This is a genomic window from Paenibacillus lycopersici (assembly GCF_010119935.1).
GTDB classification, from domain to species: domain Bacteria; phylum Bacillota; class Bacilli; order Paenibacillales; family Paenibacillaceae; genus Paenibacillus_Z; species Paenibacillus_Z lycopersici.
Genome location: NZ_CP048209.1, coordinates 1,412,844 through 1,528,186, shown reverse-complemented (window position 1 = coordinate 1,528,186; position 115,343 = coordinate 1,412,844). Strand labels below are relative to the sequence as shown.

Sequence of the window (115,343 nt, the reverse complement as noted above, 5' to 3'; positions counted from 1 at the left end):
GGATGCCGCCGAGACCGAACAGCAGCAGCAGAATAAACGTCGGTTTCAACAGCGGCAAGGTCATATACCGGATACGCTGCCATTTGCTCGCCCCGTCCATATAAGCCGCTTCATACAGATCATGGCTGATGCCCGTAATCGTGGCCAGGTAGACGATCATGCCGTAGCCGGTCGCGCTCCAAATCTTGAACGCCACGATGATGTACTTCCAGATATCGGGGTTGGAATAGAACTCATAGCGTTCAAACCCCAGGGAGACCATCACCGTATTGACGAAGCCGGAATTGTAATTGAACATGTTGTAAGCGAACACGCCGACGATAACCATCGAGATGAAGTACGGCAGCAAGAAGACGGATTGGGTAACCTTCTTGAACCATTTGCCGGAAACCTCGGACAGCATAATGGCAAACACGATTTGGATCACGTTGCCCAGCGCGAGAAAAACAAAGTTGTAAAGCAATGTATTTTTCGTAATGTTCCACAGGTCGCCGTTCTTTAACAGGAATTGAAAATTATCAAGCCCGACGAATTTACTGCCGAAGATGCCTTTCCTGATATTGAAATCGACGAACGCCACATACGCCCCCGGCATGACCACGTAGTGGAAAAGAACAAAGTATACGATGACTGGCGCCAGCATAATGAACATAATCTTGTTCTTCCAAATCTCCCGCAGTACGTTTTCGCCATGATGTTTTACTTTAGCTATGACCTGCATGCAGCCTACCCCCGTTAGTGTAAGGTTCCTGACATTTTTTAAGATTACGCTTACAACACTAGAAACGTTTCGATTTTCGAGAACAATTCATGCGTGTATCCACTTGATTACAGGTAAATCGAAACATTTCCGTTAAATTATCTCATGAACGATCTCCTCTATGTCGAAGCTCGCTATTGAAACGTTTCTCTAGAACGAATATTACACCATGACTTCGTTGAAATCAATCCTTTTTTTGGGATGAATTCGGTTCCAAATTTTCTCGTTTCCACCACGGAAACCAACAATAAACCACGACAACGAAGCTATTTTACCCGGCCCGCCTGCTTTTGATCCTCAATGGACCACATCGGACCACATTAGTGACGAAACGTTTCGATTTTGGTGTGGGATTTGCCCTTGGCGCCATGCCGAATAAGCAGCCCGCCCGAGGCCGAAATCGCTTCCTTGCCATGCGCGTCTGCTTAGCAGCGCTAGGCCGTCCCCACCGACTTCCCCTTCATGAGGGTAACGTAGATCCGTTCGTTCTCCACCTCGGCGCCGCTAATCAGCTTGACCAGCTGCTCCGCGGCCAGCGCGCCCCATTTGCGCTTCGAATAATCGATCGTCGTTAGACGCGGCTGCGAATAGGCGGCCAGCTCCAAGTTATCGAAACCGACGATATGAATATGCTCTCCGACCCGAGTTTCGGGATGGTGCTCCGCGATGTAGTTCATCATGCCGATCGCCATCTCGTCGTTGAAGCAGAACACTGCCGCCGCTGCCTGCCCGTCCGCGTGTTCGGCCATGATCCGCTTCGCGGCATGCTCTCCGCCCTCCTTATTGAAATCGCCTTCAATAATGGCAAGCGTGATGCCTGCCGTCCGCTCTACGACCTGCATGACGGCATGCAGCCGCTGCTTCGAGTCGAACGAGCCGCTCGGTCCCGTCACGGCATAAATCTTACGGTGTCCTTCCTCGATCAGATGCTCCGTCGCCAGCGTGGCGCCCGCCTTATTATCAAGCAGCACCTGGTTGATGTTCGGATGCGTAAGCTCCCGATCCAGCACGACGAGCTTGTGGCCGCGGTCCGCGTAGCGAATCAATTCTTCGCTGTCGAACGTGACGTCCAAAATAATGGCGCCGTCGATCATCCGTTCGGGCAGCATCCAGCGTGACTGCTTGCCGCTGCACACGATGAGCTCATAGCCCTTCCGGACCAGCAGCTCCTTCGTTCCCTGCAGCAGATCGCCATAGAACGCGCCGCTGAAGTCCGTCAGGAAGATGCCGATGATTTTCGTTTCTCTTGTCTTGAGCGATCTTGCAGCTGCGTTCGGGATATAATTCAGTTCCTTGGCAACAGCAAGTATTTTTTCCGTCGTCTCGTTCGTCACCTTCGGGCTGCCGTTAAGCGCATAAGAAACAGTCGAAATCGAAACGCCCGCTCGTTTGGCAATATCCTTAATCGTAGCCACCGTGTTCACTCCCATCTCTCTTTAGTCCGCTTCTTGGTTCGTCATGATGAATTGCTATGAATCGAAACGTTTCAATTAATCATTGTTTGAATTATAAACAATCCGGCAGGAGCCGTCAATGACCGTTTTCAACGCGGAAAGCTCGCCGTTATGCGTCTTGCCGGGCGCTGCCCCATCTTCATCCATTGGAGGAAGCCAATCTCATTCGCTTATCAATTCGATGCCGTTCGATAATTTCCTTGCGCAGCCGGCTGCTTAAGGCGAGTTTTTATTGCGCTGCGCTCACGGCCTCGCGGTAAGTTCCCCTTGCCGGCGGCGAACGAAAACGCATCTCGCAGCGGTTTCATGGGACGGATGTGGCCCAATGGCCGGGCGCAGAGGCGCATTCGCGATGCCGCCCAAGGTGGACGCAGATAATCGGGAGGAATGCTTACGGGCGTATGCGCCGAGTACATGTGGAATGAAAAGTGGACACGGCGTAAAAGGGACAAGTTGCTGGTGCGGCCGCGGCTTTGCGTTGCCGCGCAAGGCCGCGGCCGATCAAGTGGTCGACGCGCGGTGCGTCTTGCCGCCGAGAAGCCGGCAATTCACTCGCAGCCGGGCGGCTTGCGGTTACACGCTGGGCGTACGCCAGTCGGCGATGCTGATGGCTGGCGGCGCTCGCCAGTCGGCGAGGCTGATGGCTGGCGGCGCTCGCCAGTCGGCGAGGCTTACACTACTGGGGATGGTTGGCGGCGCTCACTAGTGGGCAATGTCTACACTACCGGATTGGCTGGCGGCGCTCTCCAGCAACGGAACTCAGACATATTCTTCATGTGACGTATGACCGTCTTCGCAGTGGAAATCTGCGGATTCGTGCCCTGTGGTGCACTGGGTGCACTACATCGCCGGGAAACCGGCGAATTCGTGCCCAGTGCTGTACTGGGTGCACTGGGTGCACTACATTGCCGGGAATTCGATGGACTCGCGCCCTGTGGTGCACTTGGGTGCACTTCATTGCCGGGAATTCGGCGAATCTTGCACAAGAGGGTGTGCCCGAAGACGACATCGCCTTCGTCCAGGCGATTTTGCGCAAGATGTAAACCTCCTTGCAAACTGCAAAATTGGTATAAGTTGCTTCAGCTTCCTGCTTCCGCTAACGCGATTCGTCAATTAGGCTTCTTCGGGCGCCGTTCCTTAAATGGCTGCAGGTGCCTCTATTTCTCGTTTATGGTTCGCTTGGCTCGTTAACGCTTTGCAGCGCCGGACGAAGGCACCCGGCAACGTGAAGCTTATTGCGCTGCCGGGTTAATCCCGCCGATCGCGGTTCGTACGGCCGCCAGCCGCTCGGCGTCGATCGGCGCCGTTTGCGCGCCGCCGCGGCGCACGCCCGAGCCGAAATGTACGGCGCGCACGCCGGTCGCCTGCGCGAATTCGGCAACCGTCGCCGGCGTCAGGCCGCTCCCCGCCATGATTTCTATCCCCGTCCCGCGGCTCATGCGCACGAGCCGGGCGATCATGTCCGCCGCGTCCAACGCGCTCGGCTTGCCGCCGGAAGTCAAAATCGTACGGATTTGCGCATAGCGCGCCAGTGTTTCGAACGCCGCCTCCAGATCCTGCGCCTCATCGAACGCCCGGTGAAACGTGACGGGCAGGCCGTCTGCAGCATCGAGCAGCCGCTTCAGCTTCTCCTCGTCGACCGTTCTTCCAGGTGTCAACGCCCCGAGCACGAACGCGTTCGCGCCAGCTTGCTTCAGTCCCGCCATATCGCTGATCATCTGTTCCATATCCGATTCCGAGTAAACGAATGAACGGCTGTGGGGACGGATCATGACATGGATCGGAATGGCGCAAGCCGCCGCCGTTTCTTCGATGAACGCCCACGACGGCGTCAATCCGCCTTCCTCGATCGTCGCGACGAATTCGATCCGGTCAGCCCCGTGCCGGGCCGCGAACCGCGCGTCCTCGGGTGACAAAGCGATAACTTCAAACAACATGTCGTACAGCCCCTCTCTTCGTGCACCTCAACTAACATAAGCTGTAGGCAGCAACTCGCATGTACCTATACTATCATTTCCCCCTCTGTCGGGAGAAGAAAGATTCTCTCGTGGTGAAAGAGTGTCGCCCCCCCAAATCCTGCACCGACAGCAGGATTTGGGGGCTTCGGGCCGCTCCGGAGGCGAATTCCTGCCTGACGGCAGGATTTTCGGGGCTTCGAGCCATTTCAGAAGCGAATTCCTGCCTGACGGAAGGATTTTCGGGGCTTCAAGCCATTTCAGAAGTGAAATCCTGCCTGCCGGCAGGATTTCGAGGGCTTCGGGCCGCTCCGGAGGCGAATTCCTGCCTGATGGCAGGATTTTGGTGGCTTCGGACCGTCTCGCGAGTGAAATCCTGCCATGACGGCAGGATTTCGGGGCTTTGGGCCGCTTCGAGAACGAATTCCTGCCAAGACGGCAGTATTATGGAGTCTTCGAGCCGTCTCACGAGTGAATTCCTGCCATGACGGCAGGATTTTGGTGGCTTCGGGCCGTCTCGCGAGTGAATTCCTGCCATGACGGCAGGATTTTGGTGGCTTCGAGCCGTTTCGGGAGCCAAATCCTTCCATGACGGCAGGATTATGGAGGCTTCGAGCCGTCTCACGAGTGAATTCCTGCCATGACGGCAGGATTTTGGTGGCTTCGGACCGTCTCGCGAGTGAAATCCTGCCATGACGGCAGGATTTCGGGGCTTTGGGCCGCTTCGAGAACGAATTCCTGCCATGACGGCAGGATTATGGAGGATTCGAGCCGTTTCGGGAGTGAAATCCTGCCATGACGGCAGGATTTTGAAGGCTTCGGGCCGTCTCACGAGTGAATTCCTGCCATGACGGCAGGATTTTGGTGGCTTCGGACCGTCTCGCGAGTGAAATCCTGCCATGACGGCAGGATTTTGGTGGCTTCGGACCGTCTCGCGAGTGAATTCCTGCCATGACGGCAGGATTATGGAGGCTTCGAGCCGCTTCGAGAACGAATTCCTGCCATGACGGCAGGATTATGGAGGCTTCGAGCCGTTTCGGGAGCGAAATCCTGCCATGACGGCAGGATTATGGAGGCTTCGAGCCGTTTCGGGAGTGAAATCCTGCCATGACGGCAGGATTTTGAAGGCTTCGGGCCGTCTCACGAGCAAAATCCTGCCATAGTGGCAGGATTTTGAAGGCTTCGAGCCGCGCCAGAGCTCTGCGCCGTTTCCAGCGCAAAATCCGGCCCGTGCCCGTATAGGCCGAGAAGCCCTGCCTCATGAGGCAGGGCTTCTCGGCCTCCGGCACCGGCTACAGCAAAGCAAGCTTGCTTTACTTCAGCAAGCCTGCACCATATTCCCGCACCTCAGCGCAGCGAACCGAGCCGCTCCCGCTTCACGCGCACAAGCGTCTCGACGTCGCGGGTCGTGATCGAGGCGACGCCCCAATCCGCGTACCGGTGCATCAGCGCCTCGTCGCCGACGGTCCATGCATAGACCGGCAGCCCGAGCCCCGCCGCGTAGTCGATGAACTCCCGGCGCAGGATGCCGTGGTAGACGTTGATGCCGAAACACGCCGCCGCGCGGGCGTCTTCGCATGTTTGCGCCAGCGCCTCCAGGTACGGCATCGTCCGGAACAGCTCGACGTCCGTATTCAGCAGCTTCCGCATGTCCGGCTGCAGCTCCTCGGCCAGCAGCGCGCGATCCCGCTGGCAGCCGGAGAAGAAAGCCCGCTTCGACAGCCCGTACTGCCGCACCAGCGCCGCCGTCGGCTCGATCGCCGCGTCGACTTTCAGGTCCAGATTGATCGCGGCGCCCGACGACTCCACGAGCGGCAGGATATCTTCCAGCTTCAGCAGTCTGAGCGTCTCGGTGATGCGCTCATCATGCCCGGCAGCCTGCTCGCCCCGATCCTCGCCCTCGGCAACCTCCACCAGCTGCAAACCGCTTAATTCCGCATAGGTCATATCCGCGATACGCACGCGCTGCCGCTCCGCGGTCATCCATTCGTCGTCATGCGCCAGCACGGGAACGCCGTCCCGCGTGACCCGAATATCCTCTTCCACCACATCCGCGCCAAGCTCGATGCCGACGCGCACCGATTGCAGCGTATGCGCCATGATGTTCATGCTTCCGGCATGCGCCGTGATCAGCGGAAAACCTCGAGCCATTATCGTCACTCCTTATTCGCGTTCCGTATAGATCGCGTTCGTGAACGCAATCGTCGTGCGCATGCCGCGCACCGTGCCTTTCAGCTCCGCCCGCACCCATCGCAAGCCGTCGCCGGGAATTTCGAACCGATACTCCCGCGTATCGGGACTCGCCTTCTGTTCGCCGATGACGCCTGCATTACTCATGAGAACGAGCGAATACGCCGCGTCCGGAAAATCCCACAACCCTGCGCGAACCTCGAAATCAATCGCAGCAACCGCTTCGTAACGCGGGCGCAGCTCCTGCTTCGGCACGCAATCGCCGATGCCGTAAACCGCCTCCGCCGCGCGCAGCGCCAGCGTAACGAGCGGCCCCATCGTCACCGAAGCCCGGCCTGCGGCAAGCGCGCGCACCGCCTGCTCCGTCGCGTCGCCTTCCGTCTCGTCGAGCAGCAGATACGTCACTGCCAGCGAATCGGACGTCGGCTCCTGCGTATGCCAGTCCCGCCCGGACGTCGCCGCGATGCGATAGCCCTCGTTCAGACGCTCCGTCCACAACCGGAACGCGCGGGCATTGTCCGTCTTGATCGATGGAAAAGCGCCCGACCAAACCTCGATATAATCGAGCTGGTTCCAATCGCCAATCTCGAATTCCCAGTAACAGCCCGTGCACATCGGACTGCCGATCCGGTACGGATGCGCCATGCCGGCGATGCCGCCGTGCGCGTGCACCTGCCCGATGCCCCGGTCGATGTCGCCGGGCACCGCGGGACGCCAGTCCACGAAATCGGTCAAGCCGATCGTGACCATATGGCCGTAGAACGTCGTCCATTCCATGCCCGAAACGATCGTCATGCCCGTCGCTTCTTCGACCTGCGCGCGATCGTGCAGGCCCGACATCGTATTATGGTCGGTCAGCGCAATGCAGTCGAAGCCGAGCGCCCGCGCGCCCCGCGCAAGCTCAAGCAGCGATTGCTTCCCGTCGCTGTGATCGGTATGGGTGTGAAGCTCGCAAGCCATCCAGCGCATGCTGCTCATGCCTCCTCGTGATGAATGTGCAGGCGGTAACGGCAGTCGTCCGTCACGATCGCATGCAGGCTGAGCGTCACCTGCCACAGCCCGGCGGCCAGCTCGCCGCATACGAAGCCCGGCGACGCTTCCGAGCCGCCGATGAACAGCCGCTGCTCGGGATCGTGGCGATGTCCCGCGCCGCGGTGCCCTCCGGGATCGTCCACCGAGACGGTGATCAGGTTCTTGAGCGGCAGGAACGATTCCCACTTCTCCAGCAGCCGTTCGCGCTGCGGCATCTCCGTGTACTTGCCGATGCCTCCCGCGATCAGCGACCGGGCCCGTTCGCGGTCATCGAGGTTTTTCGGCTCGTATGCGAAGTCGATCCAGAGCGTGCCGCCCGGCCGGTCCAGGTGGAAGCCGTACGCGATATGCGTCTTGGAACAGACCGGCCGCACGCGTCCTTCCGCTTCAAACACAAGTCGCTGCATCAAGAACGCGCCCCCTCTTCCTTAATCATGCTGCGGATGTAGAAGAACCCCATGAACGAGCAGAGCAGGAACGTGAAGAACGCCAGCGCCGCGGCCTGCTGCTTCTCCTGGAACACGCCGAAAATTTGCTCCATCGACACGCCGAGCATTTGCGGCGCGTTCGGTCCGAGCAGGAACGGCGCGGTGAACGAGCCGATGACGCCCATGAAGACGAACGTCACGGCGACGAGCAGCGTTTTGTACGTGAGCGGTACGATGAAGCGCGTGAACAGCTTGATGCGCCCCGCGCCGACGTCCTTCGCGCTCTCCATGATCGAATCCGGCACGCCCGCGAGAGCGGATCCGAGCAGCATCGTCGTGAACGGGATATTGAACCACATTTGCGCGATAATGATGCCCTTCATATCGAAAATAATGCGCGGCAGGCTGCCCCCGCCCACGAGCAGCAGCAAACGGGCCACCCAGCCGTGATTGCCCAGCAGCTGGATAAGGCCGTAGGTCGCGATGACCGACGGGATGAAGATCGGAATCATGTACATGCTTCGAATCCACTTGACGAGCTTGCCCTGATTGAAGCGCATGTAAGCGGCCAGCGCGTAGCTGATGATCAGCACGAGCACGACCGAGATCACCGTCACTTCCAGAGTGAAAACGATGTTCGAGCGCATCAGCTTATCGGTGAACAGATAGTTATAATTCGACAGATCGTAGCCGCCTTCCTCGTTGGTCAAGCTTTCCTTGAACGAGACGAGAATCGGCACGACCACCGTGGCGAACAGCAGCAGGAAAGAGGGGATGACGAGCGCCAGCCCCAGCATCCCCATTTTCACGGATTTCTTCATTGCGCCGCAACGTCGCTTTGCCAGCGTTTGTTGATGTCATTGCCGAGGTCGCCGATGTTGAACGTCCGGAAGCCTTCCGCCACGCCTTTGAAGGAATCCTGGATGTCCTGCGGCATGCTCGACAGCTGGATGCCCGGGAAGCCGTGCATTTTGCTCACGACGACGGCCTGCGCCTCCGGCGACAGCACGAAGTTCAGGAATTCATTGACCGCGTCCTTCTTCTCGGACAGCTTCGGCACCATCAGGTACGTCGGGCCGCCGTTGAAGCCTGGCGTGATTTGCGAAATCTTGGTCGTCGCCGGCAGCTGGCCGTTGCCGATCTGCTCAAGCGCCATGTCCGACCAGGCCGGAATCATGTCCACCTCACCGCTGATGAGCAGGTCGAGCGTACCTTGGTTTTTCTTCGGATAAATGCCTTTGCCGTACACGTATTTGCCAAGGCCCTTCAGCGTCGCGAAGCCTGCGTCCCACTGCTTCTCGATGCTCGGATCATTGCTGTGAATCGCGTCCTCCGGAAGCTTGTCGTACAGCGCCGTCGTGACGAACGAGCTGCCCGCGCCGCCGGTCGCCGGGTCGTTGTAGGCGAAACGCTCCGGATTCGCTTTGATCCAGGCGAACAGCTCGTCGAGCGTCTTCGGAGGCGTCTTGACCTTGTCGCTGTTATACGCGAGCACGACGGCGGACGAACGGTACGGAATCGCCAGGTTGGCTACGTCCTTGAGCGTGTCGGCGTCGACGGAAGCGAGATTGGCGATTTGGGCCGAATCCAGCGTTTCCCACAGATCGTCCTTCTGGCCTTGGGTCACGTTGCTCAGGCCGTCCTCGTACAGGTCGATGCCGCCCGAGCCTTTGCCCGCCTTCTTCGCCGCGAGAATCCGGTCGTACGTCGGCTGCGCGCCCGTGCCGGACGGGAGGTACACTTCCTTCACCTTGACGTTCGGGTGGTCCTTCTCGAACATCGGCACGAGCGTGTCCCACAGGTTCTTCACGTTCTCGGAACCGGTGAAGTAGAAATTGAACTCGACCGGCTTGCCCGAAGCGTCCGTCTGCGCCGCGTTGCCGCCTGCATTCGCAGCGCCGCCATTCGCCGCGCCGGCATTCGCCGATCCAGCGTTAGCCGCATTCGCGTTCGTGCTGTCGGCGTTGTTCGAATTGCCGCAGCCGGCCAGCATAGCGGCGGCAACGGTCGTCAGTGTCATAAGCGTAAGAGCGGATTTCGTGCGAATCATGGATAATAGCCTCCTCGATATTGGGGAATGAAATGGAGTTGCGTTTTAGACGTGAACCTCGACTTCCGGGAACATGTGCACGTTCTTGAAGCGGAGAAGAACCGGGTCGCCCGAGGTCAGCTCCTTGACGGCATCGCGCGGCCGGAACGCCCGGATAACGCCATGCTCCCGCGATTGAACTGTCACTTCGGCATAATGGCCGAGAATCATGATCTGTTTGACGACGCCGGGCAGGCCTTCCTCTGCCTGCGCTGCTGTCTGCGTTGCTGCCTGCGCTGCTGCCGCGTCCGCTTGACGCGACAGGATGACATCCTCCGGCCGGATGGCCAGACGTACCTCGCCTGCCAACGATTTCGAATTCGGAAACCTTAACTGCCCTACAATCGCTTCGCCCTCCGAAATCACCCCTTTCAAAAGGTTCATTTTGCCGATAAACTGCGCGACGAACAACGTTTGCGGACGATCGTAGATGTCCTGCGGCGTGGCGACCTGCTCGATATGGCCGTGATTCATGACGACGATCCGGTCGGAAATCGACAGCGCCTCTTCCTGGTCATGGGTGACGAACACCATCGTAAGACCGGTCTCGGCTTGAATTTCCCGCAGCTCCTCGCGCATCTCGTGCCGCAGCTTGGCGTCGAGCGCGGAGAACGGCTCGTCGAGCAGGAGGACGGCCGGCTTCAGCAGCAAGGAACGGGCAAGCGCGATGCGCTGCTGCTGGCCTCCCGAAAGCTCGGCGGGAAATTTCCGCTCCGCCCCGGGCAGGCGCACGAGCCGCAATACATCGTCCACCGCCTTGCGGATGTCGGCGTTCTTCATCTTGCGTATTTTAAGACCGAATGCCAGGTTATCGAACACCGTCATATGCGGCCATAGATTGTAGCTTTGAAACACCATCGATGTCGGCCGCTTCTCCGGCGGCGACTTCAGGACGCTCGTCCCTTCGATGAGAATGTCGCCGGAATCCGGTTCGAGAAACCCGCCGATGCTGCGCAGCACCGTCGTTTTGCCGCAGCCGGACGGACCGAGCAGCGTCACGAGCTCGCCTTTGCGTACATCGAGCGAGATGGAGGCGACGCCTTCGCCGGTGCGGTAACGCTTCGACAGTTGTTGAACGGAAAGCTGAATGGAGAGATGCTCCTGCATGCCCGATTGGCCTCCTTCATGATTGGTTCTGAAAGTTTATTTGATCTGAAAACCGCTGGACATGACGTCCGCGCTGACGAAGCGTTTCGCGGCCAGCAGCAGGATGATCGTCGGCGCCGTCAATATGATGGAGAACACCGCGCCTGCGTAAGCCGGGTAATCGCTGATGATGGAATACATGATGACGGGCATCGTGCGGTAATTCGGAATGCCGACCAGGAACGTGCCCTGCGCCTCGTCGAGCGAGTTCAGGAACGTGAACACCGAGGCGACGATAATGCCCGGCAGCGCCATCGGCAGCGTGATCTTGAAGAATACCCGCAGCGGTCCCGCGCCGACGTCCCGCGCCGATTCTTCCTGCGCGCGGTGCACGTTCTTGAAGGCGGCCGTCGGAATCCACGTCATGAACATGAGCACGTTGATCATATGGATCAGAACGACGCCGAGCAGCGTGTTCATCAAGCCGAGCTTGTAGAAGAGCACCGCGATCGAGACGTACAGCCCCATTTTCGGAAAAGCGTGCGTCAGCAGGAACGAGAACAGGAAGAACCGGCTGAGCGGGAAGCGAATGCGGGCGAACGCGTACGCCGCCGGGATGCACAGTACGATGGACAAGCCCGTCACGATGGCGGCGATCAAGAAGGACAGCGCGATCGATTGCGGGATGTCGTCCTGCTTGAAGACGAACGACCACCATTTCAACGACCATTGGTGAGGCAGCGGGTCCGGATAAGTCCATTGGCCGGTGAAGGCGAGAATGGCCAGGTTCAGCAGCGGCCCCAGGAAGAAGATGACGAAGAGCGCGAGGACGAGAAATTCGATGATTTTCCGCGTCCCGAGCGCTTTGAAATACCAGCGCATGAACAAGTCGCTCCTTTCGGTTATAGGCGGTTCACTAGGTTGTGCGGGTCGACTGCCTGACGATCAGCCGCGGCAGCAGCTCGCCCGGCGGGGAAACATCCTGCTCCTGCCGGATCAGCCGGTCCAGCAGACGGACGGCCTGCGCGCCCATCTCGCCGGTATCGACCCGGACGGTCGTCAAGGACGGCGAGAACATGGCGGCGAAATCGATATCGTCGAAGCCGGCGACGGCCACTTGCCCGGGAATGCGCACCGACTGCTCGAGCAGAAGCTTCATCGCGCCCATCGCGAGCATGTCGTTCGTGGCGAACAGCGCCGTGTACTTCCCTTCCCGGAACGCGTCCCATCTCCGGCACATGATGTCGTACCCTTCGCCGAAGGTCGACGTCTCCGCGAGCTGTACCGCCTCCTCGGCAATGCCGATGCCGGCTTGTCCGATGTGGGTCTTGAATCCCTTCAAGCGCAAATTGTGGCTGCGGTGGCTCTGCGGACCGGCGATGACGAAGATGCGTTCATGCCCCGCCTCCGCCAAATGCCCGGCAATCAAACTTCCGCCGATTTCGTCCTGGTTGACGATATGGATGACGCCGTCGACGTCCGTCGAGCCGTTCACCATGACGTACGGGACGCCGAAGTTCGCGATGTAATCGATGACGCTGCGCTGGAGGCGGCTGATCAGGATCAGCCCGTCCACCCGCTTCTCCATCATGAAGTCGGCCGACCGGATGGACATGTCGTGATCGGTCGTGACGAAGATCGAGTAGTTCAGCCGCGCCGCTTCCAGCAAGACGGCATCGACGATTTTTCCGTAGAACGGATGCGCGGCGATCGGATGATCCCTTCTGTACAGGAGCACGCCGATGTTATGCGTCCGCTGCGACACCATGGCCCTCGCGACCGCATTCGGCCGATAATGCAATTGCTCGATCAGTTCCAGCACCTTGTCCCGCGCTTCAGGACTGGAATAGCCCTTCCCGGAGATGATCCTCGACACGGTCGACTTGGATACCCCGGCGCGCAGAGCGATTTCTTTGATGGTCGGATTATCCACGATGCACTTCCTCTCTTCGGTGTGAGACCGTTCCCACATGGGATCGTTCCCACATCCATAGATTAAAGATCCGATGTTTCGTCTGCGTTAAACGCATCCTAATGAATTGTAAATCGGACGCCGGTTATTTCCATATATTAGGTAAAATTGCACATCGCGCTATCGTTTCTGCGTTTATATGTAAAATGTAAAGGGGGCGAGGCCGCGCGGGGGCGCGGAAGAAGCGGCAAAAAGCACTTCCGCAATATCGCGGAAGTGCTCAACTCGTGTATCTTTATCAGCATGACGGCTTCGACGGCGGGACAGCAGCTGCAGGTTCGCCAACTTAAACCTTCTCGAACCTGTACGTCAGCAGCCGGAAAAGCTCGATTGCTTTTTTGCATCGTATAGAATGATATGGTATCCAATTACGAATGGAAGTAGAATGGTAATATGCCAGCCGCAGAGGAGGCCATTTTATGTTAGATATTCATAAAATTAAAGAGACAATTCCTCATAGATATCCGTTTCTTTTGGTCGATAAGATACTCGAAGTTGTTGAAGGCAAGAAAGCTGTCGGGATTAAAAGTGTATCCTGCAACGAGCCTTATTGCATTGGCCGCTTTCCCAATCATCCTGTCATGCCTGGTGTTTTGATTGTTGAGGCACTTGCGCAAGTTGGTGGAATCGCAATGTTTAATGAAGAAAACCATGCTCACCAAATAGGGTTATTGACCGGCATTGACAATTGCCGCTTCAACAGGGCAGTGAAGCCGGGGGATCAACTACATCTTGAATTCGAAGTGACCCGCGTAAAAGGGCCGATTGTCAAAGGAAACGGCAAAGCCAAGGTAGGCAATGAATTGGTTTGCGAAGCTGAAATCATGTTTGCATTTAATTGAAGCGGTGAGCGCCGAAGGAAGGTGCTGGCATGCAGCCGATGAAGTGCACCCCGTACAACTCCTTGCTCAATGCTGTCACCCTCCGGATACGAAGAAGGCCCGCCGTACGATCGTACTCGCACGCGGGTTCCGCTACATGCCGAACCGCCTTGAGATGGAACGCTTGGCTGCCTGCGCGAATGCCGGCATGGAAATCCTCGTAGCGAAACGCGAGTTCCAGGCCGAGCGCTTCCGCGTAGAAGCGTATGGAGCTCGGTTGTTCGCAGTTGGGTAATGACGCCCGCAATTTTCCTCGTTCTCCTCCTACCGGGCGGATGTAATCGCTCGCAACTATAATTATGCCTTTCGCGTTATGCGAAGTTTCCATCCATTCGAGCGTAAGAGATTCTTTCGCGGCAGCAACAATTCCCCGGCATGTCGAGAACGTCCAAGGGGAATGGACAGGAGATCCTTTATTCGCTCGTATTCATCGATTTTTCGCACGCTGCCGGACAGGAGATGCGCTATTTCTGCCGAAAGCCGGTTTATGGCTCCATGCCGGAGCCTATAACGCATCCTATGTCCGATCGCAGCCTCCAAAACGCCGATTTCGATCACATAGCGGATCCTCTGTCCGCCTGCCGCCTGTCCGCCTGCCGCCTGCCTATGCCCGTTCGTGAAGGAGATACACGTCTGACGATGCACGCTGCCCGAGCGGTAACGTTGTCAGCCGCGGGCCTCGACCCGGACGCCCTTCATCAGCCTGCGGATCGGGTGAAGAACCCTATCCTTACGAAGGGGCTGCGCCGCTAGCGCAGCAGCGTGTATACGTCCGTATGCGCGTATCCGTGCGCTTCGGCGACGGCCGGATGCGTCACGAATCCCGCCGCGGCGTTAATGCCCTTGGCGATCGCGGCGTTCTCGAGCGCCGCGCGCGCGCAGCCTTTGTTCGCAATCTGCAGGCCGTACGGCGTGGTCGCGTTCGTCAGCGCGAACGTGGAGGTGCGCGATACGGCGCCGGGCATATTCGCGACCGCATAGTGAACGATGCCGTGCTTCACGTAGGTCGGCGCGTCATGCGTCGTGATGCGGTCGATCGTCTCGACGGAGCCGCCCTGGTCGATCGCGACGTCGATAATGACGCCGCCCGGACGCATGGCGCGCACCATCGCTTCCGTGACGAGCCGCGGCGCGCGGGCGCCCGGGATAAGCACGGCTCCGATGACGAGATCCGCGCCGCGCACGACTTCGGCGATGTTGTACGGCGTGGACATGATCGTCTTCACGCGGCCGCCGAATTGATCGTCCAGCTGCCGCAGGCGGTCGGGGTTCACATCGACGATCGTGACGTCGCCTCCGAGCCCGACGGCCATCTTCGCCGCGTTCGTGCCGACGATGCCGCCGCCGATAATCGCCACTCTGCCGGGCTCTACGCCGGGCACGCCGCCGAGCAGCACGCCTTTGCCGCCGTGCGCCTTCTCCAGGAAATGCGCGCCGATCTGCACGGACATGCGGCCCGCCACTTCGCTCATCGGCGTCAGCAGCGGCAGACTGCCATTGTCCAGCTGGATCGTCTCATACGCGATCGCCGTCACCCGCTTCTCCATCAATGCGCGCGTCAATGCCGCCTCCGGCGCGAGATGCAAATACGCATACAGGATCAGGCCTTCATGGAACAAGCCGTATTCCTCGGGAATCGGCTCTTTCACTTTCACGACCATGTCGGCCGCCCATGCGTCCGGCGCAGCCGGCACGACAATGGCGCCTGCAGCGGCATAGTCGGCATCCGTGAAGCCGCTGCCCTTGCCCGCGGCCGACTCCACCAGCACTTCATGGCCGGCGTTCACGTACGATAGCACGGTTCCCGGCGTCATGCCGACGCGGAACTCGTTGTTCTTGATTTCCTTGGGTACTCCGATTCTCATCGCGGCTCAGCCTCTCTTCGCCCTCCCGTCAGGGAGCAGCGTTCTGATTTACTCACTGCATCCACTATAGAACGAATACGAGGCCGTTCCATTAGACAAATTGTCCAGAAACGGTTCAAAGCTTTTCACAAATGCGCATCCGGATGCAGCAGCCGGTACGCCCGAAGACCGACTTGCAGCGCCAGCCGTTTCTCCGGCTGCATGAAGTCCGCGCCGAGCAGCTCTTCGATCTTCTCCAGCCGGTAATACAGCGATTGGCGGACGATGAACAGCTGCCGCGCCGCCGCTCCTTTCGAGCCGTCGCAGTCCAGGTACACGTTCAGCGTGCGCAGCAGATCGCTGCCCCTCGCCGCGTCGTGATCGATGACCGGGCCCAAATACGTGCGCACGAACGAGGTCAGCACCTGCTTGTCCGCAATATGGAACAACAGGCCGAAGACGCCGATCTCATCGTAAAACACCTGGTTTGCCTGCAGCGCCGGAGCAAGCGAAATCGCCTGCAGCGCCTCCTGGTAGCTGGCGTGCGCCTGCATGAAGCCGCGCCCGCGCCGGCCGACGCCGACGGTGACCTTGACGTTCTCCTCCGCCTTCAGCTGCTCCAGCGCCTGGAACACGCGCTGCAGCCGTGCTTTGGCCGGCTTCTTCGGCGTTCGATCGAACGCGACAAGCACAAGCCGGTCGTTCTTGAACGTAATGAACGGCTGGAACGCATGCTGCTCGAAAACGGCGCGAACGGCCAGCGATAGGTGGATGCCCGCCGATTCCTCGCCGTCCCCGCTGCCGCTTCTCCCGCCTTCACCGAAGCTGCCGCCGTTCCCGATGCCCCGGCCTTCGCCGCCGCTGCCTCCGCTGCTGATTCCCCCGCCTTCGCCGTCGCGACCGCCGCTCCCAATGCCCCAGTCTTCTCCGCCGCTGCCGGACAGTCCGGCGCGTGCCTCCGCGCCGCTGTCGAACGCCGCGATGATCACGTGGTATTCCGTCTCGTTCAGCTGTTTATACGACGGGCCGATCAAGAGCTTGACCTGCTCTTCGTCCGGAATCCGCAGATGCAGCAGGTCGTCCACCCACATCGTCTGCGTGTACAGCCTGCGCTCTTCGACATACCGCTTGCGCAGCAAATCCTGCGCGATCGACAAGGAAGCCGAATCGAGGATCAAGTACTCGTACTCCTGCGGCTTGCGGCTGAGCACCAGCATGAGATGCGCCCATGTTTTGCCCATGGCGCCGACGGGCTGGACGATGACGGTCTGTCCGTTCCGTTCGACGAGCAGCGGCGCGGCCGGCTTCCCGCCAGCCCCATAACGCCCTCCGCCAATTCCCGAGCCTCCGCCTCCGCTGCCTTCCGCTTTGATCGCATTACCTTTCGCTTTAATCGCATTACCTTCCGCTACATTCGCGCTGCCTTTCGCCCCGTTCTCGCTGCCTTCCGCTTCTATCGATCTGCCTTCCGCCTCGTTCACACTGCCTTCCGCTTCTATCGCGCCGCCTCCTGCCTCGCCGCCGTTCTCCCGACGCAGGCCGTCGGCCAAGACGCCCAGCCACTCGTCCGCCTCCCGGGCCGATACGGGCGGGATGAATTTCGGCTGGCCGTCCTGAGGCACATAGACGACCGCCGCGTTCGTACTGCTTCGGAGCAGCTCGAGCACGTTGCCGATGCCTTGGGAAGACAGCGTCATCCGGTGGAACGCACGGGAAATCCGTTCAAGCTCCTGCAGGGCGCGATGATGCTGGTTGATCATATGCGCATGGATATCCTGCGTAATGTCGATGAACCGCACGCTTCGCGGAAACACGATGACCGGCAGCTGCACCGCGTCCGCCGCGTCCAGCCATGCTTGCGGAACGGCGCTCACGTGGTGGCCCATTTCGATGCACAGGCAAGCCGCCTCGCAGCGGACCAGCTGTTCCAGGTAGGTCATGAACGCCGCCGTATCGCTCTTGAACGCGGCGCCGGTCGTCAAGATCAATTCGCCGCCCTGCAGCAGCTGGTCGAATCGAATGACTTCTATAATATGAACCCATCGGACGAGCCGCCGCAGTCCCGCTTTGCCCGCCGCCAAATAAGCGGGCCGGAAGACGGGACGCTCCAGCACTTCCTGCACGGTCAGCCGATAATCTTGATTCACGCGCTTCACTTCGCTTTCTGACAGGCGACTCGATGTCCTGTCTAACGTTAGTTACTAGCCTACCACCCCGCTGCCCATTCTTGCTATTCGCAATAGCTGCAGGCGCCACGCGACGAGCCATGCGGTGCATGAAGGAGATCATGCCTCGGCGCTTCGCGCAGCTCCCTGCGCGAAGCGCGACGGCGCATGACGGCCGTCAGTAATCAACGCATCGCGGGAGGGGCCGTGATCGTTATATGCGAAAGAGCGATCGGACATGAGGTCCGATCGCTCTGCGCGTTAATCGATACGTTACGTCCAGCTCATCTCGGCGCCGGAATAATCGCGGAAAGCCGGGTGCTTGCGATCCGTCGTCTCCGCCACGTATTCGCCGATGATACTCATAATGCCCGTCGCCGCTTCGTCCGGCGTAATCGCCGCGCTCTCGTTCAACGTGCCGCTGATATAGCTTTGCATCCAGCCCGGATGGATGACGAGCACTTTGCCTCCGTGCTTGCGCAGCTGGTTGTGCAGGATGTTCGATTGAATGTTCAGAGCGGCCTTCGACATGCAGTACCCGTACCAGCCTTCCCGCGACGCCTGATTGATCTGTCCCGCCTCGGAGGAAATATTCACGACAAGCTTATGCTCGCCCTGTAGCAGCGGCGCGTTCAGCGCCTGCGTCACCCGCAGCGGTCCCATCGCATTGACGCGATAGATGCGTTCGAGCCTCTCGTAATCGATCTCGCCGAAAATACTAGAGGTATAGTCGCCCCCGAGGCCCGCGTTGTTGACGAGCAGGTCGACCCGGTCCGTCAATGCCGCGATTCGCGCGGCGGCCTCGCCGACGCTGCTCCCGTTCGAAATATCGAGCGGCAGCACGATCAGCCGCTCGCCTCTCTCTTCCTTCAGCCGATCGAGCGCCGGCCAGTCGGGCATGAACTGACCCGCGAACACCGTATAGCCCGCGTCCAGCAATTGCACGGTCAACGCATAGCCAAGCCCCCGGTCCGCTCCGGTTACTACCGCGTATTTCATCACGATCTCTCCTTCGATTCTATCGTTCTTGAGCCATGCCGATCCAATCGCGTTTCCAGTATCAAGACGATTATAGGCCGCCGAAGCAAGACTGTAAATCTCTCATTCCGACAAAAAGACCTCGTCCTCCACTTTGCCGTGGATTTCGAGGTCCTGCGCTCCGATTCATTGTCCGAGAAGGACAATGAACGTTCTCCGCTTCTTCATGGCATCCAGATTCGCCGGCGGCAGCCCTGATCCCGCAAGCGCCCCGATTCGCTCTGTCTCTGATTTGATCCGCCCTGCCTCCCACAAGCGCTCTGACTCGCTCTAATTCTGCTTCGCCCTGATCCCGCAAACGCTCTGCTCCGTTCCGCTCCGGTCAGTTCGTTAACGACAACAGAAACTGCCGCATATGCCGGTAATCGTTCTCCCGCCCCATCTTGGCGAAGAAACGAAGTCCGTCCAGCCCTTTGAAATAATACGCGCCGACCAGCCGCTCCTCGTAATCCGGGAGCGCGATGCCCAGCTTCTCGCTGTGCGCCCGGTATTCGGTCTCGATATTCGCGTCCCCCGTCATGATGCGCAGGGTGGCCACGTCGACGACGAAGTCGCCATAGGCGAAGTTGCCGTCGATGATCCCGGTAATCCGGCTGCCGTCCGACAGCATATTCCACGGGGAAACGTCGCCATGGACGAAATGGCGGTGCGGCTCGTTGTACGCCGAGAACGCCAGCAGCCGCGCGTAGCATTCGTCGGCGACGTCCGGCTCCAGGCCGGGAATGTCCCGCCAGCCTTCCCAGAACCCGGACTGCTCCTTGGCGAAGAACGAAACGACGTAGTCCTTCCACGACGGGAAGGTCCCGCCGCCGTCCGGCTTGATCCAGCCGAAGCCCGCGGTCTCGCTTACGTCCGCATGGTTCATCGCCGTCAGCAGGCCGATCACCTCGGGACGCTGAGCAGCCTGCTCCGCCGCCGTGCAGTCGACGAGATTGCGCCCGGGAATCCGTTCCAGAATCGAATAAGCCAGCGGGCCGGATTGCCCCTGCCCGATGCATCTCGGGAACGGAACGCCGTGCTTCCGGAGCAGCTTCGAGACGTACCATTCCGTCGCGTACGCCTGCTCCATATCGCTGAATTTGATGATGTAGTCCTTGCCGTTGTGGCGGAAAGCGAACACGCTGCTTAGATTGCCGCCGCTTACGGGCGCGATGTCCGTCGCGCCCTCTCCGAAATGATAGCCGATCGCGCTTGCGATTGCGGCGGGTTCGATCGTCGGTTTCGCATAGGCCGTCATCGGCTTCCGCCTCCCTTCCTCCCGCGGGTTATTCTCGATCAGTCGAACTTAAGCGGTTCATTGTCCCGGCCGGCCGGATAAGAGGACGCGGGACGCGTTGATTTCTTCGTGAGGAGATCCCTTGCGCGCATGATCGGAACCTCGAACCAGCGATGGGCGACGAACGTAAACGCGACCAGCAGTACGAGCGCGCATACGAGCAAATACAAGCTGTGGCCGACGCTGGCCGTCGTATTCTCCTTGCTGAACCAGACGAACAGATTCCAGTGAAACAAATAATAGCCGTAGCTTTGGGCGCTGACGAAACCGATGAAGCCGCGCAGCTTCGGAAGCGGCGCCATCCGCGGGATATGCGTCTCCGCCGCGGCGATCAAGAGCGCGATGCATAACGAAACGAGACTGAACAGCAGCGTCCGGCCGAACCAGGACCGGTCCATCGTCTGATCCGCGATGCCGGTGTACACCAGGTAACCGCTGAAATAAGCCAGTCCCGCGACCGCGATCGCCAGCGCCGCTTTGCCCGCGACGTATTTCCGATAGAAGGCCGCGTGGTACGTCTTGATCCCGGCGAGCAGGACGCCGAACACGAGACTGTCGAGCCGGAGCGGAATTTGCTTGCGAACCCCGTAATCCCATACCGGCTGATGGGCATGAACCTCGATCATCCGCAGCGCCGGGAAGAAGACGATGAGCAGCGCCGAGACGGTGAAGAAGGCGGCCGGCTTGCGGCGGAACTTGCCCGCGAGCAGCAGCGGCAACGGGATGAGCAGGTAGAACCATTCTTCGATCGACAAGCTCCACGAGATCGGCAAGAAGGCCAGATGCTCCTCGTCGAAGTTCTGCAGGAAAACCAGGTTCGTCGCATCCATGCGATGCGTCACGAACAGATACGTCATGGCGACCGCCAGCCAGTAGAGCGGCAGCGTCCGGAACCAGCGGCGGACGTAGAAGACGCCGAGCCGGGACAAGGAGCCGTTCTCCACGACCTCCTGCAGCAGAATCCGGCCGATCAGGAAGCCGCTCAGCACGAAGAACAATTCCACGCCCAGATAGCCGGTCACGTAATTGAACGGATTGAAATCGCGATAGGTCATGAAGAAGAAACCGAGCCCGTGGCACAGCAAGACGAGCAGAATCGCGCTGCTGCGGATCAGATCCAATCCGGCGTTGCGTTCCATGCCTGCACGCTCCTTCACTCCGGCAGCTGTATGACGTCGATGGATCGCCGCCGCAGCTGCTGCACGTATTCGTCCGGCGTCTGCGCATCCGTGACGAGATGGCCGATCCGGTCCAGGCCGGTAATCGTCGTAAACGCTTGCGTATTGAATTTGCTGAAGTCGGCCAGCAGGTATACATGCTCCGCCATGCCGACCATCTTCCGTTTCACCCTCGCCTGCAGCTCGTTCGATTCGGAGATGCCGCGCTCCATGTGGACGCCTTTGCACGAAATGAACGCTTTATCGACATAATACTCTTCCAGCGATTGCTCGGCCAGCGGGCCGACGAAGGAGAGCGAGTTCGGAACGAGCGTGCCGCCGGTGCTGATGACGACGACGTTCTTCTTCTCGCTGAGCACGAACGCGACCTTCAGCGAGTTCGTCACCACCGTCAGCGGGATGTCGGGCAGCTCCGAGGCCAGATGCCATGCCGTCGTGCTGGCATCCAGCACGATCCGCTCATTGGGCTCGACGAACTTCGCGGCTGCCGCGGCGATGCGCTGCTTCTCCGCGACATGCGCCGTCTCCCTGAGCAGATAGGGGGTTTCCGCCTGCGGCCCGATGCGGATCGCGCCGCCGTAGCTGCGCAGCAGCCGGCCCTCGCCTTCCAGCCGGTCGAGGTCGCGGCGAATCGTTTCCTCCGTCACCTTGCACAATTGGCTGAGCTCGGCGACGCGTATGCTTCCTTTCTCGTTCACCATCCTCAGGATGTATTGGTATCTTTCCGCGACGAGCATGATCGTCCCCCCTTGCCTGAGTTAATTGCGGCCCGGATTATCGTTCGGATTCGGAGGGAACCGCCCTCTTCGCCAACGCCGCGGACACGAAGAACAGCACCGGCGCGCACAAGCCCTCGGCGGCGGCCAGCAGCCAATCCGCCGTCGCGTTCTTCTTCCCGTCCATGGCATAAATCGCCAGCTCGCATACGAACAAGAGCGCAAGCTGGATGGCCAGCAGCTTCGCGCAGGCCGCCCAGATCTTCCCGGCGTCGGCCCGTTGCTTCAAATAATGCTGCGCGTAGTACACATACGCGAGCCAGATGATGCCGAGCGTGATGAACGTGCCGTATTCGACGGCCTGCCACGCGTACGGATCCACCCCGGCGCGGGACAGCAGATCGATGAACGCTCCCCGTACCGCCAGCCAATCGGCGATGCCGAGGGCGGCAAGGACGACGGTCAGCGCCACGGACAGAAATCCGGCTACGGTTTGCCTTCTATGTTCCTGCAGCAAAGGATCCATTCTGCACCTCTTCGCTCCACTCGCGAGATACCTGCTTCAAGCTGCGCAGCATGAACTGGCGCGTTTCTTCGTTCTCGACGAGATTGGTTTTGTTAACATAAGCCGCCAAGCGGCGGATCTTCCTGACGTAGCTGCGGGCGGCCGACCGCTGCGCGCCGGCGAGCGCCTTGTCGTCCCCCTTCTCGCGAAGGCGGATCATCCGCTTCGTATGCTTCAGCGACCAGCGCTCCGGTATCGTGCCGGTGGCCGTAATATGCTCGAGGTCGCGGTGCTTCTCGCCGAATATCTTGTTCAGCATGAACCGCATGTACCAGATGGATGCGAGCATGACCAGAGACAAGGCGGCGAGGAAGAGGAGCAGAATCAAGGCGATGGCCGTCATTGCGCAACCGCTCCTTGCAGCTGCAGCTCGCCTGCGAAATGGCAGGCCGAATAATGCCCTTCGCCGACCTGCCTGAATGCCGGCGCCTGGCTCTTGCAGATGTCCTGCGCGTACGGGCAGCGCGGATGGAAATAGCAGCCGGATGGCGGCTTCGCCGGATTGGCGACCTCGCCGGCCAGGATGATCCGGCTCGATTTCTTGCGCGGGTCCGGCATGGGCTTGGCGGACAGCAGCGCTTCCGTATACGGATGCTGCGGGTTCGCGAACAGCTCCTTCGTCGCCGCCGTCTCGACCATTTTGCCGACGTACATGACGCCGACCCGGTTGGAGATATGCTGAATGACGCCGAGATCATGCGAAATGAACAGGTAGCTGAGATGCAGCTTCTCCTGCAGATCCTGCAGCAGATTGATGATTTGGGCCTGCACGGACACGTCGAGCGCCGAGACCGCTTCGTCGCACACGATGAACTTCGGATTCGTCGCCAGCGCCCGCGCGATCCCGATCCGCTGGCGCTGCCCGCCGCTGAACGCATGCGGGTACCGCTCCAGATGCCGGCTGTTCAAGCCGACCATCTCCATCAGCTCCATGACGCGGTCCTTGATCTGCTCGCCCCGGGCCATCCCGTTGCAGATGAGCGGCTCCGCGATAATGTTGAGCACCGTCATCCGCGGGTTAAGCGACGAATACGGATCCTGGAAGATGAGCTGCATATCTCTGCGGATCGCCCGCAGCTCCTGGTTGTTCAGCTTCGTCACGTCTTTGATCCGGCCTTGCCGGTCCTGGAACAGCGTCGTGCCCGACGTCGGCTCGATCGCCCGCAGCACGCAGCGCCCGAGCGTCGTCTTGCCGCAGCCGGATTCGCCGACCAGTCCGAGCGTCTCGCCGGGCCGGATCTGAATATGCACATCGTCGACGGCTCTGACGAACCCGACGGTTCGCTTCATGAACCCTTGCTTGATCGGAAAATATTTCTTCATCGAACGGACGTCCAATACGAATTCCTCATGCGTCATGGCTCAACCTCCGCTTCAGATTGTAAAAATGCGGTGAGAAACCCGCAGCCTCCGGTCAGTATGGGTCTCCACTCGCTGTTGTAGTTCTGATTTCTTTCATTTATGTAAGAGATTATCGGAAAAAATCAGACTACAAAGGCGACCGCTAACGCTGTTCCGACTCCATACCGCCTCTCCGGCTGCTGATTCACCGCACTCTTTTAGATCGAATCCAGCCGCAGGCACCGGACGGCATGCCCCTCGGCCACTTCGACGAGCGGGACGTCGTCCACGTTGCAGACGCCGTCCTTCGCCAGCTTGCAGCGCGAATAGAAGCCGCAGCCCTTCGGCAAATTCATCGGGAACGGCACCGTGCCCTCGATCGATTCCAGCCGCTTGCTCTCCCGCATCACCGAAGGAATCGAATTGAGCAGCGCCCGCGTGTACGGATGCTTCGGATTATGGAACAACGTATCGACGTCGGTGTATTCGACGACCTTCCCCAGATACATGACGGCCACGTCGTCGGACATTTCCGCGATGACGCCGAGATCATGGGTAATGAAGATGACGGACGTATTGTTGTTCGCCTTCAGGTCGTTGATCAGCTGCAGCACCTGCGCCTGTACCGTGACGTCGAGCGCCGTCGTCGGTTCGTCGGCGATGAGGATGGACGGACTGCAGGACAGCGCCATCGCGATCATCGCCCGCTGGCGCATGCCGCCGGAGAGCTGATGCGGATATTCGCTCATCCGCTGCTCCGGATTGGACATGCCGACCTTCTTCAGGATGTCGACGCCGATCCGGTACGCTTCTTCCTTGTCGCTCGTCGAATGCAGCAGGATCGCTTCCATGATCTGATTGCCGATCGTATGGATCGGGGAGAACGCCTTCATCGGCTCCTGGAAGATCATCGCGATTTCGCCGCCGCGAATATCCCGAATCTCCTTGCCCCGGGCATCGAGCTTCGTCAGATCGACGACCTCGAAGCTGCCGTCCTGCTTCTTGCGCGTCAGCTTGATCTCCCCGTGCACCTCGCCCGGCTTCGGCACGATGCGCAGCAGCGCCTGCGACGTGACGCTCTTGCCGCAGCCGCTCTCGCCGACGATGCCGAGCGTCTTGCCGCGCTTGATGCGCAGGTCGATGCCGTCCACCGCCTTCAGCAGCCCTTCATCCAGTCGGAATTGCACCTTGACGTCCTTCATTTCCAATATGACGTTCTCCTGCTGTGTCACAAGTCCCCCTCCTTAACGTTTCGTAAGCTGGTTTTTCCGGAATAAGGAAGACCAAGCGCAGAACTGCTTCGCAAGCATGCGCTTATTTGTAAGGATCCGCCGCGTCCCGAAGGCCGTCTCCGAGAAAGTTGAACATGAGCACGGTGAGCATGATGAAGGCGGCCGGCCAGAGCAGCCACGGATGATGCGCCAGCGTCTCCAGGTTCTGCGCGTCCTGCAGCAGCACGCCCCATGAAACCGCCGGCGCCTGCAGCCCGATGCCGAGGAAGCTGAGGGACGTCTCGCCCAGGATGGTGCCCGGTATCGACAGCGTCACGCTGACGATGATATAACTCGCGAAGGAAGGGAGCAGATGCTTCCTTATGATGCGCAGATCGCTCGCTCCCGCCAGACGGGCCGCCACCGTGAAGTCCTCCTCGCGCAGCGAGAGGATTTTGCCGCGCACGACGCGGGCCAGGCCGGTCCAGCCGATGACCGAGAAGATGATGATCAGGCCGAAGTACATTTTGGTCGCCGACCAGTCCCGGGGCACCGCGGCCGACAACGCCATCCATAGCGGGATGGTCGGGATGCAGATCAGGAAGTCGATGATCCGTTGAATGATCGTGTCGGAGACGCCGCCGAGGTAGCCCGATATCCCCCCGAGCAGCAGCCCGATGATAAGCGTCAGCACGATGCCGACAAGGCCGAACGACAGGGAGATCCGTCCGCCGTAGATAAGACGCGACAACAGATCATGCCCCAGCTGATCCGTTCCCATCAGGAACATGGCGGCGCCTTCCTTGTCGCCAAGGCCGAACAGATGGATGCTGGACGGGATGACGCCCCACATCTTGTAAGGCTCGCCCTTCACGAAGAAGTGAATCGTGTATTTCTTCGTCTTGTCCTCCGCGAACGTCCGCAGGAACGTCTCTTGGTTGATGCTCTCCTTCATGCCGTAGACGAACGGACGGAACGAGAAGCCCGTATCCGCGTCGACGAAATGGATCTTCTGCGGCGGCGCGTTCTTGTACGCCGTGAAGCGCGTGTCGGACAGGTTCGGCGAGATGAATTCGCAGAATACCACGGTCAAGTACATGAGGATCAGAACGACCGCCGAGATGACCGCCAGTTTATGCTTCTTGAATTTCCACCACATGAGCTGCCATTGCGAGGCAACGTCCATGTCCGGCGCGTCAAGCTTCTTCTTCCGGTTGGTCCGCGTCTGGCGCCATTGGTTGATGACCGTCGTAATCCCGCTCATTCGCCGACACCTCCGAAGCGGATTCGCGGATCGACCGCCGCCAGCAAGATGTCCGACAATAGCGTGCCGAGCACGGTAATGACGCTGGTGATCAAGATGAAGCTGCCGCACAAATACATATCCTGCGTCATGAGCGCCTTGAGCAGCATCGGCCCGGTCGTCTGCAGGTTAAGAACGATCGACACGATGACTTCGCCCGAGATGAGCGCCGGCAGCGTCCAGCCGATCGTACTGATAAGCGGGTTGATCGCCATCCGGACGGGATACTTGAAGAGCAGCTTGCCTTCCGAGACCCCCTTCGCCCGCGCGGTGATGACGTATTGCTTGGACAGCTCGTCGAGCAGCATCCCCCGCGTGACGCGGATGAGCGATGCGGCCGACGCCATGCCGATGACGATGACGGGCAGCACGAGCCGCGGCAGCATATCCAGGATCTTCGCCATGCTCCACGGCGCGTCGATGTACTCCGGAGAGAACAATCCCGTGATCGAGACGCCGGTCTCGATGAAAATAAAATAGACGAGCACCAGCGCGATCAGGAAGCCCGGGACCGCAACGCCGATGAACCCGATGAAGGTAAACACATAGTCAAGCACGGAATATTGGTGCGTGGCCGAATAGATGCCGATCGGGATCGCGACGATCCAGACGAAGATCAGCGAAATGAGCGAGATCGTTACCGTCAAGCCGAGCCGCGGCCAGATGACGTCGGCCACCGGCATGTTGAATTGGAACGAGCGGCCCATGTCGCCGTGCAGCACCATGTTTTTGATCCAGCTGATGTACTGCATGATCATCGACTGGTCCAGTCCGTATTGCTGCTTCAAACTCAATATGGCGCTTTCCGACACGTCGTTCCCCGACAGCTTGAGCTGCTGGATATAGCCGGTCAGAAAGTCGCCCGGGGGCAGCTGAATGATGACGAACACGATGATGCTGATCGCGACCAGCAGCGGGATCAGCTGCAGCAAGCGATACGAAATGTAATTGAGCATGCGTTTCCCTCCTTTGAAGGTGAATCGTTGTCAACGTACGCCGCCAACCGGATCGAACGAACTCCTGAGCCCAGCCGCGACGGTGTCTGCGGCTGGGCCCACGCGAGTTCTGACTATCGGTTCGTTACTTGCCGAAGAAGAATTGCTCGCCGCTGAAGTCGGTCGCGATCGCGAAGCTGCTGTCCGCAGGGATGTTATGCAGCTTGTCGTTTACGATGAGCGGTTGTTTCACTTCGCTGAGCGGGATGAAGTAATACAAGTTGTCCTTCATCATCTGCTTCACTTCCTCGATAAGGCGCTTGGCGTCGTCCGGCTTGGCAGCCATCGCTTCGTCGATCTTCGCGTACAGCTTCTTCACGTCTTCCGGCGGCTCTTTGCCGTTCTTGCCCGAGCTCGAGTGCCACAGATCCCATACCGGCGCCCACTGCCCTTGTCCCCAGTCGCCCATGTACCAGAGCGGCGTGTGCGTCCAGATGACCGTCGCCTGCAGGTCGTTCGCCGCTTGGCGCTGGCCCCACAGCGTCTGGTCGATCGTCTTCATCGTGACGTTCAAGCCGAGCGCGCGCCACATTTCCGCGATGAGCTGCGTGTACGGCACGATGTCCGGCGCTTGCGCGCCGACTTCGAACGGAATGGTGAATACCTTGCCGTCCGGACCTAACCGTTTGCCGTTCGCGTCCTTCTTCAAGCCCATGTCGTCAAGCAGCTTGTTCGCTTGGTCGAGGTCGAACGTCGGATCCTCGATGTTGCCCGGCTGCGCGAAGCCGTAATAGATCGTGTCGATCAGCTCCTGGCGGTTGATGGCCAGGTTCAGCGCTTGGCGGAAGCGGACGTCCTGGACGACCTTCTGCCAGTTCGGGTTGTCGTACGTCAGGTTGAGGAAGATGTCCGTCGGCGTGACGTGCATATTGTTCAGCAGCGCCTTGTAGCCCTTCTTCTCGTTCTCCTTGTACAGCGGCATCTTGACGAGAGCCGCCGATTCGCGCGAGAAGTCGACTTCGCCGGCGATCGTCTTGAGGCTGACCATCTCGATGTCGTTCACGAGCGTGCTCTCGATCTTGTCGATGTACGGCAGCTGGTTGCCTGCCGGGTCGACTTTGAAGTAGTACGGGTTGCGCTCGTACGTCGTCACGCTCTTCGTCGCTTTCGTGATAATCCACGGATACAGCGAAGGGAAGCCGACCGCTTCGGCATGGTTCAGTTTCCAGTTCGTGATGTCCTTGTAGTTGAAGAGGTTGACCCACTCGCCCTTCTTGAAGCCGGCATCCTTGATGGCCGGTTCAAGCTGTGCGAGCGGCGTGTATTTCGTGTGGAATTGCTTCAGGTAATGAGCGGGCTTCAGCAGCTCCGTGTAACCGCGCCAGCCTTGGATCGCGAGGCGGATCAGCAGGCCGCCGTACGGACGATCGAACACCAGCTTGAAGTTGTAATCGTCGATGACTTCCAGCTTCATCGGCGCGCCTTCGGCCACCCCGCCGGAACGCAGGTAGAGCGGGAAAATCGGCGTCAGTTCCTTGTTCATGAGCACGTCCTCGACCGTGAACCGGACATCTTCCGTCGTCACGGGCTCGCCGTCGGACCATTTCAGCCCTTGGCGCATTTGGAACGAGATCGATTTCTCGTCGTCGCTGAGCAAATAATCCTTGAGGACGTTGCCGGTCAGCTTCTCGCCCAAGATACTCGGCGTGTTGAGCAGCGGCTCGTTATCCATGACGAACACGTCCGCATCCCAGTTCGCCACGGACGTAACCGTCCGGAGCGTTCCGCCGAATGTACCGACCTCGTACTTCAGCTGATCCTCGTTCATTTCGTTGGTGATTTTGTAATCGGCGGGCACGCGGTCTTTCACGTCGGGCAAGTTCTTTCCGTCGAAGTAGGGGGATTGATGGAATTCGCCGATCGTTCCGTCCGTCGCGGTCGCCGCCGTGTCCGTCGACGCGTTGTTCGAGGCGTCGTTCGCCGGCTTGTTCGCATCGTTCGACGATGGCGAATTGGAGCTGTCTGCCGTGTTCGATGAAGTCGAATTCGTCGTGTTCGCCGTGTTCGCCGCGGTCGATTTGGAATCGGAATTCGATCCGCTGTCGCACCCGGTAAGAGCGGCAGTCACAATGAGAGCGGTTACAAGAACTGCTGCCAAAAACCTTCTCTTCACCTTCATTCACAACCCTCCGATACGTTTTTGTTTGTTTAGTTGTGAGTTTTTTGGACTCACCATCATTATTATGTGGGAATCCAAACAAATCAACAGGACAACGGGAACAAGCAAAGATCGTCTACTCCATGACAAAATCTCGCAGCATCCGACATTCGCGGTATTAAATCACGAAAACCACAAAAACAAACAAGACCAGCCGGTAATCTCCTGCTGGCCTGCAAATACGAAAAAGCCCCGAGCGGGACTTCGTCGTAACATCCATATGGCATTGGCCGGATTGACCGGCGGGCATTCTACATGTCGGGCATACGGCGGGGTCAGGATTTGGAAGCCTGGTCCCTCAGCTGCTGCGGCGTCAGGCCGTAATACTGCTTGAACAGTCGGAAAAACTGCGATTTATCGGGGTAGCCGACGCGCTTGCCGATCGCGGCGACGCAGTCGGCGGATTCGAGCAGCATGCGCTTCGCTTCGCGAAGCCGGACTTCCTGCACGTACTCGGTGAACGTGTAGCCGCAGCATACTTTGAACGTTTTGCTGATGTACTGCGGGGAATAATAGCTTTCTTTGGCCAAATCCTGAAGCGTAATCGGCGAGGCGTAATGCCGTTCGATATAGGACAGCAGCTTGGGCAGCAGCTCGTGGAACGCGATGGCCGCATCCTGCTTGACGTTGTCCTGCATTTTGCGGAATGCGGATGCGAGCAGCAGCGTCGCGTACCCGCACAGCATCGCGCGGTAGCCGTTCTTCTTGGCGATGTATTCGCCGTACATCGTCTCCAGCAGCTCCTCCAGCTCCAGAATCGACCGGCCTTGGAACCGGATGTGGTGGAACGAACGCTGCAGCGTGTGGTGGAACTCGTGGAACAACCGGTGCCCGAAGAAGCTCCGGTCCGGCTCCAGCGAGGGCAATTGCGCGTTCAGGAAATCGGACTGGATCAAAATATTCATGTACTGCATGTCCGGCCCGTCGAACGAATGCCGGTCGCCGACGTTCATCCAGATCAGGTCGCCCCGCCGGACGTTGTAGCTGTGATCGTTGATCCTGTGCGTGCCGGTACCGTGCAGAATATAGACCAGCTCGACGAAATTGTGGGTATGCTCGGGCTCGTGCGCGTGATTGGAAACCTTGCTTAACGCAATTTTCTCATCTTGCTGTATGCAATCAGCTGCTCTGTACATATGCACCTCATCACCCTCCAACATATGAGAATACCTTCACTGCGTGCCAAGACCATTTTGTAAGCGTTTACTTTATAGGCTATAAATAAGCTTCTTCATCGCCAAAGATGTTCCTTCTACCGTTCGGAGCAAATTTTTCATTTGTTGGGTGGCCGAATTCGTCCGGCAAGCAACCGTAACCGACGAATAACGACATCTTACGCCAGACCCCATTCGACAGCAGCAGCATGCTTCAGCGAATATTCTGGCAGACATCGATGGCGCGATTTCTTACCTTGCGAAAGAGGGAAACGGAGCCGTATTGGCGAATAATAACTGGGTAGAAGACCTGCGGCTTGCTGCATCGCGCGGGACTGCAACCGCTTACAATTCATTGGAAACTACCTGGCATCCCGAACGAGAAACCGCGACGGAGCGCAGCATGCTTCCGCCCCGTCCGTTTCATCGGATGTATCTCTCCAGCACGCAGCACGCTTCATTCAAGCGGCGCGTTCGCGGCTTCCTGCAGCAATCCCGCGTACCATGCCCTCAGGTCGCGCTCCAGCCGCTGGGCCGTATCCGCGTATTCGTCCTTCAGGTTGACGCGCTCGCCCGGATCCGCTTCCAGATCGGAGAGATGGACATCGTCGGGCTGCGTGCGGTTGAAGTCGAGCTTGCCGTTCAGCACCAGCTTCCACTTCCCCTCGCGGATCGCGAGCTGGCTGCCGTATTCCCAGAACAGCGTCCGCTGCGGCAGCAATCCCGCTCCCGTTACCGCAGGCGCGGCGCTCCTGCCGTCGAGCTCGCCCGGCGGCGGGCTCTCTATCCCGGCGAATTCCAGGATCGTCGGTACGATATCGGCCATCATGCCGGCGTCGCTGCGCACTTGTCCGGCCGGAATCCGGCTCGGGTAGGCGAGAATGGCCGGCTCGCGAATGCCGCCTTCGAACAGGCTTGCCTTATGTCCTCTGAATACGCCCGCGCTGCCGCCGTAGTAGACGTCTTCCGTCCCGTCCAGATAATTGCGGGATTCCGAGGAAGGCCCGTTATCGCTCGAGAAGAACAGGATCGTATCCTCGTAGACGCCCGCCCGCTTCAATGCGGCTACGATCTCGCCGACGCCGTCGTCGACCGCGGAGATCATGGCCGCCATCGTCTGGCGGTCGCGCGGCAGATGGCCGTAGCGCTTCATGTACCGGTCCGGCGCATGCATCGGATAGTGCGGCGCGTTGTAGGCGGCATAGAGGAAGAAGGGCTCCTCCCGGTTCCGTTCGATGAAGTCGACCGACCGGTCCGTTATGAGCGTCGTCATGTACTCGCCGTCCCGCCATACTTCGTCCCGGTTGACCCATAAGTCGTGCACCGGGTTCGATTGCGAGCCGCCCCAATAGAAGATATGCGAATAATAATCGATGCAGCCGGCATGGAAGCCGAAATAATCGTCAAAGCCTCTGGCGTTCGGACGGGTATCGTCCGCCGAGCCCAAATGCCACTTGCCGTAGAGCGCCGTCCTGTAGCCGGCCGGCTTCAAGCGTTCGGCAAGCGTCCTGGACTCCCGCTTCAGGCCGGGCGTCCCCCGCTTCGCGCCGAGAATTTCGCCGACTCCCGCCCGCATCGGATATTGGCCGGTCAGCAGCGCCGCGCGGGAAGGCGAGCAGACCGGGGAATTCGAATACCAATCGGTGAATCGAACGCCGTCCGCCGCCAGCGCATCGATATGAGGGGTCCGAATGGCATCGGACCCGTAACAACCCAAATCGCCGTACCCCAGATCATCGCAATACACGATCACGATATTCGGTTTGTTCATGCCTATCAGCTCCTTGCGCCGTTCCTTCGCTTGATTCCAGCGGTCGTATGCGGCAGATTCCCTCCAGTATATAGCACGCGCGCTCATCAAGTAACCCTTATCAAGCATTTGTCCTATTTTTGCAGGGGCATATCCATCCGCCGTTCTTCTTCCTTGTTCCATGCCTGCGATTCTATAATCGGGAGTGAGACCGCATGATTAAGCTTCTCGTCGTTGATGATGAATCCGCCACCAGAAAAGGCTTGATGAAGCATATCCGATGGGACGAGCTGGGCGTCGATGTCGTCGAGGAGGCCAAGGACGGCATCGACGGGCTCGAAGCCGCCCGCCGCATGCAGCCGGATATCGTCGTATCCGATATCCGAATGCCGGGCATGAACGGCATCGAATTCACGACCAGCGTCCGGGAACAGTTTCCGGATTGCAAAATCATCTATCTGAGCGGCTATTCCGACAAAGAGTACTTGAAGGCCGCCATTCGCTTGAATGCCGTCAGCTATGTCGAGAAGCCGATCGACATCGACGAGCTGCAGACGGTGATCCGGGAAGCCGTGCGCCTCTGCGCGGAGAATCATAAAGCGAATCATATCAGCCTGGCGCTGTCCGAGAGCCTGCCGTTCATAAGGCAGAATATTGTCAACGGACTCCTGCACAGCCCGATCGATGGCGGCGAGCTGCAACGCAACATGCAGCTTGCCGGCGTCGCCTTCGCCCCCGGCGACTGGTATACGATCTCCATCCTCGTCCCCGCCTTCGATGAGGAGGAGTCGAACGATGTCAAATTGCGCTGCTCCAACCGGATCATCGATTATTTGCATCAAGCCTCGGACGGCTTCACGCACTTGGCGGTCATGCAGGATTCCGCCCGCATCGTCGTCCTCTCCGCGCATCGGCCGGAGCGCCGGCATGAGCTGTCCGCGGTCTATCCGCTGCTTGCGGCGCATTTGAACGACCATCGTCTGCCATGCGCCAAGCTGTCCTGGATCGTCGGACCCGCCTCGCCCGGCTTGCCGGGCGTACGGGCTTCCTACGAAACGGCGGCCGGTTATCTGAAGCAGCTCTTCTACTGCGACTCCGGCACGATTGTCTACGCTGCCGGCACGCCGGCCGCCGTATACAGGATCGATGACGACATCATGAACGACTTTGCGAAGCTGATGCAGGAGCTGAACAAGGAGGCCATCGCGGCGTTTACCGACAAGCTGTACGGGGCCATTCGGGCCAAGACCGGCACGCCGGTGGACGATGTCAAGAACGTGTTCTATCGGATGATGCGCCTGCTCGCGGAGCAGGGCGAGAAGCGCGGGCTCCGCTCAAGCCTGTCCAGCCCGGGGCAGGAGGAATACGACTGGGCGATGATATCCAGGATCGGCGATTTCAAGCAGCTGAAAGACTACTTTCTGCGCAGGGCGGCCGATCTCCTCGACCGCATCGCGAGCATGGAATCCAATTGCAGAGCCGTGCTGGACGTGCAGAAGTATATACGGGGCCACTACAGCGACAAGGAAATTACCGTGAATATGCTGGCCGATCACGTTCATCTGACGCCGACCTATCTGTCGTCGCTGTTCCGCAAGGAAACGGGCAAGACGATCAGCGAATATATTACGGAAGTCCGCATCGCGCGCTCCGCGGACCTGCTAAGGGCGCCGCAATCCAAGCTGTACGAGGTCGCGGATCTGGCGGGCTACAACGATGCCAATTATTTCTCCAAGGCCTTCAAGAAAATTACCGGCTTGACGCCTACGCAATTCAGGAGAAAGCATAAGCCGTGAGAAACCTGCTGCGGACGGTAACCGGATTATTCACGAACATGCATATTCGGAGCAAGCTGCTGATCTCCTACTTCATCCTTATCTTCCTGCCGCTGGCGCTGATGACGTCGTTCTCTTACAAGAACGTATCGCGCAATTACGAGAAGCAGATCCTCCACTCCGCCGATCAGTCCTTCGACCAAGCCTATACCTTCTTGAGCTATAAGGTGAACACGCTGATCAAAGCCTCCGACGTCATCTACTTCAACGCCGACGTGCAGGCGATACTGACAAGGGACAAGCGCGCGTTCGAGGACGATTACGTGCAGCAGAATATCGACAGGCAGAAGCTGGAGTATTTCCTGAACAGCTTCCAGAACGCGGAAGACGTCTACCGGGCCAGCCTGTACGTGCCCGGCTGGCTGATGTACGCCGGACAGAACTTCAACTTCTTCGATATGGACGCCTTCTCGCATACCGGGAGCTACCGGGCGCTGCTCGCTTCCAAGGACAAGGTCAGCTGGCTGCCGGAGCATGCGATCACGAACAACAATACCAATCTCGATCCGGTGCCGGTCATCTCGCTGGTCCGCAAAATCCGCAACAGCGAGCAGACGACGGAGATCATCGGCATTATCGAGCTGAACATTCTCAAGGGACTCATCGAAGAGATCCTGCAGAAGGCGAATATCACGAATGACGGCGTCGTCTATATCCAGAATGCGAACGGCGATATCGTAAGCTGCTCCAACACGGACAATTATCATCGGATCGACCCGAATCGGGCGCTCATCCAGGACGCCCAGGACGATGACGGCGCGTCATGGAATAAAGCGAGCATCGGCAGCAGCGATTACGTCGTCAAGTCAAGGGCGGTCGAGAACACGGACTGGACGATGGTGACGGCGATTCCATTGACGGAAATCTTCATGCAGAGCATCCGGATCCGGGACCTCATGCTCCTGTTGATGCTCGTATGCGGCCTTCTCTCCTACGGCCTGGCCTACTTGATTACGGGCGCAACGGTCAAGCGCATCTTGCTGCTCAAGAAGAAAATGCGCCTGGTGCAGGAAGGCGTGCTGAACGTCGAGGTGCAATCCGTCATTCCCGACGAGATCGGCGAGCTGACCGACAGCTTCAATCATATGGTCAAGCGCATCCGGCTGCTCGTCGAAGAGCAGTACCAGAACGGCAAGGAGATCAAGAACTTAGAGCTCAAAGCGCTTCAGGCGCAGATCAATCCGCATTTCCTGTACAACACGCTTGAACTGATCAACTGGAAAGCCATCGACAACGGCGTGCCCGAAATCGCGGTCATCTCGCAATCACTGGCCAAGTTCTATAAGCTCAGCCTGAACAAGGGCAAAGACATCGTCAGCGTCGAAGACGAAATCAATCATATACGCGCCTATGTCCAAATTCAGAATTTGCGCTTCGACAATAAAATCAAGCTGGACGTTCGGATCGATCCCGAGCTGTACGGCCGCGATATCCTGAAGCTGATCCTTCAGCCGCTCGTCGAAAATTCCATTATCCACGGCATCCTCGAAGCCAGGGACAGCGAGGGAGGAACCATCGCCATTACCGGCTGTCTCGAGATGAACGAGATCGTCTTGACCGTCAAGGACGACGGCGTGGGGATGCCTGCGGAACAAGCCGGGCGACTGCTTGCGAGCGGGAACGCCAATGACGAAGTCCAAGGGTACGGCATCCGCAACATCAACCACCGGATCAAGCTGTGCTACGGCCAGGAATACGGCCTCGCCTACCGCTCGTCGCCGGGCAGCGGCACGACGGTCGAAATTCGGATACCGAATCGCTTCCGGTAAACGAAAGGTTCAGGAGGGATATCATCCGTCCTGAACCTTTTGTCCGTTCGAATAACGCTACTGATTGGCTGCAAGGAACGCGTCCAGCTGCTTCTGCATCTCGGCCATGATCTTCTCCGAGCCTGCGGATTTAACTTTGGACACGAGCGTCTTCAGCCCCTCTTCCGGATTCTTCACGTAGCCGTAGTTGAGCGGGAACGAATATTGCTGCACGATATTGGTGACGGCGGCCATCTCGTTCTTAACGGGCTCGAAGTCGGGCGTGAAGAGCGCATACGGGTTCTCTCTCGCCCGATCCGCCAGCTTCTGACGCACTTCCGCGTTGTTTGGCGGAGTACCGACAACATCATAGCGGAGCTCGGGCGCCTTGAAGCCCCAGGAGCAATAGCCGTCCGGCGCGAATCCGTCCAAATCAAGCGGCTTCAGCTTATTGTCGGCCGTAATTTCATAATGCTTGCCCTCGATGCCGTACGTCAGGAGATTGTTGTAGCTTCGGTCCGTGCGAAGCAACTCGAGGAGCATCAGCGCGCGTTCCGGATTCTTGGACGAAGCCGGTACCGCCATGCCGTCCTGCATCGCTTGCGTTTTATAAGTGTACTTGCTGTTCAGATAGAATTGGACGTCCCAATCCGGGTGCTCCATGTATACGCCGCTCCAGGAATCTTGATTGTGCAGCTTGGACGCGGCCTTCCCTTCCGTTAACATTTTATCGTCTTTGTTGGAGAGAATGGATTTGGACCAGTAGCCCTTGTCCCCCCACTCTTTCATTTTCTTGAAGTAATCCAGGATGCCGTCCGTTTCATACAGGTTAAAGATCTTCGGATTGGCATCGTCCATGTTGATATAGAACGGGGAAAACTGGCTCGACAGGATACCGTAATAGCCTTGAGCATTCGCATAATACGTCTCAAGACCGCCGGAGGAGCTGATATCGCCGCTCGGATCGAGCTGCGGATCGTTCTTCACGACCGCGTCCATGAATTTCCCGTAATCGTCAATGCCGTCGATCGAGGTCAGTCCGTACTTCTTCATCAAGTCGCCGCGGACGATATACCCCATATCGCCGTACTGATAGAACTCTGCGGGCATCGCGTAGAGGTGGCCGTCCACTTCCGTCTGCTTGTAGAAATCCGGCGTGATCTGGGCAAGGCTCTTCGGCGCGTATTTCTTGGCCAGGTCTTTAATATCCAGGAATGCGCCTTTCCGCGCATTCTGGTAGAAGTTCGTCCACGTCGAAGCGTACACCAGATCGATCGGTTCGCCGGAAGCGAGCAGCAGCGGATACTGCGTGCCGTAATCGGCCCAGCCGACCCAATTGACTTTCAAGGTCGCGTTCAAGTCCTTCTCCAGCTTCTTGTTCAATTCGGCAAGCACCATATCGTAGTCCCTGGCAGGCGAGCCGATCAGATACATGGTCAGGTTCACATGCTTGGAGAGGTCGATATCCGACTTCGCCGCGCCATTGTCGGTGCCGGCAGCGGCATTATCCCCCGTTCCGCCCGCGTTGCCGCCGGTGCCCGCATTGCCGCCGGCATTCGAGCTGCCGCTCGCGCCGGAGTTGCCGCCGCTCGAATCGGCGCTTGAATTTCCGGAGTTATTGCCGCAGCCTGTTAGCGCAATCGCCATCGTGAGCGTGACCGCCAGAAGCAGCGTTAATACGTTTGATCGTCTCATACGCATCCCCCTTGAAATAGTCGTTTATGCGATAAACCGGATGACCCGGCATTATCCTTTGATCGCGCCGACCGTAAGGCCCTTGACGAAATATCTCTGCACGGACGGGTAGACCAGAATGATCGGTCCTGTCGCGATAACCGCCATGGCCAGCTTCAGCGACAACGTAGGCACGGAAATTTGGGCTACGCTTGCCATCTTGGAGATCCGGGATATGGCCTCGGCGGACTGCAGCGTCGAGAACAGCAAATATTGCAGCGGGTACTTGTTCACGTCCGTAATATAGAGCATGGCGTTGTACCAGTCATTCCAGTAATCCAGGGCATAGAACAAGCCGATCGTCGCAAGCCCCGGCTTCGTAAGCGGCAGAATGAGCTTCATGAAGATGGTGAAGTCGCCCGCTCCGTCGATTTTGGCCGATTCGCTGATCGAATCGGGGATCGAACTGATGAAGGTGCGCATCACGATGAGGTAGAACACGTTGATAAGGAGCGGAAGAATCAAGGCGAGCAGATCGTTCTTCAATTGCAGGTATTTGACGAAGAAAATATAGGTCGACAGAATGCCGCCATTGAACAATGTCGTGAAGTAGAAGAAGAACGCAAGCTTGTTCCTGTACTTGAAATCCTTGCGGTTCATCACGTAGGCCGTCATCGAAGTCACGAACAGCCCGACGGCCGTCCCGATCACCGTAATGGAGATGGATACGCCGTATGCCCTTATGATCGAGTCCGGGAACTTGAACAACACCCGATAGGCTTCCAGCGAGAATCGGCTTGGTATAAGGCCGTAACCGTGCAGCGCGATCGCCTGCTCGTCCGTGAACGATCCGGATATGAGAATTTCGAACGGCAGCAGGCATAGGATCGCCGTCACGATCACGACCGTATAGCTGATTACGTTGAATAATAGATTCGCGCCTTCCGTCTTCGGAACCCTTCCCTTCCGATCGATAGCAAGATTGTTCTCCATAAGTCTCCTCTCCTGACGAACACGTCATCGAGCCGGCCTAGAACAATGCGTTGTCCGGCCTGGTCTTTCGAATGACGCCGTTCACCACCATGATGATGACGAAGCAAAGTACGGATTGATAGAAGGTCGCCGCCGCCGGCATCGCGATATCGCCGCTCGTCAGAAGCGATCGGAAGACGAACGTATCGATAACGTCGGTCTTGTCGAACAGCTGGCCGTTATTGCCGATAATCTGATAGAACATCTGGAAGTCGCCGCGGAGGATCCGGCCGATGTTCAGCAGGAACATAATGAATATCGTCGGGCTGATCGACGGAATCGTAATATAGAATACTTTCTGAAACACGTTCGCTCCGTCGATTTCGGCCGCTTCGAAGCATTCCGCGTCGATGCTGAGGATCGAAGCGATATAGATGACCGACGTGTAGCCGACCCACTTCCAGGAGTTGAAGAAACAAATGATGAAGATCCATACCGTCGGGGTGCTGTACAGGTTGACGGGGTCCATGTGCAATGCTTTCAGCACCGAGTTCAACGTCCCGGTCTCGTAATTGAAGATGTTGTAGACGAAGACGCCGACGATCGTCCACGAAATGAAGAACGGAAGGAAGATGATCGATTGCGATACCTTCTTGAAATATCTCCCTCTCATCTCGTTAATGAAGATCGCGATCATGACGGCAAAAAGCTGCGAGGTGACCAGGTTGAGCAGGTTATACAGGATCGTGTTGCGCGTTACCCGCAGCCCGGTCCCTGAATTGAAGAAGTATTTGAAGTTCTCGAACCCGTTCCAATGGCTGCCGAACACGCCAAGATCGAACCTGTAGTCCTTGAACGCCAGTATAATCCCCGCCATCGGGATGTAGGAGATCAAGAAGACTAATAGGACGGCAGGCAGCGCCATGAGGAATAAAGTCCGATTCTTACGGAGTTCATAGAGAATGCCGTGCTTGTTCAACCGCTATCCCTTCCTTCGTCCGCGAGTCGTTGCGGCATTGCGCCGTTGCGCCATTGCTTCAGTGGCACACCCTGTCCATGTACAGCTTGAGGAACGCTTCGGAATCGACGCTCTTGGCGGCCCGGATGACGGATTGGCCGGCATTGCCCCGCCAATACAGCGCGCTTCGGTTGTACGTCTGCCCGCGCGTAAACTCGCCCTGCGTCTCCACGACGATCTCGTCCTGCTGGAAGTCCAACAGGCGATCGTCGAATACGGCGCAGACGGCGAGCGGATCGTGCAGCATCGGCTCGTGATTCGTCACCTTCCGCCACCTGGCGAGCAGATCCGGGAGATACGCCGCCGATCGTTTCGGGCGGGCCATCAGCCGGTCCGTGTCTTCCTTCCTCAGCACGCATTGCACCGTGACGTCCAGGCCGACCGCCCTGATCGGGATGCCGGATTCGAACACGACTCTCGCGGCTTCCGGGTCGCAGCGGATATTCCATTCGCTGAGATGGCTGTAGAAGCAGCCGCCCATCATGACGATTTCCTTCACCTTGCTCCGGAGCGCAGGCTCTTTGAGAATGGCGATCGCGATATTCGTCAGCGGGCCGATCGGCACCAGGGTAATATCGCCGTCCGACGCCATGACCGTATCGATGATGAAATCGATGCCATTCGTGCCGAACCCCGCCGCTTCCCCGTCCTCTTCCTCGATGTATTGGTTCGGGATCTCGTTCACGTCCGCCTTGCCCAGGATCGGATTTCCGATGCCGGCGCAGACGGGAATATCGGCACGACCGGCCTGCTCAAGCAGCCGAACCGCAAGCTTCGCCCTCGCTTTCACATTTTTGAACACCGTCGTTATGCCGAGCACCTCCAGCTCGGGCGATTCCAGCGCGAAGGCGATCGCCAGCGCGTCGTCGATATCGTCGCCGATATCCGTATCGATGATGATCTTCGTTCTCTCCATCCTCAGCCTCCCTAGCCGGGTTATTGGCATTCGCGTACATTCGTTGTACATGCATTGCGCTTGAGACACGCCATTCGTTTGAAAAGGCTTACACGCTCTATTCTAGAGTGAATCGGAGCCCGTTCATATAAACAAAAGTACGATTTCGAGTAAAAATATACGATGTTGCGCGATGACCAGGCTGTCGCTGTCTTGGGGCAGGCCTTGCATCTGCACACTTCTTAATGAAGTTGCAGGTCACAGGCCGTTTCTTTTTTAGTAGGACTGAAGAAACATGACCTGCATTCATTAATTAGTAGGCGTATGTCGGCGAGATGGAGGCGATATCGGAACGATGTGCCGGGCTGGATGTTCATCAAGAGACAGTAGTTGCTTGTGTTTTGTACGGGGAGTTAGATCGCAAACCCATTCGTCCGCATCCATATCCCGATACGTATTTCCGGAAAGTTACCGGTTTAACGAGGGAATGAACGCCAACGCATCGGAGGAATAATCGCTTACATTTTGCAGCACGATCAGCTTGCTCTGGAGACGACTGACCTCTTCCGTTTGTCTGTATCGACTGCATGATTTCTTCCTTGACATTGCGCGCACCGAGCGCGTTAATCCTCAGACTGACCACATACATCGGAGCAAGGACGATTAGAAAGGCGACAACCCATTTGAAATAAATCGAATTTCTCTTCAAGTACATTGACGGTTCCCCTGCTTGGTCAATGTCGGCTTCATGCAAGTTGCTGTCAGCAGGCACGGAATCCGAGTCGCTGACGTCCGGGGATCGGATGACCATCGCGTTCCAGTCATCTCATTGGTACATATTAATACTAAACTAATCTATTATGTATCATTGATATATTCAATTTATTTTCGTGCCGCACCCTGCCTTGCAAGCTACCGGTTCAGCAACAGCCGGCACGATCAAGCAAACACGGGAAGGAGGGGCGCCCGTCAATTTCGGGGGGCAAAAAAATAAACTCCTGCCCGTGTAGAAAACCACTGCAGGAGTCATTGGCTCAAAGGCCGGTTACGGCGAAAGCTCAAGACATTCTCATCCCCGCCGGGAGGCGTTTGGAGGGATGGGCGCCAATAAAACAAGGATTTGATTGGTCCCCGTTCGTTTTAAGACGCGATATCCTTCATCGGAAGCGGTCGCAATTCCATCGTCGTTCGATTGACAGTATCCCCCTTGTTTACAGGTTCCGTCGTCACGAACGAGGATCTTGCCAAGCAGTCCAACTGCGGCCCATTCCGGCCTTTTGATGCGCGGTACGTACGCTTCGGCTGCATTATACTCTGGGTTCACAATCTTCTGCAATTCTGTACGTTCGGGTACAACGATATCCCCCATGGTATCCGTTACGGCCGGCACCATCACTTCCTGGAACAACCAGCGCCCCCATTCGTCTTTCAGCCATTTATCCTTCCATTCCAATTCGGCGGCATCTCCCAGAACGCCCGGCGTCGCGCTGGTGATCCCCAGAATAAATAAATCGCTCCGATTCGCCTTCCGAATGCGGTCGCTCTCCCCATCCCATGTGACGAAATAGCCGACATCGATCGGACTGCCATCCGCGGTTTCGAACATCTCCGCGTAATCCGCGGCCCCCGTTACCCATCCATTAGTAGCAATCCCCCTGGCCAGCGTCCCGTCGATTCTCGCCGCTAGGCCCAGCGCAGCCGGAGAAGTTCCATTGGCCAGATGCCAGGAATAATCCGAATCGGCATTGCCATGTTTCCCCATGATGTGCGCTCCATCGTGGTTGTTTGTGTTCGTATCTACCCCTTCGGCATGGGAGGCGTAACCGCTGGCCGTCGTCTGGTAGCCTTCGGTGTGGGACAAGCTCCCGCTCGCTGACGTTAGATAGCCCTCGGCGTGCGAGGCTTCCCCGCCGGCCGTCGTATTCTCCCCTTCGGCGTGCGCGTTAAGCCCGCTGGCCGTCGTTCCATTCCCTTCCGCATGCGATTGGCCGCCTTGCGCCTGCGTGCCGCTTCCCTCGGCGTGCGCGTGAAGCCCGCCCGCCGTCGTTCCGCTCCCTTCGGCGTGCGAAGCATTGCCGATCGCGACGGTATTCAAGCCTTCCGCGTGCGACTGCTCCCCTTGCGCCTGCGCACCGCTGCCTTCGGCATGCGCGCTGTTCGCGCTGGCCGTCGTGCCGTTGCCTTCGGCATGGGAGGTGTAAGCGCCGGCCGTCGTCTGGTAGCCTTCGGCGTGGGACAGGCTCCCGCTCGCTGACGTAAGGTAGCCCTCGGCGTGCGACGCCTCCCCGCCGGCTGTCGTATTCTCCCCTTCGGCGTGCGCGTTAAGCCCGCTGGCGATCGTTCCATTCCCTTCGGCATGCGATTGGCCGCCTTGCGCCTGCGTGCCGCTTCCCTCGGCGTGCGCGTGAAGCCCGCCCGCCGTCGTTCCGCTCCCTTCGGCGTGCGAAGCATTGCCGATCGCGACGGTGTTCAAGCCTTCCGCGTGCGACTGTTCCCCTTGCGCCTGCGCGCCGCTTCCCTCGGCATGGGCGCTGTTCGCGCTGGCCGTTGTTCCATTGCCTTCGGCATGGGAGGTATAGGCGCCCGCCGTCGTCTGGTAGCCTTCGGCGTGGGACAGGCTCCCGCTCGCTGACGTAAGATAGCCCTCGGCGTGCGACGCTTCCCCGCCGGCCGTCGTATTCTCCCCTTCGGCGTGGGCGTTCAGCCCGCTGGCCGTCGTTCCGTTCCCTTCCGCATGCGATTGATCGCCTTGCGCCTGCGTGCCGCTGCCCTCGGCGTGCGCGTTCAGCCCGCTGGCCGTCGTTCCATTCCCTTCCGCATGGGATTGGTCGCCTTGCGCCTGTGTGCCGCTTCCCTCGGCGTGCGCGTTCAGCCCGCTGGCCGTCGTTCCATCGCCTTCCGCATGGGATCCGTCTCCGCTGGCCGTCGTACTGTCACCCTCCGAGTGGGTGTTGATCCCGCTTGCTGTCGTATTAAACCCTTCGGCGTGGGAGCTGCCCCCGCTCGCCGTCGTACTGACCCCCTCCGCATGGGAGCCATTCCCGCTGGCTACCGTAAAGAAGCCCTCGGCATGCGAAGCTACCCCGTTGGCTGTCGTACTATCTCCTTCGGCATGGGCCACAAAAGCATCGGCTACCGTAAAGCCTCCTTCGGCATGGGCGCCGTCCTGGTTCGCGGATGTGAAGCCCCCTTCGGCATGAGAGGCCCCGCCATTGGCCGTAGTTTGAAGCCCTTCTGCGTGGGCGCCGATATTTCCGTTAGCCAACGTCCTGGAGCCCTCGGCGTGCGAGCTCTCTCCGCTGGCCTTCGTTCCCGTTCCCTCGGAATGCGAAGCGATTCCATCGGCAATGGTCCCGTTTCCTTCTGCGTGGGAAAAATCGCCATTGGCCGCCGGCCCGGGTGAAGCCGTACTATCCGATGTGCCTCCTTCGGCATGGGCGGCGAATCCCTTGGCAGCGGTGCCGATCCCCTCGGCATGGGAACTTGAGCCGCTTGCCGTAGAAGGCGCCAAATGGCCGGCCTGATCCACTGCGCCCCCTTCGGCGTGAGAAGCCCTTCCGCTGGCGCTATTCCCCTCCCCTTCGACATGGGAAGAAGTCCCGCTCGCGATCGTATTCAAGCCTTCGGCATGCGCGTTATCCGCCTCTGTTCTGGTGTTCTTGCCTTCAGCGTGGGAGGCGATACCGACGGCGATGGATGTTCCCGCAGTCGCGCTCAATCCCTCTGCATGGGATGCATGCGCATTTGCGATGGTGGCATTACCTTCTGAATGGGATGCGTTTCCGATCGCTTCCGTGTTCGACCCTTCCGCATGCGATGCCGTACCGATTGCTCTTGTCGGATCGCCTTCGGCATGGGAAAAATCCCCGATCGCTTGCGTATTGTATCCTTCGGCATGCGAAGCAAAGCCGCTCGCAATCGTGCCGGTTCCTTCTGCAACGGAGCAACCATTGGCAGGATCGGTTCGAATGCAGCTGGTTCCGCAAGTCCCGGCCGGCCCTGGAGGACCGGGAGGACCCGGAGGCCCGGCTGGCCCCGTTTGGCCCGTTAGGCCGGTTGGACCCTGAACCCCCTGCGGCCCGGCAGATCCCGCAGGGCCGATCGGCCCCGTTGCGCCTTGGCGGCCCCGAGGCCCGGCAGGCCCAACCCGTCCCCGCGTCCCTCTCGACCGCTTCACTGCGAGACAATTCGTGGAATGCAAGGCCTTATCGAGGTCCGTCAAAGAATGCGCGATTTCTTTCTGGGCCAGCTTCGTGTTGTGGCGCTGTACCCAACATTTCGCTTTCCGCAGCTCGTTGATGGCCGATTTGACTTGTCGGATCGCCCGTTTTCTCTCACCCAATCTACGCACCTCCGTACCGGTGTTCTTAATGAGGGTTTCCCTTTATTTAAATCCGCGAGGCAGTCAAGCGCTCTACCCAGGTCGCCGATCGCGTCCCCGATTCCATCTTCGGCGCGCTTGATCCATCGCAATCGCAAGGCGCATTCGACCTTTTCAAGTGCTTGGATAGCTGCATTAATATCGCGAATGCATTGCGTATTCCGAAGATTTCTCGAATTCCTTCTTTGTTTTGCTTCCAAAAAGATCGCCTGCCTTCCGGTTTAATGGGTGACTGCCGCGAACAACCGTCTCCTCGCTAACGACAAACCCCACCTAGCGGCATTTATCTTGGATACAATATGAGTATCCCGGCAAGAATGGATGGACTCATGTACGTGGTTAGCCACATATTTCCTTCCCGCGTCCCGCACCGTATCTTGCGTGCAACAATCGTGTAGATCTGCTTTAATTGAAAAAACCTTGATGGAACAGGCTTACTGTCCATCAAGGTTCGCTATTATTTGGTCCCGCAACGCCTGGCTTACCGGTACCGCATCGCCTTGAACAATTCCTTCATCGACGGCTTCTTGCCGTACATGAGCACGCCGGCGCGGTAGATCTTGGCGGACAGCCAGCCGCTGACGAAGATGGTGGCGAGCAGAATGAGGATCGACAGCCATACCTGCCAGGTCGACGGGTCGGACAGGCCGAGCCGGACGACCATCGCGTACGGCGCGAAGAACGGGATGAAGGACGATACTTTCATGAGCATCGAGCCCGGGCTGTTCAGCCCGCCGAACATGCAGATGTAGAAGCCGGCAAGCGACAGCATCGTGATCGGCAGCACCGCTTGGCCGAGGTCCTCGGTGCGGCTGACGATGGAGCCGACGGCGGCGAACAGCGTCGCGAACAGGAAGAAGCCCGTCAAGAAGAACACGATCGCGTACACCAGCAGCACCGGATCGATCATATTCAGCGAGATGCCGAATTCGTTCAGCTTGTCGGCGTTCTGCGGCAGCGTCATGTTGATGACGATGACGACGACGTAGACCGCCAGCTGGGTCAGCACGACGAGGAACATGCCGAGAATTTTACCGAACATCGCCTTCAGCGGCGCGACGCTCGTAATGAGAATTTCCATGACGCGCGAGCTCTTCTCCGCCGTGATCTCGCTCGCGATCATCTGGCCGCTGATCATGATCGCCATGAACAGCATGAAGATAATGACGTACACCGTCGCGATGTCCATGCCCTGCTGCTCGGTCGATTTGCCTTGGCCGCCGATGGCGCCCGTGCCGGCGCCTTCGCCCGCGGAGATCTGGACCGTATCGAGCACGATCGGCTTCGTCAGCAGCGCCTTCAGCTCGTCGCTGAGTCCGCCGCCGTTGATGACGCCGTCCATCTTGACCGCCTGCAGCGCCGTCTTGAGCGACTGCGACACCTTCGATTCCATCAGGCTCTCCGACTTGTACGTTACGGCAGGGAAGCCGCTCGCCTTATCCGGCGTGAATTCGATATAGCCGTCGATCACGTCGTCGGCAACCGCGCGTTTCAGCGCTTGCTCGTTCGCCTCCGCGGAACCGGCTTCCGCGATCGGCACGAGCTTCAGCTCCGGCTTCTCCTGCGCTCCGTAATAGCTGTTCAGCATCGCGGCGATGCGCGTGGACGTGAACAGCTCCGACTTTGCCTGGTCCCCGGCACTGTCCAAATACCCGATCGCCGTCGTCTTGCCCTCGCCGCTGAACTTCGAGATGATATACGGCAAATTGATGCCGACGCTCATGATGACCGCGATGATGAGCGTCGTGACGAGAAACGCTTTGCCGCGCAGCTTGTTCTTCGCCGTGAAGCCGACAACCGTCCAGAAACTGTTATTCATGCTTCTCACCTACCGTCTTAATGAAGATTTCGTTGAGCGTCGGTTCCATGATCTCGAAGCGCTGCACGCCGGTCTGCGCCATCGCCAGCTCCAGTATCGGCCGGCCTGCCGACTCGTCGGCGATCAGCAGCTCGTAGCCGTATTCATGCCGCTTCACGCCCATGACGCCGCGGATCGCTTCGAGGCCGGACACGTCGCCGTCCGTGGCCAGAATGACGCGTTCCCGCGGAAACTGCTTCTTGATCGCTTTCAAATTGCCTTGCAGCACGGGATTGGACTTGTGCAGAATCGTAATGTTCCGGCACAATTCCTCGACATGCTCCATCCGGTGCGTGGAGAACAGAATGCAGGAGCCGGCGTCGCGAAGCTCCTTGACCGTCGATTTCAGCAGCTCGACGTTGACGGGATCGAGTCCGCTGAACGCTTCGTCCATGATGACGATCCGCGGATTGTGGATGATGGACGCGATGAACTGTATTTTCTGCTGGTTCCCCTTGGACAGTTCCTCGACCCGCTTATTGTAATATTCCGGCACGGCGAACCGATCCAGCCAGCGCTTCAAGTTCCGGTCGGCGTCCTTGCGGGTCATGCCCCGCAGCTGCGCGAGGTACAGGATCTGGTCGCTCACCTTCACCTTCGGATAGAGGCCCCGCTCCTCCGGCAGATAGCCGAGGTTGTGCAGCTGCTCCCTGCTGTATGCCTTGCCGTCATAACGGATTTGCCCGCCGTCGGGATAGATCAGGCCGAGCACCATCCGCATCGTCGTCGTCTTGCCGGCGCCGTTCGCGCCGAGCAGCCCGTAGATTTCGCCTTGCTCGACATCGAAGCTGATGCCGTTCACGGCGGTCTTGTCGCCGTACTGCTTGTAAACCTTCTCCAGCGATAAAGCATTCATCGTCACACGACTCCTCTCACTTGTTCGTTCACGGTCATACGGATCCTTTCAAATGCGTCAAAATCTCGTCCAGCTCCAGCTTCTGCTTGCTGATCACGGCCGCGCCCTGCGCGTCCAGCCAGCGTTCCGCTTCCGCGGCATTGTCCGTCACGACCTTATACGCCGTTCCGCCGGCAAGGTCGTATCCGCGGAAGCCCGGCATCGTCTTCCATTGGATCGGCTGGCCGCCGGCATCGACGTACAGCGACTGCCAAGCGTCCAGCAAGGCGTCTTTCTCGTAAATCCCAAGCATCTTCCCCTGCACGATGAACGCGATATAGTCCGCCAGCCGCCGCACTTCGTCCACGATATGGGAAGCCATGACGATGGTACGGTCGCCTTCCTCCATATAACGGTGAAGGATGTCGATCATCGTTTTCCAGGCGATCGGATCGAGTCCCGAGGACGGCTCGTCGAGCAGCAGCAGCTCCGGATGATGCGCCATGGCAAGCGACAGGTCGAACTTGCGCCGCATCCCTTTGGACATTTTGCCGAGCTTGAGGCCCGAGTCGACCTCGAACCGCCGCAGCAGCTCCCGGTAATAATTGACGTCCCAGTCCGGGTACCAGGACCGCGAGAATGACGCCTTCCACTCCCCGCTTAGCCGATCCTCGAGATCGATCGCCTGCTCCGGCACATAGCCGATGCGCGACTTATAAGCGACAAGGTCCCGCTCGTCCACCGTCTCCCCGAGCATCCGCACGCTGCCGGCATCCGGCTTCGCCAGCCCCATCATCAGCCGGAACAGCGAGCTCTTGCCGGATCCGTTCGGTCCGACGATCGCCGTCACGCATCCTTTCGGAATGGTCAGCCCGATCGGTCCCAGCTGAAAATGCGCCCTCCGCTGAATCAATCCTTCTATGGCAACGGCCGCTTCCGTCATGTCGCTTCCCCTCCTTCGCCCGCTTGTCCGCTTCCCGCCGCTCCGCTCGCCGATCGTTTCCGCCGAAGCGCCTCGCGCAGCATGTCCACCAGCTCGTCGTCGGTATAATGAACCCGGAGCCCCGCATCCGCCGCCGACTCGATCGCCTCCATGACCGCGCCGCGGCGCTGGTTGTCGCGAAGCCGGTCGTCCACCTTGGCGACGAACGTGCCCGTGCCCTGCCGGGTGCGGAGCAGTCCCTCGTTCTCCAGATCCTGGTATACCCGGCGGATCGTAATGACGCTGCATTTCGTCTGCTGCGCCAGCTCGCGGATGGAGGGCAGCAGCGTGCCTTCGGGCATCTGCCCGCTGACGATGAACGCGCGCAGCTGCACTTCGATCTGATGGTACAGCGGTTCGGCGCTATGTTCGTTCAATTGTATGGGCATCCACACCGCATGCACCTTCTCTCATAATCATCCCGCCAGCATCATTATTGCAGCAAACCGCGCTTGACAACCCGCATCCGGGTCAACGCGCCGAGCAGCACCGCCAGGGCGGCGCCGAGCACGACCGATAAGACCGGCCATGCATAATGATGCTCGCGGGCGGCGGCGATCGTCGATTCGATCAAATTCGTATGCGTAGCCCATAGAATCAAGTCGATCAGCGCATACACGATCACATACAGGAAGCAGACGATGATGTAGGCGTTCCCCTTCAGCGTCAATTCGAAGAAAATGTAGGTTGCCCCGGCCATCAGCGCATAACCGTACCAAATCAAGACGAACAGAACGTAGTCGCCGACCGCCAACTGCTCGCGCATGAAGCCCGACAGCAGATACTGCAGGGTAAAATAAAAGGCGAACACGATCGTGAGCACGATGGCATGCTGCAGCATCCGCGACACGACGATCGTATTCCAGCTGATCGGAAGCGTGCGGTAATAGGCGAGCCTGCGCGTATACGGATCCCGGTTCCAGCAATTGAGCGTGTTCCGATTCATGAGGAAGCCCATTATCGGCATCAGCGTTAAATACAGGAAATCGACCGCCCAGCTATAGGATTGCTCTTCGCCGGGATCCGACATGGCGTGCAATAAGGGGATGATCATGAAGACGCCAAGATACGCGAAGGACGCCATCGTCAGGAGCAGTCCGATCCACCCGCGGCGCCCCTCGAGCCGAAGCAGCGTCACCGCGCCCTGCCAATGCGACATTGCGTTACCTCCTGCTCTGTATAGTGTATATATCCTTATACACACTATACCCACTTCAAGCGCAATTGTCAACGATTGGAATTGTTAAGGTTTGGGAAATAAAAAATGCCGAGATGCCCCTTAGGGCGATCTCGACACGCTGAAGGCTGTCATGATAAAGATTTCTCGTTATCCTTCCTCTCTCCTCTAGGCTACTTGCAGCGATCCTCCTTCCGCGCCTCCTGCTCCCGGATGATCTTCAGCAGCGCTTCCTGCTCCCGCATCTGCGTCGCCATGTCCTGGTAAATATCGCTCAGCTGCGGCGGAGCCGACCCTTGGTCGTAGAAGCCGCCGAAGCCGTTCGGCTGCTTCGCGGAACGGCTCGCCGATCTGCGCGTCCCGCGGGAACGGGACGCGCGAAACCCCGGCCGGCTCGCCGCCGCTTCGCGCTTCAGCGCGAAGCGGAGCAGCAGCGCCGAGACGAGCATCAGCGTTCCGGATTTCCAGGACGAGGTGAAGCCGAGCACGAGAAGCGCGAAGCCGATCGCCGGGTAAACGAACAGCAGCAAGAACAGCTCGATCGTGAATCTGGTCAGGAATGACTTGAAGAGCCCCATTATGCAACACCCCTGCGCCTGTTGTTACTCCATATATATGTGCCCAGGGGTTATCCCTATTTTGAGGAATCGTTGACAGTGCTTCCCCTTCGGCTTGCGGCCTCCATCATTCCGGCAATCTTTCAAAGAAAACAAACGAAATCATAACTTTACGGCATCGCCGCCCGGCGTCCCGTTCACTAAGATTAAGAAGAAAATTGGAATCCAACCTATCGGGGAGGAATACGTTCATGCATGATCAAACGTATGACGAAACGCTTGCTCACGTAGCGACCCATTCGAATCCGTCGGCGCTGCGCATCACCGATATCCGGTTCACCGACATTGTCGGCGCTCCGTTCCACAGCAGCTTGATCAAAGTGTATACCAACCAGGGCCTGGTCGGCTTCGGCGAAGTGCGCGACGGAGCGGACAAGGTCTATGCGCAGCTCCTCAAGAGCAGACTGCTGGGCGAGAATCCGTGCAACATCGACAAGCTGTTTCGCCGGATCAAGCAGTTCGGCGGCCATGCCCGTCAAGGCGGCGGCGTAAGCGGGATCGAAATCGCGCTGTGGGACCTGGCAGGCAAAGCGTACGGCATGCCCGTCTATCAAATGCTGGGCGGCAGGTTTCGCGACAAGATCCGCATGTACTGCGATACGGACGTCGTCGACAAGGCGACTGGGAAGGCTATGGGCGAAGCGCTGAAGAAACGCATGGAGGCCGGTTTTACCTTCCTCAAGATGGACCTCGGGATTGGGCAGCTCATCCATCAGCCCGGAACATTGAGCGCCCCGCTCGGCTTCCTCGAAGAAATGCGGGAGAAATCCAGAAACCGCTACAATCAGAACTTCGACGGCATGACGGACGAGCAGATCCGGGATATCGGCAACCGCCATTACGACATCTACAATATCCCGCATCCGTTCACGGGCATTCACGTGACGGAGACGGGACTGGATATGCTGGAGCAATACGTGGCGGACGTTCGTTCGGTGATCGGCTGTCAGGTACCGCTTGCCATCGACCATTTCGGCCATATCGGCCTCGAGGATTGCATCAAGCTCGGCCGCCGCATCGATAAATTCAATCTGGCCTGGATGGAAGACATGATTCCGTGGCAATACACGGAGCAGTACGCACGATTGGCGCGCGCGGTGACGACGCCGATCTGCACCGGCGAAGACATCTATCTAAAGGAAAACTTCCGTCCGCTGCTCGAGGCCGGCGGCGTCTCCGTCATTCATCCCGACGTCCTGACGACGGGCGGCATTCTGGAGACGAAGAAGATCGGCGACATGGCGCAGGATTACGGCGTCGCGATGGCCATTCATATGGCGGAGAGCCCGATCGCCTGCCTGGCGGCCGCGCATGTCGCCGCGGCCACGGAGAACTTCCTCGCGCTCGAGTACCACTCCTGCGAAGTCGAGTGGTGGGACGATATCGTCGTCGGCTCCAAGCTGCCGAAGAAGCTGGTCCAGAACGGCTTCATCGCCATGACGGACGCGCCGGGCCTCGGGATTGACGATCTGAACGACGAGGTGCTTGCCGAGCATCTTCATCCCGATATTCCGGGCGTGTGGGAGCCGACCGACCGTTGGAATAAGCATTATTCCAACGACCGGCTGTGGAGCTGAAGCCCGCGGCGCCGGCAGGCCAGCACCTATGGGCTATAGGCAGCGCGAGAAACGCTGCATGGCAGAACCCCCTTCGGTCAATGACAATGACCGAAGGGGGTTCTGCCGTCTACGCTCGTAGGACGCGGCTGCCACGGCGCGTTACTGGCTGGCATCCTGCCACTAACTTGCCAGCTTGGCACAGGCGGGGTTGGAGAAAATAAGGAAGCGGACAGGAGATGGACAGGAGATCCGTTATCTGCCCGATTTCATTGATTTTCCGGAGGTGTACGGACAGGAGATCCGTTAATGCGCCCGCGACGGGCTTGTTTCGGCACTTTCGGAGGCAATAGCGAATCCTGTGTCCGATCGCTTATGAACAAGCAGCGATACGGAGCAAATAACGTACCCTCTGTCCGCCTGGGTATGGACGCTTGCAGGCGAGCAAAGGGCCGTCCGCAGCAACGCCAGAGCTTGCTCGCACGCAAGAAGGGCCGTCCGCAAGTCGCAATGACTCGCGGACGGCCCGCACGCAGCCTCACCCGGCCGAGGCAGCTTCCATCAAACCGTTGATATAACCGATGCCGTAGAGCCGGCCCAGCAGCTCGTAGCCTGGATTGTCGTTATTCTCGCCGGCCATCGTCGGCACGTGATCCGGCCTCGCAGGTCCGGTATATCCGACCTCATAATACGTTCGCATCGCCTCCAGCATGTTCGTTTTGCCGTCGTCGTGGAACGTTTCTTCGAATTTCTCCGGCGTTCCCTTCACGTCCCGGAAGTGCACGAAGAACAGCTTATCCTGCTTGGCAAATTCGCGGATGACCGCCGGAATGTCTTCTCCTGCCGTCGCCAGCGTCCCTTGGCACAGCGTGATGCCGTTGTATGCGCTGGGCACCAAATCAATCGCGCGCTGCAGCGCGGCCGCGCTGCGCAGGATCCGGGAGACGCCGCGAATCGGCGTTATCGGCGGGTCGTCCGGGTGCAGCGCCAGCTTCACCTTGGCTTCTTCCGCGACCGGCACGATCCGTTCCATGAAGTAGTGCAGATTCTCCCACAGCCGTTCCTCGGTCACGATGCCCGCTTCCGTCAGCGGCGCGTCCTTCATCAGGCTGTGGTCGTAGCTGGAGACCAGCGCCCCTCCCCGCGTGCCGGTCGTCGTGGACGTACGGAACCAGTTGAACTGGGCCATGAAATTGTAGCAGAGCACCGGGATGCCGGCGGCGCCCATGTTGATCAGGAACTGCTGGAAGACCTCGATCTCCTCGTCCCGTCCCGGCGTGCCGAGCTTGATATGATTGCTTGGAGGCATCGATTCGATGACAGACAATGCAAGACCGTGATCCGCATACCGCTGCTTCATCCGGATCAGCGGCATCAGATCCCAAGGCTTCTCGGTCTTCTCTTCCCAAGGGAGACCTCCGACGGCATAATTCACGTTCATCTGCTTCGCGAGCTGCCACAGCCGGGATGGCTGGGATGAGAAAAATTCCGCTAGTTTCATGGCGCCTTGGCTCCTCTCGATTGGTTTATAGGGTGCAAGGGGCGCACCTGCGCCCTGTCAATGACGTATCTGTTCTGCGCGCATTAACGGTGCACGCGCCGGTCAAGACCCGGCTTTCGCCGCTAGGTCCATGCCCATTTTATTGAGCTTGTCGTAGGCCTTCTCGATGGTCTGCTGACCGTAAGTGACGGCCTGCATCTCTTTATTGTACGTGTCCGCCCATTCCGAGTAGCCGGCCGCGGCCGAATAGAACGGCAGCGCCTTCTCGACCGACAGGTCGTAGATTTCTTTGCCCAGCTTGTCTTTATCCGCCAGTGTCGGCTCGAGGTCCTTGTAAATGTCCGGGTTGATCGGAATGCCGCGCGTCAGCCCGAGCGTCTTGCCCGCTTCCTTGTCGGTGATGAACCATCTCACGAAGCGTTTGGCCTCGTCCTTGTGCTTGGAGTTCGCGCTGACGCTCAGGAAAATGGTCGACTGCGCCCAGCCGCCTCCGGCAGGACCCGTCGGCATGTTCACGACGCCGACCTTGCCCGGCATCAGCTGCTCCAGGGCGCTTACCGAACCCGTCGTCGCGCCCCGGGTCATGACGACGCCGGATGCCATCGGATCGGCCTGCGGATCGTTCTCGAGGAAGGCCGCGGCTTTCTCCGCCGGCGGGACAATCTTGGCCTTGCGGAACTCCTCGTACGTCTTGTAATAGGTCATGAACAACTCCTTGTCGAGCGTGAACTTCTTGCCCCCGTCCGCCATGACCGGATCTTTGCCCATCGACGTCTGGTAGAAATTATAGCTGTCCCACGACGTCGAATCCCCGATCGGATATTTGCCCTCCGGCAGCTTCCCGCGGGCATCCCTCGCCCATTGGAAGTAGTCGTCGTACGTCCAATTCTTCTGCGGAAGCGGTATGCCGTACTGCTCCAGCTCCGCTTTGTTGAACGCGATGCCGGCCGCGTTCTGGCTGAGCGGGATGCCGTACAGTTTCCCGCCGATTTTCAAATTCTCCACGACCTTCGGATCCACGATGCCGTCCAGATCGACATCGCTCAAGTCTTCCAGCTGGTTGCGCGCGACATACTCCTGGATGTAGGCGGCATCCATCTGCAGCACGTCGGGGATCGTCTTGGAAGCCGCGAGCGTCGGCAGCTTCTGCCAGTACGCGTCCCAAGCCATGTATTCCGGCTTGAAGCTCACGTTCGCATTCTGCTTCGAGTACAGCGAGAGCGCGTTCTTCGTCGCTTCATGCCGTTCGTCGGGCCCCCACCACATCATGCTTAACGTGACTTTCTCCCCGGCCTTCGGATCGCCGCCGTTATTGCCCTCGTCCGTATTCGCGGCGCTGCCGCCTCCGTTATTGCCGCCTCCGCCGCTGCAAGCCGTCGCCGCCAGCATGAATGTCAACCCGATCAGCGGAACGATTGCCTTTCTTGTGCTGCGCATAACTCCATTTCCCCTCTCTTATTCGGCTCGTGGCCCGTTACCCTTTCAAACCGGTCGTGGCTATCCCCTCTACGAAATATTTTTGCGCGAACAGGAAGATGATGACGGACGGCAGGATGGATAGCAGCGACATCGCGAGCAGCTGCCCCCATTGAATGTCGAACTGGTCGATGAACATGCGCAGCGCCAGCCCTACGGTAAACTTGTCGACGGAGCTGATGTACAGCACCTGCGCGAAGAAGTCGTCCCAGCTCCAGATGAACGTGAAGATGGCGACCGTGACGAGCGCGGGCCGAATCAACGGCAGAATGATGCGGAAGAAAATGCCGTACACGGACGTGCCGTCGATTTTGGCCGCTTCGTCCAAGTCGCGGGGAATGCCGCGGATGAACTGGACGAGCAGGAAGATGAAGAAGGCGCCGCCGCCGAAGAAATGCGGCAGCACCAGAGGGACGTAGCTGTCCACCCAGCCCAGCTTGTTGAAGAGAATATATTGCGGCACCACGGTAACCTGGCCGGGGAGCATCATGGTGAGCAGCAGGATCGAGAACCAGAAGCCGCGCAGCCTGAATTGCAGGCGGCTGAAGCCGTAAGCCACGATCGCCGCCGTCAGCACGCCGCCGGTTACGTTGCCGAGCTCCATCAGCAGCGTGTTGCCGAAGAAGTGGGCGAAGGTATAATCGTCGGAGAAATGCCAGCCGTTGCTGTAGTTCTCCCACATCGGCGTTGCCGGCCAGAGCGTGGGCAGGCCAAGCTCCGCCGTCTTCTTCAAGGAAGCCCCGACCCACCAGATCACGGGATACAGCATCAGGAGCGAGAAGGCGGCCAGATACAGATGGTTGGATAATTTGGACCGAACGGCGCTCATCTCGCTTTCCCCCCATCCGATTCGTAGAATACCCAATAGCGCGAAGCCAGGAAGTTCAGGGCGGTCAGCGCGGCAACGATGCCGAGCAGGATCCAGGCGAGCGCGGAAGCGTAACCCATCTGGTAATGCTTGAAGGCTTTGTCGTAGAGGAACAGCGCGTACACGTAGGTGGAATTGATCGGACCGCCTTTCGTGATGATGAATGCCGAGGTGAAGGTCTGGAACGAGCCGATGATGCCCAGCACGAGGTTGAAGAACATGACCGGCGAGAGCATCGGCAGCGTAATGCCGACGAATTTGCGGAAGCGCCCGGCCCCGTCGACCGATGCGGACTCGTATAGCTCTTGCGGGATTTGCTTGAGTCCGGCCAGGAAGATGACCATGGTAGAGCCGAACTGCCACGTATTAAGCAGGATAAGCGTGCCGAGCGACGTATCCGGATTCGAGATCCAGCCTACGCCTTGAATCCCGAACCAGGCCAGCACTTGGTTGACGTAGCCGTCGAGCCCGAACATGTTCCGCCACAGCGCGGCTACCGCGATGCTGCCTCCGATCAGGGACGGGAAGTAGATCGCCGTCCGGTAGACGTTCATCCCCCTGATGTTTCTGCTTAGCGCCATCGCGACCAGCAGCGAGAAGAACAGCTTCAGCGGAACCGAGACCAGCACGAAGACGAACGTCACGCTGAGCGACTTGGTGAAGGTCGAGTCATTGGTGAAAATGTTGGCGTAATTGGCCGTCCCCGTCCATACCGGCGCATCCAGCAACGAATATTCCGTAAAGGACAAGTAGAAGGATTGCGCGATGGGCCATAGCGTCAGGAATAGAAACCCGATCAGCCACGGCGAAATGAAGACGTAACCTGCCAGATTGGCTTCTCCCTTGTTTCTGCGAAACTTGCCGGGAGCTTTGACCGTCTCTGCGTAGGGTGCTTGGGACAACGAATCGGAAGTCACCCGCGTATCTCCTCCTCTGAACGTAGGATGCTCGCTGCCTATTGCCGGCAACCGTCTGCTTGGCGCCGGCACTTCTCCACTTTATCGAAAGCGGTTACACGAGGGAAGGCGACGAAATTATGAAATTGTTTGTTTATTTTAACGATCTGAACGCCGCCCGCCCCGCCCTCCGGCCCCTCCGCCGGATAGGGTGGATTTATTATGCGCGAGGCGGCGAATGCCTTAAGAATGTCGCATCGACAAATGCCGGAATGTCCCTAACAATAGACTCGAGAGCCGGCGGAACGAGGATTCCGAACGCCGCCATGTACACAAAACGGTTCGAAAGAGGTGCTCGAATGAAATTCGACAATCCGGAAGATATCGTCCAGCTTACGGCGCAATGGGAAGGAGAACGGTTTCCGAACGGCCGTCCGAAAGTGGCCGACGACGTGCTTCGCCGCATGCGCAAAATCACCCTGGAGGAAGCCTGGGGCCCGCTCTGGAACAGGGGCTACGCCTTTCAATTCGAAGGCGATTTCAAAATCGTACATCCCGAGAAAATCATGGTCGGCCGGGCGGTAACGGCCGTCCTGGTGCCCAAACGCCCCGATCTGCACGAGACGCTGCTGAAATATGGCCATGAACAGGAAGGCCGCAAAGGCTTCTTCAACCAATGGGTCATCGATTCGCTCGTGGAGGACGATGTCGCGGTCGTCGACATGTTCGACAAGGTTCATCTGGGCACGTACGTGGGCGGCAATCTGTCCACCGCGATATCGACCCGGACGAAAAGGGGCGGCGCGGTCATCTGGGGCGGTATCCGCGACAATCAGCAGGTAGCCGAAATCGACAATATCAATGTCTACTACCGGGGGAGCGACCCGACCGCCATCGCGGACGTCACGATGGTCGGCATGAACGTTCCGGCCCGCATCGGCCGGGCGATCTGCCTTCCCGGCGACGTCGTCCTCGGCACGCCGTCAGGCGTCATCTTCATTCCGCCGCAGCTCGCGGAAATCACGGTCGTGCAGGCGGAGAAGGCCCAGGTTCGCGACATCTTCGGCTTCGTCCGCCTCAAGGAAGGCGTCTACTCCACCGCGCAGATCGACGCCGCCTGGAATTCCGCGCTCATGCAAGACTTCGTCGACTGGTTCAACGCCGATTCGGCCGCGGAGAACTATCGCCACCTGACTTGGGAGCGAGAGCTCGAGGAAGCGGCCAAGCTGGACGACGGCGAGAACGGCCGCCGGCACGATGTCCGTCTGTAGTCTTCCGTAGCCGTCCGCAGCTGGCTTGCCTGAACGCGAAAAGGACTCCGGAGGCGGATCGCCCGCTTCCGGAGCCCTTCTTCATTTATCATTTCCCCCCCAACTCCCGGTATTCCGTCGGCGACAGCCCGACTTTACGCTTGAAAATTTGACTGAAGTAACGCGGATCCTGATAGCCTACCTGCTCGGCCACCTCGTAGTTTTTGTAATGCGTGCTATCCAGCAGCTCCTTGGCCTTCTGAATCCGGATACGCGTCAAGTGCTCGATGAAGGTCGTGCCCGTATTCAGTTTGAAGAGCAGACTGAGATAGGTCGGCGTCATATAGACCTTCTGCGCCGCGCTTTGCAGCGATGCCGCCTGATATTCCTGCTCCATGTACTGGATCGTCTTCTTGATGATGCTGCGATGGCTTTCCTTCTGATCGGGCTGCATGGCTCCCCTGACGCCGATGAAGAAGCGGCTGACGCATGCTTTGATTTCCTGCAGCGTCTGCATGTTGACGATGGACATGATTTCGAACTTCTTGCAAGCGCTGTCATAATTGGCTCCGGGGAGCAGCTTCTTCTCGCTTCCGATCAGCAGCCGCGCCGTCAATTCGTACATCGCCTTAATATCGATCGGTCCTTGCTCCAGCAGCGCGCGATAGAACGCCTCGACGGCTTCTTCGACGTCGGCGTCGGAGTCGGCGGCTTTCAGGGCGTCGTGCAATTCCTTCTCCATGTCCGCGGGATAGTCGCCGAGAGCCGCGTACCGCGGCAGCTCCCCGTATTGGATGATATGGCCCGTTCCGCGGTAGAACTTGTTTTGCAGCGCGCCTTCGGCTTGCCTGTACGAATGATGGACATCGCACAGCTGGCTGCACGGCTTGCCTACGCCGACATTGACCGGCAGCCCGAACCGGTCGCCCAGCATCGTCTGCACGGCTTCCAGATGCTTCGCGGATACCCAAGAGAACAACAGGGCAAGCCGATGCCGATCATCGATGAACACGACATGGTCGAGCGATGCCCGCTGCTGCACGTAATCCCGCATTTCCTCCATACGCAGCATTTTCCCGCGATCGTCCGCGGCCGTCGAGACCGGCTCCAGCAGCGCAATCGCCGGATAGGTGAAATAAGGATGCAAATTCAGGCGCGACAAGCTTTCCTTCACGTTCGCGTTCTTCTGCCGGCCCCCGCTGACCAGCTCTTGAAGATACCGATTCCTCATCCAAGCCAAGATTACATCGTCTTCATACAGCAAACCTTTGCTAAGCATGTTCCGTCTCCCCTTTGCACAAGGATCCTGCCGGGCACTTGCCTATCGTCCTTCGCTATTCAAGATCGATCATCTTATAGGCGTGCATATGCTCGATGAAAGCGGCCTCCGCCGTATCCGGGTCGCCCGAACGCAGCGCATCGACGAGAAGAAGATGCCATTCGGCCAGCACGTTGGTCGTATAGTGGCGGTTGGATATCGCCATGAACCGCATGACTTTGGTGCGCATATGGTTCCACAGCTCGAGGATGGCTTGATTGTCGCAGCGGATGTAGAAGAAAGCGTGGAAATCCATATCCAGCTCCAGGATGCGCATCATCTCGTTGTTCTTGTTGGCGGCTTCCATCTCGTCGATGAGGCGGTGAAGATAACCGTAGTCCGCTTCCGTCAGCAGCGGCATCGACTGCCGGACCGCGAAGCCTTCGATAATTTCGCGAAGGACGAAAATATCCTTGATTTCCTTGGCGCTGATCGTCGATACGACAGAGCCTTTGTTCGGAATGCCGGTAATCAAGCCTTCCTGCTTCAACCGTTCCAGCGCCTCGCGCACGGGTGCTTGACTGATCTGGAATTTGCCCGCGATCTCGGTGACGATCAGCCGGGCGCCCGGCTGGAGAATGCCCGCGAGAATGTCCTTCTTCAAGTCCGCATACACATGCTCGCTGATCGAGTTGTTCGGATAATCCATCTGGCCGCTGCCTATGACGCTCACTGCTCCTTTGATTATTATCGATTATCGATAATCGATAATATGATGTAGCTCTATTATAGAGGCAGTCCCCTGCTGCTTCAACCGCTTATTTTGTCGAATTAGGCCCGGTTCGGCCGGGAGCGCCGCCTTCGAATACACGGCACGAAGCCTTCGCTGCCGCGGATCGCGCTGCAGGAAGGCTTCTTGTCTTGCGCCGTATATGGCCATGATCTATTCTTTGACCGAACCGAGCGTAATGCCGTGGATGAAGAATCGCTGCAGGAAGGGATAAACGAACAGGACCGGCAGCATCGTCAGCGCGATCTTCGCCGCGTCGAGCGTCTGGTTGGATACTTCGGACAGCGCCCCGCCCTTGCCGATATCCTCCGGCCGGGTCGGATCGATCGTGACGACGATCTGCTGCAAGTAGGTCTGGAGCGGCAATAGATGCGCATTATTAATGTACACGATCGCTTGGAAGTATTCGTTCCACGTATTGACGATCGTGAATAGCGATATCGTCGCAAGTACGGGAAGCGACAGCGGAAAGTAAAGCGTGACTAGCTTGACCCAGGGTCCTGCGCCGTCGATATTGGCGCAGTCGTCCAGTTCTTTCGGAAGATTGCGCCAGAAGTTGAACACAAGCAGGATATTGCCGAAGTTGAACAGGTACGGCAGCACCAGAATCCAGAAGTTGTCGTACAGGTGAAGATTTCTGGCGTTCATGTAACTCGGGATGATGCCGCCGTTGAAGCTGCCGACAATGAGCAGGATCCATAAGTAGACGTTCCGCATGCGGAAGTCCTTGGTCTCGCGGGAGAACGGGAACGCCGCCAGATAGGTGACAACCGTGCCGAGCACAAGCGTGATGACGATCCGCTTCACCGATACCCAGAGCGACGTGAAGAACTGATGATCGTCCATCACGCGCGCATAGGCGTTCCAAGACCATCCTTTGGGCCAGGCGACGATCGTCCCGGAGCTGGCGATCGCCGGGTTGCTTAGCGACACGGCGACGGTATGCAGGATCGGGAAAAGCGTGGCGAGCGAAATGGCCAGCAGGATAACGATAATCACCGTATCGAATGCCCGCGATCCGAATGTTTTGGAAGTAATCATGGCCTGTTCTCCTTTTGGACTAGAAGATGCGGTAGTTGGCGAAGCGGTAAGCCAGCGTATACGTGAGCGCCACGAGCAGCAGGCCGATAATGCTGTTGACGAGGCTGACCGCGGTTCCGAGCTCGTACTGCGCCCCGACCAGCCCGTTGCGGAACACCCATGTCTCGATGACGTCGCCCGTATCGTATACGATGACGTTATAGAGGTTGTAGATCTGATCGAAGCCCGCGTACAGAATGCCGTTCAAGCTCAGCGTGGCCAAGAGGGCGATCACCATGGCGATTCCGGGAATCGAGACATGCCGGATCTTCTGCAGGCGCGAGGCGCCGTCGATGTCGGCCGCTTCGTACAAGGTGGAATTGATGCTCGTCAGGGCGGCCAGGTAGATGACGGTGGAGAAGCCCATCTCCTTCCACATGTTGGACAATATGATAATCGGACGGAACCAGACGTTGCTCCCGAGGTACATGACCGGGTTCAGGCCGAAGATCGTCTCCATTAGGTGATTGATAATCCCGTGGGTCGACAGGATGTCGCGGAAGATGCCCGCCAGTATGACCCAGGACAAGAAGTGCGGCAAATACGTGATCGTCTGCACGGAACGCTTGAACCACTTGACCCGCAGCTCGTTCAGCATCAGCGCCAGCACGATCGGCACGATCAGGAGCGTGATCAGCTTGCCGACCGAGATGATCAGCGTATTGCGCAGCACCCGCCAGATTTCCGGATTTTGCACCAGGAATTTGTACTGCTCCAGTCCCGCCCAAGGAGATCCGAGTATGCCTTTGGTCGGAATGAAATGCTTGAAGGCGAGCGTCACGCCGTAGATCGGAAAGACTTGAAATAAAATAAACAGGACGAATACGGGTAACAGCATGATATGGTAATGAAATTGATCGTTTCTCAGCCATTTTGTCATACGCGCACGCTCCCGCCATACCGGCCGGACTGGTTCTGTCCGGCCGGACGGTCAATAGTTTCAGTTGCCGCTTTCCTTGGCGATCTCGTCATTCACTTCTTTGGTGATCTGGTCGCCGCCCTGCGCTTTCCATTCCTTGACGAAGGTGTCGAAGTAGTCGATCGGTTCCTTGTTCATGATAATCTTCGTAAACGCTTGCAGCTGCTTATCCGTGAGCGAGCCCATCTTGGCATCGTAAGTCGGCGTCGAGCCGTTGAACGCGTTCCATTGAATGTCCAGATCGGAATGCGCGATCGCCGAGAGCGCCGACATCCAGTTGATATAATCCTTGTATTTGCCCGCATCCTTGCGCGGGTTGTCGTGGTTCGGTTTCAGCGAATTATCGAAAATTTGCTTCTCTCCGACGGTGAGCGTGTCTTCCGTCGCTTTGCCGTCAAAGATGTCTTCGAACCTCTTGACGCTCTGCAGCGTCGTATCCAGGTACCCGATGCCGAAGTTCGGAATGATCGTCGGCGCGTCGCTCTTGTCGGTGCCGTATTTTTCGTTCAGTTCGTTGCGCCGGTCGATCGTCTCCTGGTAGCCGGAATGGCTGAGCTTCGTGGAGACGTTCAGGATCTTGACGGCCGCTTCCGGATTCGCGAACCCTTTCTTCACGACCAGGAATTGGTTCGTCGGGAAATCCATGACGGCATGGACTTTATTGTCCGTCGAGAACGTATACGCGCGCCAATCGGCCTTCGGATCGCTGTCGATATTGAACGTCAACGGGTAGCTGCCGTTCCACCAAGAGCCGATCTCCATGCCGGCATGGCCCGATGTGATCATTTCCGTCACTTTGTTGCCGTCTTTCAGTGCGAACTCGGAGTCGAGCAATCCTTCCTTGTACATCGTGGCCATGACTTGCAGCGCCTGCTTGTTCTCCGGTTGAATGCCGCCCCAGACCACGCTGCCGCCGCTATCCTTGACCCAGCTTTTCGGAAACGCGTTGAACGCGTTGAAGATCGAGACGGCGTCGACGAAGGACGGATCCATGAATTGGTTCTGCAAGGCGAGCCCGATCGTGTCCGCCTTGCCGTTGCCGTCCGGATCCTGGTTCTTGAACGCCCGGGCCACATTCAGCAGATCGTCTACCGTCTTCGGCGGCTGCAGGCCGAGCTTGTCAAGCCAGTCCTGGCGGACCCACAGAATCTGCACGTTGGCGTACGTATCGCCCTGCGAAGGCAGACCGTACATCTTGCCGTCGAACGACGCGTAATCGAGCGTCTTGTTCTCGAACGACTTATAGTAATCCTTGACTTCGTCGGAGGCGTACTGACTGTATACGTCGGTCAAATCTTCGACCATGTCGGCGTCGACAAGCTTCTTCAGCATGCTGCGGGCGGACTGCCGGCCGTCGGTCGATTTGAGAATAAACATATCGGGCAGATCGTTGCTGGCGAACATCAGGTTGTACTTCTGATTGTATTGGTCCCCGGACGGAGCGCTCCATTTCACGACCGGCTTGATATTCAGCTGATCGAGCCAGAAATCGGTATTCCAGTTCGATTCGTACGAGCTGCCGGGAATGAACTGCTTCTCCGACTCCGAGTTGCGGTCGTAGATGACCTGAAGATTCAAGGTTTCCGGATATTTGCCGAACGGATCGGCCTTCTCCACGGTCTGGTTCGCGTTCCCCGAAGCGTTCGTTTGGGCGCTCTCCGTACCGGCGGGACTTGCGCCTTCGGACTGGGACGCTTGGTCCCCCCCGTTGTTTGCATTCGAACAAGCCGCCAGGACAAGCATCGCAGCGGCGGCCATTGCCAGCCCCGCGCTTCTTTTTCTCATGTCTACCCCTTCTTTCCTCTTCGATTGACCTGCTGCATTCAGCTTACATGGAATGCGCTCTCATCCATAGAGAAGCGCGTTTGATCGAATGTTGAAAACCGTTCTCTTTTTCCTCCGCGGGAAACCGTATTCACACGCTTTCCAGACCGGATTCCGACTTGCCGCCGCGAATACCCGCGTAGCGAATCCGGTACTCGGACGGAAGCAGGCCCGTGCTTTCCCGGAATACCCGGCTGAAATACCGTTCGTCCTGGAAGCCCGATTGTTCCGCGATCCAATAGATGGGATAGGAGGTTTGGATCAGCAGCTTCCTCGCGTTGCTGATGCTGTACGCCCGCACGTATTCGTTGAACGACATGCCGAACGTATCCTTGAACACTTGGCTGAAGTAGCTGCGGCTCAGTCCGACGACTCGAGCCACCTCGACCTGATTCAAGCCGTTCTTCAGCGCCTCGCGAATGACATCGAGCGACCGGAGCGCGCTCGCATACACTTCGCGCGAATGGTGAAGCGAGGCGAACCGCCTCAGCAGGCAGCCTCGCGCGTCCGTCAACCGGCCGGTCCACGTCTCCCACATAAAATCCCGTTCTTCCCTCAACTTGAGCCCTGCCGTCCGCATGCCTTCGCTCATTGCCCAGCCGCTGGCGGCCTCTTCCACTAACGGTCTCAGCTTCGCAAGCGGCGGTTCCCTATCCTGCACGAGCGTCAGCCAGTCTTTGAATTCCGCTTCTTCGAACACCCAGCCGTAGCTTCGCCAGTGCTTCGCGATCTCGGCCATGTCCTCGGCGCTGTTCGTCTTCGCCGCGGCGCTTTGCTTGGCATCCCTGATCGAGACCTTGAGCATGCCGCCGCGCGGCGCCCATCGATAAGGAAACGCACGGGTCACGTACGCCGAGAGCAATTCCTTCACCGTTCGGCTGTCCTCCTGCCGGTGTCCCGTTACTTGCACCGCGGCCCAACCGGCCGAGGCCGCCTCTCCGGCAACCCGTTCCCATTCGGCGCCGGGCGGCTCCGGGAGGAACCAGGCCCCTGCCGGAAGCTCGCTCATAGCGCCTCTGCATGCGTGGAGAACGCGGTCCCGCCACGCTTCCTCGGCTCCGGCGAGCGGAACGAGCACCAGTCCGGCGGAAGCCCGGCTGGCATCCGCGGCCCTCTCGGCCAAGCGCTCGCGGATACGGTTCAGGGATTGCTCGATTTCTTCCGAATCCAGCCTCGTCTTGACGATGTAATCGACGGCTCCCAGCCGCAGCGCCTCCTGGACGCAGTCGAAATCCCGATGGCAGGTCAATACGACGGCGGGAAGCGACGGATACAGCGTCTTTGCTTCGTGCAGCAGCTCCAGACCGGATTTGATCGGCATCGTCAAATCGGTAACGAGCAGATCCACCTCGTGATCCCGCAGAAATTCGAGCGCGGCTTCTCCGTTATCGGCCTCGCCGATGATTCGCATGCCGTATTTCGCCCATGGCAGCGAATGAATAAACCCTTGGCGAACGAAATATTCGTCTTCGACAAACAGCGTCCTAATCATCTGATGTCCCCTCCATCCGCGCGGGAAGCCGGATCGTGATCGTCGTGCCGGCTCCCGCTTCGCTCGTCGCTCCGAGGACGAAACGATCGCCGTAAAATGAGTGAAGCATCTTGTGAACATACGACAGCCCGATGCCGAGCCCTGCCTTTTTGGCGCCCTCTGCCGGCTTCTCGAACAGCTTGCCGAGCTGCTCCGGCGACATTCCTTCGCCGTTATCCGCGATGCGTATGAGGATGCCGCCGTCTTCTTCCAAGGCCATTCCAACCGTTATGTAACCGTTCTTGTTCCGGAAGCCGTGATACAGCGCGTTCTCCACCAAGGGCTGCAGCAGGAACCTCGGGAACGGAACGTCCTTCGCCCGCTCGTCGATGTCGTACACCACATGGAACTGATGCTGATAGCGGATGCGCTGCAGGCTGACGTAATCGTCCAGCGCCTTGAGCTCCTGCCTGACCGTCACGACTTTGCCTTCCTTGCCGAGGTTATAATCGAGCACCTCGATAAAGTAGGACACCAGTTCGAAAATATCGCGCTGGCCGTTCATCTTCGCCAGCCACTGCACCGTGTTGAGCGTATTGTGGATAAAATGCGGGTTGATCTGGTAGAGCAGCTTCTCCACTTCCAGTTCGCGCTTATTCCGTTCCTTCGACTCGACTTCGGCCAGCAAATTGACAATCTCGCTCTTCATATATCCGAACGTGCCGAGCAGCTCGTCGAATTCGGTGACGCCCGTCGGACGGATCGGTTCGTTGAAGCGCGTCGCCGCGATATGCTGCAAATACCGATTCACGCGAACGAGCGGGCGATAGATCGTCCGCCAAATCAGCCAAGCGAGCACCAGGCTGATCGCGACCGACAGCAGTCCGACCAGCGCGAAGTGCAGGATCCAATCGTTCCTTTCGCGGAAAAACTCCGTCTTCGGAACGACGGTCAGCAGCGTCCATCCGATGGCTCCCTTCGAGACGAACAGAATATAATCGCCTTGGCGGAAGTACGGTCGGCCTTGCACCTTCTCCATGGAGACCGGCTGCCCGAGCGGAAATGCATCGGCGTTCTCGCTGTAGATCGTTTGGCCGTCCGAGCTCAGCAAGATATGGGCGATCGGCATGCCGTAGGGTAGGCTCGAGAGCCGGTCCCGGAATACTTTGAAGTTCGTCTCGATATATACGGCGATTCGCTTCTCGCCCGATCCGCCGCTTACGGTGCGCAGCACGGACAGCACCGTATTGTCGCTGTACGGATAGAGCGTGCGGTGGGGACCGAGGAACTGAAGGCCGGCGTAGGGCGTGGCGATCTTCGAGAATCGAGCGATATGCAAGTCGGGATTGACGTTCATATTGGAGAAGAGAAACGCGTCGTCATCCGGGAAGTAATAGGACATGAATCCAAGATCGGGGTTGGTATAGTTAACGATGGTCGTATACTTGTACACGTCTTTCTCGATATCCGCGCGATCCAGCGGATCCTTGCGGCTGACGTACTCCTTGTAGTGATTGCGAATATCGCCGAACAAGGCGAGCTGCTGGGAGGCGTAATCCATGTTGCTGAGCGTCGCGTCCAGGTTCATCTTCTCCTGATCCAGCGTATTCTGAATGCCCTTCTCCAATTTCCCGGCCTGAAGCTGGGTGATGGTATAGTAGGATATGCCGCCGATCAGCGAGACCGGGAATACCGCCGCGAAGAGCAAGACGACGATCAAGCGGGATTTGAGCGAATGCGTCATAGACAGGCCGAAATAGCTGTGCAGCAAAAAGTGTCAGCCTCCTCAGGGTCGCGAATGAATGTAAGCGCTTTAGTAGACGATCCCTCTCATTATAGCCCCGGCCGCCGAACAATTTAGTTGGAATTTGGTGCGATGAACGTGTGAAAAACGTACGATGGGGGGAGCCGCGAAGGCTCCCCCCATCGATATAACAGGCCGATTAGCCCTGCGGCAGCGCCGAATTCCAGCCGTTGCCGATGCCGAGCAACGCTCGGTCTACGCTCTCGTAAGCTCCTTGACCCAGCCCTCCGCGCAGAAGTCCAGCCACCGTTCCCCTTCCTCGCGCGATGCCTCCGCCGTGTCGAGCAGCCAGGAAGGCAGCGGCTCGCTCGCCGCCAGCGCGTGGAATTTATCCATTTCTACGGCATCCGGGTAAGCGGCCCATATGAGCTGCGTCTCGCCTTTGCCCGCATGGCCGATCGGAATCCGCTCGGCTTCCGGCGACGCGTACGCCGCGAATTCATCGATCTGCGCCACGCGTATGAGCGAGAAAATAGCCGGTTCCGGCAGCGGCGCCCGCTCCCTGCCCCATTCCGCCCCCCAGTCCAGCGTAAGCGCACGGGTCACCTTGGCGGCTGCCCGTCTCAGCGTCAGCGCGGGAAGTCCTTCGCGTCCCTGATGATGCTGGACGACATAGATGCGCCGGAAGCCGACGGCGAGCAGCCCGCGGAACAGCTCCTCCGCATAGCCGGCCAGCGCGTCGGGATCGAAATCGAACTCGCCGTCCGCAGGCCCGGCCGCCCACAGCATCGTCGGCGCGAACGGCAGCGGCGGCAACACGATGCATTCGCATCTCCCGGCTACCCGTTCGATCAGGCTCTCAGCGATCAGGACGTCCGTGCCGATCGGCAGATGGGGACCGTGATACTCGACCGCTCCGGCCGCGAGCAGCACCGGCACGTTGCGCCGCACCGCCTCCCGGATCTCGTCGGGCTTCATCATGACGTATCGCATCTACGCGCCCTCCCCCGCCGATTCGGAAGCGGAAGGCTTCGCCGCGCCCCATGGTTCATGTCCCGCGTAGCACGGCTGCCCGACGAAACGCTCCATGCCGATCACGGCGCTCCATTCGCAGCCCGGCAGCAGACGAAGCTTGAACGTCGAATCCCCGATGAATGTCTCTTCGGCCGCCGCGCTGCCGGAGACAACGGCATCGGCATCGGCGGCGGCATGAATCGCGGACGTGAACCGATGCTCGCCATAGGCGCCCGCGCGAACGATAAGCTCGCGTTCCTCGGTCGGATGCAGGTTGACGAGCGTCACGGTAACGGACGCCGCGTCCATCCCCGACACGAGCGCGCCGACGTCAAGCGGCAGCCCCGGCCGGCTGCGCCGGACGTCGTAATACATCAGCCGCACCATCGGCAGTCCGCCGTTATATTCCGGCTGCAGGCCGCCCATCGTCAGATTGACGAGCCCTTCGGCCGTAATCGGATTGCGGACCTGCAAGTACCAATCCTTGTATTCGGCCGGATCCTGCGCGTCCGTCTCCATGAACAGCAGCCGTTCCCCGACCTGTTCCAGATTGTACGTCAGGATCGCTTCCGGATAGTCGGGATAGCGCCCTTCCAGATAGGCGATCCATGCGGTCTCGTGACCGCCTTGGTTCTTGGACGAGGATCTGCCGATCGACGTCCACTCCGCGCCTTGCGGATTGCGCATCCGCTTCAGCCGCTCCAGGTCGTCCGCCCGCTGCGACATGTACCAGAGATGCGCCGCGAATTTGCCTTCCGCCGGACGGAACTCGAACCAGCCGTCCGCCGACAGGTCGATTCCTTCGCTCGACGCGATCGCATGTGCGTTCGACGTCATGAACATCGCGCCGGGATCGCCGTACTTATGCGGCACGTGGAGCAGGCCGTCCCGCTCCACGCCACGCGCGATCAAGACGTCGAGCTGCGAGCGCAGCAATTCGAGGTAGCGTTCGTCGCCCGAGACGAGATAGCCGTTCTCCGCGCCGACGATCATCGCGTTGCCGATGGCATCCCAGCCGTGCGGCCATGTCCAGCCGTAGTAGCCGCCGTACCATTTGCCGTCGATATGCTCGCCGATCATGCCGCCAAGACCTACGTTATCCGGTACGATGCCGCCGTTCCGCTCGACGCGTTCCAGCCAGCCGTCGATATAACGCAGCGTCCAGGCGGCGTACTTCTCCTCGCCCGTCAGCAGCCAGGCGTTGGCCGCCATCGTCGTGACGCCGATATTGACCGGCACGTCGCCTCGCGCTTGGCGCGCCTGGATCGCCTTCCCCATCAGCGCCGCTTTATGCGGATCGGCCAGGTCGTAGACGGAGGTCACGCCGGGAATATCGTGAAAGGGAAGCCCCCACCACTTCTTCCACTCCTCGTAAAGCCAGGGCTCGCCCGTGAAATTGCGGTAAGCCGGTCCCATGCTGCCGGTGTGAGCGCCGCGAATCAAATTAAGCGCCTCGTCGTAATTCGGCGCGGCCGGGTCCTCGTTCATGTACAATCCCGCGAAGCGTTTGGCGCGTTCGCGGTTCCGGGCGTCTCCCGGTCCGGCGGCCATGCACTGCAAATAGAAGAACAGGTACCCCTCGGCCTGATGGAACCAATCGTAGCCCTGCTCGTACTCGTTCACCACCATCGGATGGCCATGGCCGCAGTCATAGCGCCCGAACTGGCGGGTGATGGCGTCGAATTCCTTTTGCGACCAGGCCAGGAACCGGTCGTCGCCGCCGATCATATAGAACAGCGGCCAATTGTGAAAGCTCTCGTACGCGTCGTCAAGCGCGTCGATGCCGGTATGGTCCGGCGTCGTCGGCCATAGAATCGTCCCGTCCGGATGGACGTATTTCGCAAGCAGCGGCTCCGCCGAAGCGTTCATCCGATCGATCAGCGTCCGTTCCAGCTCGGCCCAGCGCGGCGCGCGCCCGTACCGTTTCGCTCCCGTTATCGTTCTCATCGTTCGCCCATATGCCCCTTTCGGCCCTGCGTATTGGAGATAGGCTGATTATAGCCGCCGCCCGGCGCGGAGGCATACGGTCTATGCTGCACATTAGGGGCTTATTTGCACTTCTCGCGCGCATAGAGGCGGCACTTGCGTTGGCGAGTGACGGCTCCTCGGCATAGAGGCGGAGCGTGCGTTGTTGAATGACGACGCCCCGATAGGAGGCGGCGCTTATGTTCTTGGACGGCGGCGCCCCAACCCCGGTATCGTTAAGCCGGCGCCCCGGCCCGGCGTCGACAGCCGGGGACGCGGCCGCTACTCCTTCACCGACCCGATCAAAGCTCCCTTGATGAAATACTTCTGCAGGAACGGGTACACGAGAATGATCGGCAGCGTCGTCAGGATGACCTGCGCCGACCGGATCGAATCCGGCGTGATCCGGACGCGGCTCTGCGCCGTCGTATCGCCGCGCTGGAGCGCTTCCTGGATCAAGCTGGCCGCCATGTCGCTTTCCTTGATGATCTGCATCAGCTTGTACTGCAGCGTGAACAGGCTCTGATCCGTGACGAACGTCAAGGTCGTCGTCCAGTCGTTCCAGTTATTGACGGCGGTCCACAGCGCGATGGTCGCCACGATCGGCATCGACAGCGGCAGAATGATTCTGCTCAAGATGCGAAACTCGCCGGCGCCGTCCATCTTCGCCGACTCGACCAAGCTGTCGGGAATCGTGTACAGGTACGTGCGGATAATGATCATGTTGAAGAACGCGAACGCGCCGGGCAGCACGTAGACCAGAAAGTTATTGAGCAGGTGCAGCTTGGAGTAGAGCAGATACGTAGGAATCAGCCCCCCGCCGAAAAACATCGGGATCATGAAGTAGACGAGCAGCGTCGTCCGGCCGTACAATCCGCGGTTGGCGAAGACGTAAGCCGCAGTGAATTGGACGAGCAGCGCGAGCGCGGTGCCGACGACGACCCGCACGACGGACAGCGCGAGCGCGCGGATAATGCTGTCGTCCGCGAGCAGCGAGTGGAAATTCGCCAGCGTGAACTGGCGGGGATACACCGTGATGCCCCCGAGCATCGTGTCCGTGCCGTCGTTGAGCGCGACGGCGAACGTGTTGATGTACGGATAAATCGACGCGCAGGCGAACAACACCATGAAGGCGATGTTCGCCCAGCCGAAAAGCCTGGATCCTAGACTGTCGTATCTCATCGCTTCGCCTGCTCCTCTCCGTTTACCAAATGCCGATGCCGCTCGCTTTGCGGGCGATCCTGTTCGCCGTGATCGTCAGCACGAGAGCGACGAGTCCTTGAACGAAGCCGAGCGCGGTCGCCAAGCCGTACGCGCCTTGCTGAATGCCCTGCTTGAACACGATGGTCGAGATGACCTCGAAATTGACGTACGGGTTCTGCAGACCGTAGATCAGCTCGAAATTGCTCTGGAACAGGTTGCCCAAATTCAAAATGAGCAGGATGACGATGGTCGGAACGATCCCCGGAAGCGTGACGTGGAGCGTCTGCTTGAACCGGCCCGCGCCGTCCATGTAGGCCGCTTCGTACAGTTGCTGGTCGATGGATGCGATCGATGCAAGGAAGATGATCGTGCTCCAGCCGAGCTCCTTCCACATCGACAGCAGCAGCACGTTCGGAATGAACCAGTGCTGGTTGGCCAGGAACATGAGGCGCTCCGTGCCGGGCCCGAACAGGAAGATACGCAGATCGTTGAGCGGGCCATAGAGGGCATAGAACCCGTAGGCGATGCCGATGACCGAGATCCACGACAGAAAATGCGGCAGATAGAACACGGTCTGCACGACCCGCTTGAACACGGCCAGCCTGAGCTCGTTCAACAGGATTGCCAGCATGATCGGGGCCGGGAAGCAGACGACAAGCGTCAGGATGCTGACCAGCAGCGTATTCCAGATCGATTCCGTCATCATCGGAAGCTCGAAGATCGCCCGCACATGCTCCAGGCCCACCCATTCGCTGCCGCTGAATCCTTCGAACATGTCGTAGTTCATGAAGGACAAGACGACGCCCGGCATCGGAATATAGGCGAAGACGAAGACCAGCGCGAAGGCCGGGAAGAGCAGCAGATATAATTGGCCGTTCTTGGCGACCCGTTTCTTGAACGTTCGTAAAGCCGTCACGTCGATCACTCCCGTTAGCTCCGGAATGCCGCCCCCGCGCGCGAAGACGGCATTCCGCGTATGCATTGGCTTATTTCAAGCTGTCCATGTTGTCCGCGTTCTTGACGCGGAAGGCGGCATCGATTTTCTGCGCCAGCTCGTCGGTATAACCGCTTTTCTGCGCGATCGTGACGAAATCGTTGTACAGCTTCTCGAATTGGCTGTCGGACGAAGCCGCGATCACTTTCGTCAGCGCGTTCTCGAACGCCGTCCGCGCTTTCCATGCCTTGTCGGCTTCCGGGATGTCCGCCGTGTAGTTGTAAATGTCCGGCGTGAGCGAGACGACTTCCTTGAACGGCCGCACGAGCGCGATATTGAAGAATTTATAGACGTCGCTCGCATTGCGCTCGCGGTCGTACGAGTAGATCGGACTGAACTTGCTGGTCGTCGCGTAGCTGAAATAATTGTGCAGGCCGGAGTCCGCCGTGCCGTTCTTCAAGTTATAGAAGAGGCCTTTGGGGCTCGGCTGCTGGTAGACCATGTGCTGCTCGAGCTCCGGATCGACGTAGGTTCGCTTGCCGTCCGCGTCCTCCTTGAACAGTCCGGCGCTGCGCGGCCCCCAGAAATTCAGCTTCTCGCCCGCGTCCGATTCCAGGAAGTCGAGCCAGCGCAGCACTTGCGGCACGTCCTCCGGCTTTACTTTGTCCTTGAATATCGCGATGTTCTCCAACGTCCCCGGCGCCGCCTTGTACATGACGTAGCGGCTGTCGTCCGTCGGAATGTTCAGGTACACCTTGCGGTAGGCATACGTCTTGCCGGCCTTCGCGAGCACGCTCGGATCGGGCTGCAGCCAGGCGTAGCTGACGGCGTACATGCCGTTGTCGAGCTTCTCCTTGAACGTATTGTACGGGTCGAGCAGCGCCTCCTTGGACGCGACGCCGTCGCGCAGCAGCTGATCCCATGTACGGAGCGATTCCTTGAAGAACGGCTTGTCGTACATGAACTCGACCTTCTGCGTCTGCTTATCCCAATAAGTGAAGTAGTTGTTGTCCATGGAATAGCCGTCCACCAGGCCGCCCAGGAACGCCATGAGCGCCCAGTTGTCCTGGCCGGAGAACGTGTAGAACGGCGATACCGGCTGATTGCCTTCTTTGATGCCGAGCTTCTTGATGTCGTAGAGGAAATTGACGAAGTCTGCTTTGGAATTGATCGGCACGTCGAGGATCTGGTCTTGGGTGAAGGTGCCGTTCTGGACATACATCGCTTCGAGTTCCTTCTGCGTCTTGGCGTTCGGGTACAGCTTCTTCAGGATATCGTCCCGCACCCAAATGTAGCTGAAGTTATCGTCCGGCGTGGAGAGGAAGCTGTACTTGTTCTTGTCGATCGTGCTGTCCAGCTCCGTGAGCGGCATGCTCAGCGTCGTCGGCACGGCGTAGATTTTGCCCTTCTGGCCGGCGGATACGCGCGAATCGCCTTCCCAGATCGTCTTCAGCGACAGCGGAATCTTGCGCATGATGTTCGGCGCGTACTTGGGCAGCAGCTCCGTCAGGTCGTACACCTTGTCGGCGTCCACCAGTGCCTTCAAGTCCGCGTTGTCGACCAGGGCCGGCCAGTTGTTCGAGGCGGCCAGCAGCCCCGTCTTCACTTCGGCGGTCTGTCCCGCGTTGTCGAACGACTTGGCGATATCGAGCGTGACGCCCGTCACGCGGGCGATCTCCGGCGTCACGACGTCGCCTTTGGACTTGCGCGTGTCGATCAAGCCGCCCCCGGTGCCATGCGAGTACCAGATGTTCAGGCTGAGCTGCTTGCCTTTCCAATCCGGCAGATCGGAGGAATCCTGCACATCCGCCGGGATCGGCTGCACCTCGTCCGCAGCGCCGTTATTCGCCGTGCCTTTGTTCCCTTCGTCGTTCGTTCCGCTTGCCTTGTTCGACGCAGACGTATTCTCCGCCTTGCCCGCCTCGTTCGTCCCGCTGCCCGGCTTGTTCGCCGCATCGCCCGCCTTGTTCGACGCGTTCGTGCTGCCCGTGTCGTTCGAGCTGCATCCCGTGACGACGGCCGCGATCACCGCGATCGTGCCCAGATGCGCCAGCCATTTCCGCTTTGCCCCCATATAAGCCCATCCCTCCCGAATTTGCGCCGCCCCGCGAAACGCGCTTCAAGGCAGCTGCCTATGAATTCGCTTTCAGATGCCTTCATTATGACGGACGGCGCTGCCTTGATCGAGACACGGATCTTGCAAAATGTATCGTAAAATCGGAAATCGCTCACGGCGCCTCCGGAATCGTCAGCGTGACGGTCGTGCCCGCGCCCGGTTCGCTGCGCACGTCGACGGACGCGCCGGCGCCGTAATACAGCGCAAGCCGCTGGCGGATGTTGTAGATGCCGTAGCCGCCCGGCATGGCTGCCGCTTCGCCTTCGCCATGGGCCGGCGCCATGTCCGTCAGGCGGCGCAGCTGCTCCTCGGACATGCCGACGCCGTTGTCCTCGATGACGATCCGGCAGCCCTCCTGCGCGCGGAAGGCCCGGATCCGGATTCTGCCGCCCCCCTCGAGCCCGTTGATGCCGTGAAGGATCGCGTTCTCCACGATCGGCTGGACCATGTTCTTGATGACGGGCTGCTGCAGCACGTCGGGCGCCGCTTCGATGTCGTACGCGAAATCGGATTGGTACGCGAATTTCTGAATGTCCAGGTAATTGCGCACCATCTCCAGCTCGCGTTGCAGGCTCAGTCTGCTTTGCCCTTTGTTCAAGAAAATCCGGTAATAGCTGACGAGCGAATCCACCACGCTTGCGAGGCGTTCGTCGGGAAACGACCATTTGATGGCGGACAGCGTATTGTACAGGAAGTGCGGGTTGAGATGCACTTGCAGCAATTCGGCTTCGAGCGTCTGCTGCTGGATTCGCGATTCGCTCATCTCGTTGTAATGCTCGCGGATCTCCTGCACGAGGTACTGGAACCGGCGGTCGATGAGTCCGAATTCGTCCTCGATCCGGAGATTGCCGATGGCCTCGTCCTTCGACAGCCGGATATCCATGCTCATCCGCTTCATGAGATCCGACAACCGCTTCGTCAAGATGAAGGACACGGCCTTGACCGAGAAATAAATCGCGCAGACGAACGCGACCAGCAGCAGCACCGGCATTATCAGCTGCTTTAGGAACTGCCGGAACATCACGCCGCGGTCGAGATACAGCATGAATCGGTCCTCGCTGCCGTTAAAGGCAAAGGTGACGATCCGGTAACGGGCGGGGTTCGGCGGCATAGCCGGCACGGCCGTCCCGGCGTTGAGCGGATACAGCTTATCCTTGGAGGCGTACAAGATAAAGCCGTCGTACGCGATGTCGTAGTCGAACAAACGATACAGCGTGTCGAAGGGTACCTTCATCTCCGTAATCGCGACCGTCTGGCCGAGATCGGCGATTGTGCCGAACAGGCTGAGATCAGGGTCGCCGTTAAGCGGATCGGCGGTCACGCGCGACAATATACGGTTATCGGCCAGGCCGATCGCGTCGTTCAGGATGCGCCGGTCCAGCAGGTCGGCCCGCTTCACGTACTCGCTGCTGTACAACGAATCCTTCAAGCCGTAGACGCGGACGGCGCCGTTCGTATGATCGGATTCGAGCGCCCGCATCAGCGAGTTGACCTGGTTGGCGATGTCGAGGTAGCCGGCCAGATCCGCCCGGTAATCCTCGTTCAGCATCCGCATCAGCACCGGGTTGTTGTTCAGGAACACGAGCTTCTGGATGCTGCTCTGGTAGATGCGCTCGACGCCGTCCACCGATTTCCGCGCTTGCTCCGTCTGCACGCGGACGAACCGGTCGTACGCGTAGTGCTTGTACAGCGGCAGCGCGACGGCGGCCGCCGCGATAACGGGCAGCAGCGTGAACAGCAGGATCACGAGCATGATCCGCTGGCGGTATTGCAAATTGGGCGTGGCGCGGTAGACGCGCCTGGCCATCGGTACAAACACGGCGCTCGCTCCTTCAGATGACGGATGCGCGATGCTTGAATTCCGACGGCGTCGCACCCGTGTATTTCTTGAACACCTGACAGAAATGGGACTTGTTCGCGTAGCCGACCTCCTGCGCGACCAGATAAATTTTGCTGTACGGATTGATCAGCTTCCGCTTGGCGGCTTCGATGCGCAGCTCGATCAGGTAGTCGAAGACGGATTTGCCCATCTTGGCTTTGAAAATATTGTTCATATGGCTGGGGCTCAAATAGATCGCGTCGGCGATGTTCTGCAGCGTCAGCGGCTCATGGTACCGCTCTTGAACGAACGCCGTAATATCGTCCACGATCCGGTCGTACTGGTCCTTCGTCTGCGGGTAGAGCGCGGTCTTCGCGATCCGGATTACGGACGCGATCCACTCCGCGATGCCCGGGGCGCCCTCCCCGGAGAGCTGCATAAGCGCGCTCGCCTCCGGTTTGAACCGGTGATTGCCGTCGATGAACAAGAGCTGGATCGAATTGATCAGCGAGATTCGAAGCCCTTCGATATAGCGTTTCGACGGATTCGGGCGCGCGTGGACGAATTGCCGCATGATGCGGTCCGCCGCTGCCGCCTCGTCGCTATGCAGCGCTTCCCTTACGCAGGCGTGCAAGCTGCCGAACGGGATCATGTCCATGGCGTCGCTCTCGTCCCGCACGAGGCGGTACGGGACGATATGGCCGCTCCCGCTCAGGTAGTCGCTCCGAATCGCCTCCGAAGCTTCCGCGTATAATCTCGGGAGCTCGCCGAGCCGCTCGCCGATCGTACTGATGCCGATGCTTGCGGAGACGGCGTAGGCGATGGAGAGATGCTCCTGCAGCTTGATGAACAGGTCGACGACGGCGTCTTCGGACGGCGCGCGGGCCGAATCGAGCACGGCCGCGACGGCGTAACTGCGCGAGGTCAGCTCGATGGCAATGACCGTCGCAGCCGCGGTGCAGGCCGCTTGCGCGAACGATTTGACGGCATGCGAGACGATGACGGATTCCAGCGCGCCCGCATGCGCCGTGCCGTCCAATTCCACGCAGCCGACGCAATAATGCGCGCCGTATGCGGGCCGGACGCCGGCCAGCCGAAGCCGCTCTTCCGCGGATTCGGACGCGCCGTGGAACAGCAGCTCCCGGAACAACTGTTCCCGCAGCAGGGGAGCGGCCCGTTCGATTTGCTGCAGGATCTCGTCCCGTTCGCGCCTCGCCTGCTCCTGCAGCTCCAGCTTCTTCACGATAGCGCCGAACGTCTCCAGAAGATCGTCCTTGTGAACGGGTTTCAAAATATACTCTTCGACGCCGAGCGTCACGGCCGAGCGCGCGTACTCGAAATGCTCGTAGCTGCTCATGAAGACGACCTGCGCGCGCTTCTGCAGCGCGTTCAATCGCTTCGTCAGCTCGATGCCGTTCATGATCGGCATTTGAATGTCGGTGAGCACGATGTCCGGCTCCAGATCCGGAATATGCTCCAGCGCATGCTTGCCGTTCCGGAAATCGCCGACGATCGCAATGCCGATGCTTTCCCAATCGATCAGGTTTCGCAATCCGTTCCGTTCCAGCGGATTGTCGTCCACGATGACCAGCTTTCTCATCTCGAACACCTCGGATTTGGTAGTTTGGACAGCCGGCCGACGGGCGGCTGACGGCGCGGCTTACGGCTGACGGGACGGCGGCTGATGGCCGACTGGCCGACGTATGACGGTGCGGCGGCTGATGGCCGACTGGCCTACGGCTGACGGCGCGGCGGCTGATGCTCTTCGCCGCTTCGGGCGCGTGCTTCGCGATCGGGCGATTATGTGATTTGAGCTATGCCGGTATAGCAGGAGAACAGAATCGAGTATGAAGATGCTTGTGCAATATGGAGCAGTATGCGAGTGTCATGCTGTCGAACGCGGCAGCTCGTCCTCGGTTCGACCTGCCGTGCAGGAAGGACAACGCTGCTCAAGTCACTGAGGGGGGATCTTGCCTGATGACTGAAAGTCGGCCATCGCATGAAGCAAGCTGATGATCGTAGACGAGACTCATTTCCATGAGGAGGTACGCGATTCCTGCTTGGGGGATCGTTCATTCTGATTGGCGGGAATTAATATAGCCCGAGTTATGGGGAAGGTGGCGGGTGTGGGTGCAGGGGCGCTAGGCACGACGGTGCTAGGCGCGCGATGGCGCGAGGCGCAGGGGCGCAGCGATGCAGGGCGCGACGGCGCTAGGCGCGAGGGGGTGCGGCGATGCAGGGCGCGACGGCGCTAGGCGCGGGGCGCTGGCGCGGCGACACGGGGAGCGGCGACACGGGGCGCATAGATTCCGTTTATGCACGATGCGTCCGTCGATGCAAGGAGGTGGACAGGAGATCCGTTATTCCCTTTTTTATCGCGTATTTTCGAGTGCTCGCGGACAGGAGATCCGCTATATCAGCCGATTCACAAGTTCTCGGTACCATTCGGGCACATTAACGGATCCTGTGTCCGTGTGCCACCCCAAAAAGCCCGATTTCGCCAAAATAACGGATCCTCTGTCCGCTTGTCTTAGAGGAAGGCTCCTTTCCTTACCATACATGCGGCATATGCGGCGTTGAACCCTCTCGACAGCCTGACAAAGCGGTGCACTGGGTGCACCGCTTTGCCCGATTTCGCCGCATACTCGCCAATGTAGTGCACCGGGTGCACCTCTTGCCCGATTTCCATCGTATTCTCGCCAATGTAGTGCACCGGGTGCATCTCTTTGCTCGATTTCTCCGCATACTCGCGAATGTAGTGCACTGGGTGCACCTCTTGCTCGATTTCGCCGCATACCCGCCAATGCAGTGCACTGAGTGCCTCTTGCCCGCCCTCCGCCACATTCCCGGTTATGCGGTGCACCAAGTACACTTAACTGCAGAGTTCCGGCATTCAATGCAGAATATGCACACCGCCGACAATCCCCGCCATCCCAAAATCGCTCCATCGACAACGCGCCATACTCCATTCCAACATCAATTCCATCGGCTCCGTGCAGCGGACATCGTCAGTGCGCCGATAGAATGCCCTGCGTATACACGTTCGTCATGTAAAGGCGCGGATGCGTCTTCCGCTCAGGCCGCGGCACCTTGTCGACCGGCTCCACATACATAGGGGACACAATCGTTCCATACCTCGGCCACCCAGATAAACCACCGTCCTGAATCAATGGCCTTCTCCAGAAAAACGTTCATTTCTTGCCGTTAGGTCTCATCCAGCTCATCCGTCACGTTCAAAACCGCGTGATCTTTAAGCGTGAAGTCCGCTCACATTCGGATGAGCGACGGGATGCCGGCATGGACCGCCGATCTCATGTGGATAGGAACGCCCTCTTATACACTTTCTGCTCAAGTCCCTCAACCTCAACATCACGCCAATGGCACGACCTGAAACCGTTTCACGCGAACATGATCCTTGAACGCAATGCTCCGAATATCCCGCGCCAGGAACTCCTCCATCATGCGCAGAAAAATCCGCCCGATCAGGATGCTGTCCGCGAGCGCGTCATGCCGCTTCAGATCCCGGTCGCTAACCTCGTAATGCTTGATCAAGTAGTCCGTCCAAATGATCGCCTCGATTTCCGGGTGCAAATACGAGAACAGCGCCTTCGTATCCAGGCACTTATTCAAGATCATGGGCAGCCCGCTTCTGCGGCATTCTTTCGCGAGCAGCGGCAAATCGAATTCATAGCCCGCATGCGTCACTAGTATACAATCGCCGGCGAATGCCAGAAAATCGTCATACACCTCATGCAGCAGCGGCGCATACGCGATATCGTCGTTATAGATGCCCGTATGCCGTTCAACGGGCTCCGGTATCGGCTTCGGCGATTTGACGAGCGTGTTGAACGTTCTCGTCTCCTGAATGCGGCCATGCTCGATAATGATGGCCCCGATCTGGGTGATATGCTCCGTCTCCGGGATGATGCCCGTCGCTTCAAAATCGAACACGCAGTATCGCTGGTTGACGATATCATCGACGAACAGCTCGGAAACCACGTACTCCGTGTCCGAAATATTGTCTATTTTCATCCCCGTCACCCCGGTGCTGTTAATGTTCATCCGCCCGCCCGTTCATTCCGGCTCCCGCCGCGTCAGATCGGCAATCATCGTCATCGACGTCCCGTTCATGCCCGCTTCTTCAAAAGCAAAGCGCCGATACAGCTTCATCGCCGCCTGATTCATCGGGTCCACGCTCAACGACAGCGCCCGGATCCGCCTGTCGCGGGCTTCGTCCACCAGCGCTTGCAGCAACGCCGTCCCAATGCCTTGGCCTCGGTACGCCGGCAAGACCGCTGTCCCGATTTCGGGCACGTCCTCGGAAACGTAGCCGTACCCTTGGTCGTCTGCACCGAAGCAGCGCGCCGTGATCGAGCCGATCCTCCTGCCTTCGCCATCCATTGCAATGAATCCGAAATCCCCCGCGCGTCCCCAGCCTTCCACGTACTTGGCCAGAAACGGCTCCTGGACGATTTCCCGGCCGAACGGTTGTCCGCCTTCCGGTACATAGAGCGATTCGTACAGCATGTCCCACAGGAACGGCGTATCGTTCCGATCGATCGGCCTTATGGTATACGGCGCCGCCGAATCCGTCTTCCTCCAGTCCTCGGCAGCGAGAAAGGCGAGGAAGCCTTCGAGCGCGCCGACATACTTGCGGACTTCCTTCAGCTGATAGAAGGTCGTGGTCGATTCCGGAGCATGGATTTCATCCGTCTCCGAATAGAGGATGATCTGCTTCCCGCGGCCGAGCGCAAGACCGAGCTCGACATGACTGCCCTTGCCCGCAGGCATCATCATAATGAACACGTCCGCCTCCAGAACGGCCTTCATCTCGCCGAGCCCGATCTCGCCCAATTCCTCAAGCGACAGCGCCTCGTCGCTGCAAGCGGTCCAGTCATAGGTTTGGACATGTCCGCCGTGTTTCAATAGAATGGCAGCCAACCGGACATTCGCAATGTTTCGAAAACTGGACGCGATATAAAATTTCATCGTACCCTCCCCGGCTCCATGCGATAGCGCAAAATCGGATCGCCGCAATCCTCGAACTCGCCCGTGTCCTCGAAGCCGCAGCGCTTGTACAAGGCATGGGCGGCAGCGTTCGCCGGAACGTGAGAAACCCGGATTTCCGTGCAATCGTCCCTGTGCTTCAGCATGTCGATAACGTGCAGAATGGCTGCCTTACCGTAGCCTCGGCCTTGGAAACGGCCGTCGATCATGAACCGCAGAATCCAATAGTCCCCGTCCGTATACGCTTCTTGATCGCACAGGATGAACCCGACCATCGTGCTCCCCGCATAGATGCCATAGGGTCTGGACGTGGTCTCCTTCATCGCGTGAACCAACGAATCCGCGTTCGAGGCAACCAGATGCAACTGATCTTCTCGGGGACGCAGACGGATGCATGACAGTTCATTATCCTTGCTGATCGGAATCAGTTCGATTGCAGGGTTATGCACGGCAAGCCTCCCGGACGTTAGTCAAATAGGTTCGAGCTATCCTTCATGTCCGCAAACCACCGCAGCACGTTATTGTGATGGTCGATGATCTGTTGTGCCGACAGAGCCTCCAAAGGCCACGTACTATGCGCATCGCGCAGCAAAGTTACTTTATAACCGCGGCTGCAGGCGTTGCGGCATGTCGTATCGATGCACATTTCGGTTTGAAGGCCGGCGAGAATCAGTTCCTGGATGCCTCTGGCGTCCAGCTCGTCCTGCAGCGTCGTCTGGAAGAACGCGTCGGGCCTCGCCTTCTGCACGATGAGATCATGGGCTTCCGGTCCGATCGCCGGGTGGATCTCCCAGCCCGGAGAGCCGGACGCAAGCGGGGTGCCGGGTCCTTCATTGTGCTGAATATAGACGATGGTTATACCTCTCGATCGGGCTTGCGCAATGACAGTCTGCAGCTTGCCGAGCAGAGCCGCGCCTTGATAGACCGGATCGGCCTCGTCGAACATCGCCTGTTGGACATCGATAATCAGTAATGCTTGCTTCGTCATTATGAACACCCTCCCTATTGGTCACAGCTTCACGACCATATGAATATCATGCGGCTCCTTCGCGAACAATTCATCGTCGACCTCCGCCGCCAGCGCGCTTCCGTTGCTCTTGTAGAAGGAAACGGCGGACCGGGTTTCGGTCGAAGAGATATACAGATATTCGGCCCCTCTGGACTTCGCCTCGTCGCGGAGACGGCCAAAGATCCGCCTCCCGATTCCCTGCCGCCTGTAGTCTCTTGTCACGAACATCAGGTCGATCTGAAGCCGGTTCAACGCTCGTCCCCTGAAGCGATGCGCCAGCACGCCGAATCCGATGAGCCTGTCGCCGTCGAAAGCGCCCAGCGCCAGGCCGCCATGCTGGATTTCGTACAAGAAACGCGCCTGAATTTCGGCTATTGCCTCTTCCGGCCAAGTCGGACATTCATGCCCGGCCGGTATTTCCGTTAACGCGCCGTCTCGCATTTCGTAGACGAGATCGATATATTCGGACCTGTCGATCTCCAGCAGCTTGCCGACTTGCTCCTGATGCATGGCTTGATACGTAATCATGATGCTCCTCTTCCCGGATTTAATGACACTGCATGAATGCCGGCCTCAATGGCGAACGATGGTCGTTTGAAAGGCCGCATAATCCGTCAAATAATAATCGGCCCCGGGCGCGCTGTTCTGGAACAAACAGGTTCGCATGCCGATGGCTTTGGCCGGAAGAATATCGATTTCCCGGTCGCCGATAGCCAGATCGATCCGGTATTTGTCATGCAAATACCGGTACGACGCCGGGTCCGGCTTCTTGGGATAGCCGTCGTCGCCCGCGACGATTTCCGCAAAATATCCCGCCCAGCCGTAGTGCTGCAGAATCGCCGCCACTTCCTTGCGCGGCTTATGCGTCATGATGACATTCAGCTCCGCCAGCCGCACAACCTGCTCGACATCCGGGAACGGCGGCGTCTGCGCGGGATGCAGCTCGTTTTCCAGCTCGAAGACGCGCTTGATCTGTTCTTCCGACAGCCCGTAATGCCCGACGGCATGCGTGAATGAAACTTTCAGCCGAGCCAATATCGCCGGCTTCGGCGACGAGCCCGACAATACCTCGTACAGCACATCCGTGTACGCCGGGTACGTGTCGAACAGCGTCCCGTCGAAATCCCATAATAGGCGCATGAATGTAGCTCCTGTTCGATAGAATCGTCTTTCGATATCGACCGACAATTCTATCATACATTTTCAGGAAATAGATGTATACCGCCTATAGAACGATCGATAGACAGCCCAAAAGAACCGAGTCCCCTTCAAATAAGGAGATTCGGTTCAGGCTGTAGAGAAAGCTCGGGTCTTTGATGCCGCATATGCCGATGGCAGCTCCTTAGGCGGCGGACACAGGATCCGCGGATCTCCTGTTATCTCCTGTCCGTTCCCTGCTTTCGAAAGCATTGGGCGCCTCGCCGGCAATCAAGCGGTTTGATCAAAACCCATTAGGCAGTTTATGCCAGGCATGCGGCGGCCAAAATGCCCTGCCTGTGGTCTGCAAATTGAGGCAAGAAGAACCGAATCCCCCTCAGCAAGGAGATCCGGTTCCTCTATCAATTGCCGCACGACAGCGGCAGCGATTCGCTAGATAGCAAACCCGTCCTGATTCGCGCTGCCCGGCCGTCTGCCCAGCACGCGATTGAGGATGCCGTTCTCGTAGTGGGTGAAGCCGCTGTCCTTCTCGCGCGGCCGCGCCAAGGCGATCGGGCTGTCCTGCGAGATGGAGCCGTTCTCGACCAGCACGACGCGGTCGGCAAGCGCCACGGCTTCGCTTACGTCGTGGGTGACGAGCACGGCGGTGAACTTGCGCTCCAGCCACAGCCGCTCGATAAGCTGCTGCATCTCGATGCGGGTCAAGGCATCGAGCGCGCCGAGCGGCTCGTCGAACAGCAGCAGGCTCGGATCGCCGACGAGCGCCCGGGCCAGCGCGACCCGCTGCCGCTGCCCGCCGGACAGCACGGACGGCCAAGCCTTCGCCCGGTCGGCCAGGCCGACGAGCTCCAGCGCTTCCAGCGCTTTGTCGCGATCGCCGCCCTCCACGCCGATCCGCACGTTATCGAGCACGGTTTTCCACGGGAGCAGCCGGGCGTCCTGGAACATGACCCGCACGTCCGGACGCAATCCGGCCGAAGCCGTCCCGCCGATCGCCACCGTCCCCTTCGATGCCTGCTCCAAGCCTGCCAACAGGCGGAGCAAGGTGCTTTTGCCGCAGCCGCTTCGTCCGACGACCGCCAGAAACTGGCCGGCCGGAATCGACAGCTCCAGCTCCCGAAGCACGGTCAGATCGCCGAATTGGACGACCGCAGACCGTACGTCGACCTGCAGGCCCTTGGGCGAAACTTCATGGGACGGGGCCTCCGCTTGCCGCTCCAGGGCTACTTCTCTTGCCGATAATGCGGATGCCATTTCAGCCAACTCCTCTCCATAAGCTTCGCCATCCAATCCGACAGCTTGCCGAGCAGGGCGTAGATAACGATACTGAGCACGACAACGTCCATTTGGAAGAATTCCCGCGCGTTCATCGCCATGTAGCCGATGCCGCTGTTGGCCGAGATCGTCTCCGAGACGATCAGCGTGATCCACATGATGCCGAGCGCGAACCGGAGTCCGACCAGGATCGACGGCAGCGCCCCGGGAAAAATAATCGTCCGGAACAGGGCGGCCCCCCGCAGCCCGTACGTGCGGCCCATCTCGATCAAGCCCTGGTCGACGGAACGGATGCCGTGCAGCGTATTCAGGTAGATCGGGAACGCGACGCCGAGCGCCACGAGGAAGATTTTGCCCTGTTCGCCGATGCCGAACCAGGCGATGATCAGCGGGATAAGCGACAGATGCGGGATGGTGCGGATCATCTGGATCGACGAGTCGGTCAGCTTCTCCGCGAGCGGCAGCAAGCCGTTCAGGATCGCCAGCGCGAACCCGATGCCGCCGCCGATCGCGAACCCGATGAGCGCCCGCTTCGTGCTGTCGCCGATATAACGGAACAGATCGCCGTTCTCGACCAGCTTGAAGCCGGCTTCCACGACCGACGCGGGCGTCGGCAGGATGCGCTGCGAAATCCACCCCATGCTGCCGAACCATTGCCAAAGCGCCACGACCAGGATCGGAATCAGCCATTCGAGTCCGATAGATAACGTGCCAGTTTTCCAGTTACGCGCTGATGGACGCTTCATCTCGTTTCCCTCCTATCTGGCTTCCGCCCGCTCCGCCGGCTTGATCGCATTGGCGATCAGCTCGCCGAACGGACTCGTCGAGGACGGACCGCTCGCCGGCTGCACGCCTTGCAGCGGAAGCAGCGGGAAGACGAGATCGGCGAATTGATACGCTTCTTCCAAGTGCGGATAGCCCGACAAAATAAACGTGTCGATCCCTAGCGCCGCATACTCCTTCATCAGACCGGCCACTTCCTCGGGATTGCCCACGAGGGCCGTGCCCGCGCCGCCGCGTACGAGGCCGACGCCCGCCCACAGGTTCGGATAAATCTCGAGCTGGCTCCGGTCGCCGCCGTTCAGGGTCGACATCCGCTTCTGCCCTTCCGAATCGTAGCGCGCGAACACTTTCCGGGCGGCCGCGATCGCGTCATCGTCGACCTTGCTGATCAGGCGATCCGCTGCGTGCCACGCTTCTTCGGACGTCTCGCGGACGATAACGTGCAGCCGGATGCCGAAACGCATCTCTCTGCCCCGTTCGGCCGCCAATCGGCGAACCTTGTCGATCTTCTTGGCGACCTCCTGCGGCGGTTCGCCCCAAGTCAGGTAGACATCGATATGGTCGGCGGCCACCTCTATGCCTGCCGGGGACGATCCGCCGAAGTATAACGGCGGATACGGCTTCTGCACCGGCGGATAGAGCACTTTGCCGTCTTTCACCTGCAAATGCTTGCCTTCGTAATCGACATGCTCGCCGCTCAGCTCTCTGCGCCAGATATCGAGAAATTCGCTCGTCAGCTCGTAACGCTCGTCATGCCCGAGGAATACGCCTTCGCTCGCCAGCTCCACCGGGTCTCCTCCGGTAACGACGTTGACGAGCAGCCGGCCGTTCGAGATCCGATCGAATGTCGCCGACATGCGGGCGGACAATGTCGGCGACATCAGTCCAGGCCGCAGGGCGACCAGAAACTTCAGCCGCTCCGTCACCGGAATGAGCGATGAAGCCGCAACCCAGGCATCCTCGCACGAGGTTCCCGTCGGCAGCAGCACGCCGCCGTAGCCGAGGCGGTCCGCCGCCTGCGCAATTTGCTGCATATATTTGGCATCGACGACGCGCGCGCCTTCCGCGCTGCCAAGATAACGGCCATCGCCATGCGTCGGAATAAACCAGAATACTTCCATTGTGAAAACTCCCTTTCCGTTGTCGGATAATCGTTGAGGTTCATGCTCGTTTGGAGCCGAAGAAGCGGTGTAGCCGATTAAGCGTTGCAATCGAAAAAGCGGCAAATCCGATTAAGCGTTGCAATCGAAGAAGCGGCGATGCCCGATGAGCGGTAGATCCTCCTGCTTCATGAAACGTTTTATTTTAAAGCGGCTATATTAAAGCGATTTATTTCAAAGTGGCGTCCTTCACCTGAATGGCATCCGGTATGAGCTTCAGGTTCAAGAACGTATCGGCGATCTTCTGCTGCGCATCGATAATGGAATCGTCGATCGGGTTCAGACCGTAGCCTCTGCGCTTAGCCGCAAGCTCGAGCGACGGAACGTCGATGCCGAGCTGCGGGGAGAGCAGTTCCGCAACGTCCTTTTGGTTCGCCTCGGCCCATTGATCGATTTTGTCCAGCTCTTCCTTGAAAGCGTCGATGACGGGCCCGTTCGCTTCGGCGAACTTGCGGGAGGCGAGATAGAATTCGATGTTCGACACGAGATCCTTGCCGTCGGTCAGCAGCTTGCCGCCTGTCGCGGTTTGCGCGGCCGCCAGGAACGGGTCCCAAATCACCCAAGCGTCCACGGTACCGTTCTCGAAAGCAACCCTCGCATCGCCCGGCGGCAGGAAAACCGTCGTAATATCGTTGTAGTCGACGCCGGCTTTCTCCAGCGCCTTGACGAGCAGATAGTGAACGTTCGAGCCTTTGTTGAGCGCGATCTTCTTGCCCTTCAGATCGGCGAGCGAGGCGATCTTCGAGTCCTTCGGCACGATAATGCCTTCGCTGTTCGGACTTGCCGGCTCATGCGCCAGGTAGACGAGCGGCGCTTTGGCCGCTTGCGCGAAGATCGGCGGCGCTTCGCCGGTATGGCCGATGTCGATGCTCCCGACATTCAGCGCCTCCAGCAGCTGAGGCCCGCCCGGGAACTCCGTCCACGTGATTTTGTAGCCTTCCGCTTCCAGGCGTTTATCCAGCGTGCCCTTCGCTTTGAGAATATTGACGGTGCCGTACTTCTGGTAGCCGATGCGGATTTCTTTGCCGCCGGCGCCGCCCGATGCGGGCTTGGCATTCGCGTCCGCGGCAGCAGTGCCTGCTTGGCCGGCATTCGCGGCGCCGTTCGAATCGTTCGAGCCGCAGCCGGCCAGTACCACGGCCATACTGAGCAAAGCGATAAGGAAGAAGGATAATTTGCGGTAAGCGGCATTTCGTTTCTTCATGACATCCACCCCTGATTTGTGTAATTTCGGACAACGCAAAAACCGGAAGCTTCCCTAGGCCAAGCTCCATCGAAGGAGAATTAGCGAGAGGAAACTTCCGGTGGTCCGGTAAGTTCATGCGATCATCTGGGTTTATCATATATAGATTATTCCGATATGTCAACTATGAATTAAAAATTTTCTATCGATGCCTGTCCGTTCCTATCGCCGCAGACAGCTGCCCGCGAAGCTGGCTCATGCGGCCGCGATGCTGGTGCGTGATGGCCTGCAAAGCTGGCCCTTGCCGGACCGCGAATCTGGTGCGTGACGGCCCGCGATGCTGGCCCATGCGGCCGCGATGCTGGTGCGTGATGGCCTGCAAAGCTGGCCCTTGCCGGCCGCGATGCTGGCCTATGCCGACCCGCGATGCTGGTCCATGCCGGCCGCAAAGCTGGCGTGTGATGGCCGCATGAAATATGAAGAAGGAGCGGTTCGCTCCGGGCCTTTCTCGAAGGAGTCAAGAAGTGCTTAGTCTGCGTCGCTGCCAAGGCTGACCATGATCGCCTTCAACGGGCGCGGACACAGGATTCGTTATTTGAATGGAATCGGCGCTTCCGAGCAGGCGAACGGACTTAGGTTCCGTTATGCTCCCCGGAAAGCAGCGATTGCCGTCTTATTGGACGAAATAACGAATCTCCTGTCCGCGGGCAGGCGAAAAGAAGACGAAAACGAGCCCATAACGGATCTCCTGTCCGTCCGGTTTCATTGCTTTCGAAGATAGCGTTTCTTCCTGCCGGCGATAAAGCATAGTGATCGTTACGGCTTCGGTTGTCTGCGCCGAGGAAACGAGCCGTCGGAAGCGGCCGTCGGATTCCGCGGCCTGCGATTCAAACTGCCCGCGCCATGATGCAGTTAGATATAGGTCTCTCTACAAGCCAAGAAGGGACGGCTCGCGCCGCCCCTTCTCGATTCCGTATGAGCACTGGTTTTGGCCAGACCGGATCGCATCATGCAGCGCCGTAAACCGCGCGTTGGGAGCCTCGCACGTATGAGGTTGACAGCCGTCATGCGCCGTCGCACTTCGCGCCGGGAGCTGCGCGAAGTGCCGAAGTTGTTCCTCCGTGTCCGAAATTGCACTTATTCCGAACGCCCTGCGCCGCTCATCCGCTCATGCAGAAAATCGACCAGGTGCATAGCTTGCATCCGTCCGCTCATGCCGTGCTTCTCGATGCCGCTCTTCATTTGCAGCAAGCAGCCCGGATTGCTCGTCAGCAAGTAATGAGCCTCGGTCCGCTGTACATGCTCCATCTTATGATCGAGAATCTGACTCGCCATCTGCGGCTGCGTCAGGTTATAGATCCCCGCCGAGCCGCAGCAGCGGTCCGCTTCCGCAAGCTCGACGAACTCGGCGTTCGCCACGCTGCGCATCAGCTTGCGCGGCGCTTCGGACGAGCGCATGACGTTGCGCAGATGGCAGGAATCCTGGTACGTGATGCGGACCCCCTCGGCGGATGCGAAGCCGACGCCGCTGCACGAACCGGCGCAGACGCCGGAGGCTGCGGCCAGTTTCGCAGGCGCTGCCGAGACGCCGCGCACATGTTCGTGCCCGGCAGCTTGCGCTCCGCCGCCCTTGTCGGCCGACGGCTCGGCGCTGCCGCTGCCATGACCGCCGTCGTTGGCGTCGCCAGCCTTGGCGCCCGCCTTGGCCGCGCCCACCCCGGCCAAGCCCGCTCCCGCGGCGAGCGCTGCCTGCGCCGCCGATTGCAAGCGGCCATGCTCGACGAGCAGCTGGCTCACGTCGATCGTCCGCTTCGCGAACCAGGCCGCGTCTTCCCGCCACTGCGGATCGTCATGCAGCAAATGGTCGTACTCCACGAGCAGCGCGCCGCAGCCGCCGGCATTGGAGACGATCCATTCCACGCCCGCCGCTTTGAAGGCGGCGATATTGCGCTTCGCCAGCGCCTTCGCGCCGGCCTGCTCGCCGCTGTGCGCATGCAGCGCGCCGCAGCAATTCTGCGTCTCCGGGATGACGACGTCGAAGCCGGCTTCGTTCAGCAGCTCGACCGTATGCTTGTTCGTCTCCGTGAACAGCACGTCCATGATGCAGCCGCGGAACAAGCCGACGGCGGCGATCCGTTCGCCCTGCGCCGGATGGAACGCGCCGATCTGCTCCACGACGCCTCGGCGCGAGGCTTCGGGCAGGATCGCCTCCATCTCCCGCAGATGCGGCGGGAACAGCTTCATGAGCCCCGTGCCGCGGGCAAGCTTGCGCAGGCCTGCCCGCTGGTACAGCTGCAGCGCGCCGCCCAGCAGCCGCATCCGGTTCTGATGCGGGAACAAGCCGTCGAACGCGGCCTTGCGCGCGATCTTCACCCACCAGCGATGCGACGTCGTATGCGTCTCCACGGCATCGCGCGCCTGCTCCAGCAGCTGACCGTACTTGACGTCGGCGGGGCAGGCCGGTTCGCAGGCGCGGCAGCCGAGGCAGTGGTTCATCTGCGTCTCGAACGCCGCGTCGGGCGCCATGATTCCATCGGCGACGGCTTTCATGAGCGCGATTCGACCTCGCGGCGATTCCGCTTCGATGCCCGTCTCGCGAAACGTCGGACAGGCCGGCAGGCAGAAGCCGCAGCGCATGCAGTTCGTCAGTTGATCGTAATCGAGCCCGCTCTTCAGCGTCGAAGCAAGTTCGCCGCAATCGCCGCCCTGCGCCGATGGGATCAAATCGCTTAACGTTTTAGCCACGCTGCAGCACCACCCTTTTGCGCGCCGATTTGGCGAACATTTTGCCCGGATTCAGGAGATTGTCCGGGTCGAACGATCGCTTGATCGCCCGCATCACGTCGATGCCCGCCGCGCCGACCTTCCATTCCAGGAACGGCGCCTTCACGAGCCCGACGCCGTGCTCGCCGGTAATCGTGCCGCCAAGCGCGATCGCCGCTTCGAAAATCTCCGCGAACGCTTCCTCGACGCGATGGATTTCGTCCGCGTCGCGGGCATCCGTCGTCGCGGTCGGATGCAGGTTGCCGTCGCCGGCGTGGCCGAACGTGCAGATCGTCACATTATGGCGCTTGGCGATCTCGTTGATCGCCAGCACCATATCGGCGATTTTGGAACGGGGCACGGTGGCATCCTCCAGAATCGTCGTCGGCCGCAGCCGCGCCAGCGCCGTGAATGCGCTCCGCCGCGCCGTCAGCAGCTTCAGCGCCTCCGCCTCGTCCGCGGCGATGCTGACGCGCTCCGCCTGCTCGCTGCGGCAAATGTCCGCGATGCGCGCAATGTCGCGCTCCACCGCTTCGGCGTCGCCGTCCTGCTCGATCAGCAGGATCGCCTCCATATCGAGCGGCAGCCCCAGCTTCGCAAAATCATCCACGACGCGGATCGTCGGATTGTCCAGAAATTCGAGCGTCGCCGGAATGATGCGGTTCTCGATGATTTTGGACACCGTGCGGGCGGCGCCGTAGAGGTCCTTGTACATCGCCAGCATCGTCTTCTTCGTCTTCGGCGGCGGGATCAGCTTGAGCGTCGCTTCCGTAATGACGGCGAGCGTCCCTTCCGAGCCGACGAGCAGCTTCGTTAGGTCGTAGCCCGCGACGTCCTTCATCAGCTTCCCGCCCGTGCGGATGATCTCGCCGCTGGCGAGCACCGCTTCGAGGCCGATGACGTAATCCTTCGTCGTGCCGTATTTCAAGCCCCGCAAGCCGCCGGAGCATTCGGCGATATTGCCGCCGATCGTCGAGATCGCCATGCTGCTCGGGTCCGGCGGGTAGAACAGGCCAAGACTCTCCACATGGGTAATGAACGCCTTCGTGTTCAAGCCGGGCTGCACGGTCGCCGTCAAATTCTCCAGATCGACTTCGAGTATGCGGTTCATCCGGTGCATGACCATGACGATGCCGCCTTGGACGGGAACCGTCCCGCCGCATAAATTCGTGCCGGAACCTCGGCTGACGACGGGAATCCGATGCTCGCGCAGCACGTTGATAATCGCGGCGATTTGAGCCGTATTCTCCGGATAAATGACGCCGTCCGGCAGCGATTGCAGCATCGGGGTGCCGTCGTAGGAGTGGGTGACGAGCGATTCCGGATCGTCTTTGAACCATTGGGCGCCGACGATAGCGCGCAGCTTGTCGGCGACTGCTGCATCAAGCATGGGTAGCTCTCCTTTAGGAACGGGAATGAATAAGGGCTTTCATCCATGAATCGTTCGTGTGGTATGATGCTCGTAGTACATCATTCGCCGGACAGCGCTGCTTGGCCTGCAAGGCGCATCATGGCGATTCGCCCTTGTCATGCAGCCGATCCCCGCGAATTTGATTTCAGAAAGGAACACCGCATGGAATACGTCTATGAACAAGTCCGGCATAATTATGAGGATTTCTCCAGCGGCAGGGTATTGTTGAACGCGGGCGGGACGACCGCGTTCCCTGTCCGATTGGCCAGCGAGCTCTATCTTCGCGCAAAATCGTACCTGCCGCCGGAACGCGGCGAGCAGCCGATCACAATCTACGACCCTTGCTGCGGCGGCGCCTATCTCCTGACGACGCTCGGGCTGCTGCACGGGCAAGGCATCGGCCGCCTCGTCGGCTCGGATATCGACGGCAAGGCGGTCGAGCTCGCCAAGCGCAACCTGGCCATGGCGAATCCCGAAGGAATCGCCGAGCGGCTGGCGCAATTGACGGCCCTGTACGCAGCGTTCGGCAAAACCTCGCACAAGGAAGCGATCGAAAGCGCGGAACGCCTGCAGGAACGGATCGCACGGCGGAACTCGCGCATCGAGACCGTCTGTTTCCAAGCGGACGCGACCGGGGAGCGGGCCGATTATTGGAACGCCGGCGGACAAGCCGCCGATATCGTCATGACGGACGTCCCTTACGGCAACGTGGTGACGTGGTCCTCGGAAGATGCGGATCCATTGGACAGCCTGCTGAATCATTTGCTCGGCGTCGTGCGCGCGGGATCGGTCGTCGTGGTCGTAGCGGACAAGAAGCAGGCCATCGCCCATCCTGCCTACAAGCGCCTGGAGAAGCTGAAAATCGGCAAGCGGCAGGCGGCAATTCTGGCTCCCCTGTGAAGCTGGCGGAACGTCAGTTATAGCGCTGTGAGAAACCGGAAACCGGCAGTCCCGAACGGAATACCGGTTTCTTCGCGTCCGGGCCGGGCCTGCCGCCGGTGCCCCTCCGGCCTGAATGCCGGTTCCGCACGCCAGTTCAGACCGCACGTCAGCTCAGCCCGCATACCAGTTCTGCCTTCAAGCCGGTTCAGCTCGCATTGCAGTTCAGCTCGCATACCAGTTCTGCCTGCACGCCAGTTCTGCCTGCACGCCAGTTCTGCCTGCACGCCAGTTCAACCGCATGTCAGCTCACGCATACCAGTTCTGCCCGCAAGCCAGTTCACCCGCAGGCCGCCTCGACCGTCCGGCCATCCCCTCCGGCCTTTAATCCTCTTCGATCACCGGCATCCGCTTAATGTTCGGATCCGTGAAAATATCGAATTCGTCGCGGCTCGTGCTCGAAAATTCCGAGACGATCGCGCCCTTCTCCCCGGCCTGGAACCAGTGCTTGGTGCCCGGCGGAATCGTATACTGCTGACCCGGATGGAGCACGACTTCATTGAAAACCGTATAGTACGCCTCGCTTCCGGCCGGCACCTCGGCTTGAATCGTGCCGGCGTTCTCGCCTTCGACATAGAGGTAGACGATACCGAAGCGGCAGCGGAACGTTTCCGTCTTGCCGGGATCGTCGCCGACCGGGGGATGCAGATGCTCCGGGCATGTTTGGCCCGGGAACAGGACCAGCTCCTTGGCGCAATAGCGGTCGTTGTTGATGTACGTCACAAGCTCCAAGCCTTGGCTGTCCAAATTGCCGAGTCCGAAGCCGGCAACCTCGATATTGCTGCGCTCCTCCGGCGTCAGCGCGATGCCGATCTGATCGAACATCGCCGCCGCCCTTTTCTGCGCGGCCCTCACTTCGCTTCGTCTCATGATCATGCCCTCCTCTATAACGATTCTCATCACGTTTCGCATTACGGATGGTTCTAGTCGCAGGCCTGCACGCTGGCGTAACCGTTCTCGGATACGGGGGACTATCAATTCTATTCTACCGGCCGCCGTTTCCTACAGGACACCGTCCCGCCGCTCATCGCCCCGCCGCTATCCGTTGCTATCTACTGCTGCCTGTTGCTACAGGTTACTCCCCGCCGCTGCCGCTGCGGGGATCATCCGGTCCAAACCGCGTGCCATCGCTTCCTTCGCGCCAGCCGGGCAAAGCCAGCCTGACGCCTCGCCGGCTCCATCCCGCCGCCATTCGCGCCTGCACCGCCTCCCACGAAGGCACGCCGCTCGTCGCATCCGCTTGCTCGACGTTGCAGGCGCCGACGGCTGTCGCGCTATGCAGCGACGCTTCCGGACTCAAGCCCTTGAGCAGGCCGGCCAGGAAGCCCGCGATCGTACAGTCGCCGGCGCCCGTCGTGCCCGCGACCTCCACGGCATAGCTCGGTGCAAGCAGCTCGCGGCCCAGCCACGCCTTCGTCGAACCGACCGCCCCCGCGCCCATTGCGGCCGCGGACAGTCTGGCGGCGTCGGCCGTCGTGCGCAGATAGAGCCCGTGCTCGCCGAGCTTGAGCACGACGATCGCGGCGCCGAACGCCAGCAGCTCGTCGGCCAGCTCCCGCAGCAGCGCTCCGTCCGCGAACGGCAGCAGATCGCTGCCATGCTCGGCCGCCAGCGCCTCGTACGCCCCCCGCCGCAGCATGTATAGAATTTCCTCGAAGCTCGGCAGGAACACATCGACATGCGGGAGCGCTTTCATGAGAATCGTCCGCCAATCCGCTTCGCCCGCCGGCGACGACGGGTCCGGCTTGGCCGCGTCGAGCGACACCGTCAGCCCTTTCGCCTTCGCCCGGGACAGCAGCGCCGCGAGCTCGCCGCCGCCGTTCTCGTACATGCGGCGCATGAGCGGCGGGTAGCCGAAGTGAAACAACCGCGCGCCTTCAAGCGCGGCGTCCTGCAGATCGTCCGCCGCGAACGTATCGTTCGCGCCGGTGCAGTGCAGGAAGATCCGGTCGACGTTCGGCGGATTAATGACGATCGTATACGAAGTATACTCGCCCGCCGCCACGATCATGCCGTCCGCCAGCGCCTGCCCGTAACCGCGCAGCACGTCGCCGATCGCGCGGCCGAACAAATCGTCGCCGATCTTCCCCATCAGCTTCGTACGGAGTCCGAGACGGTGCAGCGCCAGCCCCGTATTGGAGACCGCGCCGCCCGTCGCGACCCGCGCCGCGCCGATATCGACGAGCTTGCCGGGAACGAGCAGCGATCCCATGCCTGCTTTCAGTTCGTGCATTGTCGGAATGACGTCCAGGCAAATATGGCCGGCAACGACGACTTCCGCCCGCGTACGCGCTGCATCCAAGCTATTCCCTCCAATCGATCGGTACGGTCGCGCCGGTGCGCTCCGATTCCAGCGCGGCCGTGAAGACGCGATGGCTGCCGCGCGCTTCTTCCGGCGTTGCGCAGCGGAACGGCTGCCTCATGCCGTCCGCGCCGTTTGCCAGCTCGTCGCAGAATGCCGCCCACATTTGCAGGATCGAATCCGAGAAGCCGAATTCGAAGATTCCGCCGGTAATGGTCGCATACGCCGATTTATACGGGGCATCCACCGTATGCCAGGCTTGCTGCCCGCCCGGCGCGTACGGAAGCGACGATACCTGCTTCGGATTCTTGGTGCTGAACTCCGCCGACAGCGCCGTCCCCTGGATACGGATAAACCACGTATTCGCATGTCCCGGCGCGATCCGTTTCGTGGACAGCATCAGCGGGAACTGCTGATCGGCCGTCCGGACGTCGCATGCCAAGATCGCATTATCCCACGTCTCGCACGGCACCATCGCACCGCTTCCGTCCGGACGTTCCGGGACGATCTTGCTCAGCAGCGCCCTTACGCTGCTTGGCTTCCAGCCGAAACGCAGCGGCAGATGCAGCACATGCATGCCGAGATCGCCCATGCAGCCGTACTCGCCGTTCGTCGCGACGCGCCGCTTCCAATTGATCGGCTTGTTCGGATCCAGGTCGCTCGAGTGCCAGAAGCCCGCCTCCGCCTCGATGATCCGGCCGAATTTGCCTTCCTGCACCCATTGCGCGATTTGATGCGCTCCCGGGTAGAAAGGAAATTCCGAGGAGCAGCGAACGATGACGCCGGGATTCGCTTCGAGGGCGGCATTGATGCGCGCGTTCGCCTCGGCGTCGACGCCGAACGGCTTCTCGCCGAGCAGATGCTTGCCGGCCTCGATGATGTCGACGTAGATTTGCGCATGCAGGTGATGCGGTACCGCGCAGTAGACCGCATCGACGCCGCTGTCCGCAAGCAGCTCCCTGTAGTCGTCGTAAGTCCGTTCCACGCTCGGCACCTGGCGCCGGAACCATTCCGTCGCCGCCGGATTCGCGTCGCAGACCGCAACGATGCGCGGCTCGAAATCGACGCCCTCGAGATGCAGCCATCTGGCGGCCGCGCTGGCGAATTCCTTGCCCATCAAGCCGCAGCCGATCACGCCGAAACCGATTGTCCGCCTGCTCATCTCAGCCGACCTCCCTGCCGCTCAGAATCGCCAGCGCCCGCTCGGCCGACGCGCCTTGATGAACGATCGCCATCAGCGCGTTCGTCATGCCGGCCGGATTCGGGTGCTGAATGACGTTACGGCCGTAGACGATGCCGGAAGCGCCCTGATTCATCAGCTCTGCGGTACGGTTGACGATTTCCTCGTCGCTTGCGCGCCCGCCGCCGCGAACGAGCACCGGAATGCCGGAGGCGACCTCGATGACGCGATGATACTCGGCAACGTCGTCGCACGGATCGGCCTTGATCACATCGGCGCCAAGCTCGACGCCCTGCCGGACGAGCGGCATGATTTTGCCGATGTCGCCGTCGACCATATAGCCGCCCTTCGCTTCGTTCGGGAGCATGACGAGCGGCTCCACCATGAGCGGCATGCCGTATTTCTCGCATTCACTCTTGAGCAGCGAGATATTCCGCACGCATTGATGATGAAGCTCCGGCTGATTCGGCAGCAGCAGCAAATTGACGCAGACGGCTACCGCATCGAATGCAACCGCTTTCTCGACGGCGCGATCGATCAGCTCGCTGAACAGAAAGCTCGGCAGCTCCTTGCCATAGATATTCGCCGCGTCCGTGCGCAGCACGAGTCCCGGCTTCTTCTTGCCCGGCACGTCCTGCAGCCACTTGGCTTGGCCGATGCTCAGCTGTATGCAATCCGGGTTCGCTTCCACGATCGTTTGCACGGCCTGCCGCATGTTCTCGATCCCGGCCAAGAACGAAATTTCATTGAAGAAGCCGTGGTCCACCGCCACGTCGAAGCATTTTCCCTGCGCGCTGAACATCCGGTTGAGTCTTGGTTGAACAGACATCCGTATTTCCTCCTCGAAAATCATGGTATAATGTTCGTTTGTAACATCATTCTACTGATTTTCTATGCCGGTGTCTATGAATTTGTTTGATTCGAACATTTTATCGGCAATCAGCAGTGCTGTCCCGCTTTCTTGGCATGCCGTTTGCAGTTCCCCGTCCGGCAGCCGGCTGGCGATGATACGATGCACGTCGGCAATATCGGCGAACGAGAACAGCTCCTTCGCTCCGAACTTCGTATGATCGATGACGACGTTGACCTCCGAAGCCTTCGCGATCGCCATTCGTTTGATTTCGGCTTCGTGCATGTTGGAATTGCTGAAGCCATGCTTGGCCGTCAGTCCCGTCGCCCCGAGGAAGACGCGGTCGAACGCCATCTTGCCGATCGCTTCCACCGTTCCCGGACCGACGAGCGTCGACGTCGCTTCGAGCGCCATGCCCCCTGTCACTACCGTCGCAATTCGTTTCTCCAACAGCTCCATGGCGATATTGAGCGCATTCGTGACGACCGTCACGTTCATGCCCGGCTTCAGATGGCGCGCCACGTAGAGCGTCGTCGTCCCTCCGTCGATGAAGATCGAGTCGTTCTCCCGCACAAGCGCGGCCGCCGCACGGCCGATCGCCTGCTTCTCCTCCGTCATGACGCCCGTCCGTTCGCCGATGGCCACGTCCTTCGACGCCGGGATCGCGCCGCCGAACGTTCGTTTCACGTACCCCGCAAGCTCCAGCTTCTCCAGATCGCGCCTGATCGTCATCTCCGTCACGCCGAACGTTTCCTTCAGCGCGGCCACCTTCACTTCGCCGCTTCGTTCCAGCATAACCAGCAGCTGCTGCTGTCTGTCGTTCAAACGCATCCTTGCTCCTCCCAGCCTTCTGTCAACCGATCGTCAGTTTCAATTCGTAGTGCACGGTCTCGCCGGGCTCCAGCATGCGAAGCGTGCCGCGTTCCCGTTCGACCGCCATTCCTTCCACGCCGCAGTTCGCCGGTTCGATGCCGAGCGCATGTACGCCCGCCCCCGGCATCTTCCATTGGACGAGCCGCGGCAGCGTGTCCGTCGTCCAGGCCAGCCGCACGGCCATAGGCGCCGTATGTCCTCCGCCAAGCGGAAAACGCTCCTGCTTCACGGCCACCTCGGCCCAGCCATCCGCCGTCTGCGGGAGCTCGTGATAGTAGACGCGTTCCGCATAATCCGCATTGGGCGGCTCCCAGCGATCATAGCCGTCGACCGGCACTTCGGCCTCCCGTGCGGCGACGCGACCGCCGGGGAACGTCAACCGCGTCTCTTCCGTCATGAGCGGATAGCCGAAATTGAAGTGATACAGCATCATATGCGGACAGGCGCGGAATCCGGCGTTCTCCACCGTATCGCTGATCATGATCGCGTTCTCGCCGGCCCGGCTCCGGATTTCGCGCCGCAAGCGCAAATGGCCGCCGAACATCGACGTTTCTTCGAGCACGCCGCGCACGCGAAGCTCCAGCTCGTCGCCGCACCAGACGCTCTCCGCGCTGACCTGCTTCGCCGGCGTATGGTGCGCGCGTCCGTGCTGCCCGTACGCGACGCCGTCCACCGTGCCCGGCGAGCCGACGTTCATCAGCCCGCAGGTCATGAACAACCCGCCGGCCGCCGTACGCAGCCAGGCCGTTCCCTGATCGTCGTAATAAGACGGATGGGCATCGCCGTTGGCGGACTGCCACGCCAGAGACGCGCCGGCGAACGAAGCCGCCGAGATATCGAGTCCCTTGTCAGGCGTCACCTCGTAAGCCAGTCCAGCCCCCGTCGTCACCGCGATGACGGATGTTCCCGTCTCGTTCCCTTCCGCGAGCGTCATTCTGCGAATGCCGCCGATTTGCTCCATCCGCCCGACGCGCGCTTCAATCTCCCTGCGCGTATACGGCCTTCCATGCAGCTGCATCGCACTCTCTCCTTGTCCTGTTCAAAACAAACATAGGATGTTCATAACTAACGTCATTGTATAAAAAAAAGGCAAACCTCACAAGAGATTTGCCTAAGACGAGCGGTTTGCTTTGCCAACCCCGTTCGGGAAATGCAGCTTTCTCCTGAACGTGAATTCACCGCCGTAGGTGAATGCTGCATTCCCTGACTTCCGTCAGTGAACGCAAACCAGTCACCCTACGCAAACCAATCACATTAACCAAACAACACATCCAGCACCGGCTTCGTATGGCCGCCCGGATACATCAGATAGAGCAGCACATAGACGATGACGCCGGTGATCGCCGTGAAGAACCAGATGACCGACGTGACTCGCCCCCACTTGCGATGCTTCGCGAATCGCTCCTTGAAGCCGAGCGTCAGCGTCGTCAAGCCGAACACGGCGCCTACCGTCGCGAGCACGATGTGGAAGAAGAGGAAGGTCAAATAATACGGCTTCATCTCATCCGAGCCGCCCCAGTCCGTATTGCCGACGAACACCGTGCGGGACATATAAATCAGGAAGAAGAGCAGCGCGGCAACGGCGCCTGCGATCATCACTTTCTTATGCGCTTCAAGCTTCCGCTTAATCGCGAGATTCCAGCCGATCGCAACCAGCACCGCGCTAATAACGATGAAAGAGGTGCTGATCGTAGGTAAGATATCGTACTTTGACAAGATGCATCCCGTCCATTTCTACACAAGTAATAAGTTGTCCCCGCCGGTCTAGCTCAGAGCGCCATTGCCTTGGATCTCGTCATCCGTGTCGCGATGCTCTCTCTTAAACCAGTTGAAGAAGACGTACGCCAGAATACAGCCGAACATAACCTCTTGCACGAGCTTCATCACGATCCCGCCAAGCTGTTGATCTTCCGCGGGCGAGGACATGATATTGAAGAACGTCGGTCCCGAAAATTTCGTGAGCAGCAAGCTAGCGTTGCCGCCGCCGATGCAGTAGCCCATCGCCTTCGCCCATACTTCAGGGTCGCTGTAGGTCGCATACATCGATGTGCTGGAGAAAATAATGAGCGCGCATGCCGGCGTCAGCAGCATTCCGCTTGCGAAAATATAAGCCATTTTGCGAAGATCCGTAAGCCGGTTCCATTCCGGTACCGGACAAGCGATTTGCCACCACATCATCAATGAAGTGACAAACAATACCAGATAGAAGAGTCGGTGGATCGTGAAATGCAGCATGACATAATCATGCACGACAGGCACATGATAGATCGAGAACAGCACGTTGAACAAGACAAGCGTTAGAATCGGGTGCAGGGCCCAACTCAGTCTGGACCAGAAGGAAGCGCGGAAAAACCGCTTCCACATAAACGCGGGAATACCGAGCAGCAGCAGCGGCGACGCCATTAAATACGCCATCGCCATACAAATCATATGGAATGTAAACATCATATGTCCAAGCAGCTGGAGCGGACCGCCCATCGCCATGTAGAGCATAATCATTCCCGATACGAACAACGTCTTCTGCAAGCCGGTTACTTTCGGCTCCTGCGGCGCATGTTTTTCCTTCCAAGGTCCAGCCAAATAGAAATAGAGAATGACTAACGCTGTCATAAAGAAGAAAAACCATGGGCTCCATAACTCATCAAAGCTAAAGTATTGCAATCCGAGCATGTTGGTACCCCTTTCCATGGTGACGCTCATTTACAACAAAAGAGGGGGTCGACAAGGACCTCCCCCTCTTCAATTACGCCCGTACTACCACCAAGCCCAATATTCGGCCATGATGACAATCGTGAAGACAACGACAACGCCCATCAAGATACCGATAATCGGAATCGCATGACCGCGATCCTTCATATGCATCCAGAAGCCCATTTGGATGAAGACTTGAATGCAGGCCATCAAAACAAGGAACATGTAGATGAACGTAGTGTTGATTTCGCCTGCTGCAACCATGGCGAACGCGATGATTGTCAGCAGAATGGACATGATAAACCCGATTATATGCTTCTTGGGACCTTCGTGTTTATGGTGCTGCGGTTTGTCATGCTCGCTGACTGCGGAATGCTGATTCGACATTCTTTAGCCCACCTTTCCCATCAAGTACACGACGGTGAAGATGAATACCCACACGACGTCGATAAAGTGCCAGTAGATACCGGCTACATATATCTTAGGAGCCGTTACGACGTTCAAGCCTTTTTTGAAGATTTGCCCGATCAAGATGCTGATCCACAGAATACCGAACAATACGTGGGCGCCGTGGAAGCCGACCAGCGTATAGAACGATGTACTGAACGCGCTTGTCGAGAACTTATGGCCTTCGTCAACGTAGTTCGCGAACTCGATGATCTCCAGGCCAAGGAACCCAAGGCCGAGCAAGATCGTAATTACGAGCCATACGATCATCGGTTTCACTTTATTCAAGTGCATCGACTGAATGGCGAATACGCTCGTAAGCGACGATGTCAACAGGATGAACGTTGCCCAAGCGGTCGTCGACAGCTCGAACAATTCTTGTCCCGAAGGATTGCCTTCGCCCACTTGATGGCGAAGCGCCAGGAACGCGGAGAAAAGCGTTCCGAACAATACGGTTTCGGCGCCAAGGAACAGCCAGAAACCAAGAACTTTATTACGGCCTTCGAGAGTTGCCTTCTCCGGCTCGTGCGGAAGCTGTCCGTCTACGTGCGAATGTGCGCTCATGCTTTTACCCCCTTATCCCCAGTGATTTCATCCACTTCGATATGGAAGCCATGATCGTCGTACACCGAACGCAAGAACATGCAGATCAGCGTAATAGCCAAGCCGAAGATCGCTACGATATGGTTATTGAACAAGAAAGCTTTGAATCCGTCGCCGTAATCGCCTTTGCCGTACATGAATCCGAGACCCGAGATAAACAGGCCGACCGCCATAACGAACGGCAGAATCGAAGGCGATGGCATATGGATTGGACCGAGCGGCTCGGCAGGCATCATTTCTTTTCTGCCTTCCATTTTCTCTTTCCAGTATGCATCGTAACCGCGAACGAGCGGCGTTTGTGCGAAGTTGTACTCTGGAGCTGGGGACGGAATCGTCCATTCCAGCGTACGGCCGTCTTCCCAAGGATCGTTCGCAGCATTGCTTGGCTTGAACGATGTGATGACGATGTTAAGCAAGAACACGATCGTACCGATGCCCATCAAGAAGGCGCCGCAAGTACTGATCATATTGAGATTGTTGAAGCCTTGGCCGTCCAGGTACGTCCATACGCGGCGCGGCATCCCCATCAAGCCGAGGAAATGCTGCACGAAGAACGTCAGATGGAAGCCGATGAAGAACGTCCAGAAGCATAGTTTGCCAAGACCTTCGCTGAGCGTGCGTCCGAACATTTTCGGCCACCAGTAGTATAGCCCTGCGAACAAGCCCATAATCAAGCCGCCCACGATAACATAGTGGAAGTGGGCAACGACGAAGTACGAATCGTGATACTGGAAGTCGGCAGGAGCCGCCGCGAGCATAACGCCCGTCACGCCGCCCATTACGAATGTAGGAACGAAGCCTACAGCGAACAGGTTAGCCGTCGTGAACCGGATGGAGCCGCCCCACATCGTGAACAGCCAGTTGAAAATTTTGATCCCCGTCGGTACGGCAATCAGCATCGTCGCAATGGAGAACAATGCGTTCGCAACCGGTCCAAGACCTGTCGTGAACATGTGATGCGCCCATACCATGAAGCCAAGGAAGCCGATCAGCACGGTTGCGAATACCATCGAGCTGTAACCGAACAGCCGCTTGCGCGAGAAGGTGCTAATGACTTCGGAGATCACGCCGAATGCCGGCAAGATCAGAATGTATACTTCCGGATGTCCGAAAATCCAGAAGATATGTTCCCACAATACCGCGTTACCGCCGTTGGTCGGTTCGAAGAAGTTACCGCCGAAGAGACGGTCGAACATCAACGCGACCAGACCTACCGTCAGTGCAGGGAAAGCGAACAAAATCAAAGCTGATGTGATAAACGCCGTCCAGGTAAACATCGGCATGCGCATGAAGCTCATGCCCGGCGCGCGCATGTTGATAATCGTTACCAGGAAGTTGATGCCGCCGACGAGCGTACCGATACCGGCGATTTGAAGGCCGATAACGTAATAATCGACGCCGTGTCCGCCGCTGAACGTCGGCGTGGCAAGCGGTGCGTACGATGTCCAGCCTGCGTCAGGCGCTCCGCCCGCGAACCAGCTGACATTCAGCAGAACGCCGCCTGCGAAGAACGTCCAGAAGCCGATCGCGTTAACGAACGGGAACGCTACGTCGCGAGCGCCGATCTGAAGCGGTACGATCGCGTTCATGAGCGCGAAGATCATCGGCATCGCCGCAAGGAAGATCATCGTCGTACCATGCATCGTCAGCAATTCGTTAAATGTATGCGCTGCTACGAAATCATTGAGCGGCTTCCAGAGTTGGATACGGATCATGAGCGCTTCCAACCCGCCGACCAGGAAGAAGAATCCCCCTGCCAACAAATACAGAATGCCGATCTTTTTATGGTCAACGGTAGTCAGCCAGTCCATCAGACCGCTATACCGCTTAACCTTGTGTGCGTGTGCTGCGTGAGCCAAAGTAGGTACCTCCTTCATTCCGTTATCGATTAATAATCTAGTTTCAATCCCGCCAAGTACTTCGCGATGCCGTCGATTTGCTTGTCGGTCAAATCAACTTTAGGCATCAAAGTGCCCGGTTTCACCTTCTGAGGATCTTCGATCCATTTCTTCAGGTTTTCTTCAACCGTACCTTCGTTGGCGTATTGAGCCTGATCCGTGTTGACCAAGATACCCGCGATCGTTTGGTGGCCGCCGATGCCCATCAGGTTCGGGAATGCAGCACCGCTAGCGCCGATTGCGTGGCAAGACAGACATTGTTTATTAAGCACGTCCGCGACTTCTTGATCTTGAGGAGGAGCTACCGGCGCCTTCATCGCCGCAACCCAACGGTCGAACGATGCTTTGTCCACGACTTTGACTTTGAAGTCCATCAGGGAGTGCGAAGGTCCGCAAAGCTCCGCGCACTTGCCAAGGAACACGCCGGTATGGTCGGCTTTGAAATACATCGTGTTTACGTTACCGCCAGGGTTTGTATCCATTTTGCCTGCCAGAGACGGAATCCAGAAGGAGTGAAGAACGTCGGCCGTCTTGCCTTCAACGGAAATAATCGTGCCTTCCGGAATGACCAGCTCTTGGGCCGTCTTAACGCCTAGCTTTGGATATTCGAATTCCCACCAGTACTGGTGAGCGGTTACGTTAATTTGTACGGCGTTCGGGTCTTTTGTATAGTCTTTCGCAAGCCCGAAAACAGAATTTACCGTCGGAATGCCAATGATGATCAGAAGAACGATTGGAATAACCGTCCAAATGATCTCCAGTTTGTGGTTGCCTTCCACTTGAACCGGGATCGATTTGTCGCCCGGACGGCGGCGATAGCGAATAATAACATAGCCTGCGATTGCAAATACGACCAGAACGACGATAACCATGATCGTGATCGTAAGTTTCATTAGTCCGAACTGTTCTTCGGCTACCGGCCCTTGCGGTTTCAGCGTCGACAAGTCAGCTCGTCCGCAAGCTGACAGCAGCAACACCATTCCGGCGAGAAGCGGCATTAGCCGTTTTAGAACGTGCCACCGTTTCATCATCAATCAACCCCACTTTTTACGTTTTGACAGCAGCCGTAGACAGTGCGAAAAGCGGCTCTGCTGCTTGCAAATCCTGATGTTTAGACAACTTCCGCAATCTAATCACTTTAATAAATATAAAGTTGCAGGTGCTATTTGTCAATGTTCCCAAGGATGTTCACAAAATGTTCTCATACCCAGTAAAATCAACGATTTTCAGGTTTTTGTGCTTGCCTTTACCGCGTTGTGAAGCTCCATGTCTATCCTTCATTGTGTGCATAAACCATGGTTCTTTATGTATCGGTTCCGCATGCATATTTGACTCCCGCGAGCCCATTCTAAGGTTAAGCTGACGAAAGGAGCGACCTTAACCGATGAAGCAAGCGCGTTATCTGATTCTGCTTACCGCATTAACGCTAAGCGCGACGGTCATAAACGGCTGCAATTATCAACGCTACGTTCAAAACAGCACATACGATTACGGAAGCAACAACAAAGGCGATCCGAAAATGCTGGGCAGCCGCATGTACGGCAGCGTCAGCGGATTGCCCGGACAGCATGACAATGCCTGGTTCGAATACAGTCCGATGATCTCCAACAATGTCTCGAACATCAACGGCGTTGCCGGCGCCATCGTGATGCTGACGGACAAGAACGCTTATGTCGCGATCACGACGGACTGGACGGCCGTGGGCACGCTTAAATCCGGCGGACGCGGCACGCGCCAGCAGGACAACTCTGGATCGACGCAAGGCGTGTACAATAACGATACCGGCAGCCCTTATTGGAATAATCAGCGGGTGGCAGCGCCTTATAACTCCAATTTCACGGTCAACGATCATAATCAGATCTCGGGCGAATTGAAGCAGACGATCGCGGTCCATGTCCGCAAGCTGGCGCCTGCCGTTCAGGAAGTGCATATATCCGCCAACATGGATTTCAACAACCATATGATTCAGTATGCGCAGGAAGCATGGGCGGGCCATTCGCTTAAGCCCTGGGTATCTTCCTTCAACAAGCTGGTGCAGCATCAATTCGCTGGCGGCAACGAAGTGCCGCAGCCGCTCGAAGTACAGCAAGGACGCGCCGTCTTCCGCAAATAAGGTTGTTTGTTACGATCAGCACCGATTACGCGTCATCCGGCCGGAATCTATATGGTTTCCCGCCGGATGACATTTATATCGCTTTATGTTTTTTGCTTATAAATGAAGAGAAAAATTCATTCTCCTTACATATCCAACTTAAGAGAGGTTCAGCCGTGCTCATGCCAACCATTTTCCGTATGCGGACTTGACATTCTAGCGCAAATCATATATCTTTAAATTAAGATATTAAGTCTTGAACAATATTCGTTTCAAACGTCCCGGAATCAGTTTGGACTACATTACAATACGAGGTGAGGACCTTGTCGACGCCTAACCAGCATACGGAACTGCAGCTGTTCATTACCCTTTCCCGCGCGCATCAGTGGGTTACCGCGCTCGTGCATCAGGATATTCGGAAGCGCGGCCTTAATCCGACGGAGTTCGCCGTCCTGGAGCTGTTGTATCACAAGGGCGAACAGCCGCTGCAGCAGATCGGCGAGAAAATATTGATGACGAGCGGCAACATCACGTACGTCATCGATAAGCTGGCGGATAAGGGCTTGGCGAAGCGGAAAGCCTGCCCCACGGACCGCCGGGTCACATACGCGGAAATTACGGATCAAGGCAGGCAATTTCTCGACGAAGCTTTCCCGCCGCACGCGGAAGCGATCTCGAAGGCGGTCGGCGGCTTAACGCCGGATGAGCAGGCGCAAGCCGTTCAGCTGCTCAAGAAGCTCGGGCTTGCCGCCCAGAGCCGATTCAAGTAGACGAAGCGGCCGAGGACGAGGGACTCGTACCGGCCGGAGCGATTCGGCTTCGCATAAACGGAGGAGATTTCTATTAGCGTTTCGCTTGGCTTATTGATTATTCGTCTGGCGGTCGGACTGACGCTTGCCGGACACGGCACGCAGAAGCTGTTCGGCTGGTTCGGCGGGTACGGACTGAAGGCAACCGGCGGGTGGATGGAATCGATCGGCATCCGTCCGGGACTGATCGCCGCCTTACTGACCGGAACGTTCGAATTGGCCGGCGGCCTGCTGTTCGCGCTAGGCATCGGGATGCCGGTGGCCGCAGCGCTCATTGTCCTGCCGATGCTCGGCGCGATTGCCGCCGTGCACTTCCGGTTCGGCTACTGGGTAAGACAGAACGGCATGGAGTACAACGTCATCCTCATCGCGGTCGCGATCGGGCTGGCGCTGGCAGGCGCGGGCGATTATGCGGTGAAGGCTCCCTAAGCCGATACGTACCCTTTTACCCGAACAAGCAAGAACATTCAAGACTTGGCCATTTCATTTTCAAGAGCTATTTCATAATCATAAGGAGGAATTCTAATGCAAACACTCGTATACGGACCGTCGCTGCAAGCGACAGGCGCTTTTGACGGCGGCAAAATCACGGAGCAGAAGCCGATCGGCTTCTCCGGCGAAGGCTCTGTCGTGAAACGGGTCAGCACATTGTTCTATTGGGCATGGGCGCACTCGCAACGCGAAGGCTATATCCCGCTTCATCCCCATCAAGCGTTCGAAATCATGACTTATGTCGTCTCGGGGAAAGCGGAGCACGGCGATACGCTCGGCACGAAGAGCACCATCGGCGCAGGAGGCGTACAGCTGATGCAGACCGGCTCCGGCGTCAGCCATGAAGAACGTTTCGTCGGACCGGATATGGAAGGCTTCCAAATCTGGTTCGAGCCATCCATCGAGCAGGCGCTTAAGACCACGCCGACCTACAACCAATACGAGCACGAAGCATTCCCGCTCGTGCAAGGCGAAGGCTTCACGCGGAAAACCGTCATCGGAGAAGGGGCGCCCATCCATATCGTGGCGGATGCGCGCATGTGGGACGTCGAGATCGAACCCGGCGCCGTATACCGCCATCCCGTTGCGGAAGGCCGTACGCTGACCGCGCTCGCGATTCGCGGCGACGGCTCTTGGTCCTATGCGGGGCAGCCCGATAACCGCACGGCGTTCAAGCACAAGGATTTCGTGCTGGTACGGGCGGAGCGCTCCGACGAAGCGGTTATCGCCGCCGAAGGCGATGCGCCGCTGCGGCTCATCTTGATCGATGTGCCGACTTCGGTAGACTACCCGCTGTATCCGAAGCGGTAATGGATTCCATTTCCCGCGCATTTCTTCATTAATATAGCGAATAATAACGATCATCATAGAAAGAGTTATAGCATAATAGGCTCCGTGCGTTCGGCTCAAGCTGCAGCCGAACGTACGAAGCCTTTTTGAATGGTTTCGATTAAAAGCCCCTAAATTCGAAGTCCCTTAATGCGCCGCTGCCGGGCGCTCCTTCGCTTTGTCCGACTCGATCGCGTTGCGGGTCGCCGCTTCGCGGTCCTCCATCTGCTCTTCGATCGTCTTCGTCTTCAAGCGGGCCGCGCCCCGGTAGTTCTCCCGCGTCGGCAGCAATTCGCCCGAGGCCAGACGCTGTTCCGCCGCTTCGATCGCGCCGGCGTATTGCGGCAGCCATTTGGCTTGCGCGACGAGCATCTCGTCGACCATCTGCCAAATTTCCTTCGGATTGCACACCGCGCCGACAAGCGGATCCATCATCATGGCCTGGCGCAGCAGCTTGTCGTCGCCGTGAACGGCGGCTTCGACCGCAAGGCGCTGCACGGAAATGCTGACATTGCATACCGCCGCGCAGCCCAGCGGCAAATCGCCGACGACCGGCATATTGATGCCGTTGCGGTCGACATAGCCCGGCGCTTCGATAATCGCGTCGTCCGGCAGGTTCGTAATGATGCCGTTATTGACGACGTTGAAGTGTCCGCGGTAGACGCGGCCCGTCTCCAAGCCTTCGATAATATAAGAGCCGTGCTCCTCGCCGCGCTTCTCCGCGGCATAGACGAACGGTTCGCCCTTCAGCCAGTTCGGGAACTCGGTCTCGAACCAGTTGCGTCCCTCCGTGCATACGCGCAGATAGCCGCCCGTTTCGCCGTTGATCCACGAGCCGAGATCGATCCAATCCTTGATCTCGTCGGCGCGTTTGCGGTACCAAGGCACGTATTCGCTCAGATGACCGTTCGATTCCGTGGAATAGTAGCCGAAGCGGCGCAGCATATCGATGCGGACTTTCTCCGTCTGCTTGAATTCCGGATGGCTCTCGAACGCTTCCAGCAACTCGCCGGTACGGTCGACGCCGTTCGTCTTGACGGAAATGTACCACGTCTGGTGGTTGATCCCCGCGCAGATGATGTCCACGTCCTTCTTCTGCAAGCCGAGCGCCGACGCGATTTGATGATGGCCGCCCTGTACGCCGTGGCATAGTCCGATCGTGCGGACGCCGCCGTATTTGTTGCATGCCCACGTCAGCATCGCCATCGGATTCGCGTAGTTGAGCAGCAGCGCATTCGGCTCGGCCACTTCCCGAATGTCCTTGCAGATGTCGAGCATCGCCGCAATGCCGCGCTGGCCGTACATGATGCCGCCGGCGCACAGCGTGTCCCCGACGCATTGGTCGACGCCGTACTTCAGCGGAATGTCGACATCATGCTGGAACGCTTCCAGCCCGCCGATCCGCACTACGCAGAAAACATACCGCGCGTCCTTAAGCGCTTCGCGGCGATCCGTCGTCGCTTGAATCGCGATGGACAGGCCGTTCTCGGTAATGTCGCGCTGAACGAGCTGCGTCACCATGTCGAGGTTATGGGCATTGATGTCCGTAAATGCAACTTGAATATCCTTGAATTCAGGGACCGACAGCAAATCGCGCATCAGGCCGCGCGTAAACCCGATGCTGCCGGCACCTACGAAAGCTACTTTGAATGACATAAAAAAGCCTCCTTATCGCCTTAGGAATTGGTTAATAACCTTATCCCCATTGTAGCAGGCGGTAAAAGAAGGCGTTTCCACATTTGCAACAGAATTCATTGCGGTATGTCAACTATTTGAACATTCTCATCCGAGTAGTATTGGATGGACGCTTGCGATTTGCGGTAAGCGGCCGGCGACAGTCCGGTAATCTTCTTGAACAGCATGCTGAAATATTGCCGGCTGTTCAGCCCGATATAATCGGCGATTTCGATGATCGGTACATCCGTGCCGGCCAGCAGCATTTTCGCCCGCTCCATCCGCAGCTCCGTCAGATATTCCGTGATCGAGACGCTCATATTCGCCTTGAAGATCCGCTGCAGATAGACCGGATGCAGATTAACGGCCGCCGCGATGTCCTTCGCCTGAATATCGCAATCGTAGTACTGATGGATATATTCGACCGCCGTGCGCACGTAGCGATGAATTTGGCGCTCGGCGCCGTCCTTCGCGTCCTCCCCCGTCAGCCGGGCAACGCGGATGAGCAGCTGGGAGATGAGCAGATTCGTCATCGCTTCTCGCCCCGCTCCTGCGCCGCCCATATCGAGCTCCAGCACCAGGCTCTTCAGAATGGGCTGCACATCCGCCGAATCCCGAAGCACGATCGTATCGAGCTGCCGTTCCAGCATTCTCGCCAGGGCGGGATCGCCGTCGGCCAGCTGCTTGAACGAGGGAAAGACGGCGCCGCAGGGCTTGAACGTGAATTCCACGTTCAGCATCCGGCACGGGCTGCCTCGCTCGACGCGCAGCTTATGCGGCACGCCGGCATCCAGCATGACGAGATCGCCCTTGCGCATCGCGATCGTCTCCCGCTTCGTCTCGACCGAGCACACGCCCGAGATCACATACATGAACTCCGTCGCTTCATGCGCATGGAAGCCCATATGAAAATCATCCCACTGCTTATAGTAGTAAGCGACGATACTCGGCCGGTAATCGCCGGCCGACCGCCACTTGGCGTCATAGAAGCTGCCCTCGTGCATGCCGCCTTCCCTGCCTTTCCTTACCCTTCCAACGCGCGGTCGCGGTTCCTTGCCCTGCGCAGCAGCAGCGCGAACATGCCGCTGACGATTACGCCGGCGATGACCCCGACGGCCAAGTCATGCGTGACGACGACCGCCGCGACCGTTATGACCATGACGATCGTTTCGCTGACAGGCACTTCGCGGACTTTGAACACGGATTTCCAATCGAAGATCGCCGCGCACACCATCAGCATAATGCCGACGAGCGCCGCCATCGGCACCAGCGACAGCAGGTCGCCGAGCACGACGACGAGCAGCAGCAGGAACAGGGCGGCGACGAGCGTCGACAGCCGGTTCCGGCCGCCCATGCGGACGTTAAGCACCGATTCCGCCACGAGCGCGCAGCCGGCCATGCCGCCGAAGAAGCCGGCGATGAAGTTGGCGATGCCTTGCCCGCGCATCTCGCGGTTCTTGTCCGTTCGCTCGCCCGTCGTTTCGTCGAGTAAATTCTGCGTCAGCATCGTTTCCGTGAACCCGACCACCGCAAGCGACAGCGAGTACGGCAGAATGATCAGCAGCGTCTCCCACGAGAACGGCACGTCCGGCAGCAGGAACGACGGCAAGGAGACGTCGATGGCGGCGATGTCGCCGATCCGGCTGACGTCATGAATGCCGAACGCCCATACGACGAGCGTCAACAGGATGACCGCCGCGAGCGGCGACGGAATGGCTTTGAAATACCGCGGCAGCACGTAAATGATCAGCAGCGCCGCAGCGGCGAACGCATACATCGTCCACGAAGCATGGTTGAAATAACGAAGCTGCGACAGGAAGATCAGAATCGCGAGCGCGTTGACGAAGCCCGTCAGCACCGGCTGCGGCACGTAGTTCATCAGCTTCCCGAGCTTGAAGACGCCCATGAAGTATTGAATGATGCCGGTAAGTACCGTTGCCGCGAATAAATACGCGATGCCGTGCTCCTTCACCAGCGTCAGCATCAGCACGGACATGGAGCCCGCCGCCGCGGAGATCATCCCCGGCCGTCCGCCGAGAAACGTAATGACGAGCAGGATGCAGATCGAAGCGTAAATGCCGACCGTCGGCGGCACGCCCGCCATGAACGAGAACGCCAGGGAATCGGGAATTAACGCAAGCGTTGCCGTAATGCCCGCGAGTACGTTCAAACGGACATCCGACGTCCATTGTTTTCGCCAAGAAGAATTCAAAACGTCCAGTCACCTCTAACCGTTCAGAATAATGCCGCCCGCCGGAATTCCGGAAGCTGGCTCTATCGGTTAGCATAACCCCCGGCCGCCAGACAGGTCAACGTTCAATTTTGTCCAGCATACGGCGGTTCAACGCCAGGAAGAGCGCCCGGGACGCCCCGGACGCTCTTCCTATGGTTTCGCTATAGGCGCATGATTCGCTTACCCGCTATGCACATCCGCCTTGCGGAAGTAGGCGGCGATGAACAGCAAAGGCACGATGCACGCAATCGCCAGCGTCGTATAGCCGATCGAGGCGGAATTGCGTTCCGGCGACAGGTTCGTCGAGATATTGAGAACCGCGCTCCACGGGTAGTACATGATGTACTTGGACTGCATGATCGTCATCTCCGAAATAACGGCGAAGATGCCGAGGCCCATGGCCGGAATGTAGCTGCGCCAGAGCAGCGCCACGGCGGCCGATATCGGCACAAGCGCATACTCCAGCAGGAGCAGCTGGCCGAACTTGCCCGCTTCCTTCAGGAGTATATTCATCGCGAACGAATCGGCGGCCCCGTGAAAGACGAATCCCGTTCCGAGCATCAGCAGGAACGACAGCAGCATGACGCCCAGCAGCACCGGCAGCGCGATAATGAACTTGGCGGTCAGCACGCGCAGCCGCGGGTGCGGTCCCGACAGCATGTTGTTGACGGTGCGTTCCTGGAACTCCCGCGCGAACATGTAGCCGATCAACAAGGAGAATAAGGCCGGGCACATCAGCATCGCCAGGATTTGCAAATCCAGTTCGAAATAGTCCTTCCACTTGAACGGCTCGTCGTTGCTCGCGCCGTTCAGCATAATGAAGAACACGAGCAGCGCCGGCAGCAGCGCCCCCAGCAGCACGAGCCACAGCATCCGCGACCGCCGCCATTTCAGCCATTCGCATGCGATCAAATCAACCACGGGCGACACCTCCCAGCTTGCCCGCGCGCGCAATATCTTCCGCGTGAGATTCGGCTCGCATCGGCTGCGACCCGCCCTCAACAAGACGGACAAAGTAATCTTCCAGCGAATCCTTCATCGCCACGAGGCTGTTCACTTCGATGCCTTCGCGGACGAGCAGGCGGTTCATCTCGCCGGGCTGCTGCCCCTCGTCGTAGACGCGCAGCCAGCCGTCGTCCTCCATCCGGCAGTCCCGGATGCCGAGCTCGCCCTTCAGCAATCGCTGCGATCTGTCGAAATCGTCGACCTGCAAGCCGATGTATTGCCGGTTCTTATGCTTCAGCGCCTGCATCGTCGACTCCTCCAGCATGACGCCGCGGTGAATGATGCCGACCTTCGTCGCCAGCTGCTCCACCTCGCTCAAGATATGGCTGGAGACGAGAATCGTAATGTTCCGCTTCTGCGCCAGCTCTTGGATGAGCAGCCGGATTTCCTTGATGCCCATCGGGTCGAGGCCGTTCGTCGGCTCATCGAGAATGAGCAGCTCCGGACCGTGCAGAATCGCCCGCGCGATGCCGAGCCGCTGCTTCATGCCGAGCGAGAAGTTGGCCGCCTTGCGGTTCCGCGCTTCCCACAGGCCCGTCGTATGCAGCGCCTCCTCCATCGACCGTTTGTTCTTGACGCCCATCAGCCGGCGATGCAGATCGAGATTCTCGATCGCCGTCAAATTCGGGTAGAAGCCGGGGTATTCGATGACCGAGCCGACTTTGCGCAGCACGGCGCTGCCGCCCTTGCCGACCTCTTCGCCGAACAGCTTCACGGAGCCCGATGTCGGCTGGATCAGCCCCATCATCATCCGGATCGTCGTCGTCTTGCCGGCGCCGTTCTGTCCCAGGAAGCCGTATATATCGCCCTGGTTCAGCTGCATGTCGACGCCGTCCACCGCTTTCACGCCTTTATAATGTTTGCATAAGCCTGTCACGTTCAATATGGCCTGTCCCATTATGGTTCGTCTCTCCCTCTCCCATGTTGTCTGTCTTCTTGTCGATGCCCTTCCGCCGGTCAGGCCGGCGCTAGCATCCTGCTTGCTGGATTACGCGATATCTTTGCGCTTGAACGCCCAGCAGCCGAGCGCGAGCAGCGCGGCCCAATAGATGACCGAGTACCCGAGGAAGGCCGGACTCGGCACGTTCGTCGGCGAGAACGGTCCCAGCCGGCTCATCATATCCGGCAGCAGCGGCAAATCGAGCCCGCCGATAATCTCGTACGTCACCCGCGAGAACATCGAGTTCGCCGGCATCAGCAGCGAGACCGAGAACAATAAGCCGCCGATCGAGCTGCTTCCTCCCGTGGCGCTGAACAGCGTTTCCGCGAATCCGCTGAACAGGCCGAGGCCGTACAGAATGGCGCAGGCGACGCCGTTGCCCAGCATCGGGAAGAAGACCGAGCCGAGCATGGACACCGCGAGCAGCAGCAACGGCCCCCACGCGAAACCAAGCCAAGCTTTGAACATGCTTCCGGCTCCGAGCGGAACGTCCGCCATTTCGCGGACGGGCAGCAGCATGGCCAGAAACAGCACCGTGCAATAGATGAGGATCCAGAACGCCGTGCCGAAATATTTGCCGAGGTAAACCTTCCAACGCGGAATCGGCCTTGCCAGCACGGCAAGCATCAGCCCGCTCTCCACCTCGCCCGAGATCGTCCCCATCGTCGCGAAGAAGACGAAGAACGCCACGATCATGCCGCCGAACAGCAGACCGAGCGACAGCAGCGTCACGCCTTCCATGACGTTCTCGAATGGCAGCCCGATCAATCTTGACTGGTGCATCAGCTTATACAGCCCGAAGTTGAACAACCCGACGTACAGCAGCGTCAGCACGAAGGTGACGAGCACGATCTTCTTGCGGAACAATTCCTTCCCCGCGAATACGATCCACATCATCGGCGCATCCCTCCTTCGCCGGCCGCATCGCGCTGGCCGGACATGGACAGGAACCATTCTTCCAACCGTTCCTGCACGGGCTTCACCTCGTACAGCGTAGCGCCTTCATCCATGAGCAGCCGGTTCAAATAGCCGATCTGCTCCCGGTTCTGTGCCGCGACGCGAAGCAGCGCGCTGCCGTCCGCCTCTTGCCGGATGACCGCGATCGACATGCCGGGCAGCAATTCCGCGGTCAAATCCGCCTCCATCTCCGGCTGCCAGCCGCCGACGGCGATCTCCCACCCGGCGCCCGCATGCAGCAGATCGCTCATCGTACCGACGGCGCGCAGCTGACCCAAATGAAGGAACGCGACCTCGTCGCACACCGCCTCGACATCCTCCAGCAAATGCGTGTTCAGAAACACGGTCTTGCCTTCCGAACGAAGCCGCTCCAGCAGCTGCCTCACCTCATAGCGTCCGATCGGATCGAGCGCGGACGAGGGCTCATCCAGGATGATGAACGACGGGTCCGTCAGCAGCGCGCAGGCAAGGCCGAGGCGCTGCTGCATGCCTTTGGAATAATGGCGCACGCGGTCGGAGCCGCGATTGCCGAGTCCCGTCATCCGCAGCACCTCCTGCATCCGG

General features: G+C 58.9%; 97 protein-coding genes (2 of these 97 cut by a window edge). 10 read left to right on the top strand and 87 right to left on the bottom strand.

Translation table 11 applies throughout. The annotated features are described in order from the left end of the window. From GXP70_RS06570 to GXP70_RS06520, 11 genes are all read right to left on the bottom strand, one after another. Positions 1-721 carry the 5' portion of an ABC transporter permease gene (locus GXP70_RS06570; RefSeq protein WP_225442692.1) on the bottom strand. Its footprint begins 224 nt before the window's first position, so 721 of the gene's 945 nt are visible here — the first part of the coding sequence; its start codon is at positions 719-721; its stop codon lies off the left edge, out of view. A gap of 473 nt (positions 722-1,194) precedes the next feature. After that, entirely contained in the window at positions 1,195-2,175 is a 981-nt protein-coding gene (locus GXP70_RS06565; protein ID WP_162355711.1) for a LacI family DNA-binding transcriptional regulator, read from the bottom strand. A gap of 1,271 nt (positions 2,176-3,446) precedes the next feature. Then, positions 3,447-4,151: a copper homeostasis protein CutC gene (locus GXP70_RS06560; RefSeq protein ID WP_162355710.1), complete on the bottom strand. Its 705-nt coding sequence runs from the start codon at positions 4,149-4,151 to the stop codon at positions 3,447-3,449. A 1,365-nt stretch (positions 4,152-5,516) separates the two neighbouring features. Then, positions 5,517-6,320 carry a glycerophosphodiester phosphodiesterase gene (locus GXP70_RS06555; RefSeq protein WP_162355709.1) on the bottom strand — a complete coding sequence of 268 codons (804 nt, stop codon included), beginning with the start codon at positions 6,318-6,320 and terminating at the stop codon, positions 5,517-5,519. A gap of 12 nt (positions 6,321-6,332) precedes the next feature. Beyond that, a complete protein-coding gene (locus GXP70_RS06550; protein ID WP_162355708.1) occupies positions 6,333-7,328 on the bottom strand; it encodes a CehA/McbA family metallohydrolase in 996 nt (331 codons plus the stop codon). A gap of 5 nt (positions 7,329-7,333) precedes the next feature. Then, a complete protein-coding gene (locus tag GXP70_RS06545; RefSeq protein ID WP_162360331.1) occupies positions 7,334-7,798 on the bottom strand; it encodes a hypothetical protein in 465 nt (154 codons plus the stop codon). Continuing rightward, the gene (locus GXP70_RS06540) at positions 7,798-8,640 is read right to left on the bottom strand and encodes an ABC transporter permease (RefSeq protein WP_162355707.1); all 843 of its coding nucleotides are present in this window, start codon (positions 8,638-8,640) and stop codon (positions 7,798-7,800) included. The genes GXP70_RS06545 and GXP70_RS06540 overlap by 1 nt, the downstream gene beginning before the upstream one ends. After that, positions 8,637-9,869 carry an extracellular solute-binding protein gene (locus tag GXP70_RS06535; protein ID WP_162355706.1) on the bottom strand — a complete coding sequence of 411 codons (1,233 nt, stop codon included), beginning with the start codon at positions 9,867-9,869 and terminating at the stop codon, positions 8,637-8,639. Before GXP70_RS06535 ends, GXP70_RS06540 begins: the two co-directional genes overlap by 4 nt. A 45-nt stretch (positions 9,870-9,914) precedes the next feature. After that, complete coding sequence (locus GXP70_RS06530) at positions 9,915-11,015, bottom strand: ABC transporter ATP-binding protein (protein ID WP_162355705.1); 1,101 nt, start codon at positions 11,013-11,015, stop codon at positions 9,915-9,917. Between the two features lie 36 nt (positions 11,016-11,051). Beyond that, positions 11,052-11,876: an ABC transporter permease gene (locus tag GXP70_RS06525; protein ID WP_162355704.1), complete on the bottom strand. Its 825-nt coding sequence runs from the start codon at positions 11,874-11,876 to the stop codon at positions 11,052-11,054. Positions 11,877-11,910: 34 nt separating this feature from the next. Then, on the bottom strand, positions 11,911-12,927 hold the full coding sequence (locus tag GXP70_RS06520; protein WP_162355703.1) for a LacI family DNA-binding transcriptional regulator: 1,017 nt from the start codon (positions 12,925-12,927) through the stop codon (positions 11,911-11,913). Positions 12,928-13,385: 458 nt separating this feature from the next. Between GXP70_RS06520 and fabZ the strand changes: the two genes are divergently transcribed. Further along, on the top strand, positions 13,386-13,808 hold the full coding sequence (gene fabZ, locus GXP70_RS06515; protein ID WP_162355702.1) for a 3-hydroxyacyl-ACP dehydratase FabZ: 423 nt from the start codon (positions 13,386-13,388) through the stop codon (positions 13,806-13,808). A 788-nt stretch (positions 13,809-14,596) separates the two neighbouring features. Here fabZ and ald read toward each other — a convergent pair. The 15 genes from ald to GXP70_RS06440 form a co-directional block, all read right to left on the bottom strand. Beyond that, positions 14,597-15,712, bottom strand: a complete 1,116-nt coding sequence (gene ald / locus GXP70_RS06510) for an alanine dehydrogenase (protein WP_162355701.1) — start codon at positions 15,710-15,712, stop codon at positions 14,597-14,599. A 125-nt stretch (positions 15,713-15,837) separates the two neighbouring features. Beyond that, complete coding sequence (locus tag GXP70_RS06505) at positions 15,838-17,838, bottom strand: PucR family transcriptional regulator ligand-binding domain-containing protein (RefSeq protein WP_162355700.1); 2,001 nt, start codon at positions 17,836-17,838, stop codon at positions 15,838-15,840. 291 nt (positions 17,839-18,129) lie between these two features. After that, complete coding sequence (locus GXP70_RS06500) at positions 18,130-18,855, bottom strand: SDR family NAD(P)-dependent oxidoreductase (RefSeq protein ID WP_225442691.1); 726 nt, start codon at positions 18,853-18,855, stop codon at positions 18,130-18,132. A 361-nt stretch (positions 18,856-19,216) separates the two neighbouring features. Further along, positions 19,217-20,131, bottom strand: a complete 915-nt coding sequence (locus GXP70_RS06495) for a phosphotransferase family protein (RefSeq protein WP_162355698.1) — start codon at positions 20,129-20,131, stop codon at positions 19,217-19,219. Positions 20,132-20,169: 38 nt separating this feature from the next. After that, positions 20,170-21,309, bottom strand: coding sequence for an acyltransferase family protein (locus tag GXP70_RS06490; protein WP_162355697.1), 1,140 nt, complete (start codon positions 21,307-21,309; stop codon positions 20,170-20,172). 14 nt (positions 21,310-21,323) lie between these two features. Continuing rightward, positions 21,324-22,085 (bottom strand): DeoR/GlpR family DNA-binding transcription regulator, encoded by a 762-nt coding sequence (locus tag GXP70_RS06485; protein WP_162355696.1) that lies wholly within the window; start codon positions 22,083-22,085, stop codon positions 21,324-21,326. A 37-nt stretch (positions 22,086-22,122) separates the two neighbouring features. Beyond that, positions 22,123-22,590 carry a hypothetical protein gene (locus GXP70_RS06480; protein ID WP_162355695.1) on the bottom strand — a complete coding sequence of 156 codons (468 nt, stop codon included), beginning with the start codon at positions 22,588-22,590 and terminating at the stop codon, positions 22,123-22,125. Next, entirely contained in the window at positions 22,565-22,972 is a 408-nt protein-coding gene (locus GXP70_RS06475) for a hypothetical protein (RefSeq protein WP_162355694.1), read from the bottom strand. The genes GXP70_RS06480 and GXP70_RS06475 overlap by 26 nt, the downstream gene beginning before the upstream one ends. Beyond that, positions 22,969-23,988: an ABC transporter ATP-binding protein gene (locus GXP70_RS06470; RefSeq protein WP_162355693.1), complete on the bottom strand. Its 1,020-nt coding sequence runs from the start codon at positions 23,986-23,988 to the stop codon at positions 22,969-22,971. The genes GXP70_RS06475 and GXP70_RS06470 overlap by 4 nt, the downstream gene beginning before the upstream one ends. Positions 23,989-24,188: 200 nt before the next feature. Further along, entirely contained in the window at positions 24,189-25,202 is a 1,014-nt protein-coding gene (locus GXP70_RS06465) for an ABC transporter ATP-binding protein (protein ID WP_225442690.1), read from the bottom strand. 82 nt (positions 25,203-25,284) lie between these two features. Continuing rightward, entirely contained in the window at positions 25,285-26,445 is a 1,161-nt protein-coding gene (locus GXP70_RS06460) for an ABC transporter permease (RefSeq protein ID WP_192043422.1), read from the bottom strand. Then, positions 26,442-27,440, bottom strand: coding sequence for an ABC transporter permease (locus tag GXP70_RS06455; RefSeq protein WP_162355692.1), 999 nt, complete (start codon positions 27,438-27,440; stop codon positions 26,442-26,444). Before GXP70_RS06455 ends, GXP70_RS06460 begins: the two co-directional genes overlap by 4 nt. A gap of 124 nt (positions 27,441-27,564) precedes the next feature. Then, positions 27,565-29,577: an ABC transporter substrate-binding protein gene (locus tag GXP70_RS06450; RefSeq protein WP_225442689.1), complete on the bottom strand. Its 2,013-nt coding sequence runs from the start codon at positions 29,575-29,577 to the stop codon at positions 27,565-27,567. Positions 29,578-29,912: 335 nt separating this feature from the next. Next, entirely contained in the window at positions 29,913-30,773 is an 861-nt protein-coding gene (locus GXP70_RS06445) for a helix-turn-helix domain-containing protein (RefSeq protein WP_225442838.1), read from the bottom strand. A 475-nt stretch (positions 30,774-31,248) separates the two neighbouring features. Next, positions 31,249-32,562: a sulfatase-like hydrolase/transferase gene (locus GXP70_RS06440; protein WP_162355689.1), complete on the bottom strand. Its 1,314-nt coding sequence runs from the start codon at positions 32,560-32,562 to the stop codon at positions 31,249-31,251. 194 nt (positions 32,563-32,756) lie between these two features. Between GXP70_RS06440 and GXP70_RS06435 the strand changes: the two genes are divergently transcribed. Continuing rightward, positions 32,757-34,337, top strand: a complete 1,581-nt coding sequence (locus GXP70_RS06435; protein ID WP_162355688.1) for a response regulator transcription factor — start codon at positions 32,757-32,759, stop codon at positions 34,335-34,337. Further along, positions 34,334-36,145 carry a cache domain-containing sensor histidine kinase gene (locus tag GXP70_RS06430; protein WP_162355687.1) on the top strand — a complete coding sequence of 604 codons (1,812 nt, stop codon included), beginning with the start codon at positions 34,334-34,336 and terminating at the stop codon, positions 36,143-36,145. The genes GXP70_RS06435 and GXP70_RS06430 overlap by 4 nt, the downstream gene beginning before the upstream one ends. 57 nt (positions 36,146-36,202) lie before the next feature. Here the strand turns inward: GXP70_RS06430 and GXP70_RS06425 are convergent, their stop codons facing one another. The 11 genes from GXP70_RS06425 to GXP70_RS06370 all read right to left on the bottom strand — a co-directional run bounded on the left by GXP70_RS06425 (position 36,203) and on the right by GXP70_RS06370 (position 50,494). After that, positions 36,203-37,819 carry an ABC transporter substrate-binding protein gene (locus GXP70_RS06425; RefSeq protein WP_162355686.1) on the bottom strand — a complete coding sequence of 539 codons (1,617 nt, stop codon included), beginning with the start codon at positions 37,817-37,819 and terminating at the stop codon, positions 36,203-36,205. A 51-nt stretch (positions 37,820-37,870) separates the two neighbouring features. Then, entirely contained in the window at positions 37,871-38,791 is a 921-nt protein-coding gene (locus tag GXP70_RS06420) for a carbohydrate ABC transporter permease (RefSeq protein ID WP_162355685.1), read from the bottom strand. Positions 38,792-38,828: 37 nt separating this feature from the next. Further along, the gene (locus GXP70_RS06415; protein WP_225442688.1) at positions 38,829-39,749 is read right to left on the bottom strand and encodes an ABC transporter permease; all 921 of its coding nucleotides are present in this window, start codon (positions 39,747-39,749) and stop codon (positions 38,829-38,831) included. Between the two features lie 58 nt (positions 39,750-39,807). Beyond that, positions 39,808-40,704 (bottom strand): nucleoside hydrolase, encoded by an 897-nt coding sequence (locus GXP70_RS06410; RefSeq protein ID WP_162355684.1) that lies wholly within the window; start codon positions 40,702-40,704, stop codon positions 39,808-39,810. A gap of 1,048 nt (positions 40,705-41,752) precedes the next feature. Next, entirely contained in the window at positions 41,753-43,948 is a 2,196-nt protein-coding gene (locus GXP70_RS06405; RefSeq protein WP_225442837.1) for a peptidase G2 autoproteolytic cleavage domain-containing protein, read from the bottom strand. A gap of 1,597 nt (positions 43,949-45,545) precedes the next feature. Further along, positions 45,546-46,883: an ABC transporter permease gene (locus GXP70_RS06395; RefSeq protein ID WP_162355683.1), complete on the bottom strand. Its 1,338-nt coding sequence runs from the start codon at positions 46,881-46,883 to the stop codon at positions 45,546-45,548. Next, positions 46,876-47,778, bottom strand: coding sequence for an ABC transporter ATP-binding protein (locus GXP70_RS06390; RefSeq protein ID WP_162355682.1), 903 nt, complete (start codon positions 47,776-47,778; stop codon positions 46,876-46,878). Before GXP70_RS06390 ends, GXP70_RS06395 begins: the two co-directional genes overlap by 8 nt. 34 nt (positions 47,779-47,812) lie before the next feature. After that, entirely contained in the window at positions 47,813-48,700 is an 888-nt protein-coding gene (locus tag GXP70_RS06385) for an ABC transporter ATP-binding protein (RefSeq protein ID WP_162355681.1), read from the bottom strand. Further along, positions 48,697-49,134, bottom strand: coding sequence for a GntR family transcriptional regulator (locus GXP70_RS06380; protein ID WP_162355680.1), 438 nt, complete (start codon positions 49,132-49,134; stop codon positions 48,697-48,699). The genes GXP70_RS06385 and GXP70_RS06380 overlap by 4 nt, the downstream gene beginning before the upstream one ends. 38 nt (positions 49,135-49,172) lie before the next feature. Continuing rightward, positions 49,173-49,898 (bottom strand): hypothetical protein, encoded by a 726-nt coding sequence (locus GXP70_RS06375; protein WP_162355679.1) that lies wholly within the window; start codon positions 49,896-49,898, stop codon positions 49,173-49,175. A 191-nt stretch (positions 49,899-50,089) separates the two neighbouring features. Next, positions 50,090-50,494 carry a hypothetical protein gene (locus GXP70_RS06370; protein ID WP_162355678.1) on the bottom strand — a complete coding sequence of 135 codons (405 nt, stop codon included), beginning with the start codon at positions 50,492-50,494 and terminating at the stop codon, positions 50,090-50,092. Positions 50,495-50,724: 230 nt separating this feature from the next. Here GXP70_RS06370 and GXP70_RS06365 point away from each other — a divergent pair, with 230 nt between their 5' ends. After that, positions 50,725-52,110, top strand: a complete 1,386-nt coding sequence (locus GXP70_RS06365) for a mandelate racemase/muconate lactonizing enzyme family protein (RefSeq protein ID WP_162355677.1) — start codon at positions 50,725-50,727, stop codon at positions 52,108-52,110. Between the two features lie 517 nt (positions 52,111-52,627). Here the strand turns inward: GXP70_RS06365 and GXP70_RS06360 are convergent. From GXP70_RS06360 to GXP70_RS06345, 4 genes are all read right to left on the bottom strand, one after another. Further along, positions 52,628-53,590: a mannonate dehydratase gene (locus tag GXP70_RS06360; protein WP_162355676.1), complete on the bottom strand. Its 963-nt coding sequence runs from the start codon at positions 53,588-53,590 to the stop codon at positions 52,628-52,630. Between the two features lie 102 nt (positions 53,591-53,692). Continuing rightward, positions 53,693-55,027: an ABC transporter substrate-binding protein gene (locus tag GXP70_RS06355; RefSeq protein ID WP_162355675.1), complete on the bottom strand. Its 1,335-nt coding sequence runs from the start codon at positions 55,025-55,027 to the stop codon at positions 53,693-53,695. Positions 55,028-55,064: 37 nt separating this feature from the next. Next, positions 55,065-55,895, bottom strand: a complete 831-nt coding sequence (locus GXP70_RS06350) for a carbohydrate ABC transporter permease (RefSeq protein WP_162355674.1) — start codon at positions 55,893-55,895, stop codon at positions 55,065-55,067. Next, positions 55,892-56,851 (bottom strand): carbohydrate ABC transporter permease, encoded by a 960-nt coding sequence (locus tag GXP70_RS06345; RefSeq protein WP_404822316.1) that lies wholly within the window; start codon positions 56,849-56,851, stop codon positions 55,892-55,894. Before GXP70_RS06345 ends, GXP70_RS06350 begins: the two co-directional genes overlap by 4 nt. A 338-nt stretch (positions 56,852-57,189) precedes the next feature. Here GXP70_RS06345 and GXP70_RS06340 point away from each other — a divergent pair, with 338 nt between their 5' ends. Next, positions 57,190-58,101 (top strand): RraA family protein, encoded by a 912-nt coding sequence (locus tag GXP70_RS06340; protein WP_162355673.1) that lies wholly within the window; start codon positions 57,190-57,192, stop codon positions 58,099-58,101. Positions 58,102-58,189: 88 nt separating this feature from the next. Here the strand turns inward: GXP70_RS06340 and GXP70_RS06335 are convergent, their stop codons facing one another. The 27 genes from GXP70_RS06335 to GXP70_RS06200 all read right to left on the bottom strand — a co-directional run bounded on the left by GXP70_RS06335 (position 58,190) and on the right by GXP70_RS06200 (position 91,945). Then, positions 58,190-59,359 (bottom strand): helix-turn-helix domain-containing protein, encoded by a 1,170-nt coding sequence (locus tag GXP70_RS06335; RefSeq protein WP_162355672.1) that lies wholly within the window; start codon positions 59,357-59,359, stop codon positions 58,190-58,192. 55 nt (positions 59,360-59,414) lie between these two features. Beyond that, the gene (locus tag GXP70_RS06330) at positions 59,415-60,071 is read right to left on the bottom strand and encodes a GntR family transcriptional regulator (protein WP_225442687.1); all 657 of its coding nucleotides are present in this window, start codon (positions 60,069-60,071) and stop codon (positions 59,415-59,417) included. A gap of 210 nt (positions 60,072-60,281) precedes the next feature. Next, on the bottom strand, positions 60,282-61,169 hold the full coding sequence (locus tag GXP70_RS06325; RefSeq protein WP_162355671.1) for a carbohydrate ABC transporter permease: 888 nt from the start codon (positions 61,167-61,169) through the stop codon (positions 60,282-60,284). A 19-nt stretch (positions 61,170-61,188) separates the two neighbouring features. After that, positions 61,189-62,088: an ABC transporter permease gene (locus GXP70_RS06320; protein WP_162355670.1), complete on the bottom strand. Its 900-nt coding sequence runs from the start codon at positions 62,086-62,088 to the stop codon at positions 61,189-61,191. A gap of 60 nt (positions 62,089-62,148) precedes the next feature. Next, complete coding sequence (locus tag GXP70_RS06315; RefSeq protein ID WP_162355669.1) at positions 62,149-63,912, bottom strand: extracellular solute-binding protein; 1,764 nt, start codon at positions 63,910-63,912, stop codon at positions 62,149-62,151. A gap of 130 nt (positions 63,913-64,042) precedes the next feature. Next, positions 64,043-65,443, bottom strand: a complete 1,401-nt coding sequence (locus GXP70_RS06310; RefSeq protein WP_162355668.1) for a helix-turn-helix domain-containing protein — start codon at positions 65,441-65,443, stop codon at positions 64,043-64,045. Continuing rightward, a complete protein-coding gene (locus GXP70_RS06305) occupies positions 65,436-67,193 on the bottom strand; it encodes a cache domain-containing sensor histidine kinase (protein ID WP_162355667.1) in 1,758 nt (585 codons plus the stop codon). Before GXP70_RS06305 ends, GXP70_RS06310 begins: the two co-directional genes overlap by 8 nt. A 228-nt stretch (positions 67,194-67,421) precedes the next feature. Beyond that, a complete protein-coding gene (locus GXP70_RS06300; RefSeq protein ID WP_162355666.1) occupies positions 67,422-68,159 on the bottom strand; it encodes a creatininase family protein in 738 nt (245 codons plus the stop codon). Continuing rightward, the gene (locus GXP70_RS06295) at positions 68,160-70,127 is read right to left on the bottom strand and encodes a DUF8034 domain-containing protein (protein ID WP_162355665.1); all 1,968 of its coding nucleotides are present in this window, start codon (positions 70,125-70,127) and stop codon (positions 68,160-68,162) included. 300 nt (positions 70,128-70,427) lie between these two features. After that, entirely contained in the window at positions 70,428-71,327 is a 900-nt protein-coding gene (locus tag GXP70_RS06290) for a carbohydrate ABC transporter permease (protein ID WP_162355664.1), read from the bottom strand. Positions 71,328-71,349: 22 nt separating this feature from the next. Continuing rightward, positions 71,350-72,264, bottom strand: a complete 915-nt coding sequence (locus tag GXP70_RS06285) for an ABC transporter permease (protein WP_162355663.1) — start codon at positions 72,262-72,264, stop codon at positions 71,350-71,352. A gap of 70 nt (positions 72,265-72,334) precedes the next feature. Then, entirely contained in the window at positions 72,335-74,356 is a 2,022-nt protein-coding gene (locus GXP70_RS06280; protein ID WP_162355662.1) for a type 2 periplasmic-binding domain-containing protein, read from the bottom strand. Positions 74,357-74,510: 154 nt separating this feature from the next. Continuing rightward, positions 74,511-76,217 (bottom strand): sensor histidine kinase, encoded by a 1,707-nt coding sequence (locus GXP70_RS06275; RefSeq protein WP_162355661.1) that lies wholly within the window; start codon positions 76,215-76,217, stop codon positions 74,511-74,513. Positions 76,218-76,230: 13 nt separating this feature from the next. Further along, entirely contained in the window at positions 76,231-77,817 is a 1,587-nt protein-coding gene (locus GXP70_RS06270; protein ID WP_162355660.1) for a response regulator, read from the bottom strand. Positions 77,818-78,747: 930 nt separating this feature from the next. Continuing rightward, entirely contained in the window at positions 78,748-78,981 is a 234-nt protein-coding gene (locus GXP70_RS06265; protein WP_162355659.1) for a hypothetical protein, read from the bottom strand. Positions 78,982-79,586: 605 nt separating this feature from the next. After that, positions 79,587-80,249, bottom strand: a complete 663-nt coding sequence (locus GXP70_RS06260; RefSeq protein ID WP_225442686.1) for a 3'-5' exonuclease — start codon at positions 80,247-80,249, stop codon at positions 79,587-79,589. A gap of 42 nt (positions 80,250-80,291) precedes the next feature. Then, a complete protein-coding gene (locus GXP70_RS29730) occupies positions 80,292-81,206 on the bottom strand; it encodes a GNAT family N-acetyltransferase (RefSeq protein ID WP_225442685.1) in 915 nt (304 codons plus the stop codon). Then, positions 81,203-81,673, bottom strand: a complete 471-nt coding sequence (locus GXP70_RS06245; RefSeq protein WP_162355657.1) for a GNAT family N-acetyltransferase — start codon at positions 81,671-81,673, stop codon at positions 81,203-81,205. The genes GXP70_RS29730 and GXP70_RS06245 overlap by 4 nt, the downstream gene beginning before the upstream one ends. Positions 81,674-81,690: 17 nt before the next feature. Continuing rightward, the gene (locus GXP70_RS06240; RefSeq protein ID WP_162355656.1) at positions 81,691-82,212 is read right to left on the bottom strand and encodes a cysteine hydrolase family protein; all 522 of its coding nucleotides are present in this window, start codon (positions 82,210-82,212) and stop codon (positions 81,691-81,693) included. A gap of 21 nt (positions 82,213-82,233) precedes the next feature. Beyond that, positions 82,234-82,761 carry a GNAT family N-acetyltransferase gene (locus GXP70_RS06235; protein ID WP_162355655.1) on the bottom strand — a complete coding sequence of 176 codons (528 nt, stop codon included), beginning with the start codon at positions 82,759-82,761 and terminating at the stop codon, positions 82,234-82,236. A 45-nt stretch (positions 82,762-82,806) separates the two neighbouring features. After that, positions 82,807-83,373, bottom strand: a complete 567-nt coding sequence (locus tag GXP70_RS06230) for an HAD-IA family hydrolase (RefSeq protein ID WP_162355654.1) — start codon at positions 83,371-83,373, stop codon at positions 82,807-82,809. Positions 83,374-83,823: 450 nt separating this feature from the next. Beyond that, positions 83,824-84,645 (bottom strand): ATP-binding cassette domain-containing protein, encoded by an 822-nt coding sequence (locus tag GXP70_RS06225; protein WP_162355653.1) that lies wholly within the window; start codon positions 84,643-84,645, stop codon positions 83,824-83,826. Continuing rightward, complete coding sequence (gene ssuC / locus GXP70_RS06220) at positions 84,615-85,412, bottom strand: aliphatic sulfonate ABC transporter permease SsuC (protein ID WP_162355652.1); 798 nt, start codon at positions 85,410-85,412, stop codon at positions 84,615-84,617. The genes GXP70_RS06225 and ssuC overlap by 31 nt, the downstream gene beginning before the upstream one ends. Positions 85,413-85,424: 12 nt before the next feature. Then, positions 85,425-86,570, bottom strand: coding sequence for an FMNH2-dependent alkanesulfonate monooxygenase (gene ssuD / locus GXP70_RS06215; protein ID WP_162355651.1), 1,146 nt, complete (start codon positions 86,568-86,570; stop codon positions 85,425-85,427). A gap of 208 nt (positions 86,571-86,778) precedes the next feature. Beyond that, positions 86,779-87,813, bottom strand: coding sequence for a sulfonate ABC transporter substrate-binding protein (locus tag GXP70_RS06210; protein ID WP_225442684.1), 1,035 nt, complete (start codon positions 87,811-87,813; stop codon positions 86,779-86,781). Between the two features lie 1,116 nt (positions 87,814-88,929). Next, entirely contained in the window at positions 88,930-90,537 is a 1,608-nt protein-coding gene (locus GXP70_RS06205; protein WP_404822315.1) for a (Fe-S)-binding protein, read from the bottom strand. Continuing rightward, positions 90,530-91,945 carry an FAD-linked oxidase C-terminal domain-containing protein gene (locus tag GXP70_RS06200; RefSeq protein ID WP_162355650.1) on the bottom strand — a complete coding sequence of 472 codons (1,416 nt, stop codon included), beginning with the start codon at positions 91,943-91,945 and terminating at the stop codon, positions 90,530-90,532. The genes GXP70_RS06205 and GXP70_RS06200 overlap by 8 nt, the downstream gene beginning before the upstream one ends. Before the next feature lie 183 nt (positions 91,946-92,128). Between GXP70_RS06200 and GXP70_RS06195 the strand changes: the two genes are divergently transcribed. Continuing rightward, a complete protein-coding gene (locus GXP70_RS06195; RefSeq protein WP_162355649.1) occupies positions 92,129-92,866 on the top strand; it encodes a hypothetical protein in 738 nt (245 codons plus the stop codon). A 363-nt stretch (positions 92,867-93,229) separates the two neighbouring features. On the opposite strand, the gene GXP70_RS06190 is transcribed toward GXP70_RS06195, so the two are convergent. The 12 genes from GXP70_RS06190 to coxB all read right to left on the bottom strand — a co-directional run bounded on the left by GXP70_RS06190 (position 93,230) and on the right by coxB (position 104,780). After that, positions 93,230-93,775: a D-lyxose/D-mannose family sugar isomerase gene (locus tag GXP70_RS06190; protein WP_162355648.1), complete on the bottom strand. Its 546-nt coding sequence runs from the start codon at positions 93,773-93,775 to the stop codon at positions 93,230-93,232. Between the two features lie 205 nt (positions 93,776-93,980). After that, the gene (locus GXP70_RS06185; protein ID WP_162355647.1) at positions 93,981-95,207 is read right to left on the bottom strand and encodes a carbohydrate kinase family protein; all 1,227 of its coding nucleotides are present in this window, start codon (positions 95,205-95,207) and stop codon (positions 93,981-93,983) included. A gap of 1 nt (position 95,208) precedes the next feature. Then, positions 95,209-96,369 (bottom strand): Gfo/Idh/MocA family protein, encoded by a 1,161-nt coding sequence (locus GXP70_RS06180; protein WP_162355646.1) that lies wholly within the window; start codon positions 96,367-96,369, stop codon positions 95,209-95,211. Between the two features lies 1 nt (position 96,370). Beyond that, on the bottom strand, positions 96,371-97,216 hold the full coding sequence (locus GXP70_RS06175) for a class I fructose-bisphosphate aldolase (RefSeq protein WP_162355645.1): 846 nt from the start codon (positions 97,214-97,216) through the stop codon (positions 96,371-96,373). 51 nt (positions 97,217-97,267) lie between these two features. Beyond that, on the bottom strand, positions 97,268-98,068 hold the full coding sequence (locus GXP70_RS06170) for a DeoR/GlpR family DNA-binding transcription regulator (protein WP_162355644.1): 801 nt from the start codon (positions 98,066-98,068) through the stop codon (positions 97,268-97,270). 22 nt (positions 98,069-98,090) lie between these two features. Further along, positions 98,091-99,128: an aldose 1-epimerase family protein gene (locus GXP70_RS06165; protein ID WP_162355643.1), complete on the bottom strand. Its 1,038-nt coding sequence runs from the start codon at positions 99,126-99,128 to the stop codon at positions 98,091-98,093. Between the two features lie 236 nt (positions 99,129-99,364). After that, positions 99,365-99,826: a DUF420 domain-containing protein gene (locus tag GXP70_RS06160; RefSeq protein WP_162355642.1), complete on the bottom strand. Its 462-nt coding sequence runs from the start codon at positions 99,824-99,826 to the stop codon at positions 99,365-99,367. 48 nt (positions 99,827-99,874) lie between these two features. Beyond that, positions 99,875-100,780 carry a cytochrome c oxidase assembly factor CtaG gene (ctaG, locus tag GXP70_RS06155; protein ID WP_162355641.1) on the bottom strand — a complete coding sequence of 302 codons (906 nt, stop codon included), beginning with the start codon at positions 100,778-100,780 and terminating at the stop codon, positions 99,875-99,877. Positions 100,781-100,864: 84 nt separating this feature from the next. Then, positions 100,865-101,188, bottom strand: coding sequence for a cytochrome C oxidase subunit IV family protein (locus tag GXP70_RS06150; RefSeq protein ID WP_162355640.1), 324 nt, complete (start codon positions 101,186-101,188; stop codon positions 100,865-100,867). Positions 101,189-101,191: 3 nt separating this feature from the next. Beyond that, positions 101,192-101,812 carry a cytochrome c oxidase subunit 3 gene (locus GXP70_RS06145; protein ID WP_162355639.1) on the bottom strand — a complete coding sequence of 207 codons (621 nt, stop codon included), beginning with the start codon at positions 101,810-101,812 and terminating at the stop codon, positions 101,192-101,194. Further along, a complete protein-coding gene (ctaD, locus tag GXP70_RS06140; RefSeq protein WP_192043466.1) occupies positions 101,809-103,662 on the bottom strand; it encodes a cytochrome c oxidase subunit I in 1,854 nt (617 codons plus the stop codon). Before ctaD ends, GXP70_RS06145 begins: the two co-directional genes overlap by 4 nt. A gap of 77 nt (positions 103,663-103,739) precedes the next feature. Continuing rightward, complete coding sequence (gene coxB / locus GXP70_RS06135) at positions 103,740-104,780, bottom strand: cytochrome c oxidase subunit II (RefSeq protein WP_162355637.1); 1,041 nt, start codon at positions 104,778-104,780, stop codon at positions 103,740-103,742. Positions 104,781-105,133: 353 nt separating this feature from the next. Here coxB and GXP70_RS06130 point away from each other — a divergent pair, with 353 nt between their 5' ends. The 4 genes from GXP70_RS06130 to GXP70_RS06115 all read left to right on the top strand — a co-directional run bounded on the left by GXP70_RS06130 (position 105,134) and on the right by GXP70_RS06115 (position 107,952). Beyond that, complete coding sequence (locus GXP70_RS06130) at positions 105,134-105,862, top strand: hypothetical protein (protein WP_162355636.1); 729 nt, start codon at positions 105,134-105,136, stop codon at positions 105,860-105,862. Between the two features lie 302 nt (positions 105,863-106,164). Then, a complete protein-coding gene (locus GXP70_RS06125) occupies positions 106,165-106,611 on the top strand; it encodes a MarR family winged helix-turn-helix transcriptional regulator (protein ID WP_162355635.1) in 447 nt (148 codons plus the stop codon). A 93-nt stretch (positions 106,612-106,704) separates the two neighbouring features. Beyond that, a complete protein-coding gene (locus GXP70_RS06120) occupies positions 106,705-107,079 on the top strand; it encodes a DoxX family protein (RefSeq protein WP_263864102.1) in 375 nt (124 codons plus the stop codon). A gap of 96 nt (positions 107,080-107,175) precedes the next feature. Further along, a complete protein-coding gene (locus GXP70_RS06115; protein ID WP_162355634.1) occupies positions 107,176-107,952 on the top strand; it encodes a pirin family protein in 777 nt (258 codons plus the stop codon). Between the two features lie 165 nt (positions 107,953-108,117). Here the strand turns inward: GXP70_RS06115 and melA are convergent, their stop codons facing one another. The 7 genes from melA to GXP70_RS06080 form a co-directional block, all read right to left on the bottom strand. Next, positions 108,118-109,626, bottom strand: coding sequence for an alpha-glucosidase/alpha-galactosidase (melA, locus tag GXP70_RS06110; protein ID WP_162355633.1), 1,509 nt, complete (start codon positions 109,624-109,626; stop codon positions 108,118-108,120). A 95-nt stretch (positions 109,627-109,721) separates the two neighbouring features. Beyond that, positions 109,722-110,648 (bottom strand): AraC family transcriptional regulator, encoded by a 927-nt coding sequence (locus GXP70_RS06105; protein WP_162355632.1) that lies wholly within the window; start codon positions 110,646-110,648, stop codon positions 109,722-109,724. Positions 110,649-110,668: 20 nt separating this feature from the next. Next, positions 110,669-111,856, bottom strand: a complete 1,188-nt coding sequence (locus GXP70_RS06100; protein WP_225442683.1) for a SulP family inorganic anion transporter — start codon at positions 111,854-111,856, stop codon at positions 110,669-110,671. A 201-nt stretch (positions 111,857-112,057) separates the two neighbouring features. Next, positions 112,058-112,798 carry an ABC transporter permease gene (locus GXP70_RS06095; protein ID WP_162355631.1) on the bottom strand — a complete coding sequence of 247 codons (741 nt, stop codon included), beginning with the start codon at positions 112,796-112,798 and terminating at the stop codon, positions 112,058-112,060. Continuing rightward, positions 112,791-113,780: an ABC transporter ATP-binding protein gene (locus GXP70_RS06090; protein ID WP_162355630.1), complete on the bottom strand. Its 990-nt coding sequence runs from the start codon at positions 113,778-113,780 to the stop codon at positions 112,791-112,793. The genes GXP70_RS06095 and GXP70_RS06090 overlap by 8 nt, the downstream gene beginning before the upstream one ends. Before the next feature lie 90 nt (positions 113,781-113,870). Then, entirely contained in the window at positions 113,871-114,719 is an 849-nt protein-coding gene (locus tag GXP70_RS06085; protein ID WP_162355629.1) for an ABC transporter permease, read from the bottom strand. Continuing rightward, on the bottom strand, positions 114,716-115,343 hold the 3' portion of the coding sequence (locus tag GXP70_RS06080) for an ABC transporter ATP-binding protein (protein WP_162355628.1). Its footprint extends 344 nt past the window's final position; the window shows 628 of its 972 coding nt (coding positions 345-972); its start codon lies beyond the right edge, outside the window; it ends in the stop codon at positions 114,716-114,718. The genes GXP70_RS06085 and GXP70_RS06080 overlap by 4 nt, the downstream gene beginning before the upstream one ends.

Bases quoted from the DNA above. Each gene is read 5' to 3' on its own strand.
- GXP70_RS06560 (WP_162355710.1), bottom strand. From the start codon at position 4,151: ATGTTGTTTGAAGTTATCGCTTTGTCACCCGAGGACGCGCGGTTCGCG.
- GXP70_RS06555 (WP_162355709.1), bottom strand. From the start codon at position 6,320: ATGGCTCGAGGTTTTCCGCTGATCACGGCGCATGCCGGAAGCATGAAC.
- GXP70_RS06550 (WP_162355708.1), bottom strand. From the start codon at position 7,328: ATGCGCTGGATGGCTTGCGAGCTTCACACCCATACCGATCACAGCGAC.
- GXP70_RS06545 (WP_162360331.1), bottom strand. From the start codon at position 7,798: ATGCAGCGACTTGTGTTTGAAGCGGAAGGACGCGTGCGGCCGGTCTGT.
- GXP70_RS06540 (WP_162355707.1), bottom strand. From the start codon at position 8,640: ATGAAGAAATCCGTGAAAATGGGGATGCTGGGGCTGGCGCTCGTCATC.
- GXP70_RS06535 (WP_162355706.1), bottom strand. From the start codon at position 9,869: ATGATTCGCACGAAATCCGCTCTTACGCTTATGACACTGACGACCGTT.
- GXP70_RS06530 (WP_162355705.1), bottom strand. From the start codon at position 11,015: ATGCAGGAGCATCTCTCCATTCAGCTTTCCGTTCAACAACTGTCGAAG.
- GXP70_RS06525 (WP_162355704.1), bottom strand. From the start codon at position 11,876: ATGCGCTGGTATTTCAAAGCGCTCGGGACGCGGAAAATCATCGAATTT.
- fabZ (WP_162355702.1), top strand. From the start codon at position 13,386: ATGTTAGATATTCATAAAATTAAAGAGACAATTCCTCATAGATATCCG.
- ald (WP_162355701.1), bottom strand. From the start codon at position 15,712: ATGAGAATCGGAGTACCCAAGGAAATCAAGAACAACGAGTTCCGCGTC.
- GXP70_RS06500 (WP_225442691.1), bottom strand. From the start codon at position 18,855: ATGAAATACGCGGTAGTAACCGGAGCGGACCGGGGGCTTGGCTATGCG.
- GXP70_RS06495 (WP_162355698.1), bottom strand. From the start codon at position 20,131: ATGACGGCCTATGCGAAACCGACGATCGAACCCGCCGCAATCGCAAGC.
- GXP70_RS06490 (WP_162355697.1), bottom strand. From the start codon at position 21,309: ATGGAACGCAACGCCGGATTGGATCTGATCCGCAGCAGCGCGATTCTG.
- GXP70_RS06485 (WP_162355696.1), bottom strand. From the start codon at position 22,085: ATGCTCGTCGCGGAAAGATACCAATACATCCTGAGGATGGTGAACGAG.
- GXP70_RS06480 (WP_162355695.1), bottom strand. From the start codon at position 22,590: ATGGATCCTTTGCTGCAGGAACATAGAAGGCAAACCGTAGCCGGATTT.
- GXP70_RS06475 (WP_162355694.1), bottom strand. From the start codon at position 22,972: ATGACGGCCATCGCCTTGATTCTGCTCCTCTTCCTCGCCGCCTTGTCT.
- GXP70_RS06470 (WP_162355693.1), bottom strand. From the start codon at position 23,988: ATGACGCATGAGGAATTCGTATTGGACGTCCGTTCGATGAAGAAATAT.
- GXP70_RS06460 (WP_192043422.1), bottom strand. From the start codon at position 26,445: ATGAGCGGGATTACGACGGTCATCAACCAATGGCGCCAGACGCGGACC.
- GXP70_RS06455 (WP_162355692.1), bottom strand. From the start codon at position 27,440: ATGCTCAATTACATTTCGTATCGCTTGCTGCAGCTGATCCCGCTGCTG.
- GXP70_RS06445 (WP_225442838.1), bottom strand. From the start codon at position 30,773: ATGTACAGAGCAGCTGATTGCATACAGCAAGATGAGAAAATTGCGTTA.
- GXP70_RS06440 (WP_162355689.1), bottom strand. From the start codon at position 32,562: ATGAACAAACCGAATATCGTGATCGTGTATTGCGATGATCTGGGGTAC.
- GXP70_RS06435 (WP_162355688.1), top strand. From the start codon at position 32,757: ATGATTAAGCTTCTCGTCGTTGATGATGAATCCGCCACCAGAAAAGGC.
- GXP70_RS06425 (WP_162355686.1), bottom strand. From the start codon at position 37,819: ATGAGACGATCAAACGTATTAACGCTGCTTCTGGCGGTCACGCTCACG.
- GXP70_RS06420 (WP_162355685.1), bottom strand. From the start codon at position 38,791: ATGGAGAACAATCTTGCTATCGATCGGAAGGGAAGGGTTCCGAAGACG.
- GXP70_RS06410 (WP_162355684.1), bottom strand. From the start codon at position 40,704: ATGGAGAGAACGAAGATCATCATCGATACGGATATCGGCGACGATATC.
- GXP70_RS06395 (WP_162355683.1), bottom strand. From the start codon at position 46,883: ATGAATAACAGTTTCTGGACGGTTGTCGGCTTCACGGCGAAGAACAAG.
- GXP70_RS06390 (WP_162355682.1), bottom strand. From the start codon at position 47,778: ATGAATGCTTTATCGCTGGAGAAGGTTTACAAGCAGTACGGCGACAAG.
- GXP70_RS06385 (WP_162355681.1), bottom strand. From the start codon at position 48,700: ATGACGGAAGCGGCCGTTGCCATAGAAGGATTGATTCAGCGGAGGGCG.
- GXP70_RS06375 (WP_162355679.1), bottom strand. From the start codon at position 49,898: ATGTCGCATTGGCAGGGCGCGGTGACGCTGCTTCGGCTCGAGGGGCGC.
- GXP70_RS06370 (WP_162355678.1), bottom strand. From the start codon at position 50,494: ATGGGGCTCTTCAAGTCATTCCTGACCAGATTCACGATCGAGCTGTTC.
- GXP70_RS06365 (WP_162355677.1), top strand. From the start codon at position 50,725: ATGCATGATCAAACGTATGACGAAACGCTTGCTCACGTAGCGACCCAT.
- GXP70_RS06360 (WP_162355676.1), bottom strand. From the start codon at position 53,590: ATGAAACTAGCGGAATTTTTCTCATCCCAGCCATCCCGGCTGTGGCAG.
- GXP70_RS06355 (WP_162355675.1), bottom strand. From the start codon at position 55,027: ATGCGCAGCACAAGAAAGGCAATCGTTCCGCTGATCGGGTTGACATTC.
- GXP70_RS06350 (WP_162355674.1), bottom strand. From the start codon at position 55,895: ATGAGCGCCGTTCGGTCCAAATTATCCAACCATCTGTATCTGGCCGCC.
- GXP70_RS06340 (WP_162355673.1), top strand. From the start codon at position 57,190: ATGAAATTCGACAATCCGGAAGATATCGTCCAGCTTACGGCGCAATGG.
- GXP70_RS06335 (WP_162355672.1), bottom strand. From the start codon at position 59,359: ATGCTTAGCAAAGGTTTGCTGTATGAAGACGATGTAATCTTGGCTTGG.
- GXP70_RS06325 (WP_162355671.1), bottom strand. From the start codon at position 61,169: ATGATTACTTCCAAAACATTCGGATCGCGGGCATTCGATACGGTGATT.
- GXP70_RS06320 (WP_162355670.1), bottom strand. From the start codon at position 62,088: ATGACAAAATGGCTGAGAAACGATCAATTTCATTACCATATCATGCTG.
- GXP70_RS06315 (WP_162355669.1), bottom strand. From the start codon at position 63,912: ATGAGAAAAAGAAGCGCGGGGCTGGCAATGGCCGCCGCTGCGATGCTT.
- GXP70_RS06310 (WP_162355668.1), bottom strand. From the start codon at position 65,443: ATGATTAGGACGCTGTTTGTCGAAGACGAATATTTCGTTCGCCAAGGG.
- GXP70_RS06300 (WP_162355666.1), bottom strand. From the start codon at position 68,159: ATGCGATACGTCATGATGAAGCCCGACGAGATCCGGGAGGCGGTGCGG.
- GXP70_RS06295 (WP_162355665.1), bottom strand. From the start codon at position 70,127: ATGAGAACGATAACGGGAGCGAAACGGTACGGGCGCGCGCCGCGCTGG.
- GXP70_RS06290 (WP_162355664.1), bottom strand. From the start codon at position 71,327: ATGAGATACGACAGTCTAGGATCCAGGCTTTTCGGCTGGGCGAACATC.
- GXP70_RS06280 (WP_162355662.1), bottom strand. From the start codon at position 74,356: ATGGGGGCAAAGCGGAAATGGCTGGCGCATCTGGGCACGATCGCGGTG.
- GXP70_RS06270 (WP_162355660.1), bottom strand. From the start codon at position 77,817: ATGAGAAAGCTGGTCATCGTGGACGACAATCCGCTGGAACGGAACGGA.
- GXP70_RS06260 (WP_225442686.1), bottom strand. From the start codon at position 80,249: ATGAAAATAGACAATATTTCGGACACGGAGTACGTGGTTTCCGAGCTG.
- GXP70_RS29730 (WP_225442685.1), bottom strand. From the start codon at position 81,206: ATGAAATTTTATATCGCGTCCAGTTTTCGAAACATTGCGAATGTCCGG.
- GXP70_RS06240 (WP_162355656.1), bottom strand. From the start codon at position 82,212: ATGACGAAGCAAGCATTACTGATTATCGATGTCCAACAGGCGATGTTC.
- GXP70_RS06235 (WP_162355655.1), bottom strand. From the start codon at position 82,761: ATGATTACGTATCAAGCCATGCATCAGGAGCAAGTCGGCAAGCTGCTG.
- GXP70_RS06230 (WP_162355654.1), bottom strand. From the start codon at position 83,373: ATGCGCCTATTATGGGATTTCGACGGGACGCTGTTCGACACGTACCCG.
- GXP70_RS06225 (WP_162355653.1), bottom strand. From the start codon at position 84,645: ATGGCATCCGCATTATCGGCAAGAGAAGTAGCCCTGGAGCGGCAAGCG.
- ssuC (WP_162355652.1), bottom strand. From the start codon at position 85,412: ATGAAGCGTCCATCAGCGCGTAACTGGAAAACTGGCACGTTATCTATC.
- ssuD (WP_162355651.1), bottom strand. From the start codon at position 86,570: ATGGAAGTATTCTGGTTTATTCCGACGCATGGCGATGGCCGTTATCTT.
- GXP70_RS06210 (WP_225442684.1), bottom strand. From the start codon at position 87,813: ATGAAGAAACGAAATGCCGCTTACCGCAAATTATCCTTCTTCCTTATC.
- GXP70_RS06200 (WP_162355650.1), bottom strand. From the start codon at position 91,945: ATGCTTGATGCAGCAGTCGCCGACAAGCTGCGCGCTATCGTCGGCGCC.
- GXP70_RS06195 (WP_162355649.1), top strand. From the start codon at position 92,129: ATGGAATACGTCTATGAACAAGTCCGGCATAATTATGAGGATTTCTCC.
- GXP70_RS06190 (WP_162355648.1), bottom strand. From the start codon at position 93,775: ATGAGACGAAGCGAAGTGAGGGCCGCGCAGAAAAGGGCGGCGGCGATG.
- GXP70_RS06180 (WP_162355646.1), bottom strand. From the start codon at position 96,369: ATGAGCAGGCGGACAATCGGTTTCGGCGTGATCGGCTGCGGCTTGATG.
- GXP70_RS06175 (WP_162355645.1), bottom strand. From the start codon at position 97,216: ATGTCTGTTCAACCAAGACTCAACCGGATGTTCAGCGCGCAGGGAAAA.
- GXP70_RS06170 (WP_162355644.1), bottom strand. From the start codon at position 98,068: ATGCGTTTGAACGACAGACAGCAGCAGCTGCTGGTTATGCTGGAACGA.
- GXP70_RS06165 (WP_162355643.1), bottom strand. From the start codon at position 99,128: ATGCAGCTGCATGGAAGGCCGTATACGCGCAGGGAGATTGAAGCGCGC.
- ctaG (WP_162355641.1), bottom strand. From the start codon at position 100,780: ATGCTCGGATTGCAATACTTTAGCTTTGATGAGTTATGGAGCCCATGG.
- GXP70_RS06150 (WP_162355640.1), bottom strand. From the start codon at position 101,188: ATGTCGAATCAGCATTCCGCAGTCAGCGAGCATGACAAACCGCAGCAC.
- GXP70_RS06145 (WP_162355639.1), bottom strand. From the start codon at position 101,812: ATGAGCGCACATTCGCACGTAGACGGACAGCTTCCGCACGAGCCGGAG.
- ctaD (WP_192043466.1), bottom strand. From the start codon at position 103,662: ATGGACTGGCTGACTACCGTTGACCATAAAAAGATCGGCATTCTGTAT.
- coxB (WP_162355637.1), bottom strand. From the start codon at position 104,780: ATGATGAAACGGTGGCACGTTCTAAAACGGCTAATGCCGCTTCTCGCC.
- GXP70_RS06130 (WP_162355636.1), top strand. From the start codon at position 105,134: ATGAAGCAAGCGCGTTATCTGATTCTGCTTACCGCATTAACGCTAAGC.
- GXP70_RS06115 (WP_162355634.1), top strand. From the start codon at position 107,176: ATGCAAACACTCGTATACGGACCGTCGCTGCAAGCGACAGGCGCTTTT.
- melA (WP_162355633.1), bottom strand. From the start codon at position 109,626: ATGTCATTCAAAGTAGCTTTCGTAGGTGCCGGCAGCATCGGGTTTACG.
- GXP70_RS06105 (WP_162355632.1), bottom strand. From the start codon at position 110,648: ATGCACGAGGGCAGCTTCTATGACGCCAAGTGGCGGTCGGCCGGCGAT.
- GXP70_RS06090 (WP_162355630.1), bottom strand. From the start codon at position 113,780: ATGGGACAGGCCATATTGAACGTGACAGGCTTATGCAAACATTATAAA.
- GXP70_RS06085 (WP_162355629.1), bottom strand. From the start codon at position 114,719: ATGATGTGGATCGTATTCGCGGGGAAGGAATTGTTCCGCAAGAAGATC.